Source organism: Pseudomonas solani, assembly GCF_026072635.1.
Taxonomy (GTDB): domain Bacteria; phylum Pseudomonadota; class Gammaproteobacteria; order Pseudomonadales; family Pseudomonadaceae; genus Metapseudomonas; species Metapseudomonas solani.
In genome coordinates this window covers 5,060,626-5,173,289 of record NZ_AP023081.1, presented here as the reverse complement: position 1 = coordinate 5,173,289, position 112,664 = coordinate 5,060,626, and the positions used below count along the sequence as shown (strand labels likewise).

The following is a 112,664-nucleotide window of genomic DNA, read 5'->3' as shown; positions in this document are numbered from 1 at the left end:
GGGGAAGTAGTCCTCACCCGCCGCATAGGCATCCGGCTCGTCATGGGCGTAGCGGTACTCATCGCCATAACCGAGCTGCTTCATCAGCTTGGTCGGGGCGTTACGCAGGTGCAGCGGAACCTCATGGGAGCCGTTTTCAGCGACATCGCGCATGGCGGTCTTGAAGGCGGTATAGACGGCATTGCTCTTCGGTGCGCAGGCCAGGTAGACGATGGCCTGGGCCACCGCCAGCTCGCCCTCCGGGCTGCCGAGGCGCTCCTGCACATCCCAGGCAGCCAGGCACAGGCTCAGAGCGCGCGGATCGGCGTTGCCGATGTCCTCGCTGGCCATGCGCACCACGCGCCGGGCGATGTAGAGCGGATCACAGCCGCCGTCGATCATCCGCGCATACCAATAAAGCGCGCCATCGGGACTGGAGCCGCGCACGGACTTGTGCAAGGCGGAAATCTGGTCGTAGAAGGCCTCGCCACCCTTGTCGAAACGACGGCGGCTGTCACCCAGGAGGTTCTGTAGCAGCTCGGGCTCGATATCGCTGTCGTCCTCGGCGAGGTCGGCCGCATTCTCCAGCAAGTTGAGCAGGCGTCGGCCATCACCATCGGCAGCGGCGAGCAGAATGGCGAAGCTCTCGTCCGGCAGGCGCAGCTTGCGCTTGCCGAGCCCCTTCTCCTCATTCAACGCACGGTCGACAAGCCGCCGCAATGCGGCCTCGTCCAGGCTCTTGAGCACATAGACACGGGCCCGGGACAGCAGCGCGTTGTTCAGTTCGAACGAGGGATTTTCGGTGGTGGCGCCGATGAAGATCAGCGTGCCGTCCTCGACGTAAGGGAGGAAGGCGTCCTGCTGGGACTTGTTGAAACGGTGCACTTCGTCGACGAAGAGGATGGTGCGACGACCGTACTGGGCCGCCTGCTGCTTGGCCATCTCCACCGACTGGCGGATTTCCTTGACGCCGGAGAGCACCGCCGAAATCGTCTCGAAATGGGCGTCACTGACCTGGGCCAGAAGCTTGGCCAGGGTGGTCTTGCCCACACCCGGCGGCCCCCAGAAGATCATCGAGTGCAGCGCCCCCTGCTCCAGTGCCTCACGCAGGGGCTTACCCGGCGCCAGCAGGTGCTCCTGGCCAACGTACTCATCCAGACTGCTGGCGCGCAGGCGTGCGGCCAGGGGCTGGGCGATGGGCTCGGAACGGAACAGGTCCATGGCTGCGCGAAAAGCCTCTTATTCCTGAATGACGTCGGCGCCTTCCGGAACCTTGAAGTCGAACTGGGCGGCATCGATCGCCTGGTTCATCTTCACGCCGAGGAAGAGGATGTTGGTGCGCTGGCCGACGCTGTCGATCAGCTGCATGTCGTTGATCACGCCGTTGCGGAAGGACAGGCGCAGGGTGTCGAACAGGGTGTCCTTGGCCTTGGGCGTGAGGATGAAGTCGACCACGTCGCCACCTTCCTTGTGGGTGATCTCGAAGTTCTCGCTGATCTTCGACACATCGCCCGACAACAGCAGCGCAGGCGTATGGGTCAGGCGCTGATCGAGGGTCTGGATGGTGACCTGCTGCAGGTCCGGGTCATACAGCCAGACCTTCTGGCCGTTGGATACCAGCAGCTGCTCCATCGGCTCGTCGGTGTGCCAGCGGAACAGCCCGGGGCGCTTGAGCACCAGCTCACCGGAGGTTTCCTGCAGTTGGGTGCCGGAGCCGTCCAGGGTCAGCTGGGAGAAGCGGCCGGTAATGGTCTGTGCCTTGTTGAGCATTTCAGTCAGGCGGGCGATGGCCACCTGGTCATCGGCCTGGGCCTGCAGGGCGCCAAGACTCAGCGCGGCAACGAGCAGCATGCGGATCAGTCGCATGGGGGTCCTCATCAGAATTCGTTCGGGGTTAGTCGCGAATCGGGCCCGGCGCGATTACGTCACGCGAGCCGTTGGTGTTCATGGGCGTGACGACGCCAGCCATTTCCATCGCTTCGATCATCCGTGCAGCACGGTTGTAGCCGATCTTGAGCTTGCGCTGCACGGCGGAAATCGAGGCCCTGCGGCTCTCGGTGACAAAGCGCACGGCCTCGTCGTAGAGCGGGTCTTCCTCGCTGCCCTCGCCGCCTTCGCCACCATCGAAACCACCGCTGGAGCCACCACCCTCTTCGGCGCCGGCAAGGATGTCTTCGATGTAGTCAGGCGCGCCACGCAGCTTCCAGGCTTCCACGACGCGGTGCACTTCATCGTCGGAAACGAAGGCGCCATGGACGCGGATGGGCAGGCCGGTACCCGGCGGTAGGTAGAGCATGTCACCGTGGCCGAGCAGCTGTTCGGCACCGCCCTGGTCGAGAATGGTGCGCGAGTCGATCTTGCTGGAAACCTGGAACGCCATGCGGGTGGGGATGTTGGCCTTGATCAGGCCGGTGATCACGTCCACCGAGGGGCGCTGGGTCGCGAGGATCAGGTGGATGCCCGCCGCACGCGCCTTCTGCGCGATACGGGCGATGAGCTCTTCCACCTTCTTGCCGACGATCATCATCATGTCGGCGAATTCGTCGACGATGACCACGATGGTGGGCAGCGTCTTCAGCAGAGGCGCTTCGTCCTCCATGCTCTCGCGACGGTAGAGCGGATCGGTGAGCGGGGTGCCCGCCTCTTCCGCATCCTTGACCTTGCGGTTGAAGCCGGCCAGGTTACGCACGCCCATGGCGGCCATCAGCTTGTAGCGCCGCTCCATCTCGGCCACGCTCCAGCGCAGCGCGTTGGCGGCTTCCTTCATGTCGGTCACGACCGGGCACAGCAGGTGCGGAATGCCTTCGTAGATCGACAGTTCGAGCATCTTCGGGTCGATCATGATCAGCCGCGCCTGCTCGGGCGTGGACTTGAACAGGATCGACAGGATCATGGCGTTCACACCCACGGACTTACCGGAACCGGTGGTACCGGCAACCAGCAGGTGAGGCATCCTGGCCAGGTCGGTGATCACCGGGCGGCCGCCAATGTCATGGCCCAGCGCCATGGTCACGGGGGACTTGGCATCGTCGTATTCGGTCGAGGACAGCACTTCGGAGAAGCGCACGATCTGCCGATCCTCGTTGGGGATCTCGATGCCCACGGTGGTCTTGCCGGGAATCACTTCCACAACGCGCACGCTGATCACCGCGAGGGAGCGCGCAAGGTCCTTGGCCAGGTTGGAAATGCGGCTGACCTTCACCCCGGCGGCGGGCTGGATCTCGAAACGGGTGATCACCGGGCCCGGATGCACGGACTCGACGAGTACCTCGACACCGAACTCCTTGAGCTTGATCTCCAGCAGGCGCGACATGGCCTCCAGGGATTCCGGGGAGTAGCTCTTCTGCTTCTTCTCCGCCGCATCGAGGATGGAGATGGGCGGCAGGGTACCTTCCACGGCACTGTCGACGAACAGTGGAGCCTGCTTCTCCTTCTGCACCCGCTTGCTGGGCTCGGCCGCCTTGGCCGGCGCAGGCGGGGTGATGACAGGGGCCGGGCGCTTGTCGCGTTCGGTCATGTGCTTGGCCAGGGCCTCTTCGCGCTCTATCAGGCGCTCCTTGACCTTGGCTTGCTCGCGGCTGTCGCGAACCACAGGGGCGGCGACTTCGCTGACGCGGTCATCGACCTCGCGCAGCTTGGCAACCAGCAGCTTGCGCTCGGAGCGCGCGCTCCACCAACGGTTGATCAGGCTCTGGATCAGCTCGATGAGGTCAAGGGTGATCTTGCCGGTCAAGTCCATCACCTTGAACCAGGACAGGTCGGTGAACACCGTCAGGCCGAAGAGGAACAGCGCGAAGAACATCAGCGTGCTGCCCTGCACGTTCAGCGCATTGACTGCCAGGTGGCTGAGGCTCTCGCCCAGCGCACCGCCAGCAGAAGCAGGCATGCCGACGCTGTCCTGGAAATGGATATCGGCCAGCGCAGCGCCGGAAAGCACCAGGAACACCAGGCCGATCAGGCGCCAGGAGAACAGCCAGCCGCTCCAGTCGATAGCCTGGTGGCGATGACGGAACACCTGCAGCGTCTTGATCGCCAGCAGCAACGGGAAGATATAGGCGAAGTAGCCCAGGGCCATGAACAGGATGTCGGCGAACCAGGCGCCGAGGCGGCCCGCCGCGTTTTGCACCTGCTCGACGTTGCTGGTGTGGGTCCAGCCCGGGTCGGAGGAATCGTAGGTGAGCAGCGCCATCCACAGGTAAAGGCACAACGCGCCCAGCGCGATCAGCGCACCTTCCTTGAGGCGGTAATGCAATTGCTGGCGCCAGACGGGCGTCTGGGCGGTACTCGTGGAATTCTTCAAACGCCTTTTTTCCTGCGCCCCGAGGCGCGCTCAAGAATCGGTTACTGGCGGAAATGCCGCCTATTGTACGGGCTTAACCACCCGGCGCGACAGCGCGCCCATTGAGCCTGGAGCGTTTTGCCGCTGATTCGTGCTTCGGTGTAGCATAGCCGCCAACATCTTGCGCAGCGCTCAATTTGAGCATGCATTCTCTTTTGTGACAAAGACTTATGAGGCCTTTTTATGAGCGACGTCAAGCATTCACGCCTGATCATCCTGGGCTCCGGCCCAGCCGGTTACACCGCTGCCGTGTATGCCGCCCGCGCTAACCTCAAACCCGTCGTCATCACCGGCATCCAGCCCGGCGGCCAGCTGACCATCACCACCGAAGTCGACAACTGGCCCGGTGACGTCGAAGGCCTCACCGGCCCGGCCCTGATGGAGCGCATGCAGAAGCACGCCGAGCGTTTCGACACCGAGATCGTCTACGACCACATCCATACCGCAGAGTTGCAGCAACGCCCGTTCATCCTCAAGGGCGACAGCGGCACCTATAGCTGCGACGCCCTGATCATCGCCACCGGCGCCTCCGCCCAATACCTGGGCCTGCCGTCCGAAGAAGCCTTTGCCGGCAAGGGCGTTTCGGCCTGCGCCACATGCGACGGCTTTTTCTACCGCAACCAGGTGGTCTGCGTGATCGGCGGGGGCAACACTGCTGTAGAAGAAGCGCTGTACCTCTCCAACATCGCCAAGGAAGTCCACCTGATCCACCGCCGCGACAAGCTGCGCTCGGAGAAGATCCTTCAGGACAAGCTGTTCGAGAAAGCCAAGAACGGCAACGTTCGCCTGCACTGGAACCACACCCTGGAAGAAGTACTGGGTGATGCCACCGGCGTCACCGGTGTGCGCCTGAAGGACACCACCAGCGGCGAAACCCGTGAAATGCCCCTGGCTGGCGTATTCATCGCCATCGGCCACAAGCCCAACACCGAGCTCTTCCAGGGCCAACTGGAAATGCGCGACGGCTACCTGGTGGTACGCGGCGGCTCCGAAGGCAACGCCACCGCTAGCAGCATCGAAGGGGTGTTTGCCGCCGGCGACGTAGCCGACCACGTCTACCGCCAGGCCATCACCTCCGCTGGCGCCGGCTGCATGGCCGCGCTGGACGCCGAAAAATTCCTCGACGACAACTAAGGCCCTGAGGCGGCGCCTATCCGCGCCGCCCTCCCCTCCTCCATGCTGACCTGGCTGAGCCGCGACAACCTCATCTTCCCACCCCTGGAGCGCGCCCTGCGCGAGCCGAACGGCCTGCTGGCCGCGGGTGGCGACCTCTCCCCGGAGCGCCTGGTCCAGGCATACCGCCACGGCTGCTTCCCCTGGTTCCAGGATGGCCAGCCGATACTCTGGTGGTCACCAGACCCCCGCACCGTCCTGCCGCCCCAGGAAATCCATATCTCCCGCAGCCTGGCCAAGCTGATGCGCCAGCAGCGCTTCCGCATCACCTTCGACCAGGATTTCGCCGCCGTCATCCAGGCCTGCGCCGGGCCACGCAGCTACGCGGACGGCACCTGGATTACCACGCCGATGCAGGCCGCCTATCTGGAACTGCACCGCCGCGGCGTCGCGCATTCGGTCGAGGTCTGGCTGGAAGACGAGCTGGTAGGTGGCCTGTACGGACTCGCCATGGGCAAGCTGTTCTTCGGTGAGTCGATGTTCAGCCGCACCGACAACGCGTCCAAAGTGGGCTTCGTCACCCTGACCCAGCACCTGTCCCGCTGGGGCTTCGTACTCATCGACTGCCAGATGCCGACCCAGCACCTGCACAGCTTCGGCGCCCGCCCCATCAGCCGCGAGAAGTTTTCGCGCTACCTGCAGCTCTATCTCGACCAACCCAACAGCGCTGACTGGGTCGTTGCCTAGGCGAGTCGCCAAGCCTGGCTTACACTTGCGGAAGGCTTTTTCGAGATTCGACCATGACCGAGCTGGCTCGCCTGAAGTTCTATGCCACTCAACCGCATCCTTGCAGCTACCTGCCCGAGGAACAGGCCACGACACTGTTCCTCGACCCCAGTCAGCCGATGGATGTGGAGGTCTACGCCGAGCTCTCGGAAATGGGTTTTCGCCGCAGCGGCGACCACCTCTACCGCCCCCACTGCCAGCGCTGCACCGCCTGCGTCCCCGCGCGCATCCCCGCAGAAGCCTTCGCCCCCAGCCGCCAGCAGCGGCGCATCCTCAAGCGCAATACCGATATCGAAGTCCGCGCCGTGCGCCCGACCTTCAACGAGGAGTACTACGCCCTCTACGTCCGCTACATCGAAGAGCGCCACGCGGATGGCGACATGTACCCGCCGAGCCGCGACCAGTTCTCCACCTTCCTGGTTCGCGACCTGCCCTTCTCGCGCTTTTACGAGTTCCGCCTGGACGGCCGCCTGGTTGCCATAGCGGTCACCGATGTCCTGCCCAACGGTCTCTCCGCCGTTTACACCTTCTACGACCCGTCGGAGGAGCGCCGCAGCCTCGGCCGCTTCGCCATTCTCTGGCAGATCGGAGAAACACTGCGCCTGGGTCTCCAGGCGGTCTATCTCGGCTACTGGATCAAGAACTGCCGGAAGATGAACTACAAGACCCAGTACCGCCCCATCGAGCTCTTCGTCAACCAGCGCTGGGTCACCCTCACCTGAAACTCTTGGCTTACGGTGCAATTTTCGGGCACAATGCACGCCGTTTTTGCCAGGCGCCGTTTGCACCCGGCCAATCATTGATACCGAGGGCTTTACTGCATGTCGAAAGAAGACAGCTTCGAAATGGAAGGCACTGTCATCGATACCCTGCCTAACACCATGTTCCGCGTGGAGTTGGAAAACGGGCACGTCGTCACCGCGCATATTTCTGGAAAAATGCGCAAGAACTACATCCGCATCCTCACCGGCGACAAGGTTCGCGTTGAACTGACCCCCTACGATCTGAGCAAAGGCCGCATCACCTACCGCGCCCGCTGACAGATCCACAACAAAAAGCCCGGCACTAGCCGGGCTTTTTGCGTTGCTCCATCGTCAGGCCATTTCGGCAGTGGTCTCGAAATCGAACTCGAGCTCACCATCCTTGACGTCGATGTGCACGACACCGCCGTGCTCGGCCAGCTCACCAAAGAGGATCTCCTCCGCCAGCGGACGCTTGATCTTGTCCTGAATCAAGCGCGCCATCGGGCGGGCACCCATCTGCACGTCATAACCCCGCTCGCCGAGCCAGCCACGCGCCTCGTCGCTAACCACCAGTTGGACGCGCTTGTCCTCGAGCTGCGCCTGCAACTCGGTGAGGAACTTGTCGACCACGTTCTTGATGGTTTCGTGACTGAGGCGACCGAACTGGATGATGGTATCCAGGCGGTTGCGGAACTCCGGCGTAAAGCTCTTGCGGATGACCTCCATGGCATCGGACGAATGGTCCTGATGCGTAAAGCCGATGGAGGCACGCGCAGCGGTCTCGGCACCGGCGTTGGTGGTCATGATGACGATGACGTTACGGAAGTCCGCCTTGCGCCCGTTGTTGTCGGTCAGCGTGCCGTGGTCCATCACCTGCAGCAGCAGGTTGAAGACCTCGGGGTGCGCCTTTTCGATCTCGTCGAGCAGCAACACGCAATGCGGCATCTTGGTGATGGCTTCGGTGAGCAAGCCACCCTGGTCGAAACCTACGTACCCGGGAGGCGCACCGATCAGGCGTGACACAGTGTGCCGCTCCATGTACTCGGACATGTCGAAGCGCACCAGCTCGATACCCATCGCTTTCGCCAATTGGCGGGCAACTTCGGTCTTGCCGACACCCGTGGGGCCCGCGAAGAGGAAGGAACCCACCGGCTTGTCCGGCGACTTGAGGCCCGCCCGGGAGAGCTTGATGGCCGTCGACAGCGAGTCGATGGCGGCATCCTGGCCGAATACGGTCAGCTTCAGGTCACGCTCGAGGTTACGCAGCAATTCCTTGTCGGAACTGTTGACGTGCTTTGGAGGAATCCGCGCGATTTTCGCGACGATATCCTCGACCTGCGCAACATCGATACGAGGAGCACGCTTGTCTTCCGGCTGCAGGCGCTGATAGGCCCCCGCCTCGTCGATAACGTCGATGGCCTTGTCCGGCATGTGCCGATCGTTGATATAGCGCGCAGCGAGCTCAGCAGCAGCCCGCAGAGCCTCGTCGCTGTACTCGATGTGGTGGTGCTGCTCGAAGCGGCCCTTGAGCCCCCTGAGGATGCCCACGGTGTCTTCAACCGACGGCTCGCTTACATCGACCTTCTGGAAGCGACGCGCCAGGGCGCGATCCTTCTCGAAGATGCCGCGGAATTCCTGGAAGGTGGTCGAGCCGATGCAACGGATCTCCCCGGAGGACAGCAGCGGCTTGAGCAGATTGGACGCATCCATTACCCCGCCCGATGCCGCACCCGCACCAATGATGGTGTGGATCTCATCGATGAAAAGGATCGCATGGGGGCGCTTGCGCAGCTCGTTGAGCAGCGCCTTGAAGCGCTTCTCGAAGTCACCGCGGTACTTGGTGCCCGCCAGCAGGGCCCCCAGGTCGAGGGAATAGACGACGCTATCAGCCAGCAACTCGGGAACCTGGTTGTCGACGATGCGCTTGGCCAGGCCTTCGGCGATCGCCGTCTTGCCGACCCCCGCCTCACCCACCAGCAGCGGGTTGTTCTTGCGGCGTCGCGCCAGGATCTGCGCGACACGCTCCACCTCGGTCTCGCGACCGACCAGCGGGTCGATCCGCCCCTGGCGCGCCAGTTCATTCAGATTGCTTGCATAGGCATCCAGCGGATGCCCAGCGGAAGAAGACTCCCCACCTTCGTCATCCTGCATTTCCTGCTCGCTATCATGCTGCTCGCCATGGCCGGGCACCTTGGAGATGCCGTGGGCGATGTAGTTGACGACATCGATACGGGCGACGCTCTGCTGCTTGAGCAGGAACACCGCCTGGCTTTCCTGCTCGCTGAAGATGGCCACCAACACGTTGGCGCCCGTGACTTCACGCTTGCCGGAGCTCTGCACGTGGAACACGGCGCGCTGCAATACGCGCTGAAACCCGAGCGTGGGCTGGGTTTCGCGGTCCTCGTCATGCTGAGGGATCAGCGGCGTGGTGGAGTCGATGAATTCCTGTAGATCATGCCGCAGCTTGTCCAGATTCGCCCCGCAGGCCTTCAGCACTGCGGAGGCTGCCTCATTGTCCAGAAGGGCCAGCAACAAATGCTCGACCGTCATGAATTCATGACGCTTGGCACGGGCCTCCTTGAAGGCAAGATTGAGGGTGACTTCGAGCTCACGGTTCAACATAGCTTCACCTCATACCCAAGCGGTCGGCGTTAACCGTCCTTCTCGATCTCACAGAGTAGCGGATGCTGACTCTCTCTCGCGTATTGATTCACCTGCATCGCCTTGGTTTCAGCAATATCGCGTGTAAACACTCCACAGACCGCCCGCCCTTCGGTATGGACGGTCAGCATGACCTTGGTCGCTGCCTCGCGGTTGTGGCTGAAGAACACCTCTAGAACTTCCACCACGAAATCCATCGGTGTGTAGTCATCGTTAAACATGACCACCTTATACATGGGTGGCGCCTGCAGGATCGGCTTGGCTTCCTGGACCAACAGACCGGAGTCGTCGTCCCCATGATGCTCAGGGCGATCCTGATTGAATGTTAGTCGAATCTGGCTGCTTGCATGCATGCTGGAATAAAGCTTCTTGGTAGACGAAATGGGACGTCCCATGGACTTTGACCCGCTTCTCAGCTGGCCGCTGCATTGCCTTGACTAAAGGCAAAACGGTGTTACAAACAATGGATACCCACCTACGGGTATCAGGGGTTCCGCACCCTCGTCCATATGGCCGAAGCGGGCGCGGGGTCGAAGTGGATGATACTCCAGTGATGGAGTCCTTTGCAGAGGGATATCAGCATGGTTAGCGGTAAGGTCAAGTGGTTCAACAACGCCAAGGGCTATGGATTTATCCTCGCTGACGGCCGAGATGAGGACCTGTTCGCCCATTATTCGGCCATTCAGATGGATGGCTATAAAACCTTGAAAGCTGGCCAACCGGTAAGCTTCGATATCATCCAGGGCCCCAAAGGCCTGCACGCCGTGAACATCAGTACGGTCACGGCGAATTCCGAAGCACCTGCCGCCACTGCCAGCCTCCCCCAGGGCAGCACGGTCGAGGCTTGAGCCCAATTCCTTAGGGCATAAAAAAGGCCGGTCACGATGACCGGCCTTTTTGTCACGCCATCAATCTCACATGTGAGCGATGGTGGCGTCGCCGAAGCCAGAGCAGGAAAGCAGCGTGGCACCGTCCATCAGACGCTCGAAGTCGTAAGTAACGGTCTTCGCAGCGATGGCACCGTTGGTGCCCTTGATGATCAGGTCAGCAGCTTCGACCCAACCCATGTGGCGCAGCATCATCTCAGCAGAGAGGATGACCGAACCCGGGTTGACCTTGTCCTGGCCAGCGTACTTCGGCGCGGTGCCGTGAGTCGCTTCGAACATGGCGATGGTGTCGGACAGGTTGGCACCCGGAGCGATACCGATACCACCCACTTCGGCCGCCAGGGCGTCGGACAGGTAGTCACCGTTCAGGTTCAGGGTGGCGATGACGTCGTACTCGGCCGGGCGCAGCAGAATCTGCTGCAACATGGCGTCGGCGATGGCGTCTTTCACCACGATGTTCTTGCCGGTGTTCGGGTTCTTGAACTGCATCCACGGGCCGCCGTCCAGCAGCTCGGCACCGAACTCATCACGTGCGACTTCGTAGCCCCACTCTTTGAAGGCACCTTCGGTGAACTTCATGATGTTGCCTTTGTGGACGATGGTCACGGAGCTGCGATCGTTGTCCACGGCGTACTGCAGGGCCTTGCGCACGAGGCGCTTGGTGCCTTCCAGGGAAACCGGCTTGATGCCGATGCCGCAGTTTTCGGTGAAGCGGATTTTCTTGACGCCCATTTCCTCGGTGAGGAACTTGATGACCTTCTCGGCCTCGGGGGAGCCAGCTTTCCACTCGACGCCGGCGTAGATGTCTTCAGAGTTCTCACGGAAGATGATCATGTCCACGTCACCCGGCTTCTTGACCGGGCTTGGCACGCCTTCGAACCAGCGAACAGGACGCTGGCAGACATACAGGTCCAGCTCCTGGCGCAGAGCCACGTTCAGGGAGCGGATGCCACCACCGACCGGAGTGGTCAGCGGGCCTTTGATGGAAACGACGTAGTCACGTACCGCTTCCAGGGTTTCTTTCGGCAGCCAGGTGTCCTGGTCATAGACCTGGGTGGCCTTCTCGCCAGCGTAGACTTCCATCCAGGAGATCTTGCGAGTGCCGTTGTAGGCCTTGGCAACGGCGGCATCAACCACCTTGATCATGACTGGGCTGATGTCGACGCCGATACCATCACCTTCGATGAAGGGGATGATCGGGTTGTTCGGGACGTTCAGGGACATATCGGCATTGACGGTGATTTTGTCACCGGTAGCAGGCACCTGGATCTTTTGGTATCCCATGCTGGACTCCGTAGTTCTCGTGGTCTGACAACCATCACGCGGTCGGCGCGACGGATGGATCTTGGGTCTCGGAAAGGCGGCACATTCTTGTAGTTTTTCTACAGAAAGTCACGCACTTTTCCATGTTTCGACAGATCGGGCTGGCAGTTAAACCCGCATGAAACCTGTGCTTTAGCCCTACATGTAGTCAAACTACAACTTCGCTACACGTAGCCATCCGAGCAAGCGCTATTCATCCTAGCAGCTTGCTTCCGGATTGCTCCTCTCTCGCCGGGTCATCAACCGATGGCTACTATCAGCCACCTACCCAAGGAGGACTCCATGCGTTTCACCCCCCATGTCACAGTCGCCACCCTGATCGAAGACCAGGGCCGTTTCCTGATGGTCGAGGAGATGTCGGATGGCCGGGCGGTATTAAACCAGCCTGCCGGCCACTTGGAAGCCGACGAAAGTCTCATCCAGGCCGCCCTGCGCGAAACCCTCGAGGAAACCGGCTGGGAAGTCGAGCTGACCGCCGTCACCGGCATCTACCTCTATACAGCGCCGAGCAATGGTGTCACCTACCAGCGCGTGTGCTTCGCCGCCCGCCCCTTGCGCCACCTACCCGAACGCGAGCTGGACGATGGCATCATCGCCCCGCGCTGGCTGACCCGCGACGAGCTCTTGGCCCACCGCGAGCAATGGCGCAGCCCACTGATCCTGCGTTGTATCGATGACTACCTGGCCGGCGAGCGCTTCCCCCTCAGCCTGATCCGCGACCCGGCGTGATCGCCCGAGGCAAGCGCACCTGATAGAATCCCGTTCTTTTTTGCAGCAGCCCCAGAGTCTTATGTCCGATACAGCCAAAACCCGCGTGATCGTCGGCATGTCCGGCGGCGTGGACTCTTCCGTTTCCGCCCTCCTGCTGATGGAACAGGGTTACCAGGTGGAAGGCCTGTTCATGAAGAACTGGGACGAGGACGACGGCACCGAATACTGCACCGCCAAGGAAGACCTGGCGGACGCCCAGGCCGTGTGCGACCGCATCGGCATCAAGCTGCACACCGCCAACTTCGCCGCCGAGTACTGGGACAACGTCTTCGAGCACTTCCTTGCCGAATACAAGACCGGCCGCACGCCGAACCCGGACATCCTCTGCAACCGCGAGATCAAGTTCAAAGCCTTCCTCGACTACGCCCTGATGCTCGGCGCCGACCTGATCGCCACCGGCCACTACGTGCGCCGCCGCGACATCGACGGCCGCACCGAACTGCTCAAGGGCCTGGACCCGAACAAGGACCAGAGCTACTTCCTCCACGCCGTCGGCGGCAAGGAAATCGCCCGCACGCTGTTCCCCGTGGGTGAACTGGAGAAGCCGGAAGTCCGCGCCATCGCCGAGAAACATGGCCTGGCCACGGCCAAGAAAAAGGACTCCACCGGCATCTGCTTCATCGGCGAGCGCCGCTTCAGCGACTTCCTCAAGCAATACCTGCCCGCCCAGCCCGGCGACATCGAGACCACAGACGGCGACGTCATCGGCCGTCACCACGGCCTGATGTACCACACCATCGGCCAGCGCCAGGGCCTGGGTATTGGGGGCATGAAGGACGCCAGCGACGAGCCCTGGTACGTACTGGCCAAGGACCTGGAGCGCAACGTCCTGGTGGTCGGCCAGGGCAACGAACACCCCTGGCTGTTCTCCCGCGCACTGCTCGCCTCCGAGATCTTCTGGGTCAACCCCATCGACCTCGAGCAGCCCCGCGCACTGACCGCCAAGGTCCGCTATCGCCAGGCTGATCAGGCCTGCACCCTGGAAAAGACCGCCACCGGCTATCGCGCCGTGTTCGACGAGCCTCAGCGCGCCGTCACTCCCGGCCAGTCCGTGGTCTTCTACGACGGCGAAATCTGCCTCGGCGGCGGCGTCATCGAAAGCTATGACGCCTGGGACGCCGAGGTGCGCCCATGACCCCATTGCAGGAACAACTGATCGCGCTGGGCGCCGTATTCGAAGCCGCCGTACTGGTGGACAAGATCGCCAAGACCGGCCAGATCAGCGAAGCGCCGCTGGGCTGCATGCTCGGCAGCCTGCTGGTTCGAGACCCGAAGAGCACCCTCGACGTGTACGGCGGTGACGACATCAACCTGCGCGACGGCTACAAGGCCTTGATCAGCGCCCTGGAACGCGAACCCAGCAGCCTGCAGCGCGAGCCCCTGCGCTACGCCCTGTCGCTGCTGACCCTGGAGCGCCAACTGAACAAGCGCGAAGACATGCTGCAGCTGATCGGCAGCCGCCTGGACCAGATCCAGCAGCAGACCCAGCACTTCGGCCTCGTCCACGACAACGTCATCGCCTCCTGCGGCAGCCTCTACCAGGACACCCTCAGCACCTTCCGCCAGCGCATCCAGGTCCATGGCGACATGCGCAACCTGCAGCAACCGAGCAACGCCGCCAAGATCCGCGCCCTGCTGCTCACCGGCATCCGCTCCGCACGCCTCTGGCGCCAGCTCGGCGGCCACCGCTGGCAGCTGCTGTTCAGCCGCCGCAAGCTGCTCGGCGAGCTCTACCCCATGCTGCGCGGCTGAGCCACGGGCAGGCGCCGAACGGCGCATGCCCGGACGCGGTTTCGGGGCCGGTTTTCATGTATGATGTGCGCCCTTTTCGTTGACCGATTGTCCGAGAACGCCCCATGCAGCTCTCCTCGCTCACCGCGGTTTCCCCCGTCGATGGCCGCTACGCCGGCAAAACCAGCGCACTACGCCCGATCTTCAGTGAATATGGCCTGATCCGCTTCCGCGTACAGGTCGAAGTCCGCTGGCTGCAGCGCCTTGCTGCCCACGCTGGCGTTCCGGAAGTCGCGCCTTTCTCCGCCGAAGCCAACGCCCTGCTCAACGAGCTGGCCGAAAACTTCCAGCTGGAGCACGCCGAGCGCATCAAGGAAATCGAGCGCACCACCAACCACGACGTGAAAGCCGTGGAGTACCTGCTCAAGGAGCAGGCCGCCAAGCTGCCGGAGCTGGCCAAGGTCAGCGAATTCATCCACTTCGCCTGCACCAGCGAGGACATCAACAACCTGTCCCACGCCCTGATGCTGCGTGAAGGCCGTGATGACGTCCTGCTGCCGCTGATGCACCAGGTGGCCAACGCCATCCGTGAACTGGCGATCCGCTTCGCCGACGTGCCGATGCTCTCCCGCACCCATGGCCAGCCCGCCTCCCCCACCACCCTGGGCAAGGAACTGGCCAACGTCGTCTACCGCCTGGAGCGCCAGATCGCCCAGGTAGCCGCCGTCCCGCTGCTGGGCAAGATCAACGGCGCCGTGGGCAACTACAACGCCCACCTCTCCGCCTACCCGGAAGTCGATTGGGAAGCCAACGCCCGCGAATTCATCGAAGGCGACCTGGGCCTGGGCTTCAATCCCTACACCACCCAGATCGAGCCGCACGACTACATTGCCGAGCTGTTCGACGCCATCGCCCGATTCAACACCATCCTCATCGACTTCGATCGCGACGTCTGGGGCTACATCTCCCTCGGCTACTTCAAGCAGAAGACCGTTGCCGGCGAGATCGGCTCCTCGACCATGCCGCACAAGGTCAACCCGATCGACTTCGAAAACTCCGAAGGCAACCTCGGCATCGCCAACGCCCTGTTCCAGCACCTGGCCAGCAAGCTGCCGATCTCCCGCTGGCAGCGCGACCTGACCGACTCCACCGTGCTGCGCAACCTCGGCGTCGGCTTCGCCCACAGCGTCATCGCCTACGAAGCCAGCCTCAAGGGCATCGGCAAGCTGGAGCTGAACGAAGCCCGCATCGCCGCCGACCTGGACGCCTGCTGGGAAGTCCTCGCCGAGCCGATCCAGACCGTGATGCGCCGCTACGCCATCGAGAACCCCTACGAGAAGCTGAAGGAACTGACCCGCGGCAAGGGCATCAGCCCCGAAGCGCTGCAGACTTTCATCGACGGCCTCGACATACCGGCCGAAGCCAAGGCCGAGCTGCGCAAGCTGACCCCCGCCGCCTACATCGGCAACGCGGTGGCCCAGGCCAAGCGCATCTAACGGCTATCGCCCCCTTGCACGCCCGGCTGTGCCGGGCGTTTTTATTTCAAAGGTTCCGCCATGACTTCCGATCTCCCCCTGCAAATCCTCGGCGGCATCTCCGCCCGTGAATTCCTCCGCGACTACTGGCAGAAGAAGCCGCTGCTGATCCGCCAGGCCATCCCGGGCTATGAAAGCCCCATCTCGCCCGACGAGCTGGCCGGCCTCTCCCTGGAAGAGGAAGTCGAATCGCGCCTGGTGATCGAACATGGCGAGCGCCCCTGGGAGCTGCGTCGCGGCCCCTTCGCCGAAGACACCTACCAGGACCTGCCGGAAAAGGAATGGACCCTCCTCGTCCAGTCCGTCGACCAGTTCGTCCCGGAGGTCGCCGAGCTGCTGGAGCACTTCCGCTTCCTGCCGAGCTGGCGCATCGACGACATCATGGTCAGCTTCGCCGCGCCCGGTGGCGGCGTCGGCCCGCACTACGACAACTACGACGTCTTCCTGCTCCAGGCCCACGGCCAGCGCCGCTGGAAGATCGGCCAGATGTGCGACACCGACAGCCCGCTGCTGCCCCACGCCGATCTGCGCATCCTCGCCGAATTCCACGGTACCGATGAGTGGGTACTGGAACCGGGCGACATGCTCTACCTGCCGCCGCGCCTGGCCCACTTCGGCATCGCCGAAGATGACTGCATGACCTACTCGGTCGGCTTCCGCGCCCCCAGCGCCGCCGAAGTACTGACCCATTTCACCGACTTCCTCGCCCAGTTCATTCCGGACGAAGAGCGCTACAACGACGCCGACATCACCCCGGTCAGCGACCCGCACCAGATCCAGCAGGACTCCCTCGACCGCCTCAAGGCGCTGCTGGCCGAGCACATGAGCGATGAACGCCTGCTGCTGACCTGGTTCGGCCAGTTCATGACCGAGCCGCGCTACCCCGAACTGGTCGCCGGCACCGAAGTGGACGAAGACGAATTCGTCGGCGCCCTTGAAGACGGCGCGGTACTGATCCGCAACCCCAGCGCCCGCATGGCCTGGTCCGAAATGGATATCGGCCTGATGCTGTTCGCCAGCGGCCAGAGCCGCCTGCTGCCCAGCAGCCTGCGCGAGCTGCTGAAACTGGTCTGCGCCAGCGACGCGCTGCACATCGACAACCTCGGCCAATGGCTGGCGGACGAGGACGGGCGTAAGCTTCTGTGGGAACTGATCAAGCAAGGAAGTCTGGAGTTTGCCGATGAGTGAGATACACGTCCGCATCGCCGATTGGCAGAAGGACAATGCCGACCTGCGCCGCATCCGTGAAGCCGTGTTCATCGCCGAGCAGGCGGTGGCACCGGAGCAGGAATGGGATGCGGAAGACGTCGACGCGGTCCATTTCCTCGCCCTCGAGCATGACTACGCCATCGGCACCGCACGCCTGCTGCCCGACGGCCATATCGGCCGCGTCTCGGTGCTCAAGGACTGGCGTGGCCTGCGGGTCGGCGATCGCCTGCTGGACGCGGTGATCGCCGAAGCGGAACGTCGCGGCCTCAAACAGCAGATGCTCTCCGCCCAGGTACACGCCACCCCGTTCTATGAACGCCACGGCTTCCGCGTCGTCAGCGGCGAGTTCCTCGAAGCCGGCATCCCTCACGTGGACATGGTGCGCGACAGCCAGTAGAGGTCGACATGGAACCCAACGCCCCGGAAAACCAAGAACCCGAGACCGAATTGCCGGCCATCGAATTCCAGTCACCGGGGCGTTTCGAGGTCCATAACCCGGTGCCGGACCTTCGCGAGCCCGCCCCCTGGGAGCCCGCGCCCTTCACCCTTGGCGAGCACGGCGACCTGCAGCGCTTCGCCAAGCCCGAAGACGCCCGCCCCCACGCCCTCGCCCTGCTGCAACAGGCGCAGCGCAGCCTGTGCCTCTACACGCCGGACCTCGAAGCCTGGCTCTACCACCACAGCAGCATCCAGGACGCCTGCACCCGCTTCCTCCTGGCCAACCCGCGCAACCGCCTGCGCATCCTGGTGCGCGACGTCACCCGCCCGGTGAAGGAAGGCCATCGCCTGCTCAACCTGGTGCGCCGCCTCTCCAGCAACAGCCAGATCCGCAAGCTCAACCCCGACCATCCCAACGAAGAATGCGCCTACCTGCTGGCGGACGACCGCGGCCTGCTGCTGCGCCCTGAACCGGACAGCTTCTCCGGCTACGCTCTGTACAACGACCCCGGGCGCTGCCGCCTGCGCCAGGCCCAGTTCGACCAGGCCTGGGAACAGAGCGTCAGTGACCCCGACCTGCGGAGTTTCCTGCTATGACCCCACGCGCGCTCCTCGCCGCCCTGCTCCTTGCCCTGAGCCTGCCGCTCCAGGCAGCCACCGAGGTCATCCCGCTCAACTACCGCACCGCCGAAGACGTGATGCCCGTGGTGCAGTCGGTACTCGGCAACGAAGGCCGCGTCAGCGCCTACGGCAACCAGCTGATCGTCAACGCCGAGCCGGCGAAGATCCAGGAACTGCGCACGGTGCTGGGCCAGCTCGACACTGCACCCAAGCGCCTGCTGATTTCCGTGGACACCAGCGACAGCAACTACCAGGACGATCGCGGCTACGCGGTCAACGGCTCGGCCAGCGTCGGCGGCGTCGACATCGAAGCCGGGCGCGGTGAAGTGCGCGGGCGCGACCAGGTGCGCATCATCCGCCGCAGCACCGACACCCGTGGCGGCGGCGTGCAGCAGGTGCAGGCCAGCGAGGGCTACCCGGCACTGATCCAGGTCGGCCAGAGCGTCCCCATCACCACCGCCAGCACCGGCCCTTACGGCCAGGTCTATAGCAACACCGAGTACCGCAACGTGACCCGGGGCTTCTATGTCACCGCCAGCATCACCGGCGACATCGTCCACGTCGCCATCAGCAGCAACCGCGATCGGCTGAGCCAATCCCAACCCGGCGTGATCGACGTACAGAGCACCGACACCCGCGTCAGCGGCCGCCTCGGCGAATGGATCACAGTGGGCGGCGTCAACGAATCCAGCCAGTCCGACGACAGCGGTTTCCTCCGCCAACGCAGCACCCAGGGCAGCGAAAACATGACCATGCGCCTGAAGGTCGAGAGCCTCGACTGAGCCCCCTTTCCCTGACCACTCGGTCGTTCTTAAGACTTATGTAGTAGTGCCAAAAAATCACTACAAAACGTTTGACGAACACTTGTTTGAAGCGCATCATGGCCCCGCTCCCGCTAACCAGGGGCCCTGAAACGGGCTCCCGGGCCGCGCTCAATACCTTCGAGCCGTCCCGTGTTGTTACAGCCCACAAGGCCGTTCGACGAGGTTGCGACTGGAACGAAGTTGTCCTGAGGGACGGGGAAGCGTTTAGCGCAGCAGCCAGATCGACGATCCAACCGAACCAGATACGCCCGAGGCATCCACGAGCCGAAAGCGCATCCGGAATGGGCAGCGAAGTCATCCGTGCCGCTCGTATCGTCACCCCTCCTCTCGAGTGTCCTACTCGTACCGGTCACATTCTCGGCGTTCTGTTGTGAGCTACCCGTGTTGCCTTCCAAGGCTCACAGGGGGAAGTCGGTGCTCAACCAAACACATTTGAAGGATTGACCATGTCCGCATATCAAAACGACATCAAGGCAGTTGCCGCTCTGAAAGAAGCCGCAGGCAACAGCTGGAGCGCTATCAACCCGGAATCCGTCGCCCGTATGCGCGCCCAGAACCGCTTCAAGACCGGTCTGGACATCGCCAAATACACCGCGGCCATCATGCGCAAGGACATGGCCGAGTACGACGCCGACGCCTCCGTCTACACCCAGTCCCTGGGCTGCTGGCACGGCTTCATCGGTCAGCAAAAGCTGATCTCCATCAAGAAGCACCTGAAGACCACCAACAAGCGCTACCTCTACCTGTCCGGCTGGATGGTCGCTGCCCTGCGCTCCGACTTCGGCCCGCTGCCGGACCAGTCGATGCACGAGAAAACCGCCGTTTCCGGCCTGATCGAAGAGCTGTACACCTTCCTGCGCCAGGCTGATGCCCGTGAGCTGGACCTGCTCTTCACCGCCCTGGACGCTGCCCGCGCCGCTGGCGACAAGGTCAAGGCCGACGAGATCCAGGCTCAGATCGACGGTTACGAAACCCACGTCGTTCCGATCATCGCCGACATCGACGCTGGCTTCGGTAACCCGGAAGCCACCTACCTGCTGGCCAAGAAAATGATCGAAGCCGGTGCTTGCTGCATCCAGATCGAGAACCAAGTTTCCGACGAGAAGCAGTGCGGCCACCAGGACGGCAAAGTGACCGTTCCGCACGAAGACTTCCTCGCCAAGATCAACGCAGTTCGCTACGCCTTCCTCGAGCTGGGCGTTGACGACGGCGTGATCGTTGCCCGTACCGACTCCCTGGGTGCCGGCCTGACCAAGCAGATCGCCGTTACCAAGCAAGCCGGCGACCTGGGCGACCAGTACAACTCCTTCCTGGATTGCGAAGAAATCTCCGCTTCCGACCTGCAGAACGGCGACGTGGTGATCAACCGCGAAGGCAAGCTGCTGCGTCCCAAGCGCCTGCCGTCCAACCTGTTCCAGTTCCGCGCTGGCACCGGCGAAGACCGCTGCGTACTGGACTGCATCACCAGCCTGCAGAACGGCGCCGACCTGCTGTGGATCGAAACCGAGAAACCGCACGTTGGCCAGATCAAGGCCATGGTTGACCGCATCCGTCAGGTGATCCCGAACGCCAAGCTGGTTTACAACAACAGCCCGTCCTTCAACTGGACCCTGAACTTCCGTCAGCAAGTGTTCGATGCATTCGCTGCCGAAGGCAAAGACGTTTCCGCCTACGACCGCGCCAAACTGATGGCCGTCGAGTACGACGAAACCGAACTGGCCCAGGTTGCAGACGAGAAGATCCGTACCTTCCAGCGCGACGGTTCGGCTCACGCCGGCATCTTCCACCACCTGATCACCCTGCCGACCTACCACACCGCCGCGCTGTCCACCGACAACCTGGCCAAAGGGTACTTCGCCGACCAGGGCATGCTGGCCTACGTCAAAGGCGTACAGCGTCAGGAACTGCGTCAGGGCATCGCCTGCGTCAAGCACCAGAACATGGCTGGCTCCGACATCGGCGACAACCACAAAGAGTACTTCGCTGGCGAAGCGGCTCTGAAAGCAAGCGGTAAAGACAACACCATGAACCAGTTCCACTAATAGGAACTGTTCACCAGCACGGCCTTCGGGCCGGCTGGATGCCTCAAGGCCCTGGCAGCGATGCCGGGGCTTTTTTTATGCCCCGCCCGCCACCCGGGAACATCTTGCGTCAGCGCCGCGTCTGAACTTACCTCTGACCAACAGCCCAAGGTCTCCAGCCCATGCTCCAAACGCTCGTCACCAGCCTGCTGGCCCTGCTTCCCCTCCTCACCCATGCCGGCGACCTGGAGCAACGCTTCCCGGCGGACGCCCTCCAGCCGATCCTCCAGCGCCTGCAGCAGAACGAGCACCCGCGCTTCGCCGTGGTCGACTATTCCCAGCGCTCGGACCAGAAACGCTTCCTGCTATACGACAGCCGCAGCCACGCCCTGCTGGCCAGCTACCGCGTCGCCCATGGCAAAGGCTCGGATGCCGACCATGACGGCTACGCCGAGCGCTTCTCCAACGAGTCCGAAAGCCGAGCCTCCTCGCTGGGCACCTACCGCACGGGCGAGGTCTACCAGAGCCGGCAACCCGGGCACGGGCTGTCGATGCGGCTGACGGGGCTGGACCCGAGCAACGACAAGGCCATGGAGCGCGCCATCGTCATCCACGCCATGGACTACATGGAGGATCGCTTCATCCGCCAGCACGGCGTGGCCGGGCGCAGTTTCGGCTGCCTGGTGCTGGCCGCCGCTGATCGCGACCAGGCGATCGAAGCGCTTCAGGGCGGCGCGCTGATCTTCGCAATCCAGCCGCCCACTGCACCGTCGGGTACCCACTGAAACATTTTGTGGACTGCAGCACATAAGGCATCACACCCATCCCACTGTCACAGTTCCGTCGCCTTGAGGCCGTAGCGTCGAGTCTCCGTCGATTCGCCTGTATGGAGACAAAGCCTTGAATAACGAAAAAGAGAACGCCGTCCTCTTTGGAAATGGCGACGAAGTGCCTAGCAACCTTTCCAGCAACCCTCACATCAGCGAGCTGATCGAGGGGGTTAAACGCCGCAACGTTCTGGCCGGTGGCGCCGCACTGGGCGCCCTCGCCTTCCTCGGCGTATCCCTGCCCGGCCAGGCCGAAGCCGGGCAGAGCGAAGCCCGTGGGCTGGGCTTCCCCTTCAAGCCACGCCGTCGCCTCGGCTTCGAAGGCATCCCGGCTGGTCGTGCCGACACCATCACCGTGCCGCCCGGCTACAAGGCCACGCCCTTCATCCCCTGGGGCACCCCCATCACCGGCCGCTACCCTGCCTTCGCCGACGACGCCAGCAACAGCGCCCGCGACCAGGCCGAGCAAACCGGCATGCACCATGACGGCATGCACTTCTTCCCCATCGACACCCGCCTCGGCCTGGGCCTGCGCTCCGACCACGGCCTGCTGGTGCTCAACCACGAATACATCGACGCGCCGCTGCTGCACCCCAACGGCCCGACCGTGGTAAACGGCAAGCGCACGAGCGCCGAAGAAGTCCGCAAGGAGATCAACGCCCACGGCGTTTCGGTGGTCGAAATCCGCCGTGACGTGCGCGGCGAGTGGACCGTGGTGCCCAGCCGCCGCAACCGCCGCATCACCGCCGCCACGCCCATGCAGATCAGCGGCCCGGCCCGCGGCAACAAGCTCCTGCAAACGCGCCACAGTCCCAACGGCACTGCGGCCCGCGGCACCCAGAACAACTGCTCCAACGGCTTCACCCCCTGGGGCACCTACCTCACCTGCGAGGAAAACTGGGCCGGCTACTTCTCCACCCGCGACACCGACCTGCCCCGTGAACTGAAGCGCTACGGCCTGCGCAACGGCAGCCGCTTCGGCTGGGAAACCCTGCCCGGCGACGAGTTCGAGCGCTTCGACGCCACCCGCAAGGCCGCCGATGCCAAAGGCGACTACCGCAACGAACCGAACCAGTTCGGCTGGATCGTCGAGATCGACCCCTTCGAGCCCGATTCCGTGCCGGTGAAACGCACCGCCCTCGGCCGCTTCGCCCATGAAGGCCTGATCTTCGCTCCGGTGAAACCCGGCCGCCCGGTGGTCTGCTACTCCGGCGACGACTCGCAGAACGAGTACATCTACAAATACGTCAGTCGCGACACCTATCGCCCCGGTCGCAGCAACGGCCGCCTGCTGGACGAAGGCACCCTGTACGTGGCGCGCTTCAATGCCGATGGCAGCGGCCAATGGCTGCCGCTGGACATCAACGACAAGTCCTTCCTCAAGGCCTGCCTCGCCGCCGGCGTCGCCTTCGCCGACCAGGGCGACGTGCTGATCAACACCCGCCTTGCGGCGGACGTGGTCGGCGCCACCAAGATGGACCGCCCCGAATGGGGCGCAGTGAACCCGGACAACGGCGAGGTGTACTTCACCCTCACCAACAACACCGCGCGCACCGTCCCGGACGCCCCCAACCCGCGCCCGGCCAACGCCTACGGCCACATCATCCGCTGGCGCGAACAGAGCCGCGACTACGCCGGCAAGGCCTTCACCTGGAACCTGTTCATGCTCGCCGGCCCGGAAACCGACAGCCGCGGCCCGAACGGCAAGCCGCTGGACGCCAGCAACATCCTCGCCAGCCCCGACGGCCTGTGGTTCGACGACGACGGCCGCCTGTGGATCCAGACCGACATGAGCGGCAGCCAGCTGTCCGCCGGCCCCTTCGGCAACAACCAGATGCTGGTGGCGGACCCGCGCACCGGCGAGCTCAAGCGCTTCCTGGTCGGCCCGCTGGGCGCCGAGGTCACCGGCATCGCCGCCACGCCGGATTTCCGCACCCTGTTCGTCAACATCCAGCACCCGGGTGAAGGCTCGACGCCCACCAACCTCACCAGCGCCTGGCCCGACGGCCCGGGCAAGCGTCCGCGCTCTTCCACTGTGGTGATCACCCGCGAAGACCGTCGCCGCATCCTCTGATCCCCCAGCCACTGGCCGAAGTGCCAGGCATTTGCGACCGGCCAGCAATGGCCGGTCCCTTTTTCCACTGACAGACTGGCCAGCCACACACCAAGGGCCTGCCCATGCCTGCCAACCGTCTGAGTCGCGCCACCTCCCTGGTGGGCAAACTGCCCGCCGCCCTGCACACACCCCTGCTCAGCCTGCTGATCGGCAGCCAGGTGCGCTTCGCCGGCACCGCCCGCGTGCGCGTCCATCACCTCAGCCAGCAACGGGCGGTGATGAGCCTCGCCAACCGTCCCCGGGTGCGTAACCACATCAAGGGGGTGCATGCCGCCGCCATGGCCTTGCTGGCCGAATCCGCCACCGGCCTGCTGGTGGGCATGAACGTGCCGGACGACAAGCTGCCGCTGATCAAAAGCCTGCACGTGGACTACATCAAGCGCGCCACGGGCGGCCTGAAGGCAGTGGCGCAACTGGATGCCGAGCAGGTCCGGCGCATCCATGAAGAAGACCGGGGCGAAGTGCGGGTCGCGGTCTCCATCACCGACGAAACCGGCATCGAGCCCATCCGCTGCGAGATGATCTGGGCCTGGGTCAGCCGCAAGCGCGAGCATTGACTAAGCTGTACGAATGTCCCAACTGAGAGGCCGAGAACCGCAATGGCCCGAACCACGCTCATCCTGGCAGGCACGGCGATCGCCTTGACGACAGCCGCCGCCACCCTCTACTGGCGCCTGGGCCCAGAATCCCAGGCCGTCGCCCAGCCGAGCTCGCAAGCCAGCCAGCCCCTGGCCACTCCGGTCAGCGACGCGACGGCACCGACCAGCGCCCAGCACATCGACCCCGTTCTGACGGCGGAGTACGAGAAGCGCCTGGCCTTCCACTCCGCCTACCGGGCCTTCTTCAAGGCGGCGCCGGACCTGCCCAGCGAAGAACGGGAGAAACAGGCCGAGCGATTGGCGGAGGAAGTGCAATCCCATGAGCAGAGCGGCGAGTTGGCGGCCAGCGAATCCCTGGTGCTGCAGATCGCCCTGATCCAGGCCAGCGGCGGTGACGTCGAGGAACAGAAGGCACGCGCCAACGCCCTCCTGCAGCGGTACAAGGCGCGCAGCGACGCCCTGGAGAAGAAGCTCGCGGCACAGCCTTCACCCCAGTTCGATCACTACAAGCAGGAAGAGAAACGCATCGTGGCCGAAGTGCTGGCGATGCAGTCCATCCCAGACGGCCTCAGCCGTGACGAGTACCTGAGGCAGCGCCTGCAACAGGCCCGCGAGCAGGCCTACCACTGAGCTGCGGGGCGGATTGCCCGCCCCGCAGCCACTTCTCAAAGCAACTGGTTGAGCACGTAGTAGAGCAGGTTGAACGGCTTGGCCCGATCGGCCGCATCGCTCGACTCGGACGCATCCATCACCGGCCCGGTGCCATCCAGCACATTGGTGACGAAGTCATCCAGCTGCAGGTTCTGCTCCTGGATGTCGGCGTTGGCGAACTCGATGATGCTGGTGCAATGGCTCTCGTTCACCGCCCGGTACTGCGGGAAGTAGCCGCCGAAATTATGCAGGTTGGCCAGGGTGTTGCGCAGGCGGCCGGTGTCCACATCCCACTTGGCGTGGATCAGCGCCTCCTTGGTGGCCTGGTCCGGCGCGTTGGCGATCTCCGGGTAGAAGCGCTCATAGGAGTAGGACGAGTAGTTCAGGTCCTTCCAGAAGTGCGTATGCCCGAGGCGATCACCCGGCAGGTTGGCGGAAAGCGCCGGATAGATGCTGCCCAGGTCATTCAGGGTGACGCCCGGCAGACGGCTCTGCAGCAATTGCAGCGGTCCATTGTCGAGGCCCCAGGCCTGGCGGATGAAGGTCTGCAACGGTAGCGACGGATAGGCCTGGTTGCTGCCCCCGGTCACCGCACTGAACACCGGCCCCGAGTCGTCGATCAGGAAGCCACGGTTAGGCGCGATGTCCTGGCGCGTCACCGCATGGCTGATCAGGCTGCCCGCCCCACCGGCACTGCAACCGGTGGAAAGCATCTGCCCGGGGCGCTCGAGGTTGTCCTTGAGCCAGGCGGTGACCGCGCGGGTGTTGCGCAGCCCGTTGTGGTGCCACACCAGCTGCGGCTTCTGCCCGGTCGGGTCCTGATAGACCGCCACCTTGTCGCCGGAATAGATGTCACCGGTGCAGTACGGCACGTACACCATGTTCCAGTTCTGCGTCTTCACCCGCGTCCAGGGATGCAGCCGCACCACGAAGGGGCTCACCAGGCTGGCGCTGGGGTTGAGCAGCTTCATGTAATCGTCGGGAATGCCATTCGGGTTCCGCGCACCCCGGATGCCGGTCTGGCCGGTGCAGCTGGCGTAATCCCAGCAGGCGCCGCCGCCCTCCATATAGATGATGGTGTTGCTGGTGTTCGGTACCCGGTTGACGAAAAACTTGTAGGGCGAACCATCACCACACACGGCGCCGGTCTCGGGTGCGAGCTGCACCGTCTGCCAGGCGTAGTAATTGGCCGCCTTGAAGCCGGAGTTGAACCCCGCCGGGTTGGCCAGCAACGGATAGGGCCCAACCCGCTGCTCGGGCAGAACCTTGTTGTCGGCCTTGGGTGGGGAGGTGAGATTGCCCAGCGTCTGCCAGAACCCGTAGTCGCCGAGCTCGGCGTGGGCAGGCAGTGAAGGCAGGAAGAACAACAGAAGCACGAAGCAGTGACGCAGCAACTTGGCAACGCCCATGGCGATTCCCTCTTTTTCTTGTTTTCTGAGTGGACCACCACGCCCAGGCAGACGAATCCATGGTCCAGCCGACCCGCTGAGTACGGCAGGGAAACAGGGGGGAACGCACCGCATCCACGGCGCTTCTAGCACGCTAGTACAAGGTTGTCAGAGCGACAACGGCAGTCACATATGAATTAGGCATAGAGGAAAGAAGTTGTGAGTAACAGCGGCTATTAAGTGCGCATGTTTTAACCACTTCCGTAGGACTCACCATGTAGTGGTTATATATTCCCCAGTCAAATGATAATGACTATCATTAACTTGCCTATATTTGCGCCCTGCGGCATAGCGACGCAATCCGACCAAAGCCTGACAAAAAATTGGAACCCACACCGCTCTAGGCTTTCAGAGCAGTACAAGCTCTTTAAACTGCCTTTCGAGTTAATTTTTTAGTCTGAAAAATTTACTTGTAGACCCATACGGGCATAAAATTGTCCGAATAGATTGCCGGGCACTCTAGTGCGGGCAAGACCCCATTTAATTACGAGTGAACGCCGTTCCTTGTTGAAGGAGTTCCGGCATGTCGGACGCCACTGCCATTCTTTCCCATAACTGGGGTTTCGCTATTTTCCTGCTGGGCGTGATCGGCCTCTGTGCCTTCATGCTCGGTGTCTCGAGCCTTCTCGGCAGCCGTGCCCATGGCCGCGCCAAGAACGAGCCGTTCGAATCGGGGATGCTCCCCACCGGCAGCGCGCGCCTGCGCCTCTCCGCAAAATTCTATCTGGTCGCGATGCTCTTCGTGATCTTCGACGTCGAAGCCCTCTTTCTCTTCGCCTGGGCCGTATCCGTTCGCGAAAGCGGGTGGGCGGGCCTCATCGAAGCTACCATTTTCATAGCAATTCTGTTGGCAGGTCTTGTCTATCTCTGGCGCATCGGTGCTCTTGATTGGGCTCCCGAAGGTCGTCGCAATCGGCAGGCGAAGCTAAAACAATGAGGCTTTGGCGATGCAATACAAACTTACTCGGATCGATCCGACTGCTCCCAACGAGCAGTACCCGATCGGCGAGCGGGAGATCGTTTCCGACCCCCTGCTAGAAGATCAGGTCCACAAGAACATCTTCATGGGCAAGCTCGAAGATGTTCTCAACGGTGCAGTCAACTGGGGTCGCAAGAACTCCCTGTGGCCGTACAACTTCGGTTTGTCCTGCTGCTACGTGGAGATGACTACCGCCTTCACCGCGCCGCACGACATCGCCCGCTTCGGTGCGGAAGTCATTCGTGCATCACCCCGTCAGGCTGACTTCATGGTCATCGCCGGCACCTGCTTCATCAAGATGGCGCCCATCATCCAGCGCCTCTATGAGCAGATGCTGGAGCCCAAGTGGGTGATCTCGATGGGCTCGTGCGCCAACTCCGGCGGTATGTACGACATCTATTCGGTGGTTCAGGGCGTGGACAAGTTCCTCCCCGTGGACGTGTACATCCCTGGCTGCCCTCCCCGCCCGGAGGCATTCCTGCAAGGCTTGATGCTGCTGCAGGAATCCATCGGCAAGGAGCGCCGCCCGCTTTCCTGGGTCGTCGGCGACCAAGGCATCTACCGTGCCGAAATGCCGTCGCAGAAGGAACAGCGCCGCGAACAGCGTATTCAGGTCACCAACCTGCGCAGCCCCGACGAAGTCTGATCCGGTCTCTTCCACGAGAAGAGACCCGGCTCACTCTGTACGTTGACCGAAAGCGACCGAGACCATGACTGCAGACACCGTTCTGTCTATCCCGCCTTACAAGGCTGACGACCAAGACGTCGTCGTTGAACTGAATTCCCGCTTTGGCGCCGAGAGCTTCACCCTCCAGGCCACCCGCACCGGCATGCCGGTGATCTGGGTCGCTCGCGAGAAGCTCGTCGAAGTCCTCACCTTCCTGCGCAATTCGCCGCGCCCCTTCGTCATGCTGTACGACCTGCATGGCGTCGACGAGCGTCTGCGCACCCAGCGCCGTGGCCTGCCGGGCGCCGACTTCACCGTTTTCTACCACCTGATCTCCATCGAGCGAAACAGCGACGTGATGATCAAGGTGTCCCTGTCCGAAGGCGACCTCAACCTGCCCAGCGTCACCGGCATCTGGCCGAACGCCAACTGGTACGAGCGTGAAGTCTGGGACATGTACGGCGTGCACTTCTCCGGCCACCCGCACCTGTCGCGGATCATGATGCCGAACACCTGGGAAGGTCACCCGCTGCGCAAGGACTACCCGGCGCGCGCCACCGAATTCGATCCCTACAGCCTGAGCCTCGCCAAGCTGCAGCTGGAAGAAGAAGCCGCGCGCTTCAACCCCGAAGACTGGGGCATGAAGCGCCAGGGCGAGAACGAGGACTACATGTTCCTCAACCTCGGCCCCAACCACCCCTCTGCCCACGGTGCCTTCCGCATCATCCTGCAGCTGGACGGTGAAGAAATCCTCGACTGCGTACCGGAGGTGGGCTACCACCACCGTGGTGCCGAGAAGATGGCCGAGCGCCAGTCCTGGCACAGCTTCATTCCCTATACCGACCGCATCGACTACCTCGGCGGGGTGATGAACAACCTGCCCTATGTGCTCGCGGTCGAAAAACTCGCCGGCATCAAGGTGCCGCAGAAGGTCGACACCATCCGCGTGATGCTGGCCGAGTTCTTCCGCATCACCAGCCACCTGCTGTTCCTGGGCACCTACATCCAGGACGTCGGCGCCATGACCCCGGTGTTCTTCACCTTCACCGACCGCCAGCGCGCCTACAAGGTGATCGAAGCCATCACCGGCTTCCGCCTGCACCCGGCCTGGTACCGCATCGGTGGTGTCGCCCACGACCTGCCGCGCGGCTGGGACGGGCTGGTCAAGGAATTCGTCGAATGGTTGCCCAAGCGCCTCGACGAGTACACCAAGGCTGCCCTGAAGAACAGCATCCTCAAGGGCCGTACCATCGGCGTCGCCCAGTACAACACCAAGGAAGCCCTGGAATGGGGCGTCACCGGCGCCGGCCTGCGCTCCACCGGCCTGGACTTCGACCTGCGCAAGGCGCGCCCCTACTCGGGCTACGAGAACTTCGAGTTCGAAGTGCCGCTGGCCCACAATGGCGACGCCTATGACCGCTGCATGGTCCGCGTCGAAGAGATGCGCCAGAGCATCCGCATCATCGACCAGTGCCTGAAGAACATGCCGGAAGGCCCGTACAAGGCCGACCACCCGCTGACCACGCCGCCGCCGAAAGAACGCACGCTGCAGCACATCGAAACCCTGATCACCCACTTCCTGCAGGTTTCCTGGGGCCCGGTCATGCCGGCCAACGAAGCCTTCCAGATGATCGAGGCGACCAAGGGCATCAACAGCTACTACCTGACGAGCGATGGCAGCACCATGAGCTACCGCACCCGGATCCGGACGCCCAGCTTCGCCCACCTGCAGCAGATCCCCTCGGTGATCCGCGGCAGCATGGTGGCCGACCTGATCGCCTACCTGGGCAGTATCGACTTCGTTATGGCTGACGTGGACCGCTGACATGAGCATTATCCAGACCGACCGTTTCGCCCTCAGCGAAACCGAGCGCTCGGCCATCGAGCACGAGATGCACCACTACGAGGACCCGCGCGCGGCGTCCATCGAAGCCCTGAAGATCGTCCAGAAGGAGCGCGGCTGGGTGCCTGACGGCGCCGCCGATGCCATTGGCGAAATCCTCGGCATCCCCGCCAGCGACGTCGAAGGTGTAGCCACCTTCTATAGTCAGATTTTCCGCCAGCCGGTGGGCCGCCACATCATCCGTGTGTGCGACAGCATGACCTGCTACGTCGGCGGCCATGAGTCCGTGCTCGGCAGCATCCAGCAGAACCTCGGCATCGGCCTCGGCCAGACCACCGCCGACAACCGCTTCACGCTGCTGCCGGTGTGCTGCCTGGGCAACTGCGACAAGGCCCCGGCCCTGATGATCGACGATGATACCTTCGGCAATGTCAGCGCCGATGGCGTCGCGCAACTGCTGGAGGCCTATCAATGAAGACCCTCACCTCCGTCGGCCCGGCCAACCGCATTCAGCGCAGCGCCGAGACGCACCCGCTGACCTGGCGCCTGCGTGACGACGCGCAGCCCATCTGGCTCGAGGAATACCAGCAGAAGAACGGCTACGCGGCCGCACGCAAGGCCCTGGGCGAAATGGCCCAGGCCGACATCGTGCAGACCGTCAAGGACTCCGGCCTCAAAGGCCGCGGCGGTGCGGGCTTCCCCACCGGCGTGAAATGGGGCCTGATGCCCGCCGACGAATCCATGAACATCCGCTACCTGCTGTGCAACGCGGACGAAATGGAACCCAACACCTGGAAGGACCGCATGCTGATGGAACAGCTGCCCCACCTGCTGGTGGAAGGCATGCTGATCAGCGCCCGCGCGCTCAAGGCCTATCGCGGCTACATCTTCCTGCGCGGCGAATACGTCGACGCGGCGCGCAACCTCAATCGCGCCATCGACGAGGCCAAGGCCGCCGGCCTGCTGGGCAAGAACATCCTCGGCAGCGGCTTCGACTTCGAGCTGTTCGTCCACACCGGTGCCGGCCGCTACATCTGCGGTGAAGAAACCGCCCTGATCAACTCGCTGGAAGGCCGCCGCGCCAACCCGCGCTCCAAGCCGCCCTTCCCCGCCGCTGTCGGCGTCTGGGGCAAGCCCACCTGCGTCAACAACGTCGAGACCCTGTGCAACGTGCCGGCGATCGTCGCCAACGGCGTGGACTGGTACAAGGGCCTCGCCCGCCCCGGCAGCGAAGACATGGGCACCAAGCTCATGGGCTTCTCCGGCAAGGTGAAGAACCCCGGCCTGTGGGAGCTGCCCTTCGGCGTCCCCGCCCGCGAACTCTTCGAAGACTATGCCGGCGGCATGCGTGACGGCTTCAAACTGAAAGCCTGGCAGCCCGGCGGCGCCGGTACCGGCTTCCTGCTCCCCGAACACCTGGATGCGCCCATGTACGCCGCCGGTATCGCCAAGGTCGGCACCCGTATGGGCACCGGTCTCGCGCTCGCCGTGGACGACAGCATCAACATGGTCTCGCTGCTGCGCAACATGGAAGAGTTCTTCGCCCGCGAGTCCTGCGGCTGGTGCACCCCCTGCCGCGACGGCCTGCCCTGGAGCGTCAAGGTCCTGCGCGCCCTCGAGCGCGGTGAAGGCCAACGCGGTGACCTGGAAACCCTCGAAGGGCTGGTCAACTTCCTCGGCCCAGGCAAGACCTTCTGCGCCCACGCACCGGGCGCCGTCGAGCCGCTGGGTAGCGCGATGAAGTATTTCCGTCCGGAGTTCGAGGCAGGCATCGCCGAGAACGCACCGGCGATCCGACCCGAACCGGTCGGCGCATAAGAGCCAGTTCCGCCGGTTGGCGGCCGCCACAAGCGGCCCCGACCGCAACCTGATTCCATTAGCCACGCCCGGTCAAACGGGCAGATGAAGACTGAACCATGGCCACTATCCACGTAGACGGCAAGACGCTCGAAGTCGATGGTGCAGACAACCTCCTGCAGGCCTGTCTGTCCCTCGGACTCGACATCCCCTACTTCTGCTGGCACCCGGCGCTCGGTAGCGTCGGCGCCTGCCGCCAGTGTGCGGTCAAGCAGTACACCGACGAAAACGACAAGCGCGGCCGCCTGGTCATGTCCTGCATGACCCCCGCCACCGACAACTCCTGGATTTCCATCGACGACGAAGAGGCCAAGCAATTCCGCGCCAGCGTCGTCGAGTGGCTGATGACCAACCACCCGCACGACTGCCCCGTGTGCGAGGAAGGCGGCCACTGCCACCTGCAGGACATGACGGTGATGACCGGCCACAACGAGCGCCGGTACCGCTTCACCAAGCGCACCCACCAGAACCAGCAGCTCGGCCCGTTCATTTCCCATGAAATGAACCGCTGCATCGCCTGCTACCGCTGCGTGCGCTACTACAAGGACTACGCCGGCGGCACCGACCTCGGCGTCTACGGCGCCCACGACAACGTCTACTTCGGACGTGTCGAGGACGGCACCCTCGAGAGCGAATTCTCCGGCAACCTGGTCGAGGTCTGCCCGACCGGCGTGTTCACCGACAAGACCCACTCCGAGCGCTACAACCGCAAGTGGGACATGCAGTTCGCCCCAAGCATCTGCCACGGCTGCTCCAGCGGCTGCAACATCAGCCCCGGTGAGCGCTATGGCGAAATCCGCCGTATTGAGAACCGCTTCAACGGCTCGGTGAACCAGTACTTCCTTTGCGACCGCGGCCGTTTCGGCTACGGCTACGTCAACCGTGAAGACCGCCCGCGCCAACCGCTGTTCGGCAGCCAGAAGCTCGGCCTCGATGCCGCCCTGGACAAGGCCGCCGAACTGCTCAAGGGCAAGCGCGTGATCGGCATCGGCTCGCCCCGCGCCAGCCTGGAATCCAACTTCGCCCTGCGTGAACTGGTAGGCGAAGCCAACTACTACTCCGGCATCGCCGCGGGTGAGCTGGAAAACATCCGCCTGATCCGCGACATCCTGCAGAACGGCCCGCTGCCGGTACCGACCCTGCGCGACATCGAAAGCCACGATGCCGTGTTCGTGCTCGGTGAAGACCTGACCCAGACCGCCGCGCGCGTCGCCCTGGCCCTGCGCCAGTCGGTCAAGGGCAAGGCCACCGAGATCGCCGCCTCGATGAAGATCCAGGACTGGCATATGGCGGCCGTGCAGAACGTCGCCCAGGACGCGCTGAACCCGCTGTTCATCGCCAGCGTCGCCGAAACCCGCCTCGACGACGTGGCCACCCAGTGCGTACACGCAGCCCCGGCCGACCTCGCCCGCATCGGCTTCGCCGTGGCCCATGCCATCGACCCGAGCGCCCCGGCCGTTGAAGGCCTGGACAGCGAAGCCGCCGAGCTGGTCAAGGCCATCGCCGACGCCCTGATCCAAGCCAAGCGTCCGCTGATCGTCTCCGGCGCGTCCCTGGGCGAAAAGACCCTGATCGAAGCAGCCGCCAACATCGCCAGCGCGCTGAAGAACCGTGAGAAGAACGGCTCCATCAGCCTGGTGGTGCCGGAAGCCAACAGCATGGGCCTCGCCCTGCTCCTGGGTGAAGAGCTCGGTGGGAAATCCCTGGACGCCGCCCTGGAAGCCCTGACCGCCGGCCAGGCCGACGCAGTGGTGGTACTGGAGAACGACCTCTACCGCCGTGCCGACGCTGCCAAGGTCGACGCCGCCCTCGCCGCCGCCCAGGTGGTGATCGTCGCCGACCACCAGCAGACCGCCACCGTCGAGCGCGCCCACCTGGTGCTGCCGGTCGCCAGCTTCGCCGAAGGCGACGGCACCCTGGTCAGCCAGGAAGGCCGCGCCCAGCGCTTCTTCCAGGTCTACGACCCGACCTATTACGACGCCAACATCCTCGTGCGCGAGGGCTGGCGCTGGCTGCACGCCCTGCACAGCACCCTGCAGGACAAGTCCGTCGACTGGACCCAGCTCGACCAGGTCACTGCCGCCGTCGCCGACAGCAGTAGCCTGCTGGCTTCGATCCGTGACGCCGCACCCAGCGCCTCGTTCCGCATCAAGGGCCTGAAGCTGGCCCGCGAACCGCACCGCTACAGCGGCCGTACCGCCATGCGCGCCAACATCAGCGTGCACGAGCCACGTCAGCCGCAGGACAAGGACTCGCCCTTCGCCTTCTCCATGGAAGGCTATGCCGGCAGCGCCGAACCCCGTCAGCAGATTCCGTTCGCCTGGTCCCCAGGCTGGAACTCGCCCCAGGCCTGGAACAAGTTCCAGGACGAAGTCGGCGGTCACCTGCGTGCCGGCGACCCGGGCGTACGCCTGATCGAAGCCAAGGGCGCCACCCTGCCCTGGTTCGCCGTCGCCGCTCCGTTCAACCCGGCCCAGGGCACCTGGCAGGTGGTTCCCTTCCACCATCTGTTCGGCAGCGAGGAAAACTCCTCCCGCGCCGCGCCGATCCAGGAGCGCATGCCCGAGCCCTACGTGGCTCTGGCCAAGTCCGAGGCGGATCGCCTGGGCGTGAACGACGGCGCCATGCTGGCCCTGCGGGTCAAGGGCCAGGCCCTGCGCCTGCCACTGCAGGTCCGTGAAGAACTGGCCGCCGGCCTGGTGGGCCTGCCCGCCGGCCTGCCGGGTATCCCGGGTGCCATCGCTGGCGCCACCGTGACCCTGCTGCAGGAGGCCGCGCAATGAGCTGGCTCACTCCCGAGGTGATCGACGTCATCATCGCGGTGGTCAAGGCCATCGTCATCCTGCTCGCCGTGGTCATCTGCGGCGCCCTGCTCAGCTTCGTCGAACGACGCCTGCTGGGCTGGTGGCAGGACCGCTACGGTCCCAACCGCGTCGGCCCGTTCGGCATGTTCCAGATCGCCGCCGACATGCTGAAGATGTTCTTCAAGGAAGACTGGACCCCGCCCTTCGCCGACAAGGTGATCTTCACCCTGGCGCCGGTGATCGCCATGAGCGCCCTGCTCATCGCCTTCGCCGTGGTCCCGATCACCCCCACCTGGGGTGTGGCGGACCTGAACATCGGCATCCTGTTCTTCTTCGCCATGGCCGGTATCACCGTGTACGCGGTGCTTTTCGCCGGCTGGTCGAGCAACAACAAGTTCGCCCTGCTCGGCAGCCTGCGCGCCTCGGCCCAGACCGTCTCCTACGAGGTGTTCCTGGCCCTGTCGCTGATGGGCATCGTCGCCCAGGTCGGCTCGTTCAACATGCGCGACATCGTCGAATACCAGGCTCAGCACCTGTGGTTCATCATTCCGCAGTTCTTCGGCTTCTGTACCTTCTTCATCGCCGGCGTCGCCGTGACCCACCGTCACCCGTTCGACCAGCCGGAAGCGGAACAGGAACTGGCCGACGGCTACCACATCGAATACGCCGGCATGAAATGGGGCATGTTCTTCGTCGGCGAGTACATCGGCATCGTGCTGGTGTCCGCGCTGCTGGTGACCCTGTTCTTCGGCGGCTGGCACGGCCCCTTCGGCATCCTGCCGCAGATCCCGTTCATCTGGTTCGCCCTGAAGACTGCCTTCTTCATCATGCTGTTCATCCTGCTCCGCGCGTCGATCCCACGTCCGCGCTATGACCAGGTGATGGCCTTCAGCTGGAAGTTCTGCCTCCCGCTGACCCTGATCAACCTGCTGGTGACCGGCGCCGTCGTGCTGGCCACGGCCCAGTGAGGAGAAAGACCATGATCAAGTACATCTACGACGTGGTGGTCGGCACCTTCACCCAGCTGCGCAGCCTGGTGATGGTGTTCTCCCACGGCTTCCGCAAGCGTGACACCCTGCAATACCCCGAAGAGCCCGTGTACCTGCCGCCGCGCTACCGTGGCCGCATCGTGCTGACCCGTGATCCCGACGGCGAAGAGCGTTGCGTAGCCTGCAACCTGTGCGCCGTGGCCTGCCCGGTCGGCTGCATCTCGCTGCAGAAGGCCGAGACCGAAGACGGCCGCTGGTACCCCGAGTTCTTCCGCATCAACTTCTCCCGCTGCATCTTCTGCGGCCTGTGCGAAGAAGCCTGCCCCACCACCGCGATCCAGCTGACCCCGGATTTCGAGATGGGCGAGTACAAGCGCCAGGACCTGGTCTACGAGAAGGAAGACCTGCTGATTTCCGGCCCCGGCAAGAACCCCGACTACAACTTCTATCGCGTGGCCGGCATGGCCATTGCCGGCAAGCCTAAAGGCGCCGCGCAGAACGAAGCCGAGCCGATCAACGTGAAGAGCCTGCTGCCCTAAGGAGACGTGCGTGGAATTCGCTTTCTATTTCGCCGCAGGCGTCGCTGTTGTTTCCACCCTGCGGGTGGTCACCAACACCAACCCGGTGCATGCGCTGCTCTACCTCATCATTTCCCTGCTGGCCGTCTCGATGTGCTTCTTCGCACTCGGGGCGCCCTTCGCCGGCGCCCTGGAAATCATCGTCTACGCCGGCGCCATCATGGTGCTGTTCGTCTTCGTGGTGATGATGCTCAACCTTGGCCCAGCCATCGTCGAGCAGGAGCGCAAGTGGCTCAAGCCCGGCATCTGGGTCGGCCCTTCGGCGCTGTCCCTGGCCCTGCTGGCCGAACTGCTCTATGTGCTGTTCAGCCAGAGCAGCGGCGCCACCATCGGCCAGACCACGGTAGACGCCAAGGCAGTAGGTATCAGCCTGTTCGGCCCTTACCTGCTGGCCGTCGAACTCGCCTCCATGCTGCTTTTGGCAGCCCTGGTCGCGGCCTACCACCTCGGCCGCCACGAAGCGAAGGAGTAACGCCATGCTGCAAGCAATCCCCCTGGAACATGGCCTCGCCGTCGCCGGCATGCTGTTCGGCCTCGGGCTGGTCGGCCTGATGGTGCGCCGCAACATCCTCTTCGTGCTGATGAGCCTTGAAGTGATGATGAACGCCGCCGCCCTGGCCTTCGTCGTCGCCGGTGCCCGCTGGGCCCAGGCCGACGGCCAGATCATGTTCATTCTGGTGATCACCCTCGCAGCCGCCGAGGCCAGCATTGGCCTGGCCATCCTGCTGCAGCTGTATCGCCGCTTCCACACCCTCGATATCGACGCTGCCAGCGAGATGCGCGGATGAACCTTCTATTCCTGACTTTCCTCTTCCCGTTGCTCGGCTGGCTGATCCTGTCGTTCTCCCGCGGGCGCTTCTCCGAAAACACCTCCGCCGTCATCGGCGTGGGCTCCGTTGGCCTCTCGGCACTGACCACGGCCTGGATCATCGTCCAGTTCAACGTCGCCCCGCCGGAAGGTGGCGTCTACACCCAGGTGCTCTGGCAGTGGATGAACGTCGACGGCTTCGCCCCCAGCTTCACCCTGTACCTGGACGGCCTCTCGCTGACCATGCTGGGTGTGGTCACCGGCGTCGGCTTCCTGATCCACCTGTTCGCCTCCTGGTACATGCGTGGTGAGGAGGGCTATTCGCGCTTCTTCTCCTACACCAACCTGTTCATCACCAGCATGCTGTTCCTGGTGCTCGGCGATAACCTGCTGTTCCTGTACTTCGGCTGGGAAGGCGTGGGCCTCTGCTCCTACCTGCTGATCGGCTTCTATTACAGCAACCCGAACAACGGCAACGCCGCGCTCAAGGCCTTCATCGTCACCCGCATCGGCGACGTGTTCATGGCCATCGGCCTGTTCCTGCTGTTCATGCACCTGGGCACCCTGAACATCCAGGAGCTGATGGTGCTGGCCCCGCAGAAATACGTCGCCGGCGACGCCTGGCTGTGGATCGCCACCCTGATGCTGCTTGGCGGCGCCGTGGGCAAGTCCGCCCAGCTGCCGCTGCAGACCTGGCTGGCCGACGCCATGGCGGGCCCGACCCCGGTTTCCGCACTGATCCACGCGGCCACCATGGTCACCGCGGGCGTCTACCTGATCGCCCGTACCCACGGCCTGTTCCTGCTGACCCCCGAGATCCTCGAACTGGTCGGCATCGTCGGTGGCGTCACCCTGGTACTCGCCGGCTTCGCCGCGCTGGTGCAGACCGACATCAAGCGCATCCTCGCCTACTCCACCATGAGCCAGATCGGCTACATGTTCCTCGCCCTGGGCGTTGGCGCATGGGACGCGGCGATCTTCCACCTGATGACCCACGCCTTCTTCAAGGCCCTGCTGTTCCTCGCCTCCGGTGCGGTGATCAACGCCTGCCACCACGAGCAGAACATCTTCAAGATGGGCGGCCTGTGGAAGAAGCTGCCGCTGGCCTATGCCAGCTTCCTGGTCGGCGGCGCGGCCCTGGCTGCACTGCCCCTGGTCACCGCCGGCTTCTACTCCAAGGACGAGATCCTCTGGGAAGCCTTCGCCAGTGGCCACCAGTGGCTGCTCTACGCGGGCCTGGCCGGTGCCTTCCTGACCTCGATCTACACCTTCCGCCTGATCTTCATCGCCTTCCATGGCGAGGCCAAGACCGAAGCCCATGCGGGTCACGGTGTGGCTCACTGGCTGCCGCTGTCGGTGCTGATCGTGCTGTCCACCTTCATCGGCGCGCTGATCACCCCGCCGCTGGCTGGCGTCCTGCCGGAAAGCGTCGGCCACGCCGGTGGCGAAGCCCAGCACAGCCTGGAGATCGCCTCGGGTGCCATCGCCCTGGCGGGTATCCTCCTGGCCGCCCTGCTCTTCCTCGGCAAGCGCCGCTTCGTCAGCGCCGTCGCCCAGAGCGCCCCTGGCCGCTTCCTCGGCGCCTGGTGGTTCGCCGCCTGGGGCTTCGACTGGCTCTACGACAAGCTCTTCGTCAAGCCTTACCTGCTCATCACCCGCCTGCTCGGCCATGACCCGATCGACTCCGGCATCGGCCTGATCCCACGCATCGTGCGGGGCGGCAACGGCCTGCTGAGCAGCAGCCAGACCGGCCAATTGCGCTGGTACGCAGTATCCCTGGTCGGCGGAGCCGTGCTCGTGCTCGGCGCCGTGTTGCTGACTTGAATCTTCTTAAGGAAACCAGCCCGTCATGATTCTGCCCTGGCTAATCCTGATCCCCTTCATCGGCGGCCTGCTGTGCTGGCAAGGTGAGCGCTTCGGCAACACCTTGCCGCGCTGGATCGCGCTGCTGACCATGTCCCTGCTGTTCGGCCTCGGCCTCTGGCTGTGGGCAACCGGTGACTTCACCCTGGCCCCCTCCCCTGAAGCCGGCCCCGTATGGGCGCACGAGTTCAAGGTGCAGTGGATCGAGCGTTTCGGCATCACCATCCACCTCGCGATGGATGGCCTGTCGGTGCTGATGGTCACCCTCACCGGCCTGCTCGGTGTGCTGTCCGTGCTCTGCTCCTGGAACGAGATCCAGAACCGCGTCGGCTTCTTCCACCTGAACCTGATGTGGATCCTGGGCGGCGTCGTCGGCGTGTTCCTCGCCGTCGACCTGTTCCTGTTCTTCTTCTTCTGGGAAATGATGCTGGTGCCGATGTACTTCCTCATCGCGCTCTGGGGTCACAGCGGCAGCAAGGGCAAGACCCGCATCACCGCCGCCACCAAGTTCTTCATCTTCACCCAGGCCAGCGGCCTGGTGATGCTGGTGGCGATCCTCAGCCTGGTGTTGATCAACTACAACAACACCGGCGTGATGACCTTCAACTACGCCGACCTGCTCAAGGTCCAGCTCACCCCCACCGCCGAATACCTGCTGATGCTCGGCTTCTTCATCGCCTTCGCGGTGAAGTTCCCGGTGGTGCCGTTCCACTCCTGGCTGCCCGACGCCCACGCCCAGGCCCCGACCGCGGGCTCCGTGGACCTCGCCGGCATCCTGCTGAAGACCGCCGCCTATGGCCTGATGCGCTTCGCCCTGCCGCTGTTCCCCCATGCATCGGCCGAGTTCGCGCCCATCGCCCACTGGCTCGGCGTGTTCGCCATCATCTACGGTGCCCTGCTGTCCTTCGCCCAGACCGACATCAAGCGCCTGGTGGCCTTCTCCAGCGTGTCGCACATGGGCTTCGTGCTCATCGCCATCTACTCCGGCAGCCAGATCGCCCTGCAGGGCGCGGTGGTGCAGATGATGGCCCACGGCCTTTCCGCAGCGGCGCTGTTCATCCTCTGCGGCCAGCTCTACGAGCGCCTGCACACCCGTGACATGCGCGAGATGGGTGGCATCTGGAGCCGCATGCCCTACCTGCCGGCCATCAGCCTGTTCTTCGCCGCAGCGGCCCTCGGCCTGCCCGGCACCGGCAACTTCGTCGGCGAGTTCCTGATCCTGGTCGGCTCGTTCCAGAAGGCAACCTGGGTCACCGTGATCGCCGCAACCGGCCTGGTGTTCGGCTCGGTCTACTCGCTGATCATGATTCACCGCGCCTACTTCGGCCCGGCCAAGTCCGACACCCCGCTGCAGGCCCTCAAGCCCCGCGAGCTGATCATGGTGCTCGGCCTCGCCGTCCTGCTGATCCTCCTGGGCGTCTACCCGCAACCGGTGCTGGACACCTCCGCCGCTAGCATGCACGGCGTGCATCAGTGGCTGGATGCAGCCTTCACCCAACTCGCCTCGGCCCGGTAGCTGTTATGGAACATCACGCTGTGGAATTCACGACTCAACACCTGATCGCCCTGCTACCGCTGCTGGTGGCCTGCGCCACCGTCGTCGTAGTGATGCTGGCCATCGCCTGGAAGCGCAACCACACCCTGACCTTCGGGCTCTCGGTGGTCGGCCTCAACCTGGCACTGCTGGCGATCATCCCGGCCCTGGGCGTCACGCCCATCGAGGTCACACCGCTTCTGAAGATCGACACCTTCGGCTGCTACTACATGGGCCTGGTGCTGGCCTCGACCCTCGCCTGCGTCACCCTGATCCACGCCTACCTGGGCGGCAACACCGGCCAGGGCTACCCGGGCAACCGCGAGGAAATGTACCTGCTGATCCTGCTGTCGGCCTGCGGCGGCCTGGTGCTGGTCACCGCGCAGCACATGGCCGGCCTGTTCATCGGCCTGGAGCTGCTCTCGGTGCCGGTCTACGGCATGGTCGCCTACGCCTTCTTCAACAAGCGTTCGCTGGAAGCCGGCATCAAGTACATGGTGCTCTCGGCCGCCGGCTCCGCGTTCCTGCTGTTCGGCATGGCGCTGCTCTACGCCGACGCCGGCACCCTGAGCTTCACCGGCATCGGCGCGAAGTTCTCCGCCGAAGGCGCGCAGAACATGCTGGTCCACCTCGGCATCGGCATGATGCTGATCGGCCTGGCGTTCAAGCTGTCCCTGGTGCCCTTCCACCTCTGGACCCCGGACGTGTACGAAGGCGCTCCGGCACCGGTCTCGGCCTTCCTGGCCACCGCCAGCAAGGTCGCCGTGTTCGCCGTGCTGCTGCGCCTGTACCAGATCTCCCCGGCCACCGCCGGCGGCTGGTTGAACGACCTGCTGGGCGCCATCGCCATCGCTTCGATCCTGTTCGGCAACCTGCTCGCGCTGGTGCAGAACAACATCAAGCGCCTGCTGGGCTACTCCTCCATCGCCCACTTCGGCTACCTGCTGATCGCACTGATCGCCAGCAAGGGCATGGCCGTGGAAGCCATCGGCGTCTACCTGGCCACCTACGTGCTGACCAGCCTCGGCGCCTTTGGCGTGGTGACCCTGATGTCCACCCCGTACAACGGCCGTGACTGCGACGCCCTGTACGAATACCGCGGCCTGTTCTGGCGCCGCCCGTACCTGACCGCGGTGCTCACCGTGATGATGCTGTCGCTCGCCGGTATCCCGCTCACCGCAGGCTTCATCGGCAAGTTCTTCGTCATCGCCGCCGGCGTCGAGTCGGGCCTGTGGCTGCTGCTGGGCGTGATGGTCCTGGGCAGCGCCATCGGCGTCTTCTACTACCTGCGAGTGATGGTCACCCTGTTCCTGGTGGAGCCCAACCTGCGCCGCCATGACGCCGACCTGCACTGGGCGCAACGCGCCGGCGGCATCATGCTGCTGTTCGTCGCCCTGCTGGCGTTCTTCCTCGGCGTCTACCCGCAGCCGCTGCTGGACCTGGTGCAGCACTCCGGCCTGGTGGCCCTGGCTCACTGAAGCCAGCCGCTGCACTGAAAAACCCGGCCTAGGCCGGGTTTTTTCTTTTCCGGGAGCAGGAAGTGCGCGAGTGCTCCCCTCCCCCGCCGCAGCGGTCAGGGGTTCTTCTTCTCCAGCCAGGCGCCGTGGCCCAGCCAGGTCGTCGCGTTCTGGTCCAGCCACTGGCTTGCAGCCGCCGCATGGCGCAGGCGCGAATCGAGAAATGCCAAGGTCACTGCCTGCACATAAGCGGCTTGCCGAGGGTCGAAGTGCTCGCGTATGCCACCGCCGGCGCCAGGCTTGCGGCCGCCATGGCGACCGCCAGGGCCTTCACCTGGGCCACCTCGGCGTCCCTCACCACCGCCCTCATTGAAAGCCGGTGGCCGCGCCATGCCGCCACCCGGCCCGCCACGCTCGCCACCGTGCCCCGGCCCGCCCATCGGGCGTGGCAGTTCGCCCCCCAGCAACGCGTGATCGGCCTCGATCAGGGTCAGCAGGTAGCTGTCGTTCACCTGCAGCCCTCGCCAGAGCACCTGGCGCTGCTGGGGCGAGGGAATCCAGCTGAAGGGGTCTTTGTCGCGGGGCCCGCTGATGCTCAGCACCGGCACGTCGATATGGGTGAAGCGGTCGGTGTCGTAGCTGCTTTCCACATAGGGGCTGAGCAGGATCGCCGCCTTGGGCCTGAGGGCGGAAAGCCGCGCCTGGCCATTGCCACGCTCGCCGGCCAGGGCGGCGGCGGTCTGCGCCCCCAGATCGAAGCCGGCCACCATCCAGTTGTCCCAGTCCACCCCCGCCAGCGCCGGGTCACCCGCCCGGCCGCGTTTCGCCGCCTCGGCCAGTGCCGCCTGGGCCAAGGCGATGCGCTGCATGAGGGACGCCTGGGAGTAGTTGTCCTGGGCCAGTTTGCGGAAGGCCCCGGCCTGGGCGTCGCCACTGGAATACAGCGCGCGCCCCTGCTGCGGCATCTGGATCGACAGCACCGCGTAACCCGCCTCGGCCCAGGCGCGACGCCAGAGCTCGCCGGAACGGGCCGACTCTCCCAGCCCCGGCAGGTAGAGGATCAGCGGTGCCGCGCCATGTTCACCGGCCGGCGCCAGCCAGCTCACCTCAAGTGGCTGTTGGCCCAGCGTCCAGGTGGCATCCCAGCCCTGCACCGGCCCGGCTATAGGCACATAGCCGCCCTGGCGCGCCGCCTGGATGGCGGCCACCTGGTCCTGGGGCTTTTCCGGCGGGCTGGAACAGGCGCCCAGCGCAAGGGTGATGGCCAGGGGCAACGGCAGTAAGGAAAAACGCGAACGACGGGAACGGGGATTGGGCATGGCGATAGCCGAGAGAAGACCAGGGAAGGGAGCCGGCATTATCGGCAGCGGGGCCGGCGGCGTCGGTCAGCGCTCGGTAAAGACTGGGTAAACCCGCCGATACATGACGCCCGTCCTCGACATAGAATCCTCCCTCCAGCAAGGATGCCGCCCCATGCCCGACACACCCGACCTGTTGTTCGACCCGCACTTCCTCGAGACCCCGGACGCGCTTTTCCAGCAGCTGATGGCCAACGTCGAATGGGATACACGGATGCGCGCCCGGCGCACCGCCAGCTATGGCGTGGCCTACAACTATTCGCAGATCGACTACCCCGCCACCCCGCTGCCAGACGTCCTCCAGCCCCTGTGCGAGCAGCTGCACCAGCGCCTGGGCTTCCGGCCCAACAACTGCCTGCTCAACCTCTATGACGACGGTCAGTCCTCCATGGGCTTCCATTCCGACGACTGCACCGGTCTGGCCCCGGAAACCGGCGTCGCCATCCTCTCCCTGGGCAGCACCCGCCCCATCCACTTCCGCAACAAGGCCGACAGGAGCCATGAAGTCACCTGGGAGCTGGTGCCGGGCTCACTGCTGTACATGGACCAGGCCGTCCAGGCCCACTGGCTGCATGCCATTCCCAGGGTGGAAGCGGCCGGCCCGCGCATCAGCCTGACCTTCCGCCAGATCCTCGGCTGAGGGCCGCCCTCAAGGCAGCCTGACCTGCTTGCGGGTGCTGGTGAACAGGTCCCAGCTGGCCATGAACAGCGCCGCGATCAGCGGGCCGATGACGAAGCCATTCAGGCCGAACAGCGAGAGCCCGCCCAGGGTGGAGAGCAGCACCAGGTAGTCCGGCATGCGCGTGTCCTTGCCCACCAGGATCGGGCGCAGCACGTTGTCCACCATGCCGATCACCAGCACGCCGAACAGCGCCAGCACCACGCCCTGCCAGGTGTTGCCGGACAGCAGCAGGTAGGCGGCCACCGGTGCCCAGATGATCCCCGAGCCCACCGCCGGCAGCAGCGAGAGAAACGCCATCAGCACGCCCCAGAGCAACGCGCTGGGGATGTCCAGCACCCAGAAGATCAGCCCGCCCAGGGTGCCCTGGATGGCCGCCACCACCACATTGCCCTTCACCGTGGCCCGCACCACCCGGGTGAACTTGATCTGCAGGCGGCGCTTGTGGTGGTCGGCCAGGGGCACCGCCATGCGGATGCCACGGACGATGTCCAGGCCGTCCCGCAGGAAGAAGAACAGCAGGTAGAGCATGAGGAAGAAACCGATCACCACCTGGAAGGTGTCCTGGCCGATGGAGAAGGCCTGGGTGGCGATGAACTGGCTGCCCTGCATCGCACCGCTGACGATGCGATCACGCAGGCCATCGAAATCGTTGAGACCGAAACGGTCGAGCTGATGTTGGAGAACCGCCGGCAGCACCTCGCGCACCCGCGCCACGTAGACACCGACATCCAGCTCGCCCGAATCCAGGCGCTGGTAGATATCGGCGCCCTGCTGCACCAGCAGCGCAGCAATGCAGAACACCGGCAGGATCGCCACCAGCAGGCAGACGCTCAAGGTGATCAGCGCCGACAGGTTGCCCCGCCCGCCGATCCGCAGTGCCAGCCGCCGTTGCAGCGGGCTGAACACCACCGCCAGCACCACCGCCCAGAACACCGCCCCATAGAACGGCAGCAGTATCCAGCCGAAGGCCAGGGTCACCAGCACCAGCAACAGGATCAGCGTGCGGACTTCCAGGGGGTAGCGGGATTCGGACATGGAGCGGACACCATCAGGGAGGGTTCCTGATTAGTCCGCAGCGAGACGGGGAAAGTGCGAAGACTTTGCGACCAGGCGCTGTAGCCCGGGCTTCAGCCCGGGGAAACGGAGCACGAGGAGCGAATCTCCACTGGATTCGCCCCCGTGAATCACTACCGGATCAGATGCGGAACTGACGCACCAGCGCCCCCAGGCGCTCACCGAGAGCGGCCAGGCTGCGGGCGGTCTGCGCGCCCTGCTGGGTTTCGTCGGCGACGCTGTCAACGGCGACGGCGATCTGGTGCACGCTGCGGTTGATCTCCTCGGCCACGGCGGTCTGCTCCTCGGCGGCGCTGGCGATCTGCGCGTTCATCGCATTGATGGTGCCGATCAGCTGGGCGATGGCGTCCAGCGAGGAGCCGGCCTGGTTGGCCTGCTCGCTGGTGATCTCGCCGGCGTCGCTGGAGCGGCGCATGGAGGTCACCGCCTCCTGGGTGCCCTGCTGCAGGCGATCGATCATGCCCTGGATTTCCTGGGTGCTCTGCTGGGTACGGCTGGCCAACGCGCGCACCTCGTCGGCGACCACGGCGAAACCCCGGCCCGCCTCACCGGCACGGGCAGCCTCGATGGCGGCGTTGAGCGCCAGCAGGTTGGTCTGCTCGGCGATGGAGCGGATCACCCCCAGCACGCTGACGATGGATTGCACGTCCTGCTGCAGGCTGTCGAGGGACACGCCGCTCTCGCGGATATCACCCACCAGCGCATGGATGCGGATGATGCTGCCGTCCACCACCTTCTTCGCCGCCTGGCCTTCCTGGTCGGTCTGCTGGGCGGCTTCGGCGGCACCCTGGGCGCTCTTCGCCACTTCCTGGGCGGCGGCGGACATCTCGTTGATCGCGGTCGCCACCTGGTCGGTCTCGTGGCGCTGGCGCTCCATGGCCTGCTCGGAACGATGGGCCTGGGCCGACACCTCCCCCACCAGGCCGGTGAGCTGGCCGGTCATGTCGACGATCTGGCGCACCAGGCCGTGGATCTTCTCGACGAAGCGGTTGAAGGAACCGGCCAGTTCGCCCAGTTCGTCATTGCTGTCGGCCGGCAAACGGCGGGTCAGGTCGCCTTCACCGGCGGCGATGTCGTCCAGGTTGGCCTTGATCTGCTGCAGGGGACGCAGGAAGGCGTTGCTCAGCGCGGTGCCGATGATGCCGAACACCACCAGCAGGATCGCGGCGATCACCGCGATGCTGGTGAGGATGGTGCTGATGCGTGCATCGATCGCCTCCTGCACCACCGCCACCTGGGCCTCCACGCCATCGAGGTTCACCGCAGTGCCGAGCGCCATGTCCCACTTGGGCAGGTAGTAGGTGTAGCCGAGCTTGGGCACCTGCACGCTCTCGTTGCCCGGTAGGGGCGAGCTGTAGAACACGTAGTGGCTGTCGTCCTTGGCGACCCGGACCAACTCGTCGTTGACAGGCACGCCGTTGACGTCCTTGCGGCCCGAGAAGCTCTTGCCCACGTCAACCGGGCTGTCGCCGCGGAACAGGCGGATCACCTGCGAATCGTAGGCGAAGAAGTAGCTGTCCTTGCCGTACTTGATCTTCTTGAGAATCTCGATGGCCTTGTCGCGGGTGGCCATGTCGTTGGCCGGGGACGCGTCATAGAGGGTCTGGACCGAGCCCAGGGCGATCTGCATGTAGTGCTGCAGCTCCTGGCGGCTCTCCTGGATCAGCCGTTCGCGGGTTTCCTTGACCTCGCCTTCGGCCAGGTTGAGCAGCACCTTGGCGGCGGCTCCGCTGAGTACGAGGGCGAAGAGGATCACCGGCGCGAGCGCCAGCAGCAGGACCTTGGTTTTGAGTGTCAGGCGCATATTTCCATTCCTTGAAGGGAGGCAGGCCGGGAAAACGAAACGGGATCGACCGCTTATCGGCAGCCCCGTGAATAGCTGTAGCACCCGGCCGACACCGACGTTCGGCCGGATGGCACGGGGGCTGTCAGAGAAGCATGGCTGCCGCCCAGCCGAATGCCAGTAGCGGCAGGTTGTAATGCAGGAAGGTGGGCACCACCGTGTCCCAGATGTGATCGTGTTGGCCATCGACGTTGAGCCCGGAGGTCGGCCCCAGGGTCGAGTCCGAGGCGGGCGAGCCGGCATCGCCCAGCGCCCCGGCGGTGCCAACGATGGACACGATGGCCAGCGGGCTGAAGCCAAGCTGCACGCCCAGCGGCACGAAGATCGCCGCGATGATCGGCACCGTGGAGAAGGACGAACCGATGCCCATGGTCACCAGCAAGCCCACCAGCAGCATCAGCAGCGCGCCCATGGCCTTGCTGTTGCCGATCAGCGCTGCGGAGGCCTCCACCAGGCTGGAGACCTGGCCGGTGGCGCGCATTACCTCGGCGAAGCCGGCGGCGGCGATCATGATGAAGCCGATCATGGCCATCATCTTCATGCCCTGGGTGAACAGGTCGTCGACCTCTTTCCAGCGCACCACGCCCGACAGCGAAAACACCAGGAAGCCCACCAGGGCGCCGACGATCATCGAGTCCAGCCACAGCTGCACCACGAAGGCGACCAGGATGGCCACGCCGGCCACCGCCAGGCTGCGCGGATCGTACTTCGCCTCCACCTGCTCGGCCTGGGCGATCAGCGTCAGGTCATAGACGCGCTTGCGGCGATAACTGAACAGCACCGCGATGAGCAGGCCGGAAACCATGCCCAGCGCCGGTATCAGCATCGCCTCGGTGACGTTCACACCGGTAACGTCGACGCCACTTTTCACCACATTCGCCAGCAGGATCTCGTTGAGGAAGATGTTGCCGAACCCCACCGGCAGGAACATGTAGGGGGTGATCAGGCCAAAGGTGATCACGCAGGCCACCAGGCGCCGGTCGATCTGCAGGCGCGTCAGCACGTACAAGAGCGGCGGCACCAGCAGCGGGATGAAGGCGATGTGGATGGGCAGGATGTTCTGCGAGGAGATGGCCACGCACAGCAACAGGGCGATGAGGATCCATTTCAGCGCAGCGCCTTCCTGTGCACCACCCCGGCCGACACGGCCGATGATGCCGTCCGCCAGTGCATGGGCCAGCCCGGAACGCGCGATGGCCACGGCGAAAGCCCCCAGCAGCGCGTAAGACAGGGCGACGGTCGCGCCACCACCAAGGCCTTTGTTGAAGGCATCCAGCGTGCCCTGCACGCCCAGGCCGCCGAGCAGGCCGCCCGTTAGCGCGCCGATCACCAGGGCCATCACCACGTGCACCCGGCACAGGCTCAGCACCAGCATGATGCCAACCGCCACTATCACCGCATTCATCCGCTTCGCTCCGAGTTGCGGTCAACCCGCAAAAAAAGCCGCGTACTCTGCCCAATGAGCGCCGCGCTGTCAAAAGAAACGCCGTGCGAAATACTGGACGCTCCGTGCATAATATTTGCATCCAGATTCGCCGCTCCCATGCATTCCGTGTGGAAGCCGCATCGCCATGGCAGGCGCATCAAGTTTTTCCCTGCCGCGCCGATAGCGGCTTGCAGTCCGACGAGATAGAAGGAAAGACCCATGCCGTTCAGTCGCCTGTCCATTCAGTGGAAAATCACCCTGCTCGCCGGCCTCTGCCTGCTGGCCATCGTGACCCTCCTGGTCGGTGCCTCGCTCTACCAGTCCAAACGCAGTGCCGAGCTGGTGAAATCCGCCAGTTCGCAGATGCTCGACTACAGTGCGCGCCAGCGCATGCAGGCCCGCGGCGAGTTGCAGGCGCTGCGCATCCAGCGCTACTTCATGGACACCTACCAGTACGGCAAGGGCTTCTCGCGCCAGGTGCTGTTCCTCAAGGACCAGGCCGAGAAACGCTTCCTCGACGCCTTCGACCTGCGCGAGGACATGACCCGCCAGGTGAAGACCAGCCTCGAGGCCAACCCCAATCTGCTCGGCCTCTACCTGGTGTTCGAGCCCAACGCCCTGGACGGCAAGGACGAGTTGTTCATCGACCAGGCCGAGCTGGGCAGCAACGACAAGGGCCGCTTCTCCCTCTACTGGTCGCAATCCACCCCCGGCAAGCTGGAGTCGGAATCCATGACCGAGGAGCTGCTCGGCGACAGCAGCCCCATGGCCAACGGCATGCCCTACAACACCTGGTACACCTGCCCGCTGAAGACCCGTGACTCCTGCGTGCTGGAGCCCTACTACGACGACGTCGGTGGCAAGAAGGTGCTGATGACCAGCATCGCCTTCCCCCTGGAACTGAACGGCAAGGTGGTCGGCGTCATGGGCCTGGACATCAGCCTGGACAGCCTCCAGCAGCTCAGCGTCGACGGCAGCAAGGACCTCTACGACGGCCAGGGCCAGGTCAGCATCATCAGCCCCATCGGCCTGCTCGCCGGCCACAGTCGCGACGCCTCGCAGCTCAGCCTCAAGCTGGACAAGGCCTTCGGCGCCGACGCCGGCGAGATCGCCTCGGTGGTCAGCGCCGGCAAACCCGCCGAGATCGACCGCGAAGGCATTCTCCGCGTCATGCAGCCGTTCAAGCCGATCCCCACCAGCGCCGCCTGGAGCGTGCTCCTGGAGGTGCCGGACAAGGTCCTGCTGGGCCCGGCGCTGAAGCTCGAAGCGCAGCTCGATGAGCAAAGCGCCGCCAGCAGCCTGACCGCCACCCTGATCGGCCTCGCCGCCGCCGTGGTCGGCCTGCTGCTGATGTGGCTCACCGCCCTGGGCGTGACCCGGCCGATCCTCGGGGTCGCCGCCATGCTGAAGAACATCGCCAGTGGCGAGGGCGACCTCACCCGCCGCCTGGAATACGCCCGCCAGGACGAACTGGGCGAGCTGGCCGGCTGGTTCAACCGCTTCCTCGACAAGCTGCAACCGGTCATCGCCGACGTGAAGCGCTCGGTGCAGGACGCCCGCAGCACCGCCGACCAATCCGCCGCCATCGCCAGCCAGACCAGCGCCGGCATGCAGCAGCAGTACCGCGAGGTGGACCAGGTCGCCACCGCCTCCCACGAGATGAGCGCAACCGCCCAGGACGTCGCCCGCAGCGCCGCCCAGGCCGCCGAAGCCGCGCGCGGTGCCGACCACGCCACCCGCGAGGGCCTGGGCGTGATCGGCAAGACCACCAGCGCCATCGAGCAGTTGGCCAGCGAAATGAGCGCCGCCATGGAAGAAGTCCAGGGCCTGGCCAGCAGCAGCGAGCAGATCGGCTCGGTGCTGGAGGTGATCCGCGCCATCGCCGAGCAGACCAACCTGCTGGCCCTCAACGCCGCCATCGAAGCGGCCCGTGCCGGTGAGGCCGGGCGTGGCTTCGCCGTGGTCGCCGACGAGGTGCGCAACCTCGCCAAGCGCACCCAGGATTCGGTGGAGGAAATCCGCCAGGTGATCGAAGGCCTGCAGCACGGCACCCGCGAGGTGGTCGGCTCCATGCACAGCAGCCATCGCCAGGCCCAGGGCAGCGTCGAGCAGGTGGAACACGCGGTCGCCGCCCTGCAACGCATCGGCGATGCCGTGGCGGTGATCACCGACATGAACCTGCAGATCGCCAGCGCCGCCGAGGAACAGAGCGCGGTGGCCGAGGAGATCAACCGCAACGTCGCCGCCATCCGCGACGTCACCGAGTCCCTCTCCGGCCAGGCCCAGGAATCCGCCCAGGTCAGCCAGGCGCTGAACAGGCTGGCCAACCACCAGCAAGGGTTGATGGACCAGTTCCGCGTCTGACGCCGTGCCAGGGGCCGCGTTCGCGGTTCCTGGCGAGCACCGCCCCTGTCACCATTTGCCCGCCGCGCTGACGCGCCGGTGCTTGTCCGCCGCTGCGCTGCCAGCTAGCCTGCGCCATCCCTCAGAAAGGAAACCCGAGATGCTCAACTACGCCATCGTCGCCGGCTCCAGCCGTGCCAACAGCCAGTCCGGCAAGGTCGCCCGCTTCATCCGCCAACGCCTGGTGGAGCTGCAACTGGCCAACGAAGCCCACACCAGCGTCATCGACCTGGGCGCCCAGCCGCTGCCCCTGTGGCCGGCCGAAGACACCGGCCCCTGGGCCGGCTTCCAGCAGCAGCTGAAGGCCGCCGACGCGGTGATCGTCATCGCCCCCGAGTGGAACGGCATGGCCTGCCCGGCGATCAAGAACTTCTTCATCTACGCCAGCAAGGCGGAACTGGCCCACAAGCCGGGCCTGCTGGTGGGCATCTCCTCCGGCATCGGCGGCGGCTACCCGATCAGCGAGCTGCGCGCCTCCAGCTACAAGAACTGCCGCCTTTGCTACCTGCCCGAGCACCTGATCGTGCGCGGCGTGGAGAAGGTGCTCAACGGCGCCGAAGTGGTCGGCGAAGACGACCAGCGCATCCGCGCGCGCATGGACTACGACCTGGACATCCTGGCCAAGTACGCCACCGCGCTGAAGCCCGTTCGCGAAACCATCGACATGAGCATCCCGGCCTTCGCCAACGGCATGTAATGCCCCGCCCCGCGCCGCCTGGCGCGGGGTTCCCCATACCCGCTTCCCCCGCACATCCGCACATCCGCACATCCGCACATCCGTAGGGTGGATGACGCTCTTTTCATCCACCAGGCGATCTTGCAGCCAGCACCGCAACCCACCTCGTGGGAGCGAATTCATTCGCGATGGAATACCCGGCCACGCGCAACCCTGTGCCTGCGGAAGGTCTTTCGCGGCTGAAGCCACTCCCACGGGGAGAGCCCGCCGCGAGACCGGACATGGCTGTGTTGGGCCTCGCTGCGCTCGGCGCCAACCTACGGTGTCCGGCTTACAACGAGAACGCCCGCTGCACCACTTCGCCGCGAGGGTCGTCGCTGGGTGCGACGAGGGCGTAGTTGTAGCCACCGCGTGACCAGTATCGCGCTTCCAGCTCGCCATCACGGCGGTTACCGGCGGGCATCTCAGCATAGAGCGAGCCCGGCGAGCGCAGGTACAGGCTGATGCGCTGCCCGCCCACATCCTCGAATAACAGAAGCGCCGCAACGCCCTGCTCGTTGGTCAGCAAGCGGCCGCCCACGGGATGGAAGCCATAGGGGGCAAGATCGGGAATGCGCGAGGCATGGCTGAAGCGCTGGTCCAGCCAGGCCTGCAGCTGCCCCGGTTCACGGGCGGCGACGTCGACCACCCCGGCGTGGCCGGTGGCGAACAGGCGGTGGGCTTCCAGGGCGTCCTGCATCGGCGGGTTCTCCGCCAGCAGCGAGCGGTCGCGGGCCTGCCAGCCGCCCAGGCCGCCGAAGCCCAGGGCCAGCACCAGTGCCGCGGCCGTGGCCAGACGCTGGCGGCGACGCGCACGCAGGGAGCGGCGGATCGCCAGCGGGTCCAGCTGCGGGTTGGTGGTGCGCAGCTCCAGGTTGGCCAGGCCCGCGCGCAGCTGCTGCATGTCGCGGCGCCAGGCGTCGACCCGCGCCGCCTGGTCGGGGTTGGCCGCCAGCCAGGCCTCCACCTGGGCCCGCTGCGCGGCATCCAGTTGGCCATCGAGGTAGGCGTGCAGGTCGTTCTCGCTGGGTTCGAAGCGGTTCATTTGAGTATCCGTAACGGGGGATTGGCGATTTCGCCCTCGGCAAGCTCGCGCAGCGCCTTGCGCGCCCGGGACAGGCGGGACATCACGGTGCCGATGGGCACGTCCAGGGCCACGGCGGCCTCCTTGTAGCTCAGGCCCTCGACGCTCACCAGCACCAGCAGCGCGCGCTGCTCGGCGGGCAGCCGGGCGAAGGCCTCCAGCGTGGATTGCGCCATTACCAGCTCCTCGGTGGAGGCCGTCTCGGCCGGTGCCGCACCGAAGAACTCGAGGATGCGTGCGTAACGCCGGGCACGCCGCTGCCCATCGAGAAATTTGCGGTAGAGGATCGCGAACAGCCAGGCACGCAGGCTGCCATCAGTGCGCGGCCCGGCGCGACCATCCAGGGCGCGCTCCAGGGTCGCCTGCACCAGGTCGTCGGCACTGGCGGGGTTGCGCGTCAGCCACAGGGCGAAGCGGCGCAGGCGCTGCAGCAGCTCGCGAAGTTCGTCGTCATCGATGTCGTGCATGGGGTCGTGCGGTGCTCGTCGTGGTTCCAGTACGAGGAAGACGCTCAGGCAGCAACTTTATTCCAGGGGCCGGGAATAAATCTGCAACTGGTTCGTCCCACGGGCTCGACGACATGATCGCAAGCCCATGGAGCTGCCAATGAGCCGACCCCCGCTTTCCCCTTCCCAGACCCTGGGCCGCCTGGCGCTGATAGGCCTCGGCCTGGCCGCGCTGGCCGGCACCTTCGCCTATGCCGGCGGCTGGATAGGGCCCGACCGGCTGACGCCGCAACGCATCATCGACACCTTCGAGGCCAACGCCGGCAGCTACCCCGGCTACCGCAAGAACCACGCGAAGGGCCTCTGCGTCAGCGGCCAGTTCCTCAGCAACGGCGCCGCCGCCGGGCTATCCCGGGCCGAGGTGTTCGCCGCCGGCGAGGTGCCGGTGATCGGCCGCCTGGCCATCGGCGGCAGCAACCCCTACGCGCCCGATGCCAGCGTGCCGGTGCGCAGCCTGGCGCTGCAGCTGCGCACGGCCAGCGGCCAGGAATGGCGCACCGGCATGAACACACCACCGGTGCTGCCGGTGTCCACCATCGAGGGCTTCTTCGAGCAGGTGCTGGCCTCCAAACCCGATCCGGCCACCGGCAAGCCGGACCCGGCGCGCCTGCAGGCCTTCTTCGCCGCCCACCCGGAAAGCGCCGCCTTCCGCCAGTGGGCCAAGGACAACAAGCCCTCCAACAGCTTCGCCAACGCCACCTATAACAGCATCAACGCCTTCCGCCTGGTGGACGGCGACGGCAAGGGTCGCTACGTGCGCTGGGCCATGGAGCCGGAGACGCCCTACCAGCCGCTGGCCGGCGAGGCGGACGACAAGGACTTCCTTGCCCACGACCTGTTCCAGCGCCTGCAACGGGGGCCGCTGCGCTGGCACCTGGTGCTGACCCTGGCCGAGGCCGGCGACCCCAGCGACGACCCATCCAGCCCCTGGCCCGCCTCGCGCCAGCGCATCGACGCCGGCACCCTGGTACTCGACCAGGCCCAGCCCGAGGACCAGGGCGCCTGCCGCGACCTCAACTTCGACCCGCTGATCCTCCCCGACGGCATCGAGCCCTCCGCCGACCCGATCCTCGCCGCGCGCTCGGCGGCCTACGCCGTGTCCTTCAACCGCCGCACCCGCGAAGGGGTTCCCAGCGCCCCGATAGGAGCCCACCCATGAGCCGCCACATCCAAGGGTTCAGCCCCCTCGCCCGCCTGCTGCACTGGTCCATGGCGCTGCTCATCCTCGCCATGCTGTTCATAGGCGTCGGCATGGTGGTCACCCTGTCCACCCGCCACACCTGGCTGGTGGAATTGCACAAGCCGCTGGGCATCGTCCTGCTGGCCCTGGTGCTGCTGCGCATCGCCGTGCGCCTGCGTCGCCCACCACCCGCGCTGCCCGCTGACCTGCCAGGCTGGCAGCACAGGCTCGCCCACCTCTCGCACCTGCTGCTCTATGCACTGATGCTGGCGATGCCGCTGGTGGGCTGGGCGATGCTCGCGGCCGGCGGCTACCCGGTGGTGCTGCTGGGCTGGCTGCAACTGCCGGCGATCGCCCCCCATGACGCCGCGCTTTATGCCGTGCTGCGCCAGGCCCACCACTGGCTCGGCTACTTGCTGTTCGCCACCGTGCTGCTGCACCTGGGCGCGGCGCTGTTCCACGGGCTGATCCGCCGCGATGGCGTGCTTGCCAGCATGGCCACCGGCAACGGCGAACGCTGACGGAAGCCCCGCGCGCAAGGCCAGCCACCACAACAAACGGCCAGGCGCGCGGTCTACGCTGCTGACACCCACCGCGGAGAAGCCCCTTGAAGAGTCGCCACTGCCTGCTCGCCACCCTGCTGCTCTGCGCCGCCAGCGCCCAGGCCTCCCCGCCCGAAGCCTGGCAGGAACAGGACAAGCGCATGCTCGCCGCCTGCACCAAACTCAGCGGCCTGAAAGAAGTGAAGGCAGCCGGCCAACCGGTGCTCTTCGACGACCGCCTGGGCATCACCGCCCTGACCCTCAGCGGCCGCTACCCCCAGGCACACATGAAGAACCGCGCCGGTCGCGAGCTGTGCCTGTACCAGCGCAAGACCGGCAAGGCCTTCATCAGCGAGGCCGACAACCTGATCGACGCCCGCAAACCCTGACCGAAAAGAACGGTTACAGCGCGGCGCCGATTTTTCCTGTCGCCGCGCGCCGTTGTCTGGCAAAACCCTTGCCCATCCCCACCCGGAACCAAGGAGCCCGACCATGCGCACCGCCTGCGCCGCACTCTTGCTGAGCCTCGCCCTCCCCGCCCTGGCCGCCGAGCCGCCCGCCTACGGCCCCGAGCTGGAAGGCTTCGACTACCCGCACCCGGTCAAGCGCTTCGCCTTCGACTCCCAGGGCGAGAAACTGCAGATGGCCTATATGGACGTCCAGCCCAGCACGCCCAACGGCCACACCCTGGTGCTGCTGCACGGCAAGAACTTCTGCGGCGCCACCTGGGAGGGCAGCATCCAGGCGCTGACCCAGGCCGGCTACCGCGTGGTGGTGCCGGACCAGGTGGGCTTCTGCAAATCCAGCAAGCCGCAGCGCTACCAGTTCAGCTTCCAGCAGCTGGCGGCCAACACCCACGCCCTGCTGGCGAGCCTGAAGCTGGAGAAGGTCACGCTGATGGGCCATTCCATGGGCGGCATGCTCGCCAGCCGCTACGCGCTGCAGTACCCGCAGCAGGTGGAGCAGTTGGTGCTGGTGAATCCCATAGGCCTGGAGGACTGGAAGGCCAAGGGCGTGCCCTGGCGCAGCATCGACGCGTGGTACCAGCGCGAGCTGAAGACCAGCAGCGAGGCCATCCGCAATTACCAGAAGAGCACCTACTACGCGGGCCAGTGGCGGCCGGAGTTCGACAAGTGGGTGGAGATGCAGGCCGGCATGTACCGCGGCAAGGGGCGTGAGGCGGTGGCCTGGGACTCGGCGCTGACCTACGACATGATCTACACCCAGCCGGTGGTGCACGAGTTCGACAAACTGCAGATGCCGGTGCTGCTGCTCATCGGCCAGACCGACAACACCGCACCGGGCAAGGACGCTGCGCCCGAAGCGTTGCGCGGCCAGTTGGGCAACTACACGGTGCTCGGCCAGCAGGCCGCCGAACGCATCCCTGACGCCCGCCTGGTCACTTTCGCCGACCTCGGCCACTCGCCGCAGATCCAGGCGCCGGAGGTGTTCCACAAGGCGCTGCTGGAAGGCCTGAAGGCCCGCTGAGTTCGCACCCGGGCCGGCGCTGCACTATCATCGCCGGCCATTCACCCCGGGAGCCCCAGCCCATGAGCAACGAAACCACCCTTCTCGACCGCCTGGCCAACAGCGACATGCTGGAAATCGACGGCCTGCACGCCTGGCAGTTCGAGCTCGACGCCGGCGCCCTGCTGATCGAATGCGTCGACGGCCGCACCCAGCGCCGCTGGAACTTCAGCGCCGAGCAGGTGCAGGCAGCTCAGTTCGACGCAGCCAAGGGCACCTGGACCCTCCATGACGACCAGGGGGTTCACAGCCTGGTGTGCATGGAAGCCTTCAGCGGCAGCAACGACGACGACGACGAGGGCGAAGAAGAAGCGGGCGACGCCGCCAACGACGACGGCATCGACCGCGCCTGAAGCCTCAGCTCACCACGTTGCGGATATAGCGCACCGCGACTTCGCCACGGTTGGCGTAGCCATAGGGCTGGCTGCTGGCGAAGACGTGGAAGTCCCCCGCGCCAATGCGCACCTCGCCTTCCGGCAGCTCCAGGGTCAGCTCGCCTTCGGTGACGTAGACCATCTCCCGCCAGCCTTCGGCATCGGCCTCCGACACATAGCGCTCCCCCGGTTCCAGCGACCAGGCCCAGAGTTCGACTTCGCGCCGCGCCGGCGCACTGGCCAGCAGGGTGGCGCGGCTGCGTGGGTCCTTGCCGACCCAGGCCACCGCCTCGATACGCGAGCGGTCGGGCCGGCTCGGCGCCTGCACCAGGTCGGGAAACAGCACGCCCAGCGCCTCGGCGATGCGGTCCAGGGTGGCCAGGCTGACGTTCACATCGCCCCCTCGATGCCGACGATCATCCGCCGGCTCACACCTGAAGCCGTGGCAAGGGCGTCCTGGCTCAGGCCAAGCGCCTTGCGCAGCCGCCGCACGTTGTCGGAGACGTGTTCGAGTACGTTGGGTCTGTCCACGGGATGGGCCATAGAATTGGGCAATATATTGCTCACACGCTGTTTTTTGCGCATTATGTTGCACACAACGAACCAGAACAAGCTTCGCCCCCCCGTAACTGCCTGATCCGGACCCTGCATGAACTCCCGCAACCTCGCTTCGACGCTGCTGCCCGTCGGCATCCTGATAGTCGCCATGATCTCGGTGCAGAGCGGCGCCTCCCTGGCCAAGAGCCTGTTCCCGGTGATCGGCGCCCAGGGCACCACCACCCTGCGCCTGATCCTCGCCGCCATCTTCCTGCTGCTGGTGCTGCGCCCCTGGCGCACCCGCATCAACACCGGCGCCCTGGGCACCGTGCTGCTCTATGGCCTCGCCCTGGGCTTCATGAACCTGCTGTTCTACATGTCCCTGCGCACCGTGCCCCTGGGCATCGCCGTGGCCCTGGAATTCACCGGCCCGCTGGCGGTGGCGGTGTTCTCCTCGCGCCGGGCGCTGGACTTTCTCTGGATCGCCCTTGCGGTGGCCGGCCTGCTGCTGCTCCTGCCCATCGGCGAAAGCGCCGCCCATCTCGACCTGGTGGGCGCCGCCTACGCCCTGGGTGCCGGGGTCTGCTGGGCGCTGTACATCATCTTCGGCCAGCGCGCCGGTGCCGATCACGGCATGCAGAGTGCCAGCCTCGGCGTCCTGGTCGCGGCGCTGGTCATCTCGCCCTTCGGCATCGCCCATGCCGGCACCGACCTGCTCAACCTCAGCCTGCTGCCCGTCGCCCTGGGCGTGGCGCTGCTCTCCACCGCCATCCCCTACACCCTGGAGATGTACGCCCTGACGCGCATGCCCGCGCGCACCTTCGGCACCCTGATGAGCATCGAGCCGGCCCTGGGCGCGCTTTCCGGGCTGCTGTTCCTCGGCGAGCGCCTGTCGCTGCTGCAATGGCTGGCCATCGGCGCGATCATCCTCGCCTCGGTGGGCACCACCGCCAGCATGAAGAGCCGCAAGGAAGCCGAAGGGCTGATCCCCGCCGATTGATCGCGCTGCGAATCTGCTTGCCGAGAAGCGCACTCCTGCGCAAGGCTATCGCCAGCCTTGCGCATCAACAGGACCCTCCATGAACAAGTTCACTTCCGGCCCCAGCGGCTGCCCCCCGGTCAACTGGCAGCTGGAGCAGATCGTCACCGAACTGCGCGCCGCCCGCGCCGAATGGCGCAGCCGCAATGGCCGCACCCAGGATCGCGGCGGCCGCGAGCTGCCCTCACGCACCGCCGTCGGCCAGATCATCGAAGCCATCAGCGGCGCGCTCTTCCCCATGCGCCTCGGCCCCACCGACCTGCGCGAAGAGAGCGAAGACTTCTACGTCGGCCACACCCTGGACACGGCGCTCAATGCCCTGGTCATCGAAGTGCGCCGCGAACTCGGTTACGCCGCCCGCAACGGCAGCGCCGAAGACGGCGACAGCGAATGCCAGGCGATCCGCGTGGTGAAAGGCTTCGCCGCCGCCCTGCCGGAGCTGCGCGTGCTGCTGGATACCGACGTGCTGGCCGCCTACCAGGGCGACCCGGCGGCACGCAGCGTCGATGAAGTGCTGCTCTGCTACCCGGGCGTGCACGCGGTGATCCACCACCGCCTGGCCCACTACTTCTACCGCAACGGCCTGCCGCTGCTGGCGCGCATCATCGCCGAGATCGCCCACTCGGCCACCGGCATCGACATCCACCCCGGCGCCACCATCGGCCGGAGCTTCTTCATCGACCACGGCACGGGCGTGGTGATCGGCGAGACGGCGATCATCGGCGAGCGCGTGCGCATCTACCAGGCGGTGACCCTGGGCGCCAAGCGCTTCCCCTCGGACGACTCGGGCAACCTGCAGAAAGGCCAGCCGCGCCACCCCATCGTCGAAGACGACGTGGTGATCTACGCCGGTGCCACCATCCTCGGCCGCATCACCATCGGCAGGGGCTCGGTCATCGGCGGCAACGTCTGGCTGACCCGCAGTGTGCCGGCGGACAGCAACATCACCCAGGCCACCCTGCAGAACGACTGCGGCGCCTGAGCCCCGCACGCACAAAAAAGAACCCCGCGCTTGCGGGGTTCTTCGTATCAGGCCGATGTTTCCCTGGGGACGAACAGCCGGCGCGTCAGCATCAGGTGGAGGATGAAGGCCAGCAGCGCGGCCAGGGGGACGGCGGTCAGCGCGCGGGTGATGCTGGAGCCGAAATCGGCCTGGCTCTGCAGCACGTCGAGGCGGCCGAAGTGCGACGGCTCGGCATTGGCGTAGCCCACCTTCACCGAGGCGCCCTCATGCAAGTAGGGCTCGGCATTGGACGCAGAGGTCTCGAAGGTGCCGTCGTAGGGTTTGCCGGCCACCTCGAAGCTGTAATGGAAGTGGTAGGTCTCGCTGGTACGGCCGCGGCGATGGTGTTCTTCGGTCACACTGTCCAGGCTCACCGGCGCCAGCACCTCGGAGTGGTCCTTGAGGATGGCGTTGGCATTGAAGTAGTTGAGGATCGCAGTGACGATGAGAAAGCCGGCGCCGATCACGGCGGCGAGGCTGAGCAGGATCATCGACACCTTGCTCAGGGTGCGATGGGTTTCAGGCGAGGTCTTGAAGCTGATCATGGTGTCCCTTCCGGTTGGTTGCAGTGCCCTGTCGCCCCCAGGCGGCGGCAGGCAGCTCCACGAACACCTGCGGGCCCACCCGGGGTCACCATGGAAAACCCAGCACGGCACCGGAAAGGCGTGAAAAACGCACGCCGCCCGGTGCACGGGCCAACCCTTCCATGGCAAGTTAATAGCACTAAGCTAGCATCCAGAGGCGAGGGAACCACTTGATTGGCGTCACATCCTGTTACATTCATTGCAAAGCCGATGACAGGTTGTCGTGCGGCAGAGACGAGACTGCCTCCAACGGACCAGGGACGGGACCATGAGCCTCCACGTCGTCCAGCGTAGCCAGCCGTTTCTCGAGGTATTGATGTGAGCACCACGGCCAACCGATTCTCCTCCCTGCTGCACCTCGTGCGCCTGCACTTCGGCGTCAGCGCTGCCGTGCTGATCGAGCCCGACGGCCCGCTCGCCTGCGATGGCATCGACCAGCAGCGAGCCGCTCGCACGCTGGTTTCCGGCACTCCCCAACCGATCGCCCGCTGCCCCATCGCCGATGGCGGCGGCGAGCTGCTGCTGTTCGATGACCAGCCCCGCGAGGTGGACCAGCAGGCGCTGGCCGAATTCGCCAGCCTGGCGAGCGAATTGTTCACCCGCCGCCGCGAAGTGCTGGGCATGCGGGAGTGGCTGCGGGTGCTACGGGAAAAGGAACAGCGCCTGGCCCTGGCCGTGGCCGGCAGCGGCACCGGCATCTGGGACCGCGACGTGGTCAACGGGCTGATCCACTACTCGCCCGGCTGGAAATCGCTGCTGGGCTATGCCGACGATGAAATCGGCACCCGCATCGAGGACGCCTACGTCCGCGTACACGCCGACGACCTCGAATACGTCCGGCGCACCATGCTCGACCACTTCGAATCGCGCAGCGATCAGTACAAGGTGGAGCATCGCCTGCGCCACAAGGACGGCCACTTCATCTGGGTAAGCAGCCGCGGCCGTGTGGTCGAGCGCGATGACCAGGGCCGCCCGCTACGAATGATCGGCACCACCACCGACATCACCGAAATGAAGCGCATGGGCGAGCGCCTGGAGCAGAACCTCGAACTGCTGACGGAACTGACCAACGAGATCCCCGGCATGGTCTTCCAGTACATGGGGCGCCCTGACGGCAGCGGCAGCTACCGCTACATCAGCGCCGGCAGCCTGGACGTCTACGGGCTGTCCCCCGAACAGCTGAAACTGCCCAACGGGCGAGAACGCATCCTGGCACTGGTCCACCCAGACGACCTGCCCGCCTACCAGAACTCATTGGAAACCTCCGCCCTGGCCCTCACTCCCTGGCAGATGGAATACCGCGTACTGATCCCCGGCCGCCCCACCGGCTGGCGCCAGGGCAATGCCCACCCCAAGCGCCTGGCTGACGGCAGCGTGCTCTGGCACGGCTTCATCACCGACATCACCGAACAGAAGCGCATCGAGGTCGAACTGCAGGCCCTGGCCACCACCGACTTTCTCACCCAGTTGCCCAACCGCCGCCATTTCATGGCGCGCCTCGAAGAAGAACTGGCCCGGCTGCAACGCGCGCCGGGGCGTGGCGCGGTGCTGCTGATGTGCGACCTGGACCATTTCAAGGTGATCAACGACCGCTGGGGCCATGGCGTCGGCGATGACGCCCTGCGCCACTTCGCCGCCCTCCTCGCCGGGCAGATGCGCCGTGTCGACCTGGCCGGCCGCATGGGTGGGGAAGAGTTCGCCGTGCTGCTCAATGACGCCGACCACGCCAGCGCCCTGGTCTTCGCCCAGCGCCTGCAGCAGCAGATGCTGGAAACCCCGCTGCGGCACCAGGGCGAAGTGATCCCCCTGACCGTCAGCATCGGCATCACCACCCTCGATGCCGGCGACGCCAACGCCGAAGCGGCGCTTTCACGCAGCGACCTGGCCCTCTATCGGGCCAAGGCGGAAGGACGTAACAGGATCGAGATGCACTGACGTTGCCACCCGGTAGCCAAGCGGGCCGGCGCACCCTTGCGGTGCGCCGGCGATCCGATCAGTCGGTGCCGTACTTCGGCGAGCGCGGACCGTAGAGCAGGCCACCGTTGTAACCGGTGGAGAGCAGGCGCGCGCTGGTGATCCCGGCGATGGGATAGGACGCGTCCTCCATGGAGCTGTTGATGATCTGCTTCACCGCAGCCGTCACCAGCATGCCCACCAGGCCGCCACCGTTATTGTTGTTGTCTTCCTCGCTGGAGGCACTCGCCGAGCCGGTCCACAGGGTGGTGCCGCTTTTCAGGTCGACCAGCTTGGCGCTGGCAGTAACGATGGATGCACTGCTGATCAGCATGTACTGGGTGCCGTACTCGCTCACCGTGACATAGAGCGCAGCATCGGCGCCATAGACCTCGCGCAGCTTGGCCGTCGGCAACTGGTGGATGTCACCGGGGCTGGTCAGGCCGTTCTGGCGGAAGGTCTCGTCCACCAGCGCCACCGGCACCACGTAGTAGCCGGCTTCAGCCAGCGGGTAGGTCACCTGGGACAGCATGCTGTAGGTGGCCTTCACGTCGGGCGACTCGTTCAGCGGCGGCAGCACCAGGATGGAACGCGGGCGCGCTTCCTTGTAGGCCGAGTAATCGACGCTACGGGTCGGCGCGCAGCCGCTGACCAGGGCCGCCAGCGCGGCGCAGGCCAGCAGGCGGGAGAGTAGACGGGTCATTGGGCGCCTCCCTTGGCGTTCTTCATGAGGAAGTCCATGTACGAAGCGGATTCGGGGAACAGCGCCTTCTCGGTCTCGAAGGAACGCATCATCTCGTCATCCTTGCCCAGGCTGGAGTACAGCAGGCCGAGCTGGGCGTGATAGCCCGGCGGTACCGCGCCGTTCTTGGCCCGGATCTTCTGCAGGTCGGCTTCCAGCGCCTCCAATTGCGCCTCCTTGGATTCGCCCTTGAAGTACTGGTTGACCTGGGTCTGGTAACCCTCCCACTGGTACAGCGTCTTGGGGCCGCTGCAGCCGGCCAGTGCCAGGCTGCCCAACAGCGCGGCCGCGCATGCGATTGTCCTGCTCATGTTCATGTCCTGACGTCCCTGTTTCAGTTCTGCGGCTTCCAGGCGCCGCTCTCCACCGCATTCACCAGCTTGTTCACCGCCTCGCGCATGGCCAGGTCGAGCACCTTGCCGTTGAGGGTGGAGTCGTAGCTGGCGGTGCCGCCGAAGCCGATCACTTCGCGGTTGGACAGCGCGTACTCGCCGGCGCCCTGGGTCGAATAGACGACCTCGGAGGTGGAGATGTTGACGATGTTCAGGGCCACCTTGGCGTAGGCGATCTGGGTCTTGCCGCGACCGAGGATGCCGAACAGCTGGTGGTCGCCCACTTCCTTGCGGCCGAACTCGGTGACGTCGCCGGTGACCACGAAATCGGCACCCTTGAGGCGCTGGGCCTGGCCCTTGATCGCGGCTTCCTGCTGGATCTCGCTCATGTTGTCGCGGTCCAGCACGTTGAAGCGGTTGGTCTGCTGCAGGTGAGTGATGAGGATGGTCTTGGCCTGGCCGCCGAGGCGGTCGACGCCGTCGGAGAAGATGCCGCGCATGTAGCTGGAGCGGTTATCGAACTTGCCGACCGCGATCGGCGCGCGCACGCCACTGTAGGGACGGTTGACGCTTTCGACCTGCTGCACGGCGACGGCGGTGGAGGTTTCGGTGGCGCAGCCCGACAGGCCGGCCAACGCCACCGTAGCCAGGATCGGCAGCAAAGCGGTTCTCGAAACGATGCTCATGGGGTTCTCCTTGAACGAGCGGAAGGTGCCGGCGACGGCCGCCCGGTGGGCAGCGGTGCATCGGCGGAGGTGATGGGCGAAGCGATAAGACTGGAGACGCCCTGCGGGGACGATTCCCCACATGCATCCACCGGAAAATCTGCCGAATGTGATTGCGTCGGCGAAATACCATGCAGCGCACGGCCGCGTACCTGATGGCGGGCCCTATGCAGTGCGTGATCGGCAAGGGGGCGGAACGAGCGGGCCAGAGGAAACCCGGCCGGGCTGAGGGGTGAAGACAACATCCAATGTCCTGCGACTACGGCTCCATGGATCTTGCTCCCCGGCAGCGCGCCGACGCCGCACGCGGGCGGGCCTGGGGAACAGACTGGCGCGGAGGATACTGGCCTTTCGCCGTAAATCCGACGATCGGCCGACCAGCGGACGTATCGGCTGGACCTGCTGATACCCCCGTCACACACCCACGCCAGCGCGGCTGGCGCCCCCACTGCAACCAGGGCGGAAGCCGCGCGCGACGCGACCTGAGGCAATTTGCCGCGAGGCTGGCAGGCCCAAGCCTGCATAGATTCAATCCAGATGATTAGCCTAGGAGCCCTGCATATGGATAGCGAAAGCGGCACCCTCGACCGTGACTACCAGCGGATTCACCGGGAAGCAACGGCACTGGCCGGCACCCTCACCGACCTCGGCCAGCGCGCCTCGGTCTACCACCACCTCTACGAGGATTCCGGCGGGCGCAACGTCTTCCCGCTGATCGCCGCCCACGGCGCGCTCTGGGGCGCCGGCTACTTCGCCCTGGGCATGCGCGTGGGCACCCTGCTCTCCGCGCAGTTCCTCTTCACTCCCGCACTCCGCCACCACAAGCTGCGCCAGTTGCACGCCTTCGCCGACGCCTTCCGCGAAATCAACCGGCGGGTCTGCGTCGAGGCCTATACGGCCTATCACCTCAGCCGGCTGCATGGCCAGGCCACCGGCATCGGGCACTACCTGCAGCCACGCCTGCTGGCCGCGCTCAACCGCTGCCACCAGGCCCAGGCGCTGGGCGAGCCGCTGCCGCAACCGGTGCGACGGGAGCTGTTCGAAGCGTTCTTCCTCTGGGAGCAGGAAGTCATAGTCGGGCCCGCCGTGGAGCATGCGCTAGCAACACTGGACTGGCCACTGATCCGCCAGGTAGCGCTGCGCCCCCGCATCGAGTTCGCCTACTTCGCCAGCAGCCGTGACATGAAATTCAGCGACTTCGCCAGTACCCGAGAGCGCATCGAAAAAGGCATGCGCGCCTACGAACTGGCCGAGCAGGCGGGACTGGATCGGGTAGAGGCTGCGCTGAGCCGCTACGGCGTACTGCCACAGGCCTTCTTCCATGACTCGCTCGCCCATTTCCGCGCCCTGCGCCAGCGCCTGAACCTGCCCGAGGCGTTGCCCGCGACCGGTTGAGTCGCCAGGCGCCTGGGGCGGGGCCGTAAAAGGTGTGAGGGAATGCCAGGCAATGAAAAGCCCCGGCACGAGCCGGGGCTTCGGGTGTAACGCCAGCCCGTGGTTCAGGCGGGATAGAGGTGGACGATGCGCTTGCCGTTATGCAGGTCATGGATCTTGTAGCCCTGCAGCACGTTCTCCCAGAACGAAGCCGCGATATCGCTCTCGATCTCCAGAACCAGCTCATCCTTGCCCCGCTTCTTCAGCAGGTCGATGATCTGAGCCACCGCGCGCCTGCCCACCCCCTTGCCACGAGCGGGCACTGCAACGAACAGCCGGAAGATCTCGAAGAAACCCGAATTGCCGGCAGAAGCGCCTCGGACCACCGCAAAGCCAACGTAGTCACCCCCAAGCGCCACCAGGTAACACTCCTCGTCCAGGGCTACGGTCAACTCCCCGCTCATCACCTGCCTGAAACTGCTGTAACCATCCAGCTCGAGCAGCTTCTCCGCAGCCTGGATACCCGGAGCGCCCGCCAGGTGAATGGAAACCCGATCCGACATGAAGAACTCCTTTCCGTGGTTGATTTCGGGCGCATCCTAGCGACTGGAAACCCGCCGCAATTGATCCGGCGCATGGATCGCCGCACTCTCCCGGACGCACGTTCTCGGGTTCGTGACGCTGTTGGCAAGACGGCGAAAGCGGGCCGGGGCCCGGTGCGAGGCGATGGCAGCAGGACGTCCGGCACGGGCAGGACCGATGATCCATGGCCACGCCCCGGGGCGTGATTCCAGGGGTTCAAGGAGGAGCGAATGGGGAGGACGGGGACCGTAGCGCCGGGGCTCACTCCTCCCCGTCCAGCACGATGCGACCCTGTTCATCTCGCTGCACTTCGTACAGCTCACCGTGACGGGTCTTGAGCACCTTGATCTGCATGCGCTCGGCTTCGCCCCGGTGCTTGTGGATCTGCAGGAGGTCGAGTTCCCTGCGGTCATGCTCGCGCGTCCGGTACAGGTTCAACGCCCCCCGGACGGTGGCGAGCAGCTCTGCGTTTTCCCAGGGCTTGGGGATGAGCCGATAGATTTCAGCCTGGTTGATCGCCTGCATCAGTGCCTGGTGATCGGCCATGCCGCTCAGGAGGATACGGATGCTGGCGGGCTGGCATTGCTTGGCGAATTGCAGGTAGGTGACGCCATCGATGTCGGGCATATGGTGGTCGCAGACGATCACCTCATAGGGCTTTTCCGCCAGGGCGTGCAACGCCAGGACCGGATCGTCGAACGGTTCCAGCTCCCAGTCGGCATCCCGCATCGCTCGCTGGAGCGTGCGGAGGATCAACGGGTCATCGTCGACCAACTGGATACGTGCCATGGGTACCTCCAGTGAAATCAGGCTGTTTCCGCAACGCGCACGAACACGGTGTAGCGCGCACCTTCCATCGCCTCGAAGGCGATCAGTTTCTCTACCAGCACCGGGGTCAGCGCCTTGCCCGCGTTGAGCAGCAACATGCCGTTGTCCGCGTTGAGGTTGCGTGCCAGCACCATGCCGCCTTCGAGGTCGCGCGTACCCAGCCCGCGCACGCGGGGATCGGCGAGCGTGATGTCCGTCAGGTATGAGGCGCAGACCTGGACGAAGGGCTCGATCATGTCGGGGTCGTACAGCCGCCCCGCGTACTTGCGAATGAACATCAGGGCCTCGTCCCGGTTCATGTTGCGCTCCAGCACCAGGCCTCGTTGCAACTCCACGAAGTCCACGGCGAGCTTGAGCAATCTCGAACCCTGGGGGATGGCGCTGCCCTTGAGGTGGTCTGGAAAGCCGCTGCCATCCCAGCGCTCTTGATGGTGGCGGATCAGCCTTGCCGCATCCTGCATCGGTTCGAGCGACATCAGCAGCGATTCGCTGGTTTCCGGGTAAGCCCTGAAGGTATCGCGCTCATGGTGGTGCATCAGGTCCGACGGCCTCGCCAGCATGCTGTCGCTCCAGCCGAGCTTGCCCACGTTGTAGAGCGCAGCGGCCATGATCAGGTCGTGCTCCAGCGAGGACTCCACGAGGCCGGCATTGCAGCAGGCACGGACCAGTTCGTTGAGCGCCTGGTTGGTTTGCTTGCCCTGGGGAAGCCGCTGGTTGACCAGAAGGGAAAAGACCTCGGTGCTGACCACGTAGCTGCGCTTGAGCTCCGCGTAGGCCAGGTCGAGCATGTCGGCCGTCTGCTGGAGCTCTGCGGTACGCGACTCGACGCGTTTCTCCAGCGTCGCATTGAGCTGTTCGAGGGCGGCCTTCTGCTGCCGGGTCACCTTCTCGAGCCGCTGGCGCTCGCGTTCGGAGTGCAGGTGGGCCAGCGACTGCTCGAGGGTGGACAGGAGCTCCGCGTCATCCCAGGGCTTGCTCAGGTAACGGTATATGCGCCCCTCGTTTATCGCCTTGATCAGCGTCGGCATGTCCGTGTAGCCCGTGAGCAGGATGCGGATGGTCTGCGGATGACGTCGATAGATTTCCGCCAGCAGCGTCGCACCGTCCATCGATGGCATGCGGGCATCGGACACGACCAGATCGACGGGATGACTGGCGAGCAGTTCGAGAGCCTGCTCGCCGCTCTCCGCCAGGAGGAGATCGTAAGGCTGGCTGCGCAGAAGCCTCTTCAGGCTGTTGAGGATGAAGACCTCATCGTCAACCAGGAGCACAGTGAAACGGGTCGCATCCGTGGGTGTGTTGTCTTCCATGCCATCCGCTCTTGCCATGGCTCGCATCGGAGCCGGGTCGAAGATGTTTTTCAGCGTAGTCGCTTTCACTGCCCGTAAAGCGGCGAGACACGAGCAATTGCAGGATGGAGATCGACAGGAACGGCACACTTGGACATGACTTGTACGCACTGACGATCGTGTAGCGGAACCATTCAGGTTTTCTCGCCATCGACCCTGGTGCTTGCGAACTGCACCGTATCACCGCCCGGCGATTGAACTTGAACAATGGCCAAGCCCGTACTTTAAGAAGTAAGGGACGGGCCAATTGCAGGGATGTGGCAACCGATGCGCGTATTGTTTACAGCCAGTCGGACGGCGTGGCGACATCGACCACGTGCGCTGCCATGAGCCACTACATTCCTGCGGGAAACCGGCGCGTCCTGATCATCGACGACACCCCTTCGATGCATGAGGACTATCGCAAGATCCTCAGCCCCGAGGCGACACAGTGCCTCTCCTCGATGGAGTCCCTGCTCTTCGGAGTAGCGGAACCCAGGCCCTCCACCCGCTACGAACTGGATCATGCCTACCAGGGCCAGGACGGCCACGACCTGGCGGAGCAGGCGTTGGCCGAATACCGCCCCTACGCGATGGCATTCGTCGACATGCGCATGCCTCCGGGTTGGAACGGCCTCGAAACCATCGAAAGGCTCTGGCGGCTCGATCCTGATCTGCAAATCGCGTTGTGCACGGCGTTCTCCGACCTGGCGTGGGACGAACTGAGCGAACGCCTGAACCTCAATGACCGGCTGCTGGTGCTGAAGAAGCCATTCGATGCCATCGAAATCCGCCAGATCGCCAACACCCTGACGGCCAAGTGGCAGGCCATGCAGGAGAACAAGATCAGGGTCAAGGCGCTGGAGATCACCATCGAACACCGAGCATCGGAGTTGCTGAAACTCGCGCACCATCTTCAGTACGACGCGCTGACCGGGCTTCCCAACCTGAACCTTCTCCGGGACCGGCTGGTGCGGTGCATCCGCACATCGCCGACGTCCGGATTCTCTCTCCTGTACATCGGCCTCGACCGTCTCAAACATATAAACAACGCCTGGGGTTATCCATTCGGGGATGCCGTGCTGCAGGCGAGCGGCACCGCCATCCAGCGCGCGCTGAAGGACGAGGACGTGCTCTACCGGCCAGGCTCGGACCAATTCGTGGTGGTGGGTGACTTCTCCGACAGAGGGGGCGACACCGCATTTTCCGCCCAGCTCCTGGCCGCCATCGCCACACCGCGCCTAGTTGAAGGTGAGGTGCTGGCCGTGACGGCGAGCATCGGGGTGAGCCGCTACCCTGACCACGGCGACGACCCGCGCATGTTGATCAAGCGGGCCGAGACCGCCATGCACGAGGCCAAGGGCCAGGAACGCAACACGGCACGGCTCTACGATCCGATGCTCAAGCAGCGCGCCCGGGACCAGCAGTCACTGGAAGTGGCGATCCGGCGCGCACTGGAAAACGAAGAGTTCGTGCTCCATTACCAGCCCAAGATCGACCTGCGTAGCGGCCGCGTCATCGGCTGCGAGGCCCTGATACGGTGGTTCCAGCCCAACGGCGAAGCCATTCCGCCAACCCGCTTCATCCCGGTAGCGGAAGAGTCCGGTCTTATCGTGCCCTTGAGCCGATGGGTGCTGAAGGAGGCGTGCCGGCAAACACACCTGTGGAATCTTCATGGGTCCGGGCCGCTCTGTACCGCGATCAATCTTTCCCCTGTGGACTTCCGCCAGGGCGACTTCCTCCCGGCACTGAAGCAAGCGCTGAAGAGCTCGGGCGTCGATCCCGGCTGCATTGAACTGGAAATAACCGAGCGCCTGCTGGTGCAGGATCATGAAGGCAGCGCCCTCGTGCTGCAGGGCGCCAAGTCGCTCGGGGTAAGGCTGGCGATCGACGATTTCGGCACCGGCTATTCCAATCTCGGCTACCTGAAGCTGTTCCCGATCGATACGTTGAAGATCGACCAGTCGTTCGTCCGCGACATAGGCGTGCATGAGAAGGACGCAGCCCTCGTCGCCGCCATTATCGCCATGTCCGACAGCCTCGGGCTCACCGTCACGGCCGAGGGGGTCGAGACCGCCGAGCAGCTGGAGTTCCTGATGAGCCGACACTGCGATGAAGCTCAGGGCTACCATTTTTCACGGGCCTTGCCGGCCGCCGAATTCGCTGAATTCGCCAGGCGCCGCAACGGCCACGCCGGAGCGGAACGATGAACGCCCACATCAAGCAGCGCATCCTGCACCTTGCGCTGGTGGTGTTGCCGCTGGCCTCCCCGTGCATCGCCGCGCCGCTCAATGAACCGATCAAACCCTTGCCTCGCTGGCATACCGAAGACGCGGGACGGGCCGAGCTGGGCCGCCGGCTTTTCAACGACAAGCGCCTCTCCGCCAACGGAGCCGTGGCCTGCTCCAGCTGCCACCAGTTGGACCGGGGCGGGGCCGATGACAAGCGCCTGTCCGTCGGCCTCAACGGTGACCTGACGCTGGTGAACACGCCCACCGTGCTCAATGCCAGCCTCAACTTCCGCCAGTTCTGGAATGGCCGCGCCGCGACCCTGGAGGCGCAGGTCGACGATGTCATCCGCAACCCCAGGGAAATGGGGTCCGAATGGCCTGCGTTGCTCGCGCGCCTGGCGGCGGACGAGACCTACAGGGACGCCTTCGAGTCGAGCTACGCAGATGGGGTGACCCAGGCGAACGTCCAGAACGCCATCGCGACCTACGAGCGGACGCTGCTCACGCCCAAGGCCCGATTCGACCTGTTCCTGGAAGGCGACTCCACGGCCATCAGCGATGAGGAGAAGACGGGGTATGCGCGCTTCAAGCAGAGCGGATGCATCTCCTGCCACCAAGGCATGAACGTGGGCGGCAACATGTTCCAGAAATTCGGGGTCATGGGGGACTACTTCAAGGACAAAGGGAGCAGCTCCGAAGCCGACCTCGGGCGCTTCTCGGTCACCGGCCGGGACGAGGACCGCCATGTGTTCAAGGTGCCAGGCCTGCGCAACGTCGAGCTCACCGCGCCCTACTTCCACGATGCCTCGGCGCAGACCCTGGAGGACGCCGTGGACGTGATGTTCAAGTACCAGCTGGGCCGCAAGGCGGACCCGGAGGACAAGCGGCTGATCATCCTCTTCCTGAAAACGCTGACGGGTGAAACGAAAGGTGCGCAGTGAGCGATATCCGCAGGGGTAACCTCTGGGTCGTATTGGTTGGCGCCGCTCTCGCACTCGCCGGCACGCTCCTGTTCCTGTTCCTCCGGGCGGATGCCTACGAGCCCGCCCGCTACTTCGGGTCGCTGGCGATACTCCGCCAGATCAAGCAGAGCGATGCCCAGTGGGAAGTCCAGGTGCTGCGCTCGCGCATGGGCATCAACCTTGACTACGACTTGCTGGTCGACCCGCTCAGTGAAATGGACAGCAACTGGCAGCGCCTCGAACAACGCCTCGCGGATGCGCCCCTGCACAACCCGGAGCGTTGGGAACGGAGCAAGGAGCTCTACAGGACGGCGCTTGAGGAGAAATCCGGCCTGATCGAGGCGTTCAAGTCGCATAACGCCATCCTGCGGAACTCACTGAATTTTCTACCCACCGCCGAAGATGACGTGCAGAACCTGATCAGTGACCAACGCAGCAGCATGGTGCTCGACACGACATCCGGCTACGTGTTCGACGCACTCCTGAGCACGATGGAGTATTCGCAGGTCACCACGGACGAAAAGGCCGAGGACATACAGCTCGGCCTGCAGAAGATCGAGGAACAGAAGGCCGGGCTGAGCCCTGACATCGGCAGCGCCATCGACCTGTTCTCGGCTCATGTCCGGACCGTTCTCAGCGAACAGAAGCAGGTCAACGCCCTGCTCAACCAGATCGCCGCCGTGCCTGTGGCCACGCGCCTGGACGCGCTGATCGAAGTATTGAGCGGGGAGCAGTTGGCGGCCGCCGCCCAGGATCAGATCTCCCACCGCTACCTGCTGGTATTCGCAGCCATCCTGGCGGCGCTGCTGTTGTTCCTGGGCTACTGGCTCCTGCGCAGCTATGCGGAGATCAACCGCATGAACAAGGCGTTGCAAGCCGCCAATGACGAACTCGAACGGCGGGTACAGGTACGGACCCACGAACTGCAACGAGCCCAGAGCGAGCTGGTTGCCGCTGCCCGGCATGCGGGCATGGCCGAGATCGCGACCAACGTGCTGCACAACGTCGGCAATGTGCTGAACAGCGTGAATATTTCCGCCGACCTGGTGGCGCGCCGGGTGCGCAATTCCAAAGCGCTCGGCCTGGCCAGGGCGGTGGAGATGATGACGGCGCACCAGGAGGACCTCGGCGCCTTCATCAGTCACGACGAGAAGGGAAAGCTGCTGCCCGGCTACATCGCCCAGGTATCGGAGGCGCTCTCGTCGGAGCGGGAGAGCATCGTCAATGAGCTCGAGCAGATGACTCGGAGCGTCAACCACATCAAGGAGATCGTCTCGACCCAGCAGTCCTACGCTGGCCCCTCCAGCATCGTCGAACCCATCAGCATCAATGAGCTCATGGAAGATGCGTTGCGCATGCAGTCCGACTCGCTGGTTCGCCACCAGGTCGAGATCGTGAAGGAGTATGACGACCTGCCGGAAGTCGTCCTGGACAAGCACCGCACCCTGCTCATCCTGGTGAACCTGATCAGTAACGCCAAGCAGGCCATGAGTGCGCAGGAGGATCGGCCACGACGCCTGACCCTGTCCGCGCAACTGGGGGCCTCCAGCCTGACCATCCGCGTCCGGGACAACGGCGAGGGGATCGAGCAGGCCAACCTGACGCGCATCTTCGCCCACGGCTTCACCACCCGGAAAGACGGCCACGGTTTCGGGCTTCACAGTTGCGCTCTCGCTGCCATCGAGATGGACGGCTCGTTGCGGGTCGAAAGCGACGGCCTGGGGACGGGTGCCTGCTTCACCCTGGAAATCCCAATGAAGAAGAGAGGGCTGGCGCATGGACAACCCGGGTAACCGCCGCATTCTGCTGATCGACGACACGCCGTCCATCCACGACGACTTTCGCAAGATCCTCGCGCCGGAGCCCAGTGATACCCAGGCGCTGGATGCATTCGAAGCGCAGTTGTTCGGCACGGGCCCGACCACGGAGGTGAGAGAGTTCGAGATCGATTCGGCCTATCGCGGCCAGGACGGCCTTAAGCTGCTGGAGAAGGCACTGGTCGAGGACAGGCCCTATGCGATGGCCTTCGTCGACATGCGCATGCCGCAGGGGTGGGATGGAGTGGAAACCATCGAGCACCTCTGGCAGACGGACCCGCGACTGCAAGTCGTCGTCTGCACCGCATATGCCGACTATTCATGGGAGGAGCTGCTCGCCAGGCTCAGGGTGGCGGACAGGCTGCTGATCCTGAAGAAGCCCTTCGACAATATCGAAGTCAGCCAGCTCGCCTGTTCGCTCACCGCCAAGTGGGACATGACCCAGCGCCTGCAGCAGCAGATGGAAAGCCTCGAACACCAGGTGCGGGTCCGGACCGAGGACCTGACACGTACCAACAGCGTCCTGCAGCAGGAGATGGCCGAGCGCAAGCAGTTGGAAAGCCAGTTGATACAGAACGAGAAGCTGGCATCGATCGGGCAGCTCGCCGCTGGCGTAGCGCATGAGATCAACAACCCGATCGGCTTCATCTCGTCCAATCACAGCACGCTGGAAACCTACTTCCGCGAACTGCTTGAAGTCCTGCAGGCCTATGAATCGGCGGAACCATCCATCGCAGACGAGGACTTGAAGGCACGGGTGATCGCCCTTCGCAAGCGGGTCGACCTGGATTACCTCAAGGACGACATCCCCTCGCTGCTGAATGAAACGAGGGAGGGCATCGGCCGGGTCCGCAAGATAATCCAGGACCTGAAGGACTTCTCCCGCGTTGATACCGACACGGAGTGGCAATGGGCCGATATCCATCAGGGCATAGAGTCGACGCTGAACATCGTGGCGAGCGAGGTGAAGTACCGCGCCGACATAGTGCGGAACTTCGGCGACCTGCCGGAGGTGAAATGCCTGCCCTCGCAGATCAACCAGGTCGTCATGAATCTCGTGGTCAACGCAGCGCAAGCCATGGGGGAGGCACGAGGAAGAATCGTGATCACCACCTGGGCGGGCGACGGGCGGGTGGGGATCGAGATAGCGGATGACGGCAGTGGCATTCCTGATGATGTGCTGCCCCACATCTTCGATCCGTTCTTCACCACCAAACCAGTCGGCAAGGGCACGGGCCTGGGGCTTTCGCTCTCCTATGGGATCGTGCAGAAGCATGGCGGCACCCTGTCGGTGCAAAGCCATGAAGGCGAAGGAACCCGCTTCAAGATCGAACTACCGATCGATGCGTCACATCGCCAGGCATGAGCGCTGCCCTTCTCCGGATCGCTAGCGGCATACCGCTCCGGCTACTAGATTGAATCAGCGCACTGACGGGGCAGCAGCCGGCGCGCGCATACAGGGAACAGTGGCGAGAATGGAGGCAGGTCATGCCATACGAAAAGAGTGGCTGGACAATCTCGGCAGGTTACAGAGGAGGAGTCATCCAAGGCCCGGGAGGGGAAACCATCTACTTCGGAACCCATCACGACCTGTCGAAGACCGCGAACAGAGTGGATCTGCGCCATATGAGCCATGGCATGGATGACACCGCAGATAAGTGCATTCCCTGTTTCATAGCGGCTGCGGACATCATCCATTCGGAACTGCAAACCAGGGGCTCCGCGACGGTACATTGCGCTAACGGTAACAGCAGGACCTCCTTCGCACTCATCGCGTACCTTTGCCGTTACGCCGGGTTCACGATTGAAGACGCCGGCACCTTCCTGACAAAGGGCCAGGCAGAGCGCACCGACATCACCTTCTCCCTTACGAAACAGGTCAATAACAACAGCTATTGGGGTTGGCTAAACGAGGCGAAGTGGTCCGAGATTGTTACCGATGCCTCCAGGGGGACTGACTACAGGGCGATGTACAGCGTCTCGGGCCCATCAAAAAGCGGAAACAAGGTGCACCACGCCGTTCAGACGAATATCTCCCGCGGGATACCCAGCGCACACGCAGTGGAGGATGACGACAGCTCCAGCAGTTCCGACTCTGTGCATTACTCCTATGGAATGCGCATTCGGGAATCCGAAGTCCGCGAACTCAAAAAGAATGCGGCGGTTTATATGGGGTACAAGTATTAGGTCAGCCCGATTTACGTCTTCTAACGGGGAGCCTTGCCAATCAACCGGATAGCACTTGTGCGACACCTGGAACCACCAATGGCAAAGGGATGATCACAGCGGGCAGAGAGCGTTGCCTGGAGTGGCAGGATCACCTGAGCGCCCGAGCCCTGGCGCTGTGCAGCCAGCGGAAAGCGAGGCTTCCTGATAGACTTGCACCCCTTCCCGCATGATCCGGATCTGGGCCAGATAGGCCGCAGTTCCGTCCTTGCGCTTTCGTTTCCTGAGCGTCGCCATGTCATCCGGAAACGGCCCCAAACCGCCCTCTATCAGCTGTACGAAAATGCTTAAAGAAATAGCCTCTAGCCCAGCAACCACGCGCCCTGCGCTGTCCCGCCGCTTTTCCGTGGCGCCGATGATGGATTGGACAGATAGAAATTGTCGGTTCTTCCTACGCCTGCTTTCGCGCCATGCGCTGCTGTACACGGAGATGGTGACCACCGGGGCGCTGCTCCAGGGGGATCGTGCGCGCTTCCTGCGTCATGACGAGGCCGAGCACCCTCTGGCGCTGCAGCTGGGCGGCAGCGTGCCGGCCGATCTGGCGGCCTGCGCGCGCTTTGCGGAGGAAGCGGGTTACGACGAGGTGAACCTCAACGTCGGCTGCCCCAGTGACCGGGTGCAGAACAACATGATCGGCGCCTGCCTGATGGGGCATCCGGCGCTGGTGGCCGATTGCGTGAAGGCGATGCTGGACGCGGTGGCGATCCCCGTGACGGTCAAGCACCGCATCGGCATCAACGGCCGCGACAGCTATGCCGAGCTGTGTGATTTCGTCGGCCAGGTCCGCGACGCCGGCTGCCGCAGCTTCACCGTGCATGCGCGCATCGCGATCCTCGAAGGCCTGTCGCCGAAGGAGAACCGTGAAATCCCGCCACTGCGCTACGACGTCGCCGCGCAACTGAAGCAGGATTTCCCGGACCTGGAGCTGATCCTCAACGGCGGCATCAAGACGCTGGATGAGTGCGCGGCCCACCTCGAGGTATTCGACGGCGTGATGCTCGGCCGCGAGGCCTATCACAACCCCTACCTGCTGGCAGGCGTGGATGCGCGGCTATTCGGTGGCCAGGCGCCGCAACCGACCCGGGCCGAGGCCCTGGCGGCACTGCGCCCCTATATAGAACGGCACATCGCGGAAGGCGGGCAGATGCATCACATCACCCGCCATGTGCTGGGCCTGGGCCAGGGCTTCCCCGGGGCGCGGCGCTTCCGTCAGCTGCTCTCGGTGGACGTGCACAAGACCCAGGACCCGTTGGGCCTGCTGGATCAGGCCACCGAGCTGTTACGCGGCCACTAAGCCGCGCTCTGGCTCCGCGCCAGGCAGTAACCCTTCTGCCCTTCGGGCACCACCAGGCCGCTTTCCAGCATGCGGCCAAGCACCTGGCGCACGCTGATCAGTGACAGGGGCTCGCCGGCGGCGTTGAGGCGCTCGTGCAGCAAGCGGGTGGAGATGCCGCCGGTTTCCTGGCTGGCATCGCAGAGTACTTCCAGTACCTTCAGGCGGGGCAGGCTGGCCTTCAGGCCGGCCTCCTGGAGCATGTGGCGCAGGTGCTGGTGGTCGCTCATCGGCATGGCATGACTCCTTGTTGTATCTGTTGCCTGTTCGGCTCGCATCGAGGCTGGCTGTCCTGCTGGCCTCTTTTCCCCCTGCAATTTCAGGGGTTCTACTAATAAAGACGAACGAGAACGAAAAACCCGCAAGAAAAAAGGAAAAAAATCCAAATCCGGCGGTCAGACTGCTGCGGCGGTTCCGCTCGATCCCTCAGGGAAGAATGACGCGGGACAAGGCCACGAATTTACCCGCACCGCCCCGTTGAGCGGGCCAGGCGGCTCGGGTAAGGTCATGCAATCTGCAACGACAAGGCTTCGTCCATGACATCCAAGCTGGATCAACTCAAGCAGTTCACCACCGTGGTCGCCGACACCGGCGACCTCGACGCCATCGCCCGCCTCAAGCCGGTCGATGCCACCACCAACCCCTCGCTGCTGCTCAAGGCCGCCGCCCTGCCCCGCTACGCCGAATTGCTCGACGCGGCGGTCGCCGGTAGCGCAGGCGACCTGGGCCTGGCCTGTGACCGCTTCGGCGTCGCCGTCGGCCAGGAGATCCTCAAGGTGATCCCGGGCCGCATCTCCACGGAAGTGGACGCCCGTCTGTCCTTCGACACCCAGGCCACGCTGCGTCGCGCCGAACGCCTGATCGGCCTCTATGACAAGGCCGGCATCGGCCGTGATCGCGTGCTGATCAAGATCGCCTCCACCTGGGAAGGCATCCGCGCCGCCGAGCAGCTCGAGCGCGACGGCATCCAGACCAACCTCACCCTGCTGTTCAACTTCGCCCAGGCGGTCGCCTGCGCCGATGCCGGGGTCTTCCTCATCTCCCCCTTCGTCGGGCGCATCTACGACTGGTACAAGAAGGCCGAGGGCCGCGACTTCGCAGGCGCCGAAGACCCCGGCGTGCAGTCGGTCTCGCGCATCTATCGCTACTACAAGGCCCACGGCTACGACACAGTGGTCATGGGGGCGAGCTTCCGCAACCTCGGCCAGATCGAACAGCTGGCCGGCTGCGACCGCCTGACCATCAGCCCCGACCTGCTGCAACAGCTGGCTGACGACACCGGCACCCTGGAGCGCACGCTCAGCGCGGGCAATGACAACGAGCCGCGCGTCGCCCTGGACCAGGCCCAGTTCCGCTGGCAGTTCAACGAAGACGCCATGGCCACCGAGAAACTCGCCGAAGGCATCCGCCTGTTCGCCCGCGACCAGGAAAAGCTCGAAGCCCTGCTCAACGCCCGCCAGAAATAAAAACGCGCGCGCAGCCACAAGGCTGCGCGCGCGGGTTCACCAATCAGGGGGAAAGACGATCAGCTGCGCTCGAGGGCGCTCACCAGATCGTGGAAGGCTTCTCGATTGGACTCGTTGAGCCCCATCAGGATGCGGTGTGCTTCCAGCACCTTGGTGCGTACCACGTCCTCGGTCTGGTCCTGCGGAGGCAGGTCTTCCAGGCATTCCGGGCATGGCAGCGGCTTGCCGACGATATTGAACACCTGGTCGAACCCCATCGACTGCAACAGTCGAGTAATGTCCGGGTGGGTGGTCACCACGGTCGGCAACAGTCCTACCTTCTGCCGCGAGAGGATCGACAGCTTGGCCAGCAGGCCCAATGTAGTGCTGTCGATGCTGCGAGTTTCCGTGAGATCGATGACGATCGCAGAGAAATTCAGCGCGGAGAAGATCTTTTCAATGGTCGCATCCAGAGCCGAACACAAGGTAAGGCGAATTTCACCGACGAACTTCAGGACGAAGGTTCCGTCCTGCTCGGCAAACTGGATTTTACCGGTACTCATGCAAGGTTCCTGCTCAACACCAGCAAGGCGATATCATCCGGCATCTCGCCCAGATTGGCCAGTCCAAACACCTGTCGCAAGCCATCCAGACTGCCACCTGCCGTGCACACCAATTCCGGTAGCACAGCCTCTTTTTCTTTGAGCGTATCTCCCGGCAAAAGGTCCAGAATGCCGTCGGATAAAAGCGTCAGACTGAAGGACTCCGGCAGCTCGAGGACCTGGTCCTCGTAAGTCGCCTCATCGAACAGCCCAACCGGAAGGCCGCGCCCGCTCAGGTAACGCGCCTTGCCTTCGCTGAACAGCACCGGCAGCGGCAGGTGCCCGCCGATGCTGTAGGTCAGAAGACCGCTTTCTTCGTCGATCACCCCGCCGAGCATGGTCACGTGCTTGCCCAGCTTGCAGTTGATCAACCCACGGTTGATATGGCCGAGCACATCGGAAGGCTTGAACTCCGGGAGCAGCCCGCCGCGACGGGACTCATAGAGCAGCCGGGTGGTCATGAACTTCAGCAGCACGGTGACGAACGCCGACGACGCGCCATGGCCGGAGACATCGGCCAGGTAGAAGGCGACGCGGTGATCGTCCACGCGGAAGTAGTCGACGAAATCCCCCGACAGGTACAGCGACGGGATGATCTGGTGGGCGAACTTCAGCCCATCCACCGTCCAGGGCGTCACCGGCAGCATGTTCATCTGCACCTGGCGCCCGGCGTTCTGGTCTTCCTGCAGCAGGTGCAGGCTGGCCTGGAGCTCGCGGTTGGCCGCTTCCAGCTCTTCGCGGTAGCGCTGGTTCTCGACGCGCAGGGCGTGGCGGTCCAGCGCCCGGTGCACCGAGTGCTCCAGCACCGCCAGGTCTTCCAGGGGTTTGATCAGGTAGTCGGCCGCGCCCAGGCGCAGCGCTTCCACGGCATCGCTCATGACGCCAGCGCCGGACACGACAATGACCGGGGTATCGGACTGGAGTTGGTTGACGCGGCGGATGAGCTCGAGGCCATCGACCTGTGGCATGCGCAGGTCGCAGATCACCAGGTCAGGACGTTCCTGCTCGAAAACCTGCAGCCCCTGCAAGCCATTGGCAGCCTGCAGGACGCTGAAACCACTGTCTTCCAGATAGGCCGCAAGGCTTGCGCGCACTACCTCGTCGTCATCGATGATCAGCAGCTTGGCACTGGTATTGTGCATGGAGTATCCAGGCAAACGGCGCCAGGGGACGGGCTGGTTGAACACCCGGCCCAAGGCCCTGGTGCGCGTATGGGGGTTCGCTTCAAGGCGCAGACGGTACTCCCATCCGCGGGGCGATTCAAGCGTGCACCGATTGTCGAAACCCGCCTTTACACAAGAAATCGACGGGAGTTATAAGAAGCTCGGGGAGAGTCCATCAAATACAAGAGGACAGTGGCAATGAGCCAAAGCGATCGAGCCTATAGCGAGAAACGCGATTTCATCCGGATGCAAGTCGAAGCCCATGTCGTCCTGCATCATGCCGGACGCGAGATTCCCGCCCTTTGCCGCGACCTCTCCAGTACCGGCATGCAGCTGGAAGCGGACGTGGAGCTGGCGATCGGCGACAAGGTCAAGGTCCACATCCCATCCGACCACGCCGAACTGCAGGGCCTCCTGGCTGAAGCCGAGGTGGTGCGCCTGAGTGATAGCGAGAACGGTGGCAAGTCCATCGGGCTCGCCATCATCTCGATGCGCTGAGCAACGCGCGGAAACGAAAAAGGCGGCCCGATGGCCGCCTTTTTCATACCCGCGAACGCTTAGAAGTCGTCCTCGACCTCGCCGTCGCGCACCTTGAACTCACGGTTCTGCAGGTAGGCGTTGCGGATGAAGTTGTACTTGTCGCCCTGGATGAACTTCTCCGCCGACAGCAGGTTGGCGCGGGCGTCGATAACGTTCACACCACGGATCACGTTGCGCGTCGGCACGTGGTCGATGTACGGGTACGGGCCGAGGTAGCTGTCCGGGATCTTCGCCGGCGCGTCGCGCAGGGTGCTCGAGCCCAGCAGCGGCAGCACCACGTACGGGCCGCTGCCCACGCCCCAGGCGCCCAGGGTCTGGCCGAAGTCCTCGTCGTTGCGCTGCAGCCCCATGCGGGTGGCCACGTCGAACACGCCCAGCAGGCCGAAGGTGGTGTTGAAGATCAGGCGACCGGTGTCGACGCCGGCGTCATGGAACTTCGCCTGCAGCAGGTCGTTGGCCAGGTTTCCGACATCGCCGACGTTGTTGAAGACGTTGTGCACGCCGCTCTCGACGATATCCGGGGTCACCGCCTGGTAGCCCTGGGCGACAGGTTTCAGCGCATAGGTATCCAGGGTGTCGTTGAAGCGGAAGATCACCCGGTTGACGCCTTCCCACGGATCGCTTTCCGCCGCATTCGCCGCCAGCGGCAGCAGTGCCAGCCCCGCTACGCAGCACACACGACCCAGACGATCGAGCCACCCGGTGGCGATCATTCGCATTGCAGACTCTCCTAGAGAAAAGTAGTGTGGCGAACCCGTGGGCCGCCCGGTGAGGCGCGCATTATACGGCCATCGGGAACTCAATAGGCAGCATAGCGAAGGCGCCCGATGCAGGAAAAACGATTGCTTCATATTGCCCGCATCCCGGTGCGCTGGGGCGACATGGACAGCTACGGCCACGTCAACAACACCCTCTATATCCAATACCTGGAAGAGGCCCGCGTCGCCTGGTTCGAGCAGCACGGCATCCCCATGACCAACGTCGAACAGGGCCCGGTGGTCCTGCAGACCCTGCACACCTACCTCAAGCCCGTGGTGCACCCCGCCACCGTGGTCATCCAGCTGTTCGCCGGCAAGGTCGGTACCTCCAGCCTGGTGGTCGAGCACCGCCTCAGCACCGAGGAAGATCCGCACACTCTCTACGGCGAGGGCTACTGCAAGCTGGTCTGGGTCGATCACGCCGGCAACCGCCCGGTCCCCGTGCCAGCCAGCCTGCGTGAGCTGATGAACGGCAGCTGAGCCGTCATCTTTCCTTAATCCAGCCGTCATGCGGCAGGGCTAGGCTGGGGCCTGACCCCGTCAGGATGACCTTGCCATGCCCACCAGCACACCGCCCGCATTCAATGCCCTGCTCTTCGGTCTCTCCGGCTGCCTCGTGGATTTCGGCGCCAGGACGCTCCCCGTGGCCCTGACCCGCACGCTGCCCCGCTGCACCGCGGAGCGCCTGCAGGAAGCCGCCACCCTGCCGCCGACCCAAGCCCTCGGCCACGCCCTGCAACGCCCGGCCAAGGCCGCCGAACTGGCGCGCTTCAACGAAGCCCTGGCCAGCGCCGCCGATGAACACGCCGAAGCCGCACCCGGGCTGGACCAGCTCCTCGACCTGCTCGCCGCCCGGCAGATCCCCGGCGCCTGGCTGGACGAGCTGCCCGAAGGCACCACCCACGCCCTCGCCGGCCCCCTGGCCAGCACCCTGGCTGCCGGCAACGACCCCGAAAGCCGACCCTGGCCAGCCCCCGACGCCTGCTGGCGGGCCCTCGCCGCCCTGGGCGTGGAGCGCCTGGAGGGCTGCGTGCTGGTCAGCAGCGAACCGCGCCTGCTCCAGGCCGGCCTCAATGCCGGACTCTGGACCGTCGGCCTCGCCGCCAGCGGCCGCCTCTGTGGCCAGGCCCTGGGCGACTGGCAGGCCCTGGCCGCCAACGAGCGCGACCCCCTGCGTGCCCGCGCCACCCTGGAGCTCTACCGCCTGGGCGCGCACTCGGTGATCGACCACCTGGGCGAGCTGCCCGCCTGCCTGGACGACCTCGCGGCGCGCCGACAGAAAGGCGAAAAGCCCTGACCGCACAATTGTTACAGCCTTGATCGGGATCAGGCGCGCGCGGCACTCCTGGATTAATCTCAACGACACGAGGGACCTTTTGGCAGCCGCCGGAGGTCCACTCCAAAGTCTTATGAAAGGAGAACGCCATGTCTGAACGTCTGCAGCAGCAACTGCAAGAACTGCGCGAGCAGTTGGCCAGCGACGCCCCGATGGATGAGCACGAGCGCGCCGAGCTGAACACGCTGATCCAGGACATCGAACTGCAACTGGCCACCGAACCGGCCACCCCGCCCGACGACAGCCTCGTGGATGGCGTCAACCTCGCGGTCGAGCGCTTCGAGATCAAGCACCCGACCCTGGCCGGCACCCTGCGCAACATCGTCCAGAGCCTGGCGAACATGGGCATCTGACGCCAACTGCAACAAAAAACCCCGGCCTTGTGCCGGGGTTTTGCGTTCTGGGGGGTAGCCCGGGCTTCAGCCCGGGAAAATGGACCGCCTACTGCCGTGCCAGCCGCCCGTTGTCCGGTGCCAGCTCATGGGTGCTGCGGTAGGGGTTGATGTCCAGCCCGCCCCGGCGCACGTAGCGGGCATGTACCGTCAGGTACTCCGGCTTGAGCAGGCGCTGCAGGTCGAGGAAGACGCGCTCCACGCACTGCTCGTGGAAGTCGCAGTGCTGGCGGAAGCTGACGATATAGGCCAGGAAGCTGGCGTGATCCAGGCGCGCGCCCTTGTACTCCACCACCAGGGTGCCCCAGTCCGGCTGGCTGGTGACCGGGCAATTGGACTTCAACAGGTGGCTGTGCAGCGCCTCTTCCACCACCTCGCCGGCATCGGCACGCAGCAGCTCCGGCTGCGGGTGCTCGTAGTTGGCGATGGCCACGTCCAGGTCGTCGATGCAGGTCCCGGCGGCGCGGGCCACGCCTTCGGCCTCCACCTCGGCCAGGCTGCGCACGCGCACCTGCACCGGCGCGCCGGCGGCGGCCGACAGGTCCTTCTCCAGCACCGCCACCAGCTCGGCGGCATTGGCGAAGGCGCTCTGGTTCAGCGAGTTGAGGTAAAGCTTGAACGACTTCGACTCGATGATGTTCGGCGAGGCCGCCGGGATGGCGAACTCGCCGATGGCCACCACCGGCTTGCCGGACGGGGTCAGCCAGGACAGCTCATAGCAGTTCCAGAAATCCACGCCTTTATAAGGCAGGGTCTCCGCCGTCAGCCCCAGCTCGTTCCATTTCGCCACGCGGGAGATGGGGAACAGCAGTTGCGGGCTGTAGGTGCTGATGTACTCGCTGGATTTGCCCAGCGGCGAGTGTTCGGCGGGATGCTGCATGAGGAAGGCGACCTGAGCGGGAAAACCCGGCAATTGTATACAGGCCGCCACCCGCCGCGAAACCCGCGCGGCGCCCGCTCAGAACCAGGCGCGCAGCCCGACCACCCAGGCCCCCTCCTCGTCCGCCTCGCCCTCCTGCCGCAGCCAATCGCCGCTGCGCCCATAGGTACGCTCCCACTCGTAGCCGATGTAGGGCGAGAAGTCCGGCGCCAGCCGCCAGTGCAGGCGCAGCCCGGTCTCCAGCGTGCTGCCGCCGGCGCCGCGCCCCAGGTCGTGGTCGTCGGCCAGGGCCAGGTCGTACTCCAGACGCGGCTCCAGCACCAGGCTGCGGGTCAGCAGCAGCTCGTACTCCGCCTCCAGGCGCAGGGAGGGGTCGCCCCGCTCGCTGAGGAACAGGTTCGCCTCCACCTCGAACCACTGCGGCGCCAGGCCCTTGATGCCAAGCACCCCGTAACTGCGCGAAGGCCCGGGCTGGTCGTCGTAACGCAGCCCCACCTGCCAGTCGAAGAAGTCACTGACCATGCGCCGATAGAGCAGCTGCGTCTCGCTGTCCACGGTCGGCCCACCGGCATCGCGCAGGCCCTCGTTCTTCAGCACCAGCTTGTGCAGGTCGTTGCCGTACCAGCCCTCCGCCTCCCAGGCCAGCTGCGCGTCGTTGCCGTGGAAACGGCTCTCCAGGCGATCGAAGCCGAAATAACCGACGGGCATGGCGTCCATGTCCATCGCCAGCGCTGCCGGGCTGGCCAATGCCGCCAGCAAGCCCCACTTAATGCTGCGCATGAGCGGCGTCCCCCTTGCTGTCCATCTCCATCGCGTCGCCCAGGGAACGGCTGCTGCCATCGGGCGCCTCGACGATCACCTTGCGGAACATGCCGCTGGCCATGTGGTAAATCAGGTGGCAGTGGAAGGCCCACTCACCGATGGCATCAGCCGGCACGTCCACTTCCAGGGTGCTGCCGGGTGCCACGTTCACCACATGTTTGAGCGGATTGAGCCGGCCATTGCCCTTGTCCAGCTGCATCCACATGCCGTGCAGGTGCATGGGGTGGTTCATCATCGTCTGGTTGACGAAGCGGAAGCGCACCCGCTCGCCGTAGCGCAGGCGGATAGGCTCGGCCTCCGAATACTTCACCCCGTCGAAGGACCAGAAGTAGCGCTCCATGTTGCCGGTGAGCTTCAGCTCGATGGTGCGGTCCGGCGCGCGGTAGCGGGCGTCCGGGCGCATCGCCTTGAGGTCGCCGTAGACCAGCACGCGCCCGCCCTCGGCCTCCGGCGCCACGCCGCTGCCCGGCGCGTAGTCGGGGTTGCCCGCCGGCGCCGACGGCATCCCGTGGCCCATGGTGGCGTGGTCCATCCCGGCCATGGCGCCGTGGTCCATGCCTGCCATGTCCCCCATGTCGTGAGCCATGCCCATGTCGGCCATGGTCAGGCGGCGTGGCGCGCCCAAGGGCGGCACCTCGCCGGCCATCCCGTCGCGCGGTGCCAGGGTGGCGCGCACCAGGCCGCGCCGGTCCATGGATTCGGCCAGCAGCGAGTAGGCGCGGTCCTCGGTCGGCTGCACGATCACGTCATAGGTTTCCGCCACCGTCATGCGCAGGCTGTCCACCGTCACCGGCAACACGTCGTTGCCGTCGGCCTGCACCACGGTCATCGGCAGGCCGGGGATGCGCAGGTCGAAGTAGCTCATGCCCGAGGCGTTGATCAGGCGCAGGCGCACCCGCTCGCCCGGCTTGAACAGCGCCGTCCAGTTCTGCCCGGTGTCGCGGCCGTTGACCAGGAAGCGGAAGCCGCTGACATCGGCGATATCGGTCGGCGACATGCGCATATCGCCCCAGGCCCAGCGGTCCTTCAGCGTCGCCCAGACGCCATCGCGCCCGGCATCGCGGAAGAAGTCCCCAAGGGTCAGCTTCTGGTCGTTGTAGTACTCGGCGTCCTTCTTCAGGTTGGCCAGGGTGCGTTCGGGCTTCTCGTCCTGCCAGTCGAACAGCATCACCGTGTATTCGCGGTCGTAGCGGTACGGCTCGCGGGCCCGGGGCTCGATGACCAGTGGCCCATACAACCCCTCCTGTTCCTGGAAGTCGCTGTGGGCGTGGTACCAGTAGGTGCCCGACTGCTGCAGGCGGAAGCGGTAGGTGAAGGTCTGCCCGGGCTTGATGCCGGGGAAGCTGATGCCCGGCACGCCGTCCTGGTCGTAGGGCAGGATGATCCCGTGCCAGTGCAGCGAGGTGTCGCGGTCCAGGCGGTTGGTCACGCGGATCTCCACCTCCTCGCCCTCCTTGAAGCGCAACTCCGGGGCCGGCGACTGGCCATTGATGGTCAGCGCCGGCCGGCGGCCATCGCTCAGCTCGACCTGCCCTTCGTCGATCACCAGGTCGTAGCTGCCACCCAGGGCGTTGGCGGCCAGGGCCAGCAGCCCGGCGCCGATCAGCACCCGCTTCATGGCGTGACCTTGAGGCTGCCCACCATCCCCGCCTGGTAATGCCCGGGGATGTTGCAGGCGAACTCCAGCCCGGTGGTGGCGCTGAAGGTCCAGGTCAGCTCGGCGGTCTTGCCCGGCTCCACCAGCACGCTGTTGGGGTCGTCGTGCTTCATCATCGCGCCATGGTCCATGCCGGCCATGTCGTGGCCCATCTTGCTGTGGTCCATCTGGCCCATGTCGTGGTTCATGCCGGTGGGGGTGAGCATGCCCATCTGCTGCATCTGCAGCATTTCCTTCTGGTGCGCCGCATGCATGGCGGCGTCGCCCAGGTTGAACTCGTGCAGCAGGCCGCCCGTGTTCTTCAGCACGAAGCGCACCGTCTCGCCCTCCTTCACTTCCAGGCTGACCGGCTCGTAGTACATGTCGCCGAGGGTGATCTCCACGGTGCGGTCGGCCTCGGCGGCCTTGCCCGGGTGACCGAAGGCGTAGCCCCCGGCCGGCGTGTCGGCCAGCACCGGCAGACTGAAGGACAGGCCCAGGGCCAGGGCGATGAGAGAGGATTTCATAAGGCGCTCCTTGAGTGACGATGGCGCCACCTTAAGCACCCCAGGCTGGCGCCTGGCTGACCGCGACATTACAACTTTGTCAGCTTGCGCCACCGACAGCCGCCGGCGCGGTATAAAGCAAGCGTTCCCCGCTACGAGTACTCCATGAAACTGCTGATCGTCGAAGACGAACCCAAGACCGGCCACTACCTGCGCCAGGGCCTGGGCGAAGCCGGCTTCCTCGCCGACCTCGCCAGCGACGGCATCGCCGGCCAGCACCTGGCCCTCACCGGCGACTACGACCTGGTCATCCTCGACGTCATGCTCCCCGGCCGCGACGGCTGGCAGGTGCTGCGCGCCCTGCGTGAGTCCGGCCTGGAGATCCCCGTGCTGTTCCTCACCGCCCGCGACGCCGTGGAAGACCGCGTGCGCGGCCTGGAACAGGGCGCCGACGACTACCTGGTCAAGCCCTTCGCCTTCGCCGAACTGCTGGCCCGGGTGCGCACCCTGCTGCGTCGGGGCGCCACCGGCCAGCAGGACACCAGCCTGCAACTGGCCGACCTGCGCCTCGACCTGCTGCGCCGCCGGGTGGAACGCGACGGCCAGCGCTTCGACCTCACCGCCAAGGAATTCGCCCTGCTGGAACTGCTGCTGCGCCGCCACGGCGAGGTGCTGCCCAAGTCGCTGATCGCCTCCCAGGTCTGGGACATGAACTTCGACAGCGACACCAACGTCATCGAGGTCGCCATCCGCCGCCTGCGCGCCAAGGTCGACGACGCCTGGCCGACCAAGCTCATCCACACCGTGCGCGGCATGGGCTACGTGCTCGAGGCGCGGGACGCCTGATGCGCCGCCTGTCCCTCGGCGCCCGCCTCAGCCTGCTGTTCGCCGCCTGCACCGCCGCCGTCTCGCTGATCGCCGGCCTGCTCTTCGACCGCGCCAGCGCCGCGCACTTCGTCGAACTCGACCAGCAACTGCTGGCCGGCAAGGTCGAGGTGTTGCGCAGCATCCTCGGCCCGGCGCGCAACGCCGAAGCCATCGGCCGCCATGCAGACGAGCTGCGCACCGAGCTGGAACGCCACCCCGACCTGGCCCTGCGCATCCTCGGCGCCGACGGCGAACCCTGGTTCGACAGCCAGGCCGTCTCCGGCGCCGGCCATGACCGCCACGGCGACACCGCCTGGCGCCGCTTCGACGCGCCCCTGGAACCGCAGCGCGCGCAATCGCCCCGGCTGGAACTGCGCCTGGACATCACCCACCACCAGCACTTCCTCGAACGCATGCAGCGGCTGATCTGGCTCACCGTCGGCCTCAGCGCCCTGGCCACCGCCCTGCTCGGCGCCTGGGCCGTGCGCAGCGGCCTGCGCCCCCTGCGGCGGATGACCGAAGTCGCCGCCGGCGTCTCCGCCAGCTCGCTCACCACGCGCCTGGCCGACGACCGGCTGCCCGCCGAGCTGGCCGGCCTCACCCAGGCCTTCAACGCCATGCTCGGCCGCCTCGACGACGCCTTCCAGCGCCTCTCGGCCTTCTCCAGCGACATCGCCCACGAGCTGCGCACGCCGCTGTCCAACCTGCTCACCCAGACCCAGGTCACCCTCGCCCAGCCCCGTGACGGCGACGCCTACCGCGAAGCGCTGCACTCCAACCTCGAAGAGCTGCAGCACCTGGCGCAGATGGTCAACGACATGCTGTTCCTGGCCAAGGCCGAGCACGGCCTGCTCGCCACCCGCCTGGAGCCCCTGCAGCTGGGGGCCGAGCTGGACGCGATGGCGGAATTCTTCGCGCCCCTGGCCGAGGATGGCCAGGTCACCCTCAGCCGCCAGGGCGACGCCCGCCTGCCGGCCGACCGCGCCCTGCTGCGCCGCGCCCTGTCCAACCTGATCGACAACGCCCTGCGCTTCACCCCGGCGGGCGGACGCATCCAGCTCCTGGTGCAGCAGGACGCCGGCCAGGTGCGCCTGGAAGTGGCCAACGACGGCACCCCGATCCCCGCCGAACTGCTGCCGCGGCTGTTCGACCGCTTCTTCCGGGGCGACCCGGCGCGCCGTGAAGGCCAGGCGGAGCACGCCGGCCTCGGCCTGGCCATCACCCGCTCCATCGTCCACGCCCACGGCGGCGCCATCCGCTGCGAATCGGCCGGCGGCTGGACGCGCTTCGTGCTGGAGTTCCCGCTAGCGCCTTGAATCGGGGCCGGCGGGCTGGCAGTCGTAGCTCAGCAGCACATCCACGCCCCAGGCCTGCCAGCAGGACGCCTCCAGCACATAGGTCGAGCCGTTGAAGCGCCAGTCGGAGACCCCCTGCCCCTGGTCCGCATACACGCGCACCGGCACATGGCCCTGGCTCAGCGGCCCGCTCACCGCGCCGAGCATGCCCTGCCCTTCCAGCAGCAGTTGCGCCTCGCCTGGGTCATCCACCGCGAACAGCCAATGGGCGTTGCTGCGCTGCACGTTCTGCGACACCAGCACGCCCGGCCGGCCTTCGCCCAGGTCGACCCGGCCGAACCCCAGGCTCGCCTTGCCCCAGCCATCGCCCATGTCCTCGTCTTCGGGCGAGTAGTTGCCCGACTGCGCCACCTGTTGACGCAGGCGCTGCTGCAGCGCCTCCGGCACCTCGCCCGGGAGTTCCGGCAAGGCCATGCCGCCTTCCGAAGCCACCGGCTGCGCCCAGCGCGGGTCGCTCAGTCCCTCGTCCAGCAGCGCCCGCTGGCAGCCGGTGTCGGCCTTGCAGGCCCGCAAGCGCGCCAGCCAGGCATCGAGGGCAGCGGACCACTGCAGGATCGAGCGCTCCGGCGCCAGGCTGCCGTGCAAGCGCACCGCCATCTGCTGCGCCTTCGCCCGCAACTGATCGTCCACACACAGGCCCGCCCAGTCACCGCCCTGCCCCTCCAGCGCCACCCGCCGTTCTTCTGGCGACAGGTAGTTCGCACCGTTCAGCATGCAGGGCAGGAAAGGCAGCGGCCCCGGCAACTGCTCCAGCTGCGGGTCGGGGAAATGGCGCGCCAGCAGCTCGTCGTAACGGGCCAGCACCTGCCCGCTGCGGTCGATCAGCGCCTCGACGCTGCGCTCGTAGGGCAGCGGCAGGGTCACCACCGCCCGCCCCTCATCGAAATCGTCGATCACTGCCGGGTAGCTCGGGGCGATCACCCAGGCTCCCTGGTGATCGATAAAGCCCCACAGGTGATTCTGCGACGAACGCGCCGCCGCCAAGCCCTCGTGGAAGCCGTGGGCATCCTCGAAATCCCCCGGCAGCGGGTAGCTGCCGTCCACCGCCATGAAACGCACCGTGCTCGGCGACTGCACCTGCCCCAGGTTCTCCCCGGTGGGCAGCCGCACCGGCAGCAGGCCCTCGCGCAGGCTCAGGTCGAGCGGCTCGCTGTACAACCTAGGCGCCGGGCCGAACAGCAGCTTCGCCTGCTCATCCAGCAGGCCCCAGCCCCAGGGCCCGTCCGTCGCCATCACCCGCACGACTTCGTTCAAGGGGTGCACACGGGTCACCTGCAGGTGCAGCCACTCGCTGAACAGCGCCGCCAGGTCCAGTTCCAGGGGCGGCACCGCCTCCAGCGCCTGGGCGCAATCGCCCAGCGGGTGCTGGGCATCGGCCCCCGGCACCGGCAGCCGCCCATCCGCCGGCAAGCGACCCAGGGCGCGGGCGGAACGGGTCTCCAGCACCCAGGCGTTGCAGCGCCCGGCCGCGCTCGCGCCCGGCTCCTGGCGGTTTCCGCTGCCGTCCATATAGAAGTTGCCCCGACCGCCATCGGGGGCCGCCAGGGTCTGGCCGCCCCGGTAGTCACGGAGGAAATACAGGCCCTCGACCAGCGGGAAGGCCGGCTTGCCGTCCAGGCCCAGGTAGCCGCAGAAGCGTCGGTCGGCTTCCTCGCGGCAGACCATCGCCCGCCCCTCGACGAAGGGCCGGGCGATGCTCAGGCCGGGCGCCACCAGCACCCGCCCCGCGTCATCGGCATAGCCCCAGAGCTCATCGCGCTTGAAGGCGAAGCGGCCGGCCTGCAGCCCCCCGCCCACCTGCTGGAACAGTTGCGGCACCTGCAGCGCCCCCTTCGCCGTCACCAGCATGCAGTCGCCACCCAGACGCTGGTCGACCGCCTCGTTGGCGCTCGACCAACGCATGCCGCAGAGCAGCTGCGACGCCGCCTCGGCAGCGCCCGTGCCGCCCATCATCAGCACCAGGCCCCACAGCAGCGCCTTGCTTCCCTTCACCATGCAACCACTCCCTGCACCCCGTATCGATCGACCACCCGCCGCGCGCTCAATGACGAGCGGCAGCGAATACTGCGGCGCGACTGTACAGGGCTTGCCGGGGTTTTTCCTCGCTTTGCTGAAGGGGCAGGCAGGTCAGCTCAGACGATGCCGCCGTTGACCCGCAGCGTCTGGCCGTTGATCCAGCCGCCCTCCTCGCTGGCGAGGAAGGCCACCACCCCGGCGATGTCTTCCGGCTGGCCGAGGCGCTGCAAGGGCGCCAGGTTGGCCAGGCGCGCCACGGTTTCCGCGTCCTTGCCGTCGAGGAACAGCTCGGTGGCGGTCGGCCCCGGCGCTACGCAGTTGACGGTGATGCCGCGGCCGCGCAGCTCCTTGGCGAACACCCGGCCCATGGCCTCCACCGCCGCCTTGGAGCCGGCATAGGCGGCGTAGCCCGGCAGCGCCAGGCCCACCACGCTGGTGGAGAAGTTGATGATCCGCCCGCCATCGCGCAGGCGCTGCGCGGCCAGCTTCATGGTGTTGAAGGTGCCGCGGGTGTTGACCGCGAAAATCCGGTCGTACAGCGCCTCGCTGGTATCGGCCAGGTCCACCAGGCCAGGCTGGATGATCCCGGCGTTGTTCACCAGCACATCGACCCCGCCGTACTCCAGCTCGGTCTGGTCGAAGAGCACGGCCACCGCCGCCGGGTCGCTGACATCCGCGAGGATGGCGTACGCCCGGCCTCCGGCCTGGATGATCGAGCGCACCACCTGTTCGGCGGCCTCGGGACGGGCGGCATAGTTGACGACGATCTGGAAGCCGTCGGCGGCGAGGCGTCGGGCGATGGCGGCCCCTATCCCTCGGGAGGCGCCCGTGACGATTGCGGTTCTGGCAGGGTGCGGCATGGATTCCCTCCGGGAGGCCACGGCGACTTCAGGCAGGCCGGGCCTCCACTGGGTATAGCTGGCGGGGTCGCGGCCGTGATGCCGGTCATCCGCCAGGGGCGCCGTCGACGCAGCCAGCCGACGACACGTCACCCGCGCCACCAGCTATTTGCCAGAACTGAGCATTGCTCCGCTCATTGGAGCGGCCGCTCTGGGAGATAATCGGCGGTCCGTCGCAGTCGATGGCCACCCGCCAGCCCCCTGCCCGAAACCGCCCCGGCAAACTGCCGAAGCGGGAACTACCATAACGACAAGGCCGTAGCCGGACGCCCCCGATGGGCGCCACTGCGCCTGCCGCCCTCGCTAACCCGCGAAGGTGCACTTATCTGCCCGATAACAAGAAAGGGACATCAATGATCAAGAAGTACATCGCCGTCCTGGCCTGCGCACTGACTCTGCCCACCGGTTTCGCCGCCGCTGCGGAGGAAGCGCCCATTACCCTGCGCTTCTCCCACGTGGTGGCCGACGACACGCCCAAGGGCCAGGGCGCGCTCCTGTTCAAGAAGCTGGTGGAAGAACGCCTCGGCAGCCAGGTGAAGGTGGAGGTCTACCCCAACTCCACGCTGTTCGGCGACGCCGACGAGCTGCAAGCCCTGGCGGACGGCAAGGTGGACCTGCTGGCCCCGTCGCTGGCCAAGTTCGACCAGTACACCAAGCAGTTGCAGATCTTCGACCTGCCCTTCCTGTTCGACGACCTCGAAGCCGTCAACCGCTTCCAGAAGCGCGCCAAGGGCCGCCAACTGCTGCGCTCCATGGAAGACAAGGGCATCATCGGCCTCGCCTACTGGCACAACGGCATGAAACAGATGTCGGCCAACCGCGCCCTGCACACACCGGCCGACGCCCGCGGCCTGGCCTTCCGTATCCAGGCCTCCGGCGTACTCGAGGCGCAGTTCGCCCAGCTCGGCGCCAAGGCCGTGCCGATGCCCTTTGCCGAAGCCTTCGCGGCGCTGCAAAGCGGCAAGGTCCAGGGCACCGAGAACACCTGGTCCAACCTCTACAGCCAGAAGATCAACACCGTCCAGCCCTTCATCATGGAAACCAACCACGGTGTGCTGGACTACATGCTGGTGAGCAACGCGCGCACCTGGTACGCCATCCCGCACAAGACCCGCACCGAGCTGGAAGCCATCATCGATGAGGTCACCTTTGCGGTGAACCACGCCGCCGAGCAGCAGAACCAGGCCGACCGCCAACGCATCCAGAGCAGCGGCAAGACCCAGCTGGTCACCCTCAGCCCCGAGGAACGCCAAGCCTGGCGCACCGCCATGCAGCCGGTGTGGGAGCAGTTCACCCCCGAGATCGGCGCCGACATCGTCAAGGCCGCGCAGGTCGTCAACCGCAAGCAGTCGCAGTAACCCGCCTCAGGCCCGGGCCGGCACTTCGCCGCCCGGCGCCATCCCATAGCTGGCCGGGCTGAACACCCGGGTCAGCGCCAGCATCGCCAGCACCATCACCACCAGCACCACCCAGGCGCTGGTGAAGCTGCCCGTCACTTCCCGCAGCCAGCCCGTCAGCCAGGGCGACACCGCATTGATCAGGAAGCCGATGCCCTGCACGAAGGCTGCCAGTTGCCCCGCTTCGCGCGGGTCACGGCGATGGTCGAGGGTGAGGATCAGGCTCAGCGCAAAGCACGCGCCCAGGCCGAAGCCGATCAGCGCCACCCACAGCAGGGTCAGCTGCTGCGGCATCCACACCAGGCCGGCGAAGCCCACCGCCTGCGCCGCCAGGCACAGCGTCAGCAGCGGGCGGCGGTCCACGCTGCGTTGGGCCAGGGCCGGCATCACCAATGCGGCCAGCACCTGGAACACCGTCATGAAGGCCAGCAGGGAGCCGCTGCGGGTCGGGCTCCATCCCAGCTGCTGATAGAAGGCCGGCAGCCAGGCCACCATGCTCATGTAGCCGCAGTTGATCAGCCCGAAGTACAGCGCCAGCGTCCAGGCGCGGCGGTCTCCCAACAGCCTTGGCTCAGCGCTTGCGTGCGGCGAATCGGCCCGCGCCAGCGGCAGGCGTAACCACAGCAGCAGCGCCAGCGCAGCCGGCACCAGCCAGAAGCCCAGCCCCGCCTGCCAATGGCCGAAATGCCCCGCCAGTACCGGGCTGAGCAAGGCCGACAGCCCGCCACCGCTCATCAGCGACGCCGAATACAGCCCCATGGCCAAGGCCACGCGGCCGGCGAACTGGCGCTTGATCACCGCGGGCACCAGTGCCTGGATCAGCGCCACGCCGATGCCACCCAGCAGCGCCGTGCCCAGCAGCGCACCGCCCTGGTCGCAGAGCCAGCGGGCCAGGCAGGCAGCGAAGATCAACGTCAGCCCGATGGCCACGCCACGTCGCTCACCCAGGCGCGCTTCCAGGCGCACCGCCGCCAGGGCCACCAGGCCCATGCAGATCACCGGCAGCGTGGTCAGCAGCGCCGTGCTCTGGAAGCTCAAGCCGGTGGCCGCGCGGATCTCGCCCAGCAGCGGGCTCACCGAGCCAAGAATCGGCCGCAGGTTCAGGCCCAGGGCCACCAGCAGCAGCCAGGCGACCAGCGGGGTGCAGGTTTCAGCCTTGCGCATGCAGGTCCTTCCAGCGCTGGTAGAGCGCGGTGGCGCCCGCCTGGGGCAGGTGCCGCACCGGCAGGCGCTGCTGCGCCAGGGGTAGCGCCATCTGTTGGTAGATGGCGGCGGTGGAGAGGCCGAAGGGCTCGCCCTCTTCGTTGGCGATGGCGAACACCGCGCGGCTCACCCCGCTCAGGTGCATGGCGGCCAGGCACATCGGGCAGGGCTGGCCGCTGGCGTAGATCACGCAGCCCTCCAGGCGCGGGCCCAGGCTCTGGCTGGCGGCACGCATGGCCAGCAGCGCGCCGAAAGGCCGGCCGCCGCGCTCGACGTTGGCGCGGGCCAGCTCCACCGCCCGCTGCAGGAATGCCTGGTCATCCGTCATGGAAATCGCTCCGAAGGTGAGGAAAACCTGCGGATTATGTCCAGCCGGCCAGGTATTCTGAAATTAAATATGACCATGCAAACCAGTGGCAGAGGGCATGATTCCATGTTCGACCCGCAACTCCTGCGCAGCTTCGTGGCGGTGGCCGACTGCGGCAACTTCACCCGCGCCGCCGAGCGCCTGCACCTCACCCAATCCACCGTCAGCCAGCAATTGCGCCGCCTGGAAGACGACGTCGGCTGCAGCCTGCTGGACCGCAGCCAGCGCCGCGTGGTGGCCACGGTCGAAGGCGAGCGCCTGCTGGGCTATGCGCGGCGCCTGCTCGCCCTGCAGGAAGAGGCGCGCGACGCCATGGGCGACCTGGAAAGCGCCGGTGTGCTGCGCCTGGGGGTGCCCGAGGACTTCGCCGCCGAACGCTTGATGCCGCTGCTGGCCGCCTTCGCCGCCAACCACCCCGGCACGCGCCTGGAGGTCACCAGCGGCCTCGGCCCGGACCTGCGCCGTGCCTGGCAGGGCGGCGAATTCGACTTGCTGCTGGTCAAGCAGATGGGCGACAGCGACGACTGCCTCGCTTCCTGGCCGGAACCCATGGGCTGGTTCGACAGCCGCGACAACCCGGTGCTGGGCCGCGAGCCCCTGCCCCTGGTGGCCTTCCCCGCCGGCGGCCTGTACCGCAACGAGATGCTCCACGGCCTCGACGTGCAGGGCCGCCGCTGGCGCATCGCCTACTCCAGCGCCAGCCTCGCCAGCGTCTGCTCCGCCGTCGCCGCCGGCCTCGGCATCAGCCTGCTGCCCCTGCGCATCGCCACCACCCAGCACCGCGTGCTCGCCGCCAGCAGCGGCCTGCCCGACATCCAGGGCGTACGCCTCGCCCTCTACAGCCGCCAAGGCCAGGGCAGCGCCGGCCGTGAGCTGGAAGAGCGCCTGGTCAGGCTCCTCAGCCCAGATGGCGCAGACCTGTAGGGGCATCCGCGACAAACCCACTTTCCCGTGGCGTAGGGTGGATGGCGCTCTTTTCATCCACCGAGCGAAGCCGATCCCATGCACAGAAGCATTGGGTCACCGCACAACCGCATGGGTTTCGCTTCGCTCTACCCATCCTACGGGCTGGTCAGGCTCTGTGGCGGGGGCAGCCAATAACCGCGATGCCCGGCACGAACGCCGTTCGCGAATGAATTCGCTCCCACGACGGATGGACGTGACCGCTGCGTAGGGTGGATGGCGCTCTTTTCATCCACCGAGCGAAGCCGATCCCATGCACAAAGGCATTGGGTCACCGCACAACCGCATGGGTTTCGCTTCGCTCTACCCATCCTACGGGCAGGATGCAGGGCAACGCGCCAGCCGCCCCGCTCAGGGCGCCGGCTGCCCTTCGTCGTCGGAGTCCACCTGTTCCAGCCGGGCCTGCTCCCAGCCGCCGCCCATGGCGGCGATGAGCTGGACGCTGGCGGTGAGGCGGGTGCCGGTGAGGCTGAGCACGGTGCGTTCGTTGGACAGGGCGGTGGCCTGGCTGGAGACCACGCTGCTGTAGTCCTGCAGGCCGGCCTTGTACTGGTTGGTGACCAGGCGCAGGGCCTCGCGGGCGGACTCCAGGGCCTCCTGCTGCACGCCGCTCTCCTCTTCCAGCACGCTGAGCTGGACCAGGTAGTCCTCCACCTCGCGGAAGCTGTCGAGCACGGTCTGGCGGTAGCTGGCCACGGTCTGGTCGTAGCTGGCTTCGGCCTGGTCGACCTGGGAGCGGATCAGGCCGCCGTCGAACAGGTTGAGGGCGAACTCGGGGCCGATGGACCAGAAGCGGTTCGGCGTGCTGATCCAGTCGCTCAGGCCGCCGCTGCGGTAGCCGCCGGTGGCACTGAGGTTGAGGCTCGGGTAGTAGGCGGCCTTGGAAACCCCGATCTGCGCGTTGGCGGCGATCACCTTGCGCTCGGCCGAGGCCACGTCCGGGCGGCGCTCCAGCAGTTGCGAAGGCACCAGCGCCGGCACCTGGGGCAGGCCGGGCACGCTGTCCACCTCGGCCAGGTCGAACTCGGCCGGCGGCACGCCGATGAGCACGGCGATGGCGTTTTCCAGCTGTGCACGCTGGTACTTGAGGTCGATGGCCTGGGCCTGGGTGCTCTTCAGCTGGGTGCGCGCCTGGGCCACGTCGGCACGGGTGACGATGCCCGCGCGGAACTGGTTCTCGGTGAGTTTCAGCGAGCGCTCGTAGGCCTGCACCGTGGCATCCAGCAGGCGCTTCTGCGCGTCCATCACCCGCAGTTGCAGGTAGTTCTGCGCCAGCTCGGACTGCTGGCTCAGGCGCACGGCGGCCAGGTCGGCGGCGCTGGCCTGCATGCTCGCGCTGTCGGCTTCCAGCTGGCGGCGCAGCTTGCCCCAGAGGTCCAGCTCCCAGCTCACGCCGAGGGTGGCGCTGTAGCTGTTGGAGATGCCGCCGCTGCCACCGCTGGTGACGGTGGAGCCGTCGGACAGGCGCACGGTGCTGCTGCTCCCGCCCTGGCCGGAGCGGGTCTTGCTGGCGTTGGCGCTCACCGAGGGGAAGAACGAGGCGCGCGCACCGCGGGCCAGCGCCTGGGCCTGGCGGAACTGGGCGACGGACTGCGCCAGGGTCTGGTTGGAGGTTTCCAGGCGCTTTTGCAGGTCGTTGAGGGTGGCGTCGCCGTACAGCTCCCACCAGGCGCCACGGGCCAGGGCATCGGCGGGCGCGGCGGCCTTCCAGCCTTCAGCGTGCTTGAAGCGGGCGGGCACGGCATGGTCGGGCTGCTGGTAATCCGGCCCGATGGCACAACCGGCCAGGGCGATGGCCAGGGCCAGCACCGGGAAAAGACGGCGGGTTTGCGGACTCATAGCGGTGTCTCCAGCGAAGCGTCGGTACGCACGCCGCGCCAGCGGTTGAAGCGGTGGCGCAGGCGGTCGAGGTACAGGTAGACCACGGGGGTGGTGTAAAGGGTGAGGATCTGGCTCAGCACCAGGCCGCCGATGATGGTCACGCCCAGCGGCTGGCGCATCTCCGCGCCCTCGGCGCCGCCGATCAGCAGCGGCACCGCACCGAGGATGGCGGCCAGGGTGGTCATCAGGATCGGCCGCAGGCGCAGCAGGCAGGCGCGGTGGATCGACTCCGCCGGCGACATGCCGTCGTTGCGCTCCAGCTGCAGGGCCAGGTCGATCATCAGGATGGCGTTCTTCTTGACGATGCCGATGAGCAGGAACAGCCCCAGCAGCGAGATCAGGCTGAACTCGCCGCCCAGCAGCTGGATGGTCAGCAATGCGCCCACCCCCGCCGACGGCAGCGTCGAAAGGATGGTCAGCGGGTGGATGTAGCTCTCATAGAGAATGCCCAGCACCAGGTACACCAGCACCAGCGCGGCGAGGATCATCCACGGCTGGTTCTGCTGGGTGCTGGCGAAGGCGTCGGCGGTGCCGCCCAGGCGCGCGACCACGGCGCTGGGCATGCCGATGGCCGCCACCGCCTTCTCGATGGCCACGGTGGCCTGGTCCAGGCTCACGCCCGGCGCCAGGTCGAAGGAGATGCTTTCCGAGGCGAACTGGCCCTCGTGGTTGACCCGGTCCTCCTCCAGGCTGCGCTCATAGCTGGCGAAGCTCGACAGCGGCACGCGCTGGCCGTCGGCGGTGATCACCTGCACCTGCTCCAGGGTCGCCGGGTCCTGGGCGTATTTCGGGTTGACCTCCATCACCACCTGGTACTGGTTGAGGCTGTCGTAGATGGTGGAGATCTGCCGCTGGCTGTAGGCGTTGTTGAGCACCGCCGTGACCATGTTCATGTCGATGCCCAGGCGCTTGGCCGTCTCGCGGTCCACCTTCAGCGTCACCTGCTGGGCGCCCTCGCCTTCCTTCGCGTCGATGGCGGTCAGCTCCGGCAGGGCCTTCAGCGCGGCGGTCACCTGCGGCAGCCAGGTGCGCAGGTCGCCCAGGTCCTCGGCCTGCAGCACGTACTCGTACTCGGAGCTGCGCTGCTCGCGGGAGCCGCCGGTCATGATGTCCTGGTCGGCCATCAGCATCAGCCGGCCGCCGGGCACCAGGGGCATCTCCTTGCGCAGGCGCTCGATGACCTTCTGCGCCGACAGCTTGCGCTCCTTGATCGGCTTCAGGCGCACGATCATGAAGGCGTTGTTGATGCCGCCGCTGCCGCCGATGAAGCCGGCGACGCTTTCCACCGCCGGGTCCTTGAGCACGGCACGACGGAAGATCTCCATTTTCGGCTGCATCACGCTGAACGACAGGCCGTCGTCGCCGCGGATGAAGCCGATCAGCTGCCCGGTGTCCTGCTGCGGCAGGAAGGTCTTGGGCACGATCACGTAGAGCGCGACGTTGAGGCCGATGGTGACGAACAGGCTGAGCAGGGTCAGGCGCGGGTGGCGCAGGGCCCAGCCGAGGGTCACGTCGTAGAGCCGCGTCATGCGCTCGTGGATGGCCTCGCTCCAGCGCTGCATGCGGCTGTCCTTGTCCGGCACGTGGGGCTTGAGCCAGCGCGCGCAGAGCATCGGGGTCAGCGTCAGCGACACCAGCAGCGACACCAGGATGGCCGCCGCCAAGGTCAGGGAGAACTCGCGGAACATGCGGTCGATGATGCCGCCCATGAACAGGATGGAAACGAACACCACCACCAGCGACAGGTTCATCGACAGCAGGGTGAAGCCCACCTCGCGGGTGCCCTGCAGCGCCGCCTTGAACGGCGGCATGCCGTCGTTGATATGCCGCGAGATGTTCTCCAGCACCACGATGGCGTCGTCCACCACCAGCCCGGCGGCGAGGATAAGCGCCATCAGCGACAGCACGTTGAGGGAGAAGCCGAACAGGTACATCACCGCGAAGGTGCCCACCAGCGACACCGGCACCGCCAGCGCCGGGATCAGCGAGGCGCGCAGGCTGCCGAGGAACAGGTAGACCACCAGAATCACCAGCACCACGGCGATCAGCAGGGTGCGCTCGGCCTCGTGCAGGGTGGCGCGGATCACCGGCGAACGGTCCATCGCCTGGTTCAGCTTGACGCTGGCCGGCAGCACCGCCTGCAGGGTCGGCAGCTGCGCCTTGATGCTTTCGATGGTCTCGATGATGTTGGCGCCGGCCTGGCGGTTGATCACCAGCAGCACCGCGTTCTCGTCGTTGAAGAAGCCGCTGTTGTAGCGGTCTTCCACCGCATCGCGGACCCGGGCCACATCGCCCAGGCGTAGGGCCGAGCCCTCCTGGTAGCGGAGGATCAGCGGCGCGTAGTCGGCAGCCTTTTCCAACTGGTCGTTGGCGCCCACCTGCCAATGCCGCGCGTCATCCTCCACCGCGCCCTTGGGGCGGCGCTGGTTGGCGGCGGCGATGCGGCTGCGCACATCGTCCAGGGACAGGCCGTACTGGTTGAGCAACTGCGGCTCCAGCTCGACCCGCACCGCCGGCAGCGAACTGCCGCCGATCTGCACCTCGCCCACGCCCTTAACCTGGGACAGGCTCTGGGCCAGGATGGTCGAGGCCAGGTCGTACAGCTGGCCCTTCTCCAGCACATCGGAGGTCAGCGACAGCACCATGATCGGCGCCTGGGACGGGTTGACCTTCTTGTAGGTGGGCATGCTGCGCATGCCGCTGGGCAGCAGGTTGCGCGAGGCGTTGATCGCCGCCTGCACATCGCGGGCGGCACCGTTGATGTCACGGTCCAGGTCGAACTGGATGATGATCCGCGTCGAGCCCTGGCTGGTGCGGCTGGTCATCTGGGTGACGCCGGACATGGTCCCCAGCGAGCGCTCCAGCGGCGTGGTCACGCTGGACGCCATGATCTCCGGGCTCGCCCCGGGCAGGCTGGCCTGCACCGTGATCACCGGAAAATCCATCTGCGGCAGCGGCGACACCGGCAACAGCCCGAAACTCATGCCGCCCAGCAGCATGATCGCCAGGCTCAGCAGCATCGTAGCGACGGGGCGGTGGATGAAGGGGGCGGAGAGGTTCACGTCCGTGCTCCGCACTGATCCGGAAGCTGGGAGCCGGAAGCCGGAAGCAAGAGCCCCAGGCCACCAGCGCTCTGCCACTTCAAGCTTCCAGCTTCAAGCTTCAAGCTCGCCCCTCTCATACTTCGACTCCGGCGGCACTGCGGCCGGCGAAGCGCCGTGACAACCGATCAAAGGCCAGATAAATAACGGGCGTCGTAAACAACGTCAGCACCTGGCTCACCAGCAAACCACCCACCATCACCAGGCCCAGGGGCTGGCGCAGTTCGGCGCCGGAGCCGGTGGCGAGCATCAGCGGCACGGCGCCGAACAGCGCGGCCAGGGTGGTCATCAGGATCGGCCGGAAGCGCAGCAGCGCGGCCTGGTAGATGGCGTCCTCGGGGCTCATGCCCTGGTGGCGCTCGGCCTCCAGGGCGAAGTCGATCATCATGATCGCGTTCTTCTTGACGATGCCGATCAGCAGGATGATGCCGATGATGGCGATCAGACCCAGGTCATTGCCCGACAGCAGCAGCGCCAGCAAGGCACCGACGCCCGCCGAAGGCAGCGTGGAGAGGATGGTCACCGGGTGGATGTAGCTCTCGTAGAGCACGCCCAGGACGATGTACATGGTCACCACCGCCGCCAAGATCAGCAACAGCGTGCTCGACAGCGAGGCCTCGAAGGCCGCCGCCGCACCCTGGAAGCGGGTCTGGATGCCTTCCGGCATGCCGATCTCCTGCTGCACCCGCTCGATCACCGCCACCGCCTCGCCCAGGGCGACGCCAGGGGCCAGGTTGAACGACAGGTTCACCGCCGGGAACTGGCCGATGTGGTTGATCGCCAGCTCCGTCTGCCGCTCCTCGATGCGCGCCAGGGTGGCCAGCGGCACCTGCACGCCGTCGGTGCCGGCGACGCGCAGCTGCTGCAGCGCCTGCGGGCCGATGCGGTCGCCCGTGGCGGACTCCAGCACCACGCGGTACTGGCTGGCCTGGGTGAAGATGGTGGAGATCTGCCGCTGGCCGAAGGCGTCGTAGAGCGCGTCGGTGATGGCGGAAATCTCCACCCCCAGGCGCCCGGCCATGTCGCGGTCGATGTCCAGGTACACCTGCAGGCCCTTGTCCTGCAGGTCGCTGGCCACGTCCGAGAGCTCCGGCTGCTGGCTCAGCGCGTCCACCAGCTTGCCGGTCCACTCGCGCAGCAGGTCGGCGTCGGGGGATTCCATGCTGAACTGGAACTGGGTGCGGCTGACCCGGTCCTCGATGGTCAGGTCCTGCACCGGCTGCAGGTACAGGCGGATGTCGCTGAGCTTGTCCAGCTGCGGCTGCAGACGCTGGATCACCTCGCTGGCGGTGAGGTCACGCTCGCCGTGGGGCTTGAGGTTGATCAGCATGCGCCCGCTGTTGAGGGTGACGTTGTCGCCGTCGACGCCGATGTAGGAGGTCAGGCTGGCCACCGCCGGGTCCTTCAGCACCAGTTCGGCGAGGCGCTGCTGGCGCTCGCTCATGGCGCGGAACGACACCGATTGCGGCGCCTCGGTGATGCCCTGGATCACGCCCGTGTCCTGCACCGGGAAGAAGCCCTTGGGCACCGCCAGGTAGAGCACCACGGTCAGGCCCAGGGTGGCGACCGCCACCAGCAGGGTCAGCGGCTGGTGGCGCAGCACCCAGCGCAGGCCGTGGGAATAGCGCTCGATCATGCCGTCGATGAAGGCGCCGCTGACGCGGTAGAAGCGGCCCTGCTCCTTCTCTTCCGGCTCGGGCTTGAGCAGCCGCGCGCACATCATCGGCGTCAGGGTCAGCGACACCACCAGGGAAATCAGGATGGCCACCGCCAGGGTGATGGCGAATTCGCGGAACAGCCGCCCGACCACATCGGCCATGAACAGCAGCGGGATCAGTACGGCGATCAGCGAGAAGGTCAGGGAGATCAGGGTGAAGCCGATCTGCCGGGCGCCCTTGAGCGCGGCCTCCAGCGGCGTGGCGCCCTCCTCCAGGTGGCGGGCGATGTTCTCCAGCATGACGATGGCGTCGTCCACCACGAAGCCGGTGGCGATGGTCAGGGCCATCAGCGTCAGGTTGTTCACCGAGAAGCCGGCCAGGTACATCACCCCGAAGGTGCCCACCAGGGACAGCGGCACGGCGATGGACGGGATCAGCGTGGCGCTGACCCGGCGCAGGAACAGGAAGGTCACCATCACCACCAGGGCGATGGCGATCAGCAGCTCGTGCTGCACGTCGGTGACCGAAGCGCGGATGGTCTGGGTGCGGTCGGTGAGCACCACCACGTCCAGGCCCGCCGGCAGGTTGGCGGTCATTTTCGGCAGCAGTTCCTGGATGCGGTCCACCACCTCGATGACGTTGGCGCCGGGCTGGCGCTGGATGTTCAGCAGCACTGCCTCGTTCTGGTTGGCCCAGGCGGCCAGGCGCTCGTTCTCCGCGCCCTCGGCGATCTCGGCGACGTCCTTCAGGCGCAGCGCCGCGCCGTTCTGGTAGGCGAGGATGAGGTTGGCGTATTCCTCCGGCGACTTCAGCTGGTCATTGGCGTCCAGCATCGAGGTGCGGGTCGGGCCGTCGAAGTTGCCCTTGGGCTGGTTGACGTTGGAGGCGCTCACCAGCGAGCGCACGTCGGACAGGTTCAGGCCGTTGGCGGCGAGCGCCTCCGGGTTGACCTTGATCCGCACCGCCTGGCGCTGGCCGCCGGCGATGCTGACCATGCCCACGCCACTGATCTGCGACAGCTTCTGCGCCATGCGCGTGTCGACCAGGGTGTGCAGTTGCGGCAGCGGCAGGGTCTTGGAGCTCACCGCCAGGGTCAGCACCGGGGTGTCGGCCGGGTTGACCTTGTTATAGACGGGGGGCGCCGGCAGGTCGTTGGGCAGCAGGTTGTTGGCCGCGTTGATGGCCGCCTGCACCTCCTGCTCGGCCACGTCCAGCTGCACCTCCAGGCTGAAGCGCAGGGTGATCACCGAGGCGCCGCCGGAACTGGTGGACGACATCTGCGTCAGCCCCGGCATCTGCCCGAACTGGCGCTCCAGCGGCGCGGTCACGGCGCTGGTCATCACGTCCGGGCTGGCGCCCGGGTACAGGGTCATGACGCGGATGGTCGGGTAGTCCACTTCCGGCAGCGCCGAAACCGGCAGCAGGCGGTAGGCGATCAAGCCGGCGAGGAGAATCGCCAGCATGCTCAGCGTGGTGGCGACCGGCCGCAGGATGAACAGGCGGGAGATGTTCATACGCCGCCTTTTTCAGCCTTGCCGCCCTTCTCGGCGCCCTTGTCCGCGCCTTGCAACTGCTCGCTGGGCTGGGTCGGTACCTGGTCGCTGTCGTGCACCACTTCCACCTCGCTGCCGTCGCGCAGGCGGTCGGTGCCTTCCAGCACCACGCGCTCGCCGACCTTGAGCCCGGCCTTGATCACGGTGCGCTCGCCATCGCTCGGGCCGGTTTCCAGGGCCTGCACGCGCACCTTCTTGTCGCCGTCCATCACGTAGGCAAAGGTGCCCTGGCTGCCGAACTGCACGGCGGCGGACGGGATCAGCACCGACTGCTTGAGGGTGTCGGCCAGCAGGCGCACGTTGACGAACTGGTTGGGGAACAACGTCTCGTCCTCGTTGGCGAAGCGCGCCTTGAACTTCAGGGTGCCGGTGGCGGTGTCGATCTGGTTGTCCAGGCTCTGCAGCACACCCTCGGCCTGCTTCAGGGTGTCGCCACGGTCCCAGGCTTCCACCGCCAGGGCATTGCCCGCACGGAAGCGCGTGACCACCGCCGGCAACTGGTTCTCCGGCAGGGTGAAGATGACGCTGATGGGCTTGGTCTGGGTGATCACCACCAGCGGCGTGGTATCGCCGGAGCTCACCTGGTTGCCCAGGTCCACCTGGCGCAGGCCCACGCGGCCGGACACCGGGGCGCGCACCTGGGTGAAGCTGAGGTTGAGCTTGGCATCGGCCACCGCGGCCTGGTTGGCCTTCACCGTGCCCTTGTACTGGCCCACCAGGGCTTCCTGGGTGTCCAGGGTCTGCTTGGCGATGCTGTCCTCGGCGTACAGGCCGCGGTAGCGCGCCAGGTCGATCTCGGCGTTCTTCAGCTGCGCCTGGTTCTGCAGCAGCGTGCCCTCGGCCTGTTGCAGCGCCACCTCATAGGGGCGCGGGTCGATCACCGCCAGCAGGTCGCCGGCCTTCACCTGCTGGCCTTCTTCGAAGGCCAGCTTCATCACTTCGCCGTTGACCCGGCTGCGCACGTTCACCGTGTTCAGCGAGGTCACCGTGCCCAGTGCCTTGTAGAACACCGGGAAGTCACCTTCGCTGGCGGCGGCCACGCGCACCGGCACCGGCCCGCCGAACGCGCCGAAGCCCGGGCGCGCCATGCCGGCGGGGCCGGGTCGGGTGCGTGTCGCCTCCCCTTCCGGGTGCTTGGACGAGGCCGGCCAGAACCACCACACCAGCGCCACCAGGGCGGCCAGGCAGAGGGTGATGATCAGCCAGTTACGGGAAGGACGGGGGCGCGAGTCTTGTATCGAGGACATGATTCAGGGTCGGTCTGTGCGAGAGCGTGCACGATAAGCACTCGGCGCCCATAGGCAAAGTCTCTTTACCGCCTATTTACCCATTCCTTACCGCAGCCATGGCGCGCCCTTGAGCGGTGGCGGCCCTTGGCGGCGCCCTGCGCAAATGTCACATCTCCTTTCCGCGCCCGCTCTTGTTCATCAAGGCCACCCGCGCGACCATGCGCCCTTGCCTTGCCGATGATTGGGAGCGCCCCGTGTTCGAACGACTCAAGCAGCAGTTCTCCACCCTGCGCAGCCGCGCGGACTTCCACGCCCTGCGCATCGTCCGCCAGAGCGGCGAGCACTGCCGGGTACGGCGCAACGTCGCCGAGCCGCCATTCTTCTCCAGCGACCTGGGCGCCATGCTCAGCGTGCGCATCAGTGGCGTCGAAGCCTATGCCGCCACCAACGACCTCAGCCCCGAAGGCCTGCAGCGCGCCCTCGACCTGGCCGAGGCCCGCGCCCGGCTGATCGCCCCGCACAACCTGGTGGACGCCCGCGTCGCCCCGCCCCAGGGCCGCGCCGAGTACCGCTCCCCGGGCCTCGACACCCCGCTGCCCGGCATCGCCGAGCGCATCGAGCTGCTGCGCGAGGAGTCCGCCGCGGTGCCCGCCGACCCGCGCCTGGTCAACTGGACGCTGCTGCTCAGCGTCAACCGCCACGAGCAGCTCTACCTCAACAGCGCCGGCGCCGAGCACTGGCAGGAACTGCAGTTCGTCTACCCCGGCGCCAGTGTCACCGCCTTCGACGGCCACGACAGCCAGACCCGCAGCTTCGGTGGCTACCACGGCGGCCAGCAGGGCGGCGCCGAGGTCATCCAGCGCCTGGGCCTGCGCGGCTCGGCGCCCCGCGTGGCCGACGAGGCGCTGCAACTGCTGCTGGCGCCCAACACCCCGGAAGGCCCCCGTGACCTGCTGCTGATGCCCGAGCAGATGATGCTGCAGATCCACGAATCCATCGGCCACCCGCTGGAGCTGGACCGCATCCTCGGCGACGAGCGCAACTACGCCGGCACCAGCTTCATCCGCCAGGAAGACTTCGGCCACTACCAATACGGCTCGGCGCTGCTCAACGTCAGCTTCGACCCGGGCATCCCCGAGGAGCTGGCCAGCTACGGCCACGACGACGACGGCAGCGCCGCGCAGAAGACCCTGCTGATCGAAAGGGGCCTGCTCCTGCGCCCCCTCGGCGGCGCCCTCTCGCAGCAACGCAGCGGCTTGCCGGGCGTGGCCAACAGCCGCGCCTGCAACTGGAACCGCGCACCCATCGACCGCATGGCCAACCTCAACATCGAGCCCGGCAACCAGCGCCTGGAGCAACTGGTCGGCGGTATCGAGCGCGGCATCCTGATGACCACCAACCGCTCCTGGTCCATCGACGACGCGCGCAACAAGTTCCAGTTCGGCTGCGAATGGGGCCAGCTCATCGAAAACGGCGAGCTCAAGGGCGTGGTGAAGAACCCCAACTACCGGGGCATCTCCGCCAGCTTCTGGCGCAGCCTCGCCGCGGTGGGCGACGCCAGCACCTTCGAGGTGCTCGGCACGCCCTTCTGCGGCAAGGGCGAGCCCAACCAGGTGGTGCGGGTGGGCCATGCCTCACCCGCCTGTGTGTTCAGCCAGGTCGACGTATTCGGAGGTGCCGCCTGATGAGCGTCCATATCGACTCCCGCGAAGCCGGCTTCGCCGCCCTCGCCGACTCCCTGCGCCAGGCCATGCGCCCCGGCGAGAACTTCACCCTCTGGTACAGCGCCGAGGAATCCGACTTCATCCGCTTCAACCACGCCCGCGTGCGCCAGGCCGGCCATGTGTCCCAGGCCGGCGCCACCCTGCAGCTGATCGCCGCCGAGCGCCAGGCGCAGATGGCCGTCACCCTCTCCGGCCAGCCGGACGAAGACCGCCAGCGCCTGGCCGACGGCCTCGAACGCCTGCGCGCGGTGATCGGCCAGCTGCCGCCCGACCCCTACCTGATGCCCGACCGCACGCCCTGGCAGCGCCGCCATGTCGACAGCCAGCCGCTGCCCGACCCGGCCGCCGTGCTGCCCTGCATCAGCGCCGCCGCCGAGGGGCTGGATATGGTCGGCATCTACGCCGCCGGCCCGCTCTACCGGGGCTTCGCCAACAGCTGGGGTGCCTTCGGCTGGCACAGCGCCCACTGCTTCAACTTCGACTTCAGCCTGTTCCACGCCAACGGCCAGGCGGTGAAGGCCGACTACGCCGGCCAGGGCTGGAACGACGAGGAATTCCTCCGCCGCTTCGCCGCCGCCCGCGCCCAGCTGGAGCACCTGGGCAAGCCCCTGCACATCCTCGCCCCGGGCGGCTACCGCGCCTACATCGCCCCGGCGGCGCTGGAGGAAATCACCGGCATGCTCTGCTGGGGCGGCTTCTCCGCCCGCGCCCTGGCCAGCAAGGAAAGCCCGCTGCAACGCCTGGACGACGGCGCCCGCTTCAGCCCGTTGCTGGGCCTGCACGAGCAGGTGGCCGGCGCCCTCTCGCCGCCCTTCACCGCCGAGGGTTCGCCACGCAGCGATGTCGCGCTCATCCAGCAGGGCCGCCTCACCGGCCGCCTGGTGGGCTCGCGCAGCGCCCGTGAATACGGCCTGCCCGGCAACGGCGCCAGCGGCGACGAAAATCCCCTGGCCCTGGTGATGGACGCCGGCACCCTGCCCGAAGCCGACGCCCTCGCCGCCCTCGGCACCGGGCTCTACATCGGCAACCTCTGGTACCTCAACTGGTCCGACCTGCCCGCCGCCCGCATCACCGGCATGACCCGCTTCGCCACCTTCTGGGTGGAGGACGGCCGCATCCAGGCGCCGGTCAGCACCATGCGTTTCGACGACAGCCTCTTCGACCTCCTCGGTGACCAGCTCGAAGCCCTCACCGCCGAACGCCAGCTGCGCCTCTCCGCCAGCACCTACGACGAACGCCAGACCCTCTCCTCCCTGCTCCCCGGCGCCCTGGTCAAGCGTTTGCAGCTCACGCTTTAGCGCCACACCACCCGTAGCCCGGGCTTCACCCGCCCTACGGAGCCGACCGCTGCGTAGGGTGGATGACGCTTCACCCATCCACCATCGGCGCCCCGCCACACACCGCTGGTGGAGGTAAAGAGCGACCTCCACCCTACACACGGGTCAACTCCGTACATGGCCCCGCGCAACCCCGTCGGTCGGCCCTGGCACGCCTCGTAGGAGCGAGCTCTGCTCGCGAAGCGGTTGCGAGAACCCATGGGAATTCATTCGCGAAATGGGCCGGCGCCGTTGCGTTGGGCCTCGCTGCGCTCGGCGCCAACCTACGAATTCGACCGGTGCGTAGGGTGGATGACGCTTCACCCATCCACCATCGGTGCCCCGCCCAACACCGCTGGTGGAGGTAAAAAGCGACAGCCCCCACACACGGCTCAACGCCGTGCCTGACCACAAAATCGCACCCAAAGAAAAAGGGAGGCCATCGGCCTCCCTTTTTCGTCACCCTCGCCCGATCAGAGCGCGGCGATGGCAGCTGCGTAGTTCGGCTCGTCGGCGATTTCGCCGACCAGCTCGCTGTGCAGCACCTTGTCGTTCTCGTCCAGCACGACCACGGCGCGGGCGGCGATGCCGGCCAGGGGGCCGTTGGCGATGGCAACGCCGTAGTCCTTGAGGAACTGCGCGCCACGCATGGTGGACAGGTTGATCACGTTTTCCAGGCCTTCAGCGCCGCAGAAGCGCGCCTGGGCGAACGGCAGGTCGGCGGAGATGCACAGCACCACGGTGTTGGCCAGCTTGCTGGCCTCGGTGTTGAACTTGCGCACGGAGGTGGCGCAGGTGGGGGTGTCGACGCTCGGGAAGATGTTCAGCACCTTGCGCTTGCCGCTCAGGCTGGCCAGGGTCACGTCCGCCAGGTTGCCGCCGACCAGGCTGAAAGCCGGTGCCTGGGCGCCTTTGGCCGGCAGTTGGCCATCGACGCTGACGGGGTTGCCCTTGAGGGTTACTTGAGCCATGGAATTGATCCTTTTATTGATGGGTTGTTCTGTACTGCAAGCAAGAGTGCCGCAGGATAATGAATTCCGACCGGCAAGTCAGATATTTAATCCAAACGTCACACAGGCCGCCCCATGGCCCCCAGAAACGACAATGCCCGGCTTATCGGGCCGGGCATCTGTCACGTCGAGCGGCTGGGCTCAACCGTTGGAGCACCCATTGCCGAACACCATGTACTCGAGGCGGTGGACCTTGCCCTGGTGGTCTTCATAGGTCAGGTAGGCCGGTACCACGCCGCAGACGTCGGGGATTTCGCTGCGGGAGATGACCCGGGCGATGTCCAGCTCCATGCCGTAGTGGTAGGGCTCGGTTTCGGCGGGAGCGGGTTGTTCGGGGGCGGCAGCGAAGACGAGAGGAGACAGGCCGGCCAGGGCCAGCAACATGAACGCTTTCATTGATCTGTTATCCGAATTGCCTTGGAGGGAGGGGCTTCGGCCCGCTCTCCACGAACGGGCCGAAGGTACTGCGCAACACCGCAGGACGGTGAGGTAGATCAGCATGTGCGCCTCGTCGTGGGAGGCAGGTCAATTTTAAGGAGCGCCACCCGGCGCTTACAGAGCGATCCAGCACAAGGACTGTGGCCGCTGGCTCAACAATCCCTCAGCCCTGCGGAGCGTCCGCGCCCTGCCCCTCGTCCACCACCACGGTGCAGGTCATTCCCGCCGACAGCGCCAACCCCTCGGGCACCTCGTCCAGGTGGATGCGCACCGGCACGCGCTGGGCCAGGCGCACCCAGTTGAAGGTGGGGTTCACGTCCGCCACCAGCTCGCGGCTCTCGGGGTTGTCGCGGTCGTAGATGCCCCGGGCGATGCTGTCGACGTGCCCCAGCAAGCGCTCGCCGCTCATCAGGCGCATCTCCACTTTCGCGCCCACGCGGATGCGCGGCAGGCGGGTTTCCTCGAAGTAGCCGTTGACGTAGAACGAACGCCCGTCCACCAGCGCCATGCTGGCCTGGCCGGTGCGCGCGTAGTCGCCCCGGTAGATGTTGAGGTTGGTGACGTAGCCGTCCACCGGCGCGCGTACCTCGGTGCGTTCCAGGTCCAGCCGCGCGGCATCACGCCGGGCCAGGGCGCGGCGGTAGCGCGCCTCGGCACCCGTGGCGATGTGGCCGGCGTCCTCGCGGCTTTCCCGCGACACCACCAGGTCGTCCATGTCGGCGCGGCGGCGGGCGTTGAGGCGGCGCATGTCCAGCTCGGCGCGGGCGGCGTCCACCTCCGCTTCCGCCTCGCTCACCGCCAGCGCGTAGTGCGACGAGTCGATGCGCAGCAGCACGTCGCCGGCCTTCACCGCCTGGTTGTCGCGCACCGGCACCTCCACCACCAGCCCGGCGACATCGGGAGCGATGTTGATCACATCGGCGCGCACCCGGCCGTCGCGGGTCCAGGCCGACTCCATGTAGTGCTGCCACAGCTGGTGCACCAAGGTCACCGCCAGGGCGAGGATGAGCAGGGTCGCGACGACACTGATGATTCGTTTCACGGACAGGGGTCTCTCAACGGTAGGTGGCCAGCGCCAGGGCGCCGTACAGGCAGGTGAACAGGCTGACCCGCAGCAGCACCGGGTGCCAGGCGTGCTGGTACAGCCCCAGGCGCGCGGCCAGGCGGTCGAGCACCCAGCCACCGGCCAGGGCCAGGAGGAACAGCAGCGTCAGGCTCGGCAGGTAGACGCCGTGCAGGGCGATCTCACGTGGCATGGGCGAGTACCGGGGCAGGTGCCGGCTCGAGGGCATCAGCCCAGGGCGCCAGCGGGTCGAGCAGGGAGGTGCGGATGAAGTGCAGGTAGCTCTGCAGGCGGCGCAAGGGCGAGGTTTCGAACTGCGGCGCACAGGGCTCGGGGGTGGCGCGCACCGCCTCGATGGCCTGCTCCACCGCCTGCAGCGCACGCAGGCGGTTGGCCTCGCCAGGCTGGATCAGCAGGCGGATCAGCGCCCGCCCCATCACCCGCACCGATTGCCGCCATGGCATCGACTCGGCATAGCAGGACAGCGCCGGCAGCCGTGCCTGCTCCAGGCGCAGCTCGATCACCGCGTGCCCCACCTCCTGCACCGCATACATCCAGCGCAGCAGCCGGCGCTGAACGTCCGGGCGCCCGGCGGAGAAGGCATAGGCCTGGGCCAGCAGGTCCCGGGTGCCGCTCTCGAAGCCGCTCACCAGCCCACGGATGCGCCCGCTCACGGTGTGCACCGCGCACAGGCGCAGGTCGTGCTCCAGGCGCCGCCACAGCCAGGGCCGGTTGGGCGGCAGGATCAGCGCCGCCGCCAGGGTGGCCAGGGTCATGGACAGCAGCACCGCCAGGTACTCGTTGAACAGCCGGTAGGGGTCGTAGTGGGTGAGATTGGCCGGCAGCGACAGCAGGCAGAACCACACCAGCAAACCGACGCCGTAGCCCGACCACTGGCTGCGCGACAGCAGCAGCGCGCCCAGGGCGAAGGTGGGCGCCAGGGCGCAGCAGAGCATGGCGAAGCCGTCCAGCCAGGGCAGCACCCAGCAGGTGGTCGCGATACCGGCCAGGGCGCCGCCGGTGGCGCCGATGGTCAGCTGCAGAGCCAGGCGCTTGGGGTTGGAGGATGACGACGCCAGTGCCGAGATCATCCCCACGGTCATGGTGAAGGTCTCCCCGGCCGGCCAGGCGGTGGCCATCCAGAAGGTGCCCAGGGCGAGGATCAGCAGGCTGCTGCGCATGCCGGCCACGGCGGCGGCCAGGGAGTTGGCGCGGGGGCGGAAGCTCTCCCGCCAGTCCTCGCGGGCGTGGCGGTGGTCCAGCAGCGAGGCCAGGGTCAGGGCGTAGCTGTGGAGGTCATCGACGAAGCGGAACAGCAGCTCGGCGGCGGTATCGAAATCCAGCGCGCCGGCCTCATCCACCTGCTGCATGGCCAGGCGCCCGCGCCCGGCGCGGATCAGCTGCATCAGCTCCTGCCGGCAGGCCGCCAGGCGCCCGGCGAACTCCGCCGCCTCGGCGTCGCTGCCCAGGCTCTCGCGCTGGGCGGCCAGCAGCGCGGCCACTTCCGCCAGGCAGGGTGCCAGGGCCTCGCGCACCAGTTGGCCGGTCGGTTCCACGGTCGCGGCCAGGCGGTTGAGCAACTGGTGCAGGGCGTGGAAGCGCGTGGAGAGCACCATGAACTCGTTGTTCAGACGCCCCAGACGCCCGGCGCGCAGGCGCATGTGCGGGTCTTCGAAGGCGGTGGCGTTGCGCAGGTTCTCCAGGCCCACGGCAGCGGCGGCGAAGCGCGCGTTGAGGGCCTCGAAGCGCTCGCTGTCCAGGCGCCCGGCCAGCCCCTCGCAGGCGAAGGCAGCGAAGTCGCGGAAGCGCGCCTGCAAGGTGGCGCGCAGGTCGGCGCTGCTGGTCTGCGGCAGCACCAGGGCGTTCACCAGCCCGGTGCAGAGGATGCCCAGGGTGATCTCCAGCACCCGCCACAGCGCCTGCATGAAGGCGCCTTCCGGGTGCAGGGTCGCCGGCAGGCCGATGATCACCGCCGTGTAGCCGGCCAGCACGCAGGCGTAGCCGCGAAAGTCCCGGTAGCGCGCGGCACCGGCGGTGCACAGGCCGATCCAGATGGCCACGCTGAGCATGAACAGCACCCGCTCCTGGTTGAACAGGGCGATCAGCGCCACCATCACCGTCAGCCCCAGCAGGGTGCCGATGATGCGGTAGAAGCTCTTGGCCAAGACCTGGCCGCTCTGCGGCTGCATGACGATGAACACCGTCACCAGCACGGTGCCGGGTTGCGGCAGCT

At 65.8% G+C, this 112,664-nt stretch carries 102 protein-coding genes and 1 pseudogene (2 of these 103 only partly in view); 60 read left to right on the top strand and 43 right to left on the bottom strand.

Annotation, left to right across the window (positions count from 1 at the left end; all coding sequences use genetic code 11):
• The 3 genes in view from PSm6_RS23660 to ftsK are tightly spaced (at most 28 nt apart) and all read right to left on the bottom strand, a layout consistent with a single transcriptional unit that may run on beyond the window.
• Nucleotides 1-1,200 carry the 5' portion of a replication-associated recombination protein A gene (locus PSm6_RS23660; RefSeq protein ID WP_021219011.1) on the bottom strand. 123 nt of this gene lie to the left of the window's left edge, so 1,200 of the gene's 1,323 nt are visible here — the first part of the coding sequence; the start codon lies at nt 1,198-1,200; the stop codon falls past the left edge of the window.
• Nucleotides 1,201-1,218: 18 nt separating this feature from the next.
• Nucleotides 1,219-1,845: an outer membrane lipoprotein periplasmic chaperone LolA gene (lolA, locus tag PSm6_RS23655; RefSeq protein ID WP_021219012.1), complete on the bottom strand. Its 627-nt coding sequence runs from the start codon at nt 1,843-1,845 to the stop codon at nt 1,219-1,221.
• A 28-nt stretch (nt 1,846-1,873) separates the two neighbouring features.
• On the bottom strand, nt 1,874-4,279 hold the full coding sequence (gene ftsK / locus PSm6_RS23650) for a DNA translocase FtsK (protein WP_021219013.1): 2,406 nt from the start codon (nt 4,277-4,279) through the stop codon (nt 1,874-1,876).
• Between the two features lie 222 nt (nt 4,280-4,501).
• Here ftsK and trxB point away from each other — a divergent pair, with 222 nt between their 5' ends.
• The 4 genes from trxB to infA all read left to right on the top strand — a co-directional run bounded on the left by trxB (nt 4,502) and on the right by infA (nt 7,257).
• Entirely contained in the window at nt 4,502-5,452 is a 951-nt protein-coding gene (gene trxB / locus PSm6_RS23645; RefSeq protein WP_021219014.1) for a thioredoxin-disulfide reductase, read from the top strand.
• 42 nt (nt 5,453-5,494) lie between these two features.
• Nucleotides 5,495-6,178, top strand: coding sequence for a leucyl/phenylalanyl-tRNA--protein transferase (gene aat / locus PSm6_RS23640; protein ID WP_265168403.1), 684 nt, complete (start codon nt 5,495-5,497; stop codon nt 6,176-6,178).
• 53 nt (nt 6,179-6,231) lie between these two features.
• Entirely contained in the window at nt 6,232-6,939 is a 708-nt protein-coding gene (locus PSm6_RS23635) for an arginyltransferase (protein ID WP_021219016.1), read from the top strand.
• A gap of 99 nt (nt 6,940-7,038) precedes the next feature.
• Complete coding sequence (gene infA, locus PSm6_RS23630; protein ID WP_016492441.1) at nt 7,039-7,257, top strand: translation initiation factor IF-1; 219 nt, start codon at nt 7,039-7,041, stop codon at nt 7,255-7,257.
• 54 nt (nt 7,258-7,311) lie between these two features.
• Here infA and clpA read toward each other — a convergent pair whose 3' ends face one another.
• Together clpA and clpS are read right to left on the bottom strand one after the other, a co-directional pair.
• Complete coding sequence (gene clpA / locus PSm6_RS23625) at nt 7,312-9,582, bottom strand: ATP-dependent Clp protease ATP-binding subunit ClpA (protein WP_043241728.1); 2,271 nt, start codon at nt 9,580-9,582, stop codon at nt 7,312-7,314.
• Between the two features lie 29 nt (nt 9,583-9,611).
• Complete coding sequence (clpS, locus tag PSm6_RS23620) at nt 9,612-9,974, bottom strand: ATP-dependent Clp protease adapter ClpS (protein WP_021219018.1); 363 nt, start codon at nt 9,972-9,974, stop codon at nt 9,612-9,614.
• Between the two features lie 228 nt (nt 9,975-10,202).
• Here clpS and cspD point away from each other — a divergent pair, with 228 nt between their 5' ends.
• Nucleotides 10,203-10,469 (top strand): cold shock domain-containing protein CspD, encoded by a 267-nt coding sequence (gene cspD, locus PSm6_RS23615; RefSeq protein ID WP_111262174.1) that lies wholly within the window; start codon nt 10,203-10,205, stop codon nt 10,467-10,469.
• Nucleotides 10,470-10,535: 66 nt separating this feature from the next.
• On the opposite strand, the gene icd is transcribed toward cspD, so the two are convergent.
• Entirely contained in the window at nt 10,536-11,792 is a 1,257-nt protein-coding gene (icd, locus tag PSm6_RS23610; protein WP_021219020.1) for an NADP-dependent isocitrate dehydrogenase, read from the bottom strand.
• Between the two features lie 321 nt (nt 11,793-12,113).
• On the opposite strand from icd, the gene PSm6_RS23605 reads away from it, so the two are divergent.
• From PSm6_RS23605 to PSm6_RS23545, 13 genes are all read left to right on the top strand, one after another.
• Complete coding sequence (locus PSm6_RS23605) at nt 12,114-12,560, top strand: NUDIX hydrolase (RefSeq protein ID WP_021219021.1); 447 nt, start codon at nt 12,114-12,116, stop codon at nt 12,558-12,560.
• 61 nt (nt 12,561-12,621) lie between these two features.
• Entirely contained in the window at nt 12,622-13,737 is a 1,116-nt protein-coding gene (mnmA, locus tag PSm6_RS23600) for a tRNA 2-thiouridine(34) synthase MnmA (protein WP_265168401.1), read from the top strand.
• Nucleotides 13,734-14,354: a high frequency lysogenization protein HflD gene (hflD, locus tag PSm6_RS23595; RefSeq protein WP_021219023.1), complete on the top strand. Its 621-nt coding sequence runs from the start codon at nt 13,734-13,736 to the stop codon at nt 14,352-14,354. The genes mnmA and hflD overlap by 4 nt, the downstream gene beginning before the upstream one ends.
• 104 nt (nt 14,355-14,458) lie before the next feature.
• Nucleotides 14,459-15,829: an adenylosuccinate lyase gene (gene purB, locus PSm6_RS23590; RefSeq protein WP_265168400.1), complete on the top strand. Its 1,371-nt coding sequence runs from the start codon at nt 14,459-14,461 to the stop codon at nt 15,827-15,829.
• Between the two features lie 60 nt (nt 15,830-15,889).
• Nucleotides 15,890-17,056 carry a ribosomal protein uL16 3-hydroxylase gene (locus tag PSm6_RS23585; RefSeq protein ID WP_043241716.1) on the top strand — a complete coding sequence of 389 codons (1,167 nt, stop codon included), beginning with the start codon at nt 15,890-15,892 and terminating at the stop codon, nt 17,054-17,056.
• Nucleotides 17,049-17,474, top strand: coding sequence for a GNAT family N-acetyltransferase (locus tag PSm6_RS23580; RefSeq protein WP_043241713.1), 426 nt, complete (start codon nt 17,049-17,051; stop codon nt 17,472-17,474). The genes PSm6_RS23585 and PSm6_RS23580 overlap by 8 nt, the downstream gene beginning before the upstream one ends.
• An 8-nt stretch (nt 17,475-17,482) precedes the next feature.
• On the top strand, nt 17,483-18,112 hold the full coding sequence (locus PSm6_RS23575) for a DUF7931 domain-containing protein (protein ID WP_265168399.1): 630 nt from the start codon (nt 17,483-17,485) through the stop codon (nt 18,110-18,112).
• Nucleotides 18,109-18,918, top strand: a complete 810-nt coding sequence (locus tag PSm6_RS23570; RefSeq protein ID WP_021219028.1) for a secretin N-terminal domain-containing protein — start codon at nt 18,109-18,111, stop codon at nt 18,916-18,918. Before PSm6_RS23575 ends, PSm6_RS23570 begins: the two co-directional genes overlap by 4 nt.
• 488 nt (nt 18,919-19,406) lie before the next feature.
• Nucleotides 19,407-21,002, top strand: coding sequence for an isocitrate lyase (locus PSm6_RS23565; RefSeq protein WP_043241705.1), 1,596 nt, complete (start codon nt 19,407-19,409; stop codon nt 21,000-21,002).
• 161 nt (nt 21,003-21,163) lie between these two features.
• The gene (locus PSm6_RS23560; RefSeq protein WP_043241703.1) at nt 21,164-21,766 is read left to right on the top strand and encodes a murein L,D-transpeptidase catalytic domain family protein; all 603 of its coding nucleotides are present in this window, start codon (nt 21,164-21,166) and stop codon (nt 21,764-21,766) included.
• Nucleotides 21,767-21,881: 115 nt separating this feature from the next.
• Complete coding sequence (locus tag PSm6_RS23555; RefSeq protein WP_265168398.1) at nt 21,882-23,882, top strand: PhoX family protein; 2,001 nt, start codon at nt 21,882-21,884, stop codon at nt 23,880-23,882.
• Nucleotides 23,883-23,986: 104 nt separating this feature from the next.
• Nucleotides 23,987-24,481, top strand: coding sequence for a DUF4442 domain-containing protein (locus tag PSm6_RS23550; RefSeq protein ID WP_265168397.1), 495 nt, complete (start codon nt 23,987-23,989; stop codon nt 24,479-24,481).
• Nucleotides 24,482-24,523: 42 nt separating this feature from the next.
• The gene (locus tag PSm6_RS23545; RefSeq protein WP_043241698.1) at nt 24,524-25,153 is read left to right on the top strand and encodes a hypothetical protein; all 630 of its coding nucleotides are present in this window, start codon (nt 24,524-24,526) and stop codon (nt 25,151-25,153) included.
• Nucleotides 25,154-25,188: 35 nt separating this feature from the next.
• Here PSm6_RS23545 and PSm6_RS23540 read toward each other — a convergent pair whose 3' ends face one another.
• Complete coding sequence (locus PSm6_RS23540; protein ID WP_021219034.1) at nt 25,189-26,583, bottom strand: pectin acetylesterase-family hydrolase; 1,395 nt, start codon at nt 26,581-26,583, stop codon at nt 25,189-25,191.
• A gap of 562 nt (nt 26,584-27,145) precedes the next feature.
• Here PSm6_RS23540 and PSm6_RS23535 point away from each other — a divergent pair.
• The 13 genes from PSm6_RS23535 to nuoN all read left to right on the top strand — a co-directional run bounded on the left by PSm6_RS23535 (nt 27,146) and on the right by nuoN (nt 42,022).
• Nucleotides 27,146-27,559 (top strand): NADH-quinone oxidoreductase subunit A, encoded by a 414-nt coding sequence (locus tag PSm6_RS23535; protein WP_021219035.1) that lies wholly within the window; start codon nt 27,146-27,148, stop codon nt 27,557-27,559.
• 10 nt (nt 27,560-27,569) lie between these two features.
• Nucleotides 27,570-28,247, top strand: coding sequence for a NuoB/complex I 20 kDa subunit family protein (locus PSm6_RS23530; RefSeq protein ID WP_021219036.1), 678 nt, complete (start codon nt 27,570-27,572; stop codon nt 28,245-28,247).
• A 64-nt stretch (nt 28,248-28,311) separates the two neighbouring features.
• Complete coding sequence (gene nuoC / locus PSm6_RS23525) at nt 28,312-30,093, top strand: NADH-quinone oxidoreductase subunit C/D (protein WP_021219037.1); 1,782 nt, start codon at nt 28,312-28,314, stop codon at nt 30,091-30,093.
• Between the two features lies 1 nt (nt 30,094).
• Nucleotides 30,095-30,586, top strand: coding sequence for an NADH-quinone oxidoreductase subunit NuoE (gene nuoE, locus PSm6_RS23520; protein ID WP_021219038.1), 492 nt, complete (start codon nt 30,095-30,097; stop codon nt 30,584-30,586).
• Complete coding sequence (gene nuoF / locus PSm6_RS23515; protein ID WP_021219039.1) at nt 30,583-31,929, top strand: NADH-quinone oxidoreductase subunit NuoF; 1,347 nt, start codon at nt 30,583-30,585, stop codon at nt 31,927-31,929. The genes nuoE and nuoF overlap by 4 nt, the downstream gene beginning before the upstream one ends.
• A 98-nt stretch (nt 31,930-32,027) precedes the next feature.
• A complete protein-coding gene (gene nuoG / locus PSm6_RS23510; RefSeq protein ID WP_043241695.1) occupies nt 32,028-34,751 on the top strand; it encodes an NADH-quinone oxidoreductase subunit NuoG in 2,724 nt (907 codons plus the stop codon).
• Nucleotides 34,748-35,740: an NADH-quinone oxidoreductase subunit NuoH gene (nuoH, locus tag PSm6_RS23505; RefSeq protein WP_021219041.1), complete on the top strand. Its 993-nt coding sequence runs from the start codon at nt 34,748-34,750 to the stop codon at nt 35,738-35,740. The genes nuoG and nuoH overlap by 4 nt, the downstream gene beginning before the upstream one ends.
• A gap of 11 nt (nt 35,741-35,751) precedes the next feature.
• A complete protein-coding gene (gene nuoI / locus PSm6_RS23500; protein ID WP_021219042.1) occupies nt 35,752-36,300 on the top strand; it encodes an NADH-quinone oxidoreductase subunit NuoI in 549 nt (182 codons plus the stop codon).
• A gap of 10 nt (nt 36,301-36,310) precedes the next feature.
• On the top strand, nt 36,311-36,811 hold the full coding sequence (gene nuoJ, locus PSm6_RS23495) for an NADH-quinone oxidoreductase subunit J (protein ID WP_021219043.1): 501 nt from the start codon (nt 36,311-36,313) through the stop codon (nt 36,809-36,811).
• A 7-nt stretch (nt 36,812-36,818) separates the two neighbouring features.
• The gene (nuoK, locus tag PSm6_RS23490; protein ID WP_031287559.1) at nt 36,819-37,127 is read left to right on the top strand and encodes an NADH-quinone oxidoreductase subunit NuoK; all 309 of its coding nucleotides are present in this window, start codon (nt 36,819-36,821) and stop codon (nt 37,125-37,127) included.
• Nucleotides 37,124-38,971, top strand: coding sequence for an NADH-quinone oxidoreductase subunit L (gene nuoL / locus PSm6_RS23485; protein ID WP_043241693.1), 1,848 nt, complete (start codon nt 37,124-37,126; stop codon nt 38,969-38,971). The genes nuoK and nuoL overlap by 4 nt, the downstream gene beginning before the upstream one ends.
• A gap of 25 nt (nt 38,972-38,996) precedes the next feature.
• Nucleotides 38,997-40,526 carry an NADH-quinone oxidoreductase subunit M gene (gene nuoM / locus PSm6_RS23480; protein WP_043241691.1) on the top strand — a complete coding sequence of 510 codons (1,530 nt, stop codon included), beginning with the start codon at nt 38,997-38,999 and terminating at the stop codon, nt 40,524-40,526.
• Between the two features lie 20 nt (nt 40,527-40,546).
• Entirely contained in the window at nt 40,547-42,022 is a 1,476-nt protein-coding gene (nuoN, locus tag PSm6_RS23475; RefSeq protein WP_021219047.1) for an NADH-quinone oxidoreductase subunit NuoN, read from the top strand.
• A 95-nt stretch (nt 42,023-42,117) separates the two neighbouring features.
• Here the strand turns inward: nuoN and PSm6_RS23470 are convergent, their stop codons facing one another.
• Complete coding sequence (locus PSm6_RS23470; RefSeq protein WP_265168396.1) at nt 42,118-43,320, bottom strand: alpha/beta hydrolase family protein; 1,203 nt, start codon at nt 43,318-43,320, stop codon at nt 42,118-42,120.
• A gap of 154 nt (nt 43,321-43,474) precedes the next feature.
• Here PSm6_RS23470 and PSm6_RS23465 point away from each other — a divergent pair, with 154 nt between their 5' ends.
• Nucleotides 43,475-43,999, top strand: coding sequence for an alpha-ketoglutarate-dependent dioxygenase AlkB family protein (locus PSm6_RS23465; RefSeq protein WP_043241687.1), 525 nt, complete (start codon nt 43,475-43,477; stop codon nt 43,997-43,999).
• Nucleotides 44,000-44,008: 9 nt separating this feature from the next.
• Here the strand turns inward: PSm6_RS23465 and PSm6_RS23460 are convergent, their stop codons facing one another.
• From PSm6_RS23460 to PSm6_RS23450, 3 genes are all read right to left on the bottom strand, one after another.
• Nucleotides 44,009-45,076 carry an AI-2E family transporter gene (locus PSm6_RS23460; protein WP_021219049.1) on the bottom strand — a complete coding sequence of 356 codons (1,068 nt, stop codon included), beginning with the start codon at nt 45,074-45,076 and terminating at the stop codon, nt 44,009-44,011.
• A 160-nt stretch (nt 45,077-45,236) separates the two neighbouring features.
• Nucleotides 45,237-46,919, bottom strand: a complete 1,683-nt coding sequence (gene ctpM / locus PSm6_RS23455) for a methyl-accepting chemotaxis protein CtpM (RefSeq protein WP_265168395.1) — start codon at nt 46,917-46,919, stop codon at nt 45,237-45,239.
• Between the two features lie 124 nt (nt 46,920-47,043).
• Nucleotides 47,044-48,363, bottom strand: a complete 1,320-nt coding sequence (locus PSm6_RS23450) for a Na+/H+ antiporter family protein (protein WP_043241685.1) — start codon at nt 48,361-48,363, stop codon at nt 47,044-47,046.
• Nucleotides 48,364-48,603: 240 nt separating this feature from the next.
• Here PSm6_RS23450 and PSm6_RS30735 point away from each other — a divergent pair, with 240 nt between their 5' ends.
• Nucleotides 48,604-50,748 (top strand): methyl-accepting chemotaxis protein, encoded by a 2,145-nt coding sequence (locus tag PSm6_RS30735; RefSeq protein ID WP_021219052.1) that lies wholly within the window; start codon nt 48,604-48,606, stop codon nt 50,746-50,748.
• Nucleotides 50,749-50,887: 139 nt separating this feature from the next.
• Nucleotides 50,888-51,484, top strand: coding sequence for an NADPH-dependent FMN reductase (locus PSm6_RS23440; RefSeq protein ID WP_021219053.1), 597 nt, complete (start codon nt 50,888-50,890; stop codon nt 51,482-51,484).
• Nucleotides 51,485-51,794: 310 nt separating this feature from the next.
• On the opposite strand, the gene PSm6_RS23435 is transcribed toward PSm6_RS23440, so the two are convergent.
• Both PSm6_RS23435 and PSm6_RS23430 read right to left on the bottom strand, forming a co-directional pair.
• Nucleotides 51,795-52,547 carry an anti-sigma factor family protein gene (locus tag PSm6_RS23435; RefSeq protein WP_043241683.1) on the bottom strand — a complete coding sequence of 251 codons (753 nt, stop codon included), beginning with the start codon at nt 52,545-52,547 and terminating at the stop codon, nt 51,795-51,797.
• Nucleotides 52,544-53,053: a sigma-70 family RNA polymerase sigma factor gene (locus PSm6_RS23430; protein ID WP_021219055.1), complete on the bottom strand. Its 510-nt coding sequence runs from the start codon at nt 53,051-53,053 to the stop codon at nt 52,544-52,546. Before PSm6_RS23430 ends, PSm6_RS23435 begins: the two co-directional genes overlap by 4 nt.
• A 139-nt stretch (nt 53,054-53,192) precedes the next feature.
• Here PSm6_RS23430 and PSm6_RS23425 point away from each other — a divergent pair, with 139 nt between their 5' ends.
• The 5 genes from PSm6_RS23425 (at nt 53,193) to PSm6_RS23405 (ending at nt 56,694) form a co-directional block, all read left to right on the top strand.
• Nucleotides 53,193-54,251, top strand: coding sequence for a catalase family peroxidase (locus PSm6_RS23425; protein ID WP_148304200.1), 1,059 nt, complete (start codon nt 53,193-53,195; stop codon nt 54,249-54,251).
• Nucleotides 54,248-54,793 carry a cytochrome b gene (locus PSm6_RS23420; protein ID WP_021219057.1) on the top strand — a complete coding sequence of 182 codons (546 nt, stop codon included), beginning with the start codon at nt 54,248-54,250 and terminating at the stop codon, nt 54,791-54,793. The genes PSm6_RS23425 and PSm6_RS23420 overlap by 4 nt, the downstream gene beginning before the upstream one ends.
• An 86-nt stretch (nt 54,794-54,879) precedes the next feature.
• Nucleotides 54,880-55,203, top strand: a complete 324-nt coding sequence (locus PSm6_RS23415; RefSeq protein WP_265168394.1) for a hypothetical protein — start codon at nt 54,880-54,882, stop codon at nt 55,201-55,203.
• Between the two features lie 103 nt (nt 55,204-55,306).
• Nucleotides 55,307-56,302: an alpha/beta fold hydrolase gene (locus PSm6_RS23410; RefSeq protein WP_265168393.1), complete on the top strand. Its 996-nt coding sequence runs from the start codon at nt 55,307-55,309 to the stop codon at nt 56,300-56,302.
• A gap of 62 nt (nt 56,303-56,364) precedes the next feature.
• Nucleotides 56,365-56,694 carry a DUF5629 family protein gene (locus tag PSm6_RS23405; RefSeq protein ID WP_265168392.1) on the top strand — a complete coding sequence of 110 codons (330 nt, stop codon included), beginning with the start codon at nt 56,365-56,367 and terminating at the stop codon, nt 56,692-56,694.
• 4 nt (nt 56,695-56,698) lie between these two features.
• Here PSm6_RS23405 and PSm6_RS23400 read toward each other — a convergent pair.
• A pseudogene (locus PSm6_RS23400) lies at nt 56,699-57,366 on the bottom strand (helix-turn-helix domain-containing protein).
• Here PSm6_RS23400 and rhtA point away from each other — a divergent pair.
• Both rhtA and epsC read left to right on the top strand, forming a co-directional pair.
• On the top strand, nt 57,365-58,252 hold the full coding sequence (rhtA, locus tag PSm6_RS23395) for a threonine/homoserine exporter RhtA (protein ID WP_021219062.1): 888 nt from the start codon (nt 57,365-57,367) through the stop codon (nt 58,250-58,252). The pseudogene PSm6_RS23400 and the gene rhtA sit on opposite strands and share 2 nt — an antisense overlap.
• Before the next feature lie 79 nt (nt 58,253-58,331).
• Nucleotides 58,332-59,273 carry a serine O-acetyltransferase EpsC gene (gene epsC / locus PSm6_RS23390; RefSeq protein WP_021219063.1) on the top strand — a complete coding sequence of 314 codons (942 nt, stop codon included), beginning with the start codon at nt 58,332-58,334 and terminating at the stop codon, nt 59,271-59,273.
• Nucleotides 59,274-59,320: 47 nt separating this feature from the next.
• Here epsC and PSm6_RS23385 read toward each other — a convergent pair whose 3' ends face one another.
• A complete protein-coding gene (locus PSm6_RS23385) occupies nt 59,321-59,839 on the bottom strand; it encodes a DUF3592 domain-containing protein (protein ID WP_021219064.1) in 519 nt (172 codons plus the stop codon).
• A gap of 357 nt (nt 59,840-60,196) precedes the next feature.
• Here PSm6_RS23385 and PSm6_RS23380 point away from each other — a divergent pair, with 357 nt between their 5' ends.
• Entirely contained in the window at nt 60,197-61,813 is a 1,617-nt protein-coding gene (locus tag PSm6_RS23380; RefSeq protein ID WP_021219065.1) for a sensor domain-containing diguanylate cyclase, read from the top strand.
• 58 nt (nt 61,814-61,871) lie between these two features.
• Here PSm6_RS23380 and PSm6_RS23375 read toward each other — a convergent pair whose 3' ends face one another.
• The 3 genes from PSm6_RS23375 to PSm6_RS23365 are packed head-to-tail and all read right to left on the bottom strand — an operon-like array spanning nt 61,872 to nt 63,591.
• The gene (locus tag PSm6_RS23375) at nt 61,872-62,534 is read right to left on the bottom strand and encodes a DUF799 domain-containing protein (RefSeq protein ID WP_265168391.1); all 663 of its coding nucleotides are present in this window, start codon (nt 62,532-62,534) and stop codon (nt 61,872-61,874) included.
• Nucleotides 62,531-62,884: a DUF4810 domain-containing protein gene (locus PSm6_RS23370; protein WP_031287569.1), complete on the bottom strand. Its 354-nt coding sequence runs from the start codon at nt 62,882-62,884 to the stop codon at nt 62,531-62,533. The genes PSm6_RS23375 and PSm6_RS23370 overlap by 4 nt, the downstream gene beginning before the upstream one ends.
• 23 nt (nt 62,885-62,907) lie before the next feature.
• Entirely contained in the window at nt 62,908-63,591 is a 684-nt protein-coding gene (locus tag PSm6_RS23365; protein WP_021219068.1) for a CsgG/HfaB family protein, read from the bottom strand.
• 600 nt (nt 63,592-64,191) lie between these two features.
• Between PSm6_RS23365 and PSm6_RS23360 the strand changes: the two genes are divergently transcribed.
• Nucleotides 64,192-65,025 (top strand): hypothetical protein, encoded by an 834-nt coding sequence (locus tag PSm6_RS23360; RefSeq protein ID WP_021219070.1) that lies wholly within the window; start codon nt 64,192-64,194, stop codon nt 65,023-65,025.
• Nucleotides 65,026-65,129: 104 nt separating this feature from the next.
• On the opposite strand, the gene PSm6_RS23355 is transcribed toward PSm6_RS23360, so the two are convergent.
• The 3 genes from PSm6_RS23355 to nosR form a co-directional block, all read right to left on the bottom strand.
• Complete coding sequence (locus PSm6_RS23355) at nt 65,130-65,567, bottom strand: GNAT family N-acetyltransferase (RefSeq protein WP_021219071.1); 438 nt, start codon at nt 65,565-65,567, stop codon at nt 65,130-65,132.
• Between the two features lie 280 nt (nt 65,568-65,847).
• Complete coding sequence (locus tag PSm6_RS23350; RefSeq protein ID WP_265168390.1) at nt 65,848-66,375, bottom strand: response regulator; 528 nt, start codon at nt 66,373-66,375, stop codon at nt 65,848-65,850.
• Nucleotides 66,376-66,392: 17 nt separating this feature from the next.
• The gene (gene nosR / locus PSm6_RS23345) at nt 66,393-67,724 is read right to left on the bottom strand and encodes a response regulator c-di-GMP phosphodiesterase, NosR family (RefSeq protein WP_265168389.1); all 1,332 of its coding nucleotides are present in this window, start codon (nt 67,722-67,724) and stop codon (nt 66,393-66,395) included.
• Nucleotides 67,725-68,089: 365 nt separating this feature from the next.
• Here nosR and PSm6_RS23340 point away from each other — a divergent pair, with 365 nt between their 5' ends.
• The 5 genes from PSm6_RS23340 to PSm6_RS23320 all read left to right on the top strand — a co-directional run bounded on the left by PSm6_RS23340 (nt 68,090) and on the right by PSm6_RS23320 (nt 74,939).
• Entirely contained in the window at nt 68,090-69,952 is a 1,863-nt protein-coding gene (locus PSm6_RS23340; protein ID WP_021219074.1) for a putative bifunctional diguanylate cyclase/phosphodiesterase, read from the top strand.
• Nucleotides 69,949-70,914 (top strand): cytochrome-c peroxidase, encoded by a 966-nt coding sequence (locus tag PSm6_RS23335; RefSeq protein ID WP_021219075.1) that lies wholly within the window; start codon nt 69,949-69,951, stop codon nt 70,912-70,914. Before PSm6_RS23340 ends, PSm6_RS23335 begins: the two co-directional genes overlap by 4 nt.
• On the top strand, nt 70,911-72,728 hold the full coding sequence (locus PSm6_RS23330; RefSeq protein WP_021219076.1) for a DAHL domain-containing sensor histidine kinase: 1,818 nt from the start codon (nt 70,911-70,913) through the stop codon (nt 72,726-72,728). The genes PSm6_RS23335 and PSm6_RS23330 overlap by 4 nt, the downstream gene beginning before the upstream one ends.
• Complete coding sequence (locus tag PSm6_RS23325; RefSeq protein ID WP_265168388.1) at nt 72,712-74,118, top strand: ATP-binding protein; 1,407 nt, start codon at nt 72,712-72,714, stop codon at nt 74,116-74,118. Before PSm6_RS23330 ends, PSm6_RS23325 begins: the two co-directional genes overlap by 17 nt.
• Nucleotides 74,119-74,240: 122 nt before the next feature.
• Nucleotides 74,241-74,939, top strand: a complete 699-nt coding sequence (locus PSm6_RS23320) for a dual specificity protein phosphatase family protein (RefSeq protein ID WP_021219078.1) — start codon at nt 74,241-74,243, stop codon at nt 74,937-74,939.
• 93 nt (nt 74,940-75,032) lie between these two features.
• On the opposite strand, the gene PSm6_RS30610 is transcribed toward PSm6_RS23320, so the two are convergent.
• Nucleotides 75,033-75,419 (bottom strand): hypothetical protein, encoded by a 387-nt coding sequence (locus tag PSm6_RS30610; protein ID WP_371877168.1) that lies wholly within the window; start codon nt 75,417-75,419, stop codon nt 75,033-75,035.
• Here PSm6_RS30610 and dusA point away from each other — a divergent pair.
• Complete coding sequence (gene dusA / locus PSm6_RS23315) at nt 75,334-76,272, top strand: tRNA dihydrouridine(20/20a) synthase DusA (RefSeq protein ID WP_371876960.1); 939 nt, start codon at nt 75,334-75,336, stop codon at nt 76,270-76,272. The genes PSm6_RS30610 and dusA overlap by 86 nt on opposite strands.
• Here the strand turns inward: dusA and PSm6_RS23310 are convergent.
• Nucleotides 76,269-76,547, bottom strand: coding sequence for a hypothetical protein (locus tag PSm6_RS23310; protein ID WP_021219128.1), 279 nt, complete (start codon nt 76,545-76,547; stop codon nt 76,269-76,271). The two genes, dusA and PSm6_RS23310, sit on opposite strands and share 4 nt — an antisense overlap.
• A gap of 300 nt (nt 76,548-76,847) precedes the next feature.
• On the opposite strand from PSm6_RS23310, the gene tal reads away from it, so the two are divergent.
• The gene (gene tal, locus PSm6_RS23305) at nt 76,848-77,777 is read left to right on the top strand and encodes a transaldolase (RefSeq protein WP_265168386.1); all 930 of its coding nucleotides are present in this window, start codon (nt 76,848-76,850) and stop codon (nt 77,775-77,777) included.
• 59 nt (nt 77,778-77,836) lie between these two features.
• Here tal and rssC read toward each other — a convergent pair whose 3' ends face one another.
• Both rssC and rssB read right to left on the bottom strand, forming a co-directional pair.
• Nucleotides 77,837-78,319, bottom strand: a complete 483-nt coding sequence (gene rssC / locus PSm6_RS23300) for an anti-sigma factor antagonist RssC (protein WP_021219130.1) — start codon at nt 78,317-78,319, stop codon at nt 77,837-77,839.
• On the bottom strand, nt 78,316-79,500 hold the full coding sequence (rssB, locus tag PSm6_RS23295) for a two-component system response regulator RssB (protein WP_021219131.1): 1,185 nt from the start codon (nt 79,498-79,500) through the stop codon (nt 78,316-78,318). Before rssB ends, rssC begins: the two co-directional genes overlap by 4 nt.
• Nucleotides 79,501-79,719: 219 nt before the next feature.
• On the opposite strand from rssB, the gene PSm6_RS23290 reads away from it, so the two are divergent.
• On the top strand, nt 79,720-80,019 hold the full coding sequence (locus PSm6_RS23290) for a PilZ domain-containing protein (protein ID WP_021219132.1): 300 nt from the start codon (nt 79,720-79,722) through the stop codon (nt 80,017-80,019).
• A gap of 59 nt (nt 80,020-80,078) precedes the next feature.
• Here PSm6_RS23290 and PSm6_RS23285 read toward each other — a convergent pair whose 3' ends face one another.
• A complete protein-coding gene (locus PSm6_RS23285) occupies nt 80,079-80,780 on the bottom strand; it encodes an MlaA family lipoprotein (RefSeq protein WP_031287576.1) in 702 nt (233 codons plus the stop codon).
• Nucleotides 80,781-80,888: 108 nt separating this feature from the next.
• Here PSm6_RS23285 and PSm6_RS23280 point away from each other — a divergent pair, with 108 nt between their 5' ends.
• The 3 genes from PSm6_RS23280 to PSm6_RS23270 all read left to right on the top strand — a co-directional run bounded on the left by PSm6_RS23280 (nt 80,889) and on the right by PSm6_RS23270 (nt 82,508).
• Nucleotides 80,889-81,299: an acyl-CoA thioesterase gene (locus PSm6_RS23280; RefSeq protein WP_031287577.1), complete on the top strand. Its 411-nt coding sequence runs from the start codon at nt 80,889-80,891 to the stop codon at nt 81,297-81,299.
• A 76-nt stretch (nt 81,300-81,375) separates the two neighbouring features.
• On the top strand, nt 81,376-82,116 hold the full coding sequence (pcrP, locus tag PSm6_RS23275; RefSeq protein WP_021219135.1) for an HAD superfamily inactivated hydrolase PcrP: 741 nt from the start codon (nt 81,376-81,378) through the stop codon (nt 82,114-82,116).
• A 128-nt stretch (nt 82,117-82,244) separates the two neighbouring features.
• Nucleotides 82,245-82,508, top strand: coding sequence for a DUF4404 family protein (locus PSm6_RS23270; RefSeq protein WP_021219136.1), 264 nt, complete (start codon nt 82,245-82,247; stop codon nt 82,506-82,508).
• Between the two features lie 88 nt (nt 82,509-82,596).
• On the opposite strand, the gene queF is transcribed toward PSm6_RS23270, so the two are convergent.
• From queF to copI, 4 genes are all read right to left on the bottom strand, one after another.
• Nucleotides 82,597-83,427 carry an NADPH-dependent 7-cyano-7-deazaguanine reductase QueF gene (gene queF, locus PSm6_RS23265; RefSeq protein WP_021219137.1) on the bottom strand — a complete coding sequence of 277 codons (831 nt, stop codon included), beginning with the start codon at nt 83,425-83,427 and terminating at the stop codon, nt 82,597-82,599.
• A gap of 78 nt (nt 83,428-83,505) precedes the next feature.
• Nucleotides 83,506-84,207, bottom strand: coding sequence for a copper resistance protein B (locus PSm6_RS23260; RefSeq protein ID WP_043241580.1), 702 nt, complete (start codon nt 84,205-84,207; stop codon nt 83,506-83,508).
• On the bottom strand, nt 84,194-85,867 hold the full coding sequence (locus PSm6_RS23255; RefSeq protein WP_265168385.1) for a copper resistance system multicopper oxidase: 1,674 nt from the start codon (nt 85,865-85,867) through the stop codon (nt 84,194-84,196). The genes PSm6_RS23260 and PSm6_RS23255 overlap by 14 nt, the downstream gene beginning before the upstream one ends.
• The gene (gene copI / locus PSm6_RS23250) at nt 85,864-86,412 is read right to left on the bottom strand and encodes a copper-resistant cuproprotein CopI (RefSeq protein WP_265168384.1); all 549 of its coding nucleotides are present in this window, start codon (nt 86,410-86,412) and stop codon (nt 85,864-85,866) included. The genes PSm6_RS23255 and copI overlap by 4 nt, the downstream gene beginning before the upstream one ends.
• A gap of 144 nt (nt 86,413-86,556) precedes the next feature.
• On the opposite strand from copI, the gene PSm6_RS23245 reads away from it, so the two are divergent.
• The gene (locus PSm6_RS23245; RefSeq protein ID WP_265168383.1) at nt 86,557-87,237 is read left to right on the top strand and encodes a heavy metal response regulator transcription factor; all 681 of its coding nucleotides are present in this window, start codon (nt 86,557-86,559) and stop codon (nt 87,235-87,237) included.
• Nucleotides 87,237-88,574: a heavy metal sensor histidine kinase gene (locus PSm6_RS23240; protein WP_286672670.1), complete on the top strand. Its 1,338-nt coding sequence runs from the start codon at nt 87,237-87,239 to the stop codon at nt 88,572-88,574. The genes PSm6_RS23245 and PSm6_RS23240 overlap by 1 nt, the downstream gene beginning before the upstream one ends.
• Here the strand turns inward: PSm6_RS23240 and PSm6_RS23235 are convergent.
• Both PSm6_RS23235 and PSm6_RS23230 read right to left on the bottom strand, forming a co-directional pair.
• Nucleotides 88,563-90,608 carry a WG repeat-containing protein gene (locus PSm6_RS23235; protein ID WP_265168382.1) on the bottom strand — a complete coding sequence of 682 codons (2,046 nt, stop codon included), beginning with the start codon at nt 90,606-90,608 and terminating at the stop codon, nt 88,563-88,565. The genes PSm6_RS23240 and PSm6_RS23235 overlap by 12 nt on opposite strands.
• A gap of 137 nt (nt 90,609-90,745) precedes the next feature.
• Complete coding sequence (locus PSm6_RS23230) at nt 90,746-91,489, bottom strand: SDR family oxidoreductase (protein WP_265168381.1); 744 nt, start codon at nt 91,487-91,489, stop codon at nt 90,746-90,748.
• A 392-nt stretch (nt 91,490-91,881) separates the two neighbouring features.
• Between PSm6_RS23230 and PSm6_RS23225 the strand changes: the two genes are divergently transcribed.
• Nucleotides 91,882-92,886 (top strand): TRAP transporter substrate-binding protein, encoded by a 1,005-nt coding sequence (locus tag PSm6_RS23225; protein WP_265168380.1) that lies wholly within the window; start codon nt 91,882-91,884, stop codon nt 92,884-92,886.
• A 6-nt stretch (nt 92,887-92,892) separates the two neighbouring features.
• Here the strand turns inward: PSm6_RS23225 and PSm6_RS23220 are convergent, their stop codons facing one another.
• Both PSm6_RS23220 and PSm6_RS23215 read right to left on the bottom strand, forming a co-directional pair.
• Nucleotides 92,893-94,089: a CynX/NimT family MFS transporter gene (locus tag PSm6_RS23220; RefSeq protein WP_265168379.1), complete on the bottom strand. Its 1,197-nt coding sequence runs from the start codon at nt 94,087-94,089 to the stop codon at nt 92,893-92,895.
• Complete coding sequence (locus tag PSm6_RS23215; protein ID WP_265168378.1) at nt 94,076-94,456, bottom strand: nucleoside deaminase; 381 nt, start codon at nt 94,454-94,456, stop codon at nt 94,076-94,078. Before PSm6_RS23215 ends, PSm6_RS23220 begins: the two co-directional genes overlap by 14 nt.
• Nucleotides 94,457-94,561: 105 nt before the next feature.
• On the opposite strand from PSm6_RS23215, the gene PSm6_RS23210 reads away from it, so the two are divergent.
• On the top strand, nt 94,562-95,419 hold the full coding sequence (locus tag PSm6_RS23210; protein WP_265168377.1) for a LysR family transcriptional regulator: 858 nt from the start codon (nt 94,562-94,564) through the stop codon (nt 95,417-95,419).
• Nucleotides 95,420-95,809: 390 nt separating this feature from the next.
• Here the strand turns inward: PSm6_RS23210 and PSm6_RS23205 are convergent, their stop codons facing one another.
• From PSm6_RS23205 to PSm6_RS23190, 4 genes are all read right to left on the bottom strand, one after another.
• Nucleotides 95,810-97,297: an efflux transporter outer membrane subunit gene (locus tag PSm6_RS23205; protein ID WP_265168376.1), complete on the bottom strand. Its 1,488-nt coding sequence runs from the start codon at nt 97,295-97,297 to the stop codon at nt 95,810-95,812.
• Nucleotides 97,294-100,401, bottom strand: a complete 3,108-nt coding sequence (locus PSm6_RS23200) for an efflux RND transporter permease subunit (RefSeq protein ID WP_236232610.1) — start codon at nt 100,399-100,401, stop codon at nt 97,294-97,296. The genes PSm6_RS23205 and PSm6_RS23200 overlap by 4 nt, the downstream gene beginning before the upstream one ends.
• Nucleotides 100,402-100,516: 115 nt before the next feature.
• The gene (locus PSm6_RS23195; RefSeq protein ID WP_265168375.1) at nt 100,517-103,612 is read right to left on the bottom strand and encodes an MdtB/MuxB family multidrug efflux RND transporter permease subunit; all 3,096 of its coding nucleotides are present in this window, start codon (nt 103,610-103,612) and stop codon (nt 100,517-100,519) included.
• Nucleotides 103,609-104,901: an MdtA/MuxA family multidrug efflux RND transporter periplasmic adaptor subunit gene (locus PSm6_RS23190; protein ID WP_371877152.1), complete on the bottom strand. Its 1,293-nt coding sequence runs from the start codon at nt 104,899-104,901 to the stop codon at nt 103,609-103,611. Before PSm6_RS23190 ends, PSm6_RS23195 begins: the two co-directional genes overlap by 4 nt.
• 233 nt (nt 104,902-105,134) lie before the next feature.
• Here PSm6_RS23190 and PSm6_RS23185 point away from each other — a divergent pair, with 233 nt between their 5' ends.
• Together PSm6_RS23185 and PSm6_RS23180 are read left to right on the top strand one after the other, a co-directional pair.
• Entirely contained in the window at nt 105,135-106,565 is a 1,431-nt protein-coding gene (locus PSm6_RS23185) for a TldD/PmbA family protein (protein WP_265168373.1), read from the top strand.
• Nucleotides 106,565-107,902 carry a TldD/PmbA family protein gene (locus PSm6_RS23180; RefSeq protein ID WP_265168372.1) on the top strand — a complete coding sequence of 446 codons (1,338 nt, stop codon included), beginning with the start codon at nt 106,565-106,567 and terminating at the stop codon, nt 107,900-107,902. The genes PSm6_RS23185 and PSm6_RS23180 overlap by 1 nt, the downstream gene beginning before the upstream one ends.
• A 491-nt stretch (nt 107,903-108,393) precedes the next feature.
• Here PSm6_RS23180 and tpx read toward each other — a convergent pair whose 3' ends face one another.
• From tpx to PSm6_RS23155, 5 genes are all read right to left on the bottom strand, one after another.
• Complete coding sequence (tpx, locus tag PSm6_RS23175; protein ID WP_021219155.1) at nt 108,394-108,891, bottom strand: thiol peroxidase; 498 nt, start codon at nt 108,889-108,891, stop codon at nt 108,394-108,396.
• 180 nt (nt 108,892-109,071) lie between these two features.
• The gene (locus PSm6_RS23170) at nt 109,072-109,326 is read right to left on the bottom strand and encodes a DUF2790 domain-containing protein (protein ID WP_265168371.1); all 255 of its coding nucleotides are present in this window, start codon (nt 109,324-109,326) and stop codon (nt 109,072-109,074) included.
• Nucleotides 109,327-109,531: 205 nt separating this feature from the next.
• Nucleotides 109,532-110,416: an efflux RND transporter periplasmic adaptor subunit gene (locus PSm6_RS23165; RefSeq protein ID WP_265170561.1), complete on the bottom strand. Its 885-nt coding sequence runs from the start codon at nt 110,414-110,416 to the stop codon at nt 109,532-109,534.
• A 7-nt stretch (nt 110,417-110,423) separates the two neighbouring features.
• On the bottom strand, nt 110,424-110,624 hold the full coding sequence (locus tag PSm6_RS23160) for a DUF1656 domain-containing protein (RefSeq protein WP_021219158.1): 201 nt from the start codon (nt 110,622-110,624) through the stop codon (nt 110,424-110,426).
• Nucleotides 110,614-112,664, bottom strand: the 3' portion of a protein-coding gene (locus tag PSm6_RS23155; RefSeq protein WP_265168370.1) for an FUSC family protein. The gene runs 121 nt beyond the window's last position; 2,051 of the gene's 2,172 nt are visible here — the last part of the coding sequence; its start codon lies off the right edge, out of view; it ends in the stop codon at nt 110,614-110,616. Before PSm6_RS23155 ends, PSm6_RS23160 begins: the two co-directional genes overlap by 11 nt.

Bases quoted from the DNA above. Each gene is read 5' to 3' on its own strand.
- lolA (WP_021219012.1), bottom strand. From the start codon at position 1,845: ATGCGACTGATCCGCATGCTGCTCGTTGCCGCGCTGAGTCTTGGCGCC.
- trxB (WP_021219014.1), top strand. From the start codon at position 4,502: ATGAGCGACGTCAAGCATTCACGCCTGATCATCCTGGGCTCCGGCCCA.
- aat (WP_265168403.1), top strand. From the start codon at position 5,495: ATGCTGACCTGGCTGAGCCGCGACAACCTCATCTTCCCACCCCTGGAG.
- PSm6_RS23635 (WP_021219016.1), top strand. From the start codon at position 6,232: ATGACCGAGCTGGCTCGCCTGAAGTTCTATGCCACTCAACCGCATCCT.
- infA (WP_016492441.1), top strand. From the start codon at position 7,039: ATGTCGAAAGAAGACAGCTTCGAAATGGAAGGCACTGTCATCGATACC.
- clpA (WP_043241728.1), bottom strand. From the start codon at position 9,582: ATGTTGAACCGTGAGCTCGAAGTCACCCTCAATCTTGCCTTCAAGGAG.
- clpS (WP_021219018.1), bottom strand. From the start codon at position 9,974: ATGCATGCAAGCAGCCAGATTCGACTAACATTCAATCAGGATCGCCCT.
- cspD (WP_111262174.1), top strand. From the start codon at position 10,203: ATGGTTAGCGGTAAGGTCAAGTGGTTCAACAACGCCAAGGGCTATGGA.
- icd (WP_021219020.1), bottom strand. From the start codon at position 11,792: ATGGGATACCAAAAGATCCAGGTGCCTGCTACCGGTGACAAAATCACC.
- PSm6_RS23605 (WP_021219021.1), top strand. From the start codon at position 12,114: ATGCGTTTCACCCCCCATGTCACAGTCGCCACCCTGATCGAAGACCAG.
- mnmA (WP_265168401.1), top strand. From the start codon at position 12,622: ATGTCCGATACAGCCAAAACCCGCGTGATCGTCGGCATGTCCGGCGGC.
- hflD (WP_021219023.1), top strand. From the start codon at position 13,734: ATGACCCCATTGCAGGAACAACTGATCGCGCTGGGCGCCGTATTCGAA.
- purB (WP_265168400.1), top strand. From the start codon at position 14,459: ATGCAGCTCTCCTCGCTCACCGCGGTTTCCCCCGTCGATGGCCGCTAC.
- PSm6_RS23585 (WP_043241716.1), top strand. From the start codon at position 15,890: ATGACTTCCGATCTCCCCCTGCAAATCCTCGGCGGCATCTCCGCCCGT.
- PSm6_RS23580 (WP_043241713.1), top strand. From the start codon at position 17,049: ATGAGTGAGATACACGTCCGCATCGCCGATTGGCAGAAGGACAATGCC.
- PSm6_RS23575 (WP_265168399.1), top strand. From the start codon at position 17,483: ATGGAACCCAACGCCCCGGAAAACCAAGAACCCGAGACCGAATTGCCG.
- PSm6_RS23570 (WP_021219028.1), top strand. From the start codon at position 18,109: ATGACCCCACGCGCGCTCCTCGCCGCCCTGCTCCTTGCCCTGAGCCTG.
- PSm6_RS23565 (WP_043241705.1), top strand. From the start codon at position 19,407: ATGTCCGCATATCAAAACGACATCAAGGCAGTTGCCGCTCTGAAAGAA.
- PSm6_RS23560 (WP_043241703.1), top strand. From the start codon at position 21,164: ATGCTCCAAACGCTCGTCACCAGCCTGCTGGCCCTGCTTCCCCTCCTC.
- PSm6_RS23550 (WP_265168397.1), top strand. From the start codon at position 23,987: ATGCCTGCCAACCGTCTGAGTCGCGCCACCTCCCTGGTGGGCAAACTG.
- PSm6_RS23545 (WP_043241698.1), top strand. From the start codon at position 24,524: ATGGCCCGAACCACGCTCATCCTGGCAGGCACGGCGATCGCCTTGACG.
- PSm6_RS23540 (WP_021219034.1), bottom strand. From the start codon at position 26,583: ATGGGCGTTGCCAAGTTGCTGCGTCACTGCTTCGTGCTTCTGTTGTTC.
- PSm6_RS23535 (WP_021219035.1), top strand. From the start codon at position 27,146: ATGTCGGACGCCACTGCCATTCTTTCCCATAACTGGGGTTTCGCTATT.
- PSm6_RS23530 (WP_021219036.1), top strand. From the start codon at position 27,570: ATGCAATACAAACTTACTCGGATCGATCCGACTGCTCCCAACGAGCAG.
- nuoC (WP_021219037.1), top strand. From the start codon at position 28,312: ATGACTGCAGACACCGTTCTGTCTATCCCGCCTTACAAGGCTGACGAC.
- nuoE (WP_021219038.1), top strand. From the start codon at position 30,095: ATGAGCATTATCCAGACCGACCGTTTCGCCCTCAGCGAAACCGAGCGC.
- nuoF (WP_021219039.1), top strand. From the start codon at position 30,583: ATGAAGACCCTCACCTCCGTCGGCCCGGCCAACCGCATTCAGCGCAGC.
- nuoG (WP_043241695.1), top strand. From the start codon at position 32,028: ATGGCCACTATCCACGTAGACGGCAAGACGCTCGAAGTCGATGGTGCA.
- nuoH (WP_021219041.1), top strand. From the start codon at position 34,748: ATGAGCTGGCTCACTCCCGAGGTGATCGACGTCATCATCGCGGTGGTC.
- nuoI (WP_021219042.1), top strand. From the start codon at position 35,752: ATGATCAAGTACATCTACGACGTGGTGGTCGGCACCTTCACCCAGCTG.
- nuoL (WP_043241693.1), top strand. From the start codon at position 37,124: ATGAACCTTCTATTCCTGACTTTCCTCTTCCCGTTGCTCGGCTGGCTG.
- nuoM (WP_043241691.1), top strand. From the start codon at position 38,997: ATGATTCTGCCCTGGCTAATCCTGATCCCCTTCATCGGCGGCCTGCTG.
- PSm6_RS23470 (WP_265168396.1), bottom strand. From the start codon at position 43,320: ATGCCCAATCCCCGTTCCCGTCGTTCGCGTTTTTCCTTACTGCCGTTG.
- PSm6_RS23465 (WP_043241687.1), top strand. From the start codon at position 43,475: ATGCCCGACACACCCGACCTGTTGTTCGACCCGCACTTCCTCGAGACC.
- PSm6_RS23460 (WP_021219049.1), bottom strand. From the start codon at position 45,076: ATGTCCGAATCCCGCTACCCCCTGGAAGTCCGCACGCTGATCCTGTTG.
- ctpM (WP_265168395.1), bottom strand. From the start codon at position 46,919: ATGCGCCTGACACTCAAAACCAAGGTCCTGCTGCTGGCGCTCGCGCCG.
- PSm6_RS23450 (WP_043241685.1), bottom strand. From the start codon at position 48,363: ATGAATGCGGTGATAGTGGCGGTTGGCATCATGCTGGTGCTGAGCCTG.
- PSm6_RS30735 (WP_021219052.1), top strand. From the start codon at position 48,604: ATGCCGTTCAGTCGCCTGTCCATTCAGTGGAAAATCACCCTGCTCGCC.
- PSm6_RS23440 (WP_021219053.1), top strand. From the start codon at position 50,888: ATGCTCAACTACGCCATCGTCGCCGGCTCCAGCCGTGCCAACAGCCAG.
- PSm6_RS23435 (WP_043241683.1), bottom strand. From the start codon at position 52,547: ATGAACCGCTTCGAACCCAGCGAGAACGACCTGCACGCCTACCTCGAT.
- PSm6_RS23430 (WP_021219055.1), bottom strand. From the start codon at position 53,053: ATGCACGACATCGATGACGACGAACTTCGCGAGCTGCTGCAGCGCCTG.
- PSm6_RS23425 (WP_148304200.1), top strand. From the start codon at position 53,193: ATGAGCCGACCCCCGCTTTCCCCTTCCCAGACCCTGGGCCGCCTGGCG.
- PSm6_RS23420 (WP_021219057.1), top strand. From the start codon at position 54,248: ATGAGCCGCCACATCCAAGGGTTCAGCCCCCTCGCCCGCCTGCTGCAC.
- PSm6_RS23410 (WP_265168393.1), top strand. From the start codon at position 55,307: ATGCGCACCGCCTGCGCCGCACTCTTGCTGAGCCTCGCCCTCCCCGCC.
- PSm6_RS23405 (WP_265168392.1), top strand. From the start codon at position 56,365: ATGAGCAACGAAACCACCCTTCTCGACCGCCTGGCCAACAGCGACATG.
- rhtA (WP_021219062.1), top strand. From the start codon at position 57,365: ATGAACTCCCGCAACCTCGCTTCGACGCTGCTGCCCGTCGGCATCCTG.
- epsC (WP_021219063.1), top strand. From the start codon at position 58,332: ATGAACAAGTTCACTTCCGGCCCCAGCGGCTGCCCCCCGGTCAACTGG.
- PSm6_RS23385 (WP_021219064.1), bottom strand. From the start codon at position 59,839: ATGATCAGCTTCAAGACCTCGCCTGAAACCCATCGCACCCTGAGCAAG.
- PSm6_RS23375 (WP_265168391.1), bottom strand. From the start codon at position 62,534: ATGACCCGTCTACTCTCCCGCCTGCTGGCCTGCGCCGCGCTGGCGGCC.
- PSm6_RS23370 (WP_031287569.1), bottom strand. From the start codon at position 62,884: ATGAGCAGGACAATCGCATGCGCGGCCGCGCTGTTGGGCAGCCTGGCA.
- PSm6_RS23365 (WP_021219068.1), bottom strand. From the start codon at position 63,591: ATGAGCATCGTTTCGAGAACCGCTTTGCTGCCGATCCTGGCTACGGTG.
- PSm6_RS23360 (WP_021219070.1), top strand. From the start codon at position 64,192: ATGGATAGCGAAAGCGGCACCCTCGACCGTGACTACCAGCGGATTCAC.
- PSm6_RS23355 (WP_021219071.1), bottom strand. From the start codon at position 65,567: ATGTCGGATCGGGTTTCCATTCACCTGGCGGGCGCTCCGGGTATCCAG.
- PSm6_RS23350 (WP_265168390.1), bottom strand. From the start codon at position 66,375: ATGGCACGTATCCAGTTGGTCGACGATGACCCGTTGATCCTCCGCACG.
- nosR (WP_265168389.1), bottom strand. From the start codon at position 67,724: ATGGAAGACAACACACCCACGGATGCGACCCGTTTCACTGTGCTCCTG.
- PSm6_RS23340 (WP_021219074.1), top strand. From the start codon at position 68,090: ATGAGCCACTACATTCCTGCGGGAAACCGGCGCGTCCTGATCATCGAC.
- PSm6_RS23335 (WP_021219075.1), top strand. From the start codon at position 69,949: ATGAACGCCCACATCAAGCAGCGCATCCTGCACCTTGCGCTGGTGGTG.
- PSm6_RS23325 (WP_265168388.1), top strand. From the start codon at position 72,712: ATGGACAACCCGGGTAACCGCCGCATTCTGCTGATCGACGACACGCCG.
- PSm6_RS23320 (WP_021219078.1), top strand. From the start codon at position 74,241: ATGCCATACGAAAAGAGTGGCTGGACAATCTCGGCAGGTTACAGAGGA.
- dusA (WP_371876960.1), top strand. From the start codon at position 75,334: ATGATGGATTGGACAGATAGAAATTGTCGGTTCTTCCTACGCCTGCTT.
- PSm6_RS23310 (WP_021219128.1), bottom strand. From the start codon at position 76,547: ATGCCGATGAGCGACCACCAGCACCTGCGCCACATGCTCCAGGAGGCC.
- tal (WP_265168386.1), top strand. From the start codon at position 76,848: ATGACATCCAAGCTGGATCAACTCAAGCAGTTCACCACCGTGGTCGCC.
- rssC (WP_021219130.1), bottom strand. From the start codon at position 78,319: ATGAGTACCGGTAAAATCCAGTTTGCCGAGCAGGACGGAACCTTCGTC.
- rssB (WP_021219131.1), bottom strand. From the start codon at position 79,500: ATGCACAATACCAGTGCCAAGCTGCTGATCATCGATGACGACGAGGTA.
- PSm6_RS23290 (WP_021219132.1), top strand. From the start codon at position 79,720: ATGAGCCAAAGCGATCGAGCCTATAGCGAGAAACGCGATTTCATCCGG.
- PSm6_RS23285 (WP_031287576.1), bottom strand. From the start codon at position 80,780: ATGCGAATGATCGCCACCGGGTGGCTCGATCGTCTGGGTCGTGTGTGC.
- PSm6_RS23280 (WP_031287577.1), top strand. From the start codon at position 80,889: ATGCAGGAAAAACGATTGCTTCATATTGCCCGCATCCCGGTGCGCTGG.
- pcrP (WP_021219135.1), top strand. From the start codon at position 81,376: ATGCCCACCAGCACACCGCCCGCATTCAATGCCCTGCTCTTCGGTCTC.
- PSm6_RS23270 (WP_021219136.1), top strand. From the start codon at position 82,245: ATGTCTGAACGTCTGCAGCAGCAACTGCAAGAACTGCGCGAGCAGTTG.
- queF (WP_021219137.1), bottom strand. From the start codon at position 83,427: ATGCAGCATCCCGCCGAACACTCGCCGCTGGGCAAATCCAGCGAGTAC.
- PSm6_RS23260 (WP_043241580.1), bottom strand. From the start codon at position 84,207: ATGCGCAGCATTAAGTGGGGCTTGCTGGCGGCATTGGCCAGCCCGGCA.
- PSm6_RS23255 (WP_265168385.1), bottom strand. From the start codon at position 85,867: ATGAAGCGGGTGCTGATCGGCGCCGGGCTGCTGGCCCTGGCCGCCAAC.
- copI (WP_265168384.1), bottom strand. From the start codon at position 86,412: ATGAAATCCTCTCTCATCGCCCTGGCCCTGGGCCTGTCCTTCAGTCTG.
- PSm6_RS23245 (WP_265168383.1), top strand. From the start codon at position 86,557: ATGAAACTGCTGATCGTCGAAGACGAACCCAAGACCGGCCACTACCTG.
- PSm6_RS23240 (WP_286672670.1), top strand. From the start codon at position 87,237: ATGCGCCGCCTGTCCCTCGGCGCCCGCCTCAGCCTGCTGTTCGCCGCC.
- PSm6_RS23235 (WP_265168382.1), bottom strand. From the start codon at position 90,608: ATGGTGAAGGGAAGCAAGGCGCTGCTGTGGGGCCTGGTGCTGATGATG.
- PSm6_RS23230 (WP_265168381.1), bottom strand. From the start codon at position 91,489: ATGCCGCACCCTGCCAGAACCGCAATCGTCACGGGCGCCTCCCGAGGG.
- PSm6_RS23225 (WP_265168380.1), top strand. From the start codon at position 91,882: ATGATCAAGAAGTACATCGCCGTCCTGGCCTGCGCACTGACTCTGCCC.
- PSm6_RS23220 (WP_265168379.1), bottom strand. From the start codon at position 94,089: ATGCGCAAGGCTGAAACCTGCACCCCGCTGGTCGCCTGGCTGCTGCTG.
- PSm6_RS23215 (WP_265168378.1), bottom strand. From the start codon at position 94,456: ATGACGGATGACCAGGCATTCCTGCAGCGGGCGGTGGAGCTGGCCCGC.
- PSm6_RS23210 (WP_265168377.1), top strand. From the start codon at position 94,562: ATGTTCGACCCGCAACTCCTGCGCAGCTTCGTGGCGGTGGCCGACTGC.
- PSm6_RS23205 (WP_265168376.1), bottom strand. From the start codon at position 97,297: ATGAGTCCGCAAACCCGCCGTCTTTTCCCGGTGCTGGCCCTGGCCATC.
- PSm6_RS23195 (WP_265168375.1), bottom strand. From the start codon at position 103,612: ATGAACATCTCCCGCCTGTTCATCCTGCGGCCGGTCGCCACCACGCTG.
- PSm6_RS23180 (WP_265168372.1), top strand. From the start codon at position 106,565: ATGAGCGTCCATATCGACTCCCGCGAAGCCGGCTTCGCCGCCCTCGCC.
- tpx (WP_021219155.1), bottom strand. From the start codon at position 108,891: ATGGCTCAAGTAACCCTCAAGGGCAACCCCGTCAGCGTCGATGGCCAA.
- PSm6_RS23170 (WP_265168371.1), bottom strand. From the start codon at position 109,326: ATGAAAGCGTTCATGTTGCTGGCCCTGGCCGGCCTGTCTCCTCTCGTC.
- PSm6_RS23160 (WP_021219158.1), bottom strand. From the start codon at position 110,624: ATGCCACGTGAGATCGCCCTGCACGGCGTCTACCTGCCGAGCCTGACG.